The sequence below is a fragment of the Mucilaginibacter sp. genome (assembly GCF_965277465.1).
Lineage (GTDB): Bacteria > Bacteroidota > Bacteroidia > Sphingobacteriales > Sphingobacteriaceae > Mucilaginibacter.
In genome coordinates, this window is the sequence record NZ_CBDICW010000001.1 from 2,303,545 (window position 1) to 2,418,887 (window position 115,343).

Sequence of the window (115,343 nt, forward strand, 5' to 3'; positions counted from 1 at the left end):
AGTGCTTTTCGTTGTATGCTTTTGATTTAGGATGCACATCGTCTATGGCGGTCATGAAATCCTGGATCAATTTGATACTTCCCGACTATCAAATTGAGAGGGCCTTAATTTTTTTCAATTCGGGGTGTCCTGGTTTAAAACTGCGCTGATATGCTTTAAAGCTACTTTTTAAGTATTAAGTAATTTACTGGCATTTAGTTGGCGATATTTTTAACATGGGAAATAATTTTGAAACTGTTAAAAGAAATGCAGTACTGCTTCTTAAAGATGATATTATAAAAGATGAGGGTTTTAAGGAAAAGATCAGGGTGTTGGATGGCAGGGTGCATAAGATGCTTCTATGGAGTACATTGAGTTCAGTATGGAGTTACCTGATACTTATTGTTACTATCGGGCGGATCTATGCCAGTTTTAATGGTAAGCATACCCTGCTGTTATTTGGCTGTATGTTAATAATGTATTTAGGTATAGGTGTGCTCATCTATCTTGTATGGAAAGGGATGAGTTATAACCGCAGTTATTTTTATTTTGCCAGTAAAACTTACCTTAAATACCAAATCCAAAAAATATCCGGTCAGCGTAAACTCATTTCCTGTTACCTGCTCGAATATTTTTTACTGCTGGCAGTAGCAGGCGGCTTTTTTTATATGGATATTAAAAACGGACTAAGTTCGCTGCTTACCCTTACAGCACCGGTTAGCCTTATCACTTATGGAATAGGGATTTATTTTATCGCAGTTTTCACCATGCAAATCCGAAAACTTAATTTTTTGCACCAGAAAATTAATGAGCACTATGTAGGTCAGTTTCATCAAAATTAAAATGTCATTACCATCAAAAAATAAAGAGACCTGGCTTTTTGTAGCAGGTGTTATCTTCTCACTTATTATCGCAATCGTGGCGGCAATAAAATACTTTGGCCAACAACGCTAATTATGGAAAAGCAGCAATTAGAGAAGTTTACGAACAGGGCCGCAGGCATAGCCTTTGCTTCACTTATCCTGTTCTTCAGCCTCCCGCTTGAAAAGCTGGCAGATACAAAAAACTTAACCCAGGCAGCACCCCACCTGATCATATTTTTTTTTAGTATGCTCATGATAAGCGTTTTTTGGACCGCGCAGACTAAGATTATCGGTTTGATCACAAAAATGCATTTAAGCAGCAAAATAGTTTGGCTAAGCCGGTTCTATTTCTTCTTCCTGGTACTTATGCCTTTGGATTGCGGCTGGATTGCTGCAAATTTTCATTGGCCTGGCTCTGTCCTGTTATATTCCTGTAATTTGCTGGTGATTTCATTATTACACCTGCTGCTGTTGTGCGCTGCTTTAAGCTTCAATTATCGGCATCACCAGGTTTTAACCGTAAAAGTACGGAGTTCATTAAAAAAGATAGCCTGTGCCGGCCCTGTATTTTATATGGTTGCCATTTTACTCAGTTACATAAATGTATATCTTAGCTTAGTGCCAATAACTGCAGGCTTAGGTTTTTATGCGTTGTTATTAAATAAAAAACAGGTAGTTGGAAAGATCTAAAACGACCGTGATAAAACTAAAACGGGCTGAATTTACAACCCGCTCTCTAAATCTAATTTTTTAAAAAAAACTTTAACGCAATCTGGCGGCTTGCCATTTTCGCTTCTTCTTTTTTAGTAATATCCAATTTTAGGATGCCATCTTTATAACAGGCTTCGATGCGGTTATGATCAGCTTGTTCAGTCAGTGTAAACGAACGGATGAATAAAGAATAGCTAAACTCCCGTTTGGCGTAACGTTTGTTTTTTCACTGTTTTTCACAGTGATATACTCATAATTTATAAATTCATTCTACCTAACTTCAGAATTAAAACAGAATTGTTACAGTAATTTAACTCTTTTCATTTATGGTTAACCTGTTATTTACAATTTAGTTATATACAAGGGGGTTCTTTGCAGCTTTTAAAGAACCCTACATGAAGAAAAGTTTATCTCTGTTCATCTTAATTATTGTTAGCTCTTTTGGCCTTGCCTATTCGCAGGGATCAGTAAAAGGTATAATTAGTGATCAAACGGGGCAACCGCTTATTGGCGCAACCGTAACATTACACAACAAAACAACGCAAACAAAACAGTACACCAGTGTTGGGCTTGATGGCAGTTACCTGTTTAAAAACTTATCGAACGGCAAATACACTGTTTCTGCAAAATATATTTCCTATCAAACCGCTGAGCAGGAATTTGAGATCAACGAAAATGCCCTAATCATCAACCTTTCGCTTAAAAGCAAAGATAATTCGCTTAACGAAGTAACAGTTGCCGGTAAAACCAATCACACGTCTGACAAATCAGCGCTAAATGCAGAGCGTAATTCGCCGATAGAAATCAACTCAGTTTCTGCACGGACTATTGAGGCTTCGCCGGATATTACCATAGCAAACGTAACCCAGCGTGTTTCGGGCGTATCTGTTGAACGTAGTAACAACGGCGAGGCACAATTTGCGATTATCAGGGGAATGGACCAGCGTTATGAATATACGCTGGTAAACGGCATTAAGCTGCCGAGCCCTGATAATAAAACCCGCTATGTACCCCTTGATATTTTCCCGGCAGACATTGTTGATCGTTTAGATATATCAAAGTCGTTAACACCCGATATGGAAGGCGACGCTATTGCCGGTGCCATTAACATGGTACTTAAACAAGCGCCGGATGATTTTACCTTAAGTGCAAATCTGGGTACAGGTTTTGCCAATACGTTTTTTAGCGGTAACGGGTTTACAAAATTTGACCATAGCGCAAGTTTAAGTGAATCGCCAAGAAAAATGGGAAATAATAATGCTAACATAGCCGATTTTCCTAACAATCCTTTTCATACCAGCCAGTTAAAAGCCCCGCTGGGAACAATAGCAGGCCTTACTGTTGGCGGCCGTACTGCTGATAAAAAATTTGGCGCCATAGCTACACTAAGCTATCAAAACAGTTATCGCCAAACCAATGGTTTATTCTTCGGCTCATCAACCAGCAGCTTAACCGGTGCGCCGTTGCTGGGTAGTGAACAGGCCCGTGTTTATAATATACAGCAGGAGCGTACCGGGGTTGTTACCCAGTTTGATTATCGTTTTAATGCAAACAACAAGATCGTTTTAAATGCCGATTATATTAACCTTACCCGTAACGAATATCGTTTTACTTCAGATACCAGCTTATCGGCCAGCCATACCGCACCCGGACTTGGTACAATAAGCAATAATTACCTGAGCTACCGTACAGTGCAGCAAATCTACAACTTTGATTTGCATGGTACGCATAAACTGGCCGACCAGTGGAAACTGGATTGGCACGCAGTTTATTCAAAGGCTACTGCTAACTCGCCCGACCGTGCCGAATTAACTGTGGGTACGGCAGGTACTTTAAATTCAAGCGGACAGGTAGTAAGGGAACAGCCTTACCTGCCTTCAAATCCCGACCCGGAAGAGCGGATCTTTGAGAAAAACGCTGACGAAAACAAAAGCGGTTACCTGAACTTAACCTACTCACCTAAACTGTTTGGTACTACGGTTAACTTTACCGCAGGGGGGATGTATCGTGACAAAACACGTAACAGCGCTTATGATGAGTATGACCTGATCCAGAATGCTGCAGTATCAAGTGCACAAAAGTTTGATGGCAATATTGATAATAATAGCCTTGTGGTTCAAAATACAGATGGCGATGCTTCAAATGCACTTAACTATAATTTTACCGAGAAGATCAGCGCAGCTTATGGAATGTTCAACTTTACGGCAGGCAAGCTTTCGGCTGTTGGCGGGCTTAGGTATGAAAATACCAATCAAAGTTGGGTAAGTAATGTTAACCCATCAACTATTGTAGGTAAAACAGGTACGGTAACTTATTTTGATGTATTACCAAGCCTGAACCTGAAATATAACTTTAATGATAAACAGGATTTGCGTTTCTCTTATTACTCTGCTATCAGCAGGCCAAACTTTTATGAGCTGATTCCGCATGTGGTAGGCGATCCGGATGCCGACTACCCTGAATATGGTAACCCTTACCTGAAACGTACCACATCAAACAATCTTGATCTGCGTTACGAGTTTTTCCCCGGTTTGCTTGATCAGTTTTTGGGAGGTGTATTCTACAAAAACATAAAAAACCCTATTGAATATGCCATATTACAGGGCCAGGCGGGGCAAACGGCTATATTAGAACCCGAAAACTTTGGTACTGCCACCAACTACGGTTTGGAAATAGATGCGACTAAGTATATGCGCAATTTTGGTATCAGGTTAAATTATACCTATACTAACTCAAGTATCAGTACCACCAAACAGCAAATTAATCCGGGCAATGTAACGTTAAGCACAGTAAACCAAACCCGCCCATTACAGGATCAATCTAAAAACATAGGCAACCTGTCGTTCCTTTATCGCGAAGCAAAAATTGGTTTCGATGCACAAATTTCGGCAGTGTATACAGGTCCGCGCATTTACGCCGTATCACCTTACCTGGATAACGACATCTGGCAAAAAGGTTTCGTAACGCTTGATGTTTCGGCAGAGAAAAAGGTATTTAAAAAGTTCTATGTCTATGCCAAGGCAACAAATTTAACCAATACACCTTTCCAGCTGGAAATACGTAAGCCATATACCACACAGTCAAACGTATTGAGCTATCAAACTGTAGGACAAAATTACTTTATCCGCAAGGATACTTATGAGCAATATTACATTTTAGGTTTAAGGTATAAATTGTAATGATCAGGAAAACGAAAATGAAAAAGCAATTCAATATACTATTATTAACAGCTGTAGCCAGCCTGATGCTGTTTAGCGCATGCCATAAAGCGGAAGACGCGAAAATATCGCCAAGGCTTGTAGTAGCAAGCAACCCCATTACATCAGATACACTTAGCGGAAGCGTAAACGGTACTTTACTAAGCGGTAAAACCTATTATTTTGCCAGCAATATTACAGTAAATGGTGGCGATACCCTGAAAATGCAGGCAGGTGTAACACTTATTGCCCTGGGTAATGGCTTAACATGGCAAACAGCACCCGAGATAATTGTGCATGGTACTTTTATTAGTTTGGGTACACAAGCCCAGCCAAATTATATTACTGTTAGCAACGCGGCTACTTTACATGCGCAGGCAAATGCACAAAACTATACCAACGTTTTCCAGGGATGGTGGGGTGGTATTTTTGCCGAGCCGGGCCCGGTAACAGCCAAAGACCCAACCCCGGCAGGTGGTGACGTGGTTATTAAATGGACGCACCTTGAATTTGCCGGCGGCCCATCAGGCCCGAGCGATGACGCTGCGGTTTATTCCCCGCAAGGCAGCCCACGCTGGACGATCTATTTTGCTAACATCAAAAAGAACTTTGTTTTGGAAGATTCGTGGGTGTTTGGCAGCAGAGATGACGCCATGCGTTTAGCCGGCGGCCATGTTAATATTATGCGCAATACCTATGAGCTGGATGGTGTGGCGGCAGGGGAGGCTTGCAACATTAAGAGCGGTACGGTAGGGGACGTGGCTTACAATGTGATAATTGGCGCGGCAACTAATGCGTTCAAAATTTCTGACGCGGGTACTACGGGTATACAATGTAATATTAATTGCTACAACAATACGATTGTAAGCTGCGGCTGGCGACAAAGCTCAACCAGTGGGCATGGTGGTTCAATTGATGTTGAAAAAGCTGCCAAAAGCCATATTTACAATAACATGATCATTAACTGCGATGTTGGCTTAAGAATATTAACCACTGCCGACACTGCCAATACAAAATTCAACAACCAGCTTTTTTATGGTTATAATCAAGCCATTGTTAATACATTTTATGCTTTAGATGGTGAAAACAAAGGCAATGTAAAACTGCAACAGAAATCGGGGGATATATTGTCAACCACTCCACAGGCTAATAACCCTATGTTCTCCTTTTTTGATGTGAATGCTTATAATTACACAACCTACCCGGCGCCAACAACAGCTAATAAACAAACGCCTTTAATAACAATGGCTGGTGCCTCAAGTTTTCATATAACATCAACTTCACCTGCTTACGGTAAAGGTACAACAACAGCTTCCCCACCTTATAATAATGTAACAACTACAGGCGCTTACGCCCCAATTGTTACTCCGCCAGGTGTTGATTTGGGTGCTTACCAAAGTAACGGATCGGGCAACCAGCATTAATATATAATATTAGCATAATTTTATAACGGAGGTGCTTTATTTGCACCTCTGTTTTTGTTTAATGATAATACTTGCAGAATGAAAAAAATAATCACATTATTAAGTTTTGTATTGACGATAAGTGGGGTTGCATACGCGCAGGATTTCGGTACTACTTATTTAGGTACTAAAACCCTTTATCAATACCATGCTCAAAAATATACGCCACCGCCTGCAGGGTATTTGCCTGTTTTTATTAACCACGTTGGCAGGCATGGTGCAAGGCATCTTACTAAAGATGTTGCAAAAACTTATGCCTATGCCCTGTTAATGGAAGCAGATAGTAGCATTAGCCTGACTGATAAAGGTAAGAAGTTGAAACAAATGGTAGCGGCGCTGCAAAAAATTGAGCAGGGCAATACAAAATTTATTTCTGCTGAGGGCAGGGACGAATTGTATGGCTTGGGTAAGCGCATGTTTTTAAATTACAGCAAGGTATTTAATGGTAAGGTAAATCTCGATGTTGCCGTTACCAAAGAAGTACGCACCACCCAAAGCGCTAATAGTTTTTTATCGGGCTTTAATAGCAACCTAAAGGATAGCGCCAGCGTAAGGTTTTACAATGATGATACCAGCCTGCGGTTTTATGATTTGTCGCCCGCTTATAAAAAATTTGAGGATAGTGTAGCCAATTGTGGTTTAATGTTATCGTTAAAAAAGGCAGTTGGTTTTAATGAATTGGTTAATAATGTAATTAATCAATTCTTCAATATCAATTTTATAACTAAGCTGGATCAAACCCGGAAAGAAAAATTTGTAAGTGATCTGTTTGGGTTTACAACCATCAAATACTCATTAAAAGCAGAAATAAATGAAAAACAATTTGAAAAGACAAGCCTTAATTTTGAATCGTTTTTTACCTGTGAAGAGCTTAGGAAATTAGGCCAAATAGAATCGGTGGATGAAAACCTTAAAAAAGGGCCGGGAACCGATAACAATGGAATACAGGTAAGGGTTGCTGTACCTTTATTGGTTGATTTTATTAAAGCTACAGATGACTTTATTAAAAACGACAAATACAGTGCACACCTTAGATTTGCCCACGCCGAAACTATTGCCCCTTTTGCCGCCTTACTGCAAATAACAACGGCTGATAAAGCGGCTATTAACATCCAATCACTAAAATCCAACTGGCACTCATCAGCCATTATACCACTTAGCGCAAATATTCAATGGGTGTTTTATAAGCGAAAAGGAAGCCCCGATTACCTGGTAAAAGTACTATTAAACGAAAAGGAAGCCCATATAGATGGTTTAATAGCTTATAAAGGTTTGTTTTATAAGTGGGCAGAGCTACGCAAGTTTTATGTCGGTAAGTTAAAACGCCTTAATGTTAGTTTAACTGATGACATGGCTTTGTACCTGAGCCGGCTTAATTGATGAAATAAAAGCGTAGTTGACACCAATACACAGGCAATGATTCAGCACCCTTTATTTAATTATCATTGGCACAGATTGCCTTAATCAGTAGTAGGTTAGCAGCCTGCTGAGGGATCAATAGATGACATAGGAGGGGCCTGTAAATATCTGAATGATGCTATAAATGATTTGAAAAAACTGATAATTTAACTAATCATGTTGTGTTTTGGCGACGGTTTTACCCATTGTGCAGCTTCTTAAAATTCAACGGGTTTTTTTGGTATACCTTACGAAATTGCCGGTTAAAGTTGGATAAATTATTAAAGCCGCATTCCATACAAATTTCGGTAACGCTTTTGGATGTTTCTATTAGTAGCTTTGAGGCGTGGTTAAGCCTAACCTCGTTTACAAAACCTGTAAATGATTTACGGGTACGAAGACTAAAATATCTTGAAAATGAATTTTCAGCCATATTTGCCAAATCAGCTGCCTCTGATAATGATATTTCCCTGCCAAAATTATTGATAACGAAATTGATGATTTTATTCATCCTGTCCGTTTCGTTAGGATTTTGTCCCATTATCACATTATTACAGATCAACTCCAGGTCTTTACTGTCCGAGAGTATGTTAAGTATCTCCAGCAGTTTTAGCCATCTCGAAAATTCCTTTGCAGCTACCAATTCATGTAACTTTTTGCTGATCAATTTATTAGTTTCTCCGGTTACAGATAAACCTTTTATTGATCTTGCTAATAAGCTATTGATCTTTTGCGCTTCGGGCAGATCAGTAAAGTTAAAGCCAAAGGAGTCTTCCTTAAAATGAACAACAATTGATTTGGCCCTTAAATTTGAATTATCCTCGAAATATTGCGGGTCGTTTTTATACGTATGCGGCAAATAAGGGCCTATCAGCGCAAGGTCGCCGGGCTTAAAATTACTGATGTGATCGCCAATGAACCGTTTTCCAGTGCTTTCCGTTACCAAAACCAGTTCGTACTCAGGATGAAAATGCCAGGGAGTTGGGTAATATTGGTAGTCAAAAAATTTGGTCACAAATGATTCGCCTGAATTTTTTGGCAAATATTCTAATACTGGTTTCATCTATCAAAAATACTGAATAAAAGGGTCTGAATTTTAGCAATGTTAGATAAGTATCGGTTTTCAACAGAAAAAACGTAGTGTGACACTTTGCCTTACGGTACCTTGGCTCTTATTAAAACCAATTATATGTACAGCAAAAAATTAACTCCGGAACAGGTTGCCTTGTACCATCAGCAAGGGTATGTTGTTGTAAAAAGTTTTTGCAGCAAGGCTGAAATTGATAAACTATATAGTACCGCTGTAAACGATAATGCTATGCTGAATAACGCAGTGGATTTAAACGATCAGAGCGGAAAAAAAACTAAGCTATCCTTGTGGTTTACACCAGGTAATGACGTGTTTGGCTATTTAACACGCAGCGAAAAAATGGTAAGTTCCGTACAGCAGTTATTGGGTGATAAGGCGAAGGTTTGTCATTTCCACTCCAAGCTGATGCAAAAGGAACCTAAGGTTGGCGGCGCCTGGGAATGGCACCAGGATTATGGCTATTGGTACAAAAACCAATTTATGTTTCCCGATGAGCTCATCAGCGTAATGGTTGCCCTTACACCGGCTAATAAAGAAAACGGCTGCCTGCAGGTGATTAAGGATTCACATAAATTGGGCAGGGTAAACCATGGTTTTTCGGGCGAGCAGGTTGGGGCTGATATGACTATGGTAAATAATGCACTAAAAACCATGGAACTGGTATATTTAGAGCTTGAAGCAGGGGATGCCTTGTTTTTTCACAGTAACCTGCTGCACCGCTCAGAGGCTAACTTGTCCGACTATCCCCGCTGGTCAATCATTTCCTGCTATAGCCTGCAATCTAACCTGGCCTATAATGAAAGCTCTACCTCGTGGAAAACGCCCGTAAACGTTGTGCCGGATGAAGCGATTTTAGAGTGGGATGCTGAATCATTATCAAATGCTGATTTCCTGAAAAAAGAAAATGACCCGGCGCTAAAGGAAACCGGATGGGAAAAGGAGGTTGCTAACTAACGATGGAAAAATTTAAACAGAAGGCGCTTTTTAGCAGCTGCCGGTTACCTGGCCGGCGGAACCATATTAGCCGGCGGCTTAGATGCCGATGCCGCGGCTATCTTCACAAAAAAACAAAAAGTAAAAATAAGCGGCCATATATGGGTTTATGCCAGTAAGTTTCCGCCGCAATGGGACAGTACCCCGGTTATTGAACAGGCTTTTTCAGATTTTCAATATGCAGGGATCAATGGCATGGAACTAATGGAAATAAACCTGCGGCATGATGACGCGGTATCCCATCTGGGTAGTTTAGCACAGCAGTACAAAGTACCGGTTACAGGAGCATCGTACGGTGCACCGATGTGGGATAAAACAAAACACGCCCAAATTTTAGATGATGCGGAATTGGTGATCAGCAGGCTCACCAACTGGACGGAAAAACGCTTGGAGTATCGGTAGGTGATGCAAACAGGTTGAAAACTGAGGCAGAACTGGATGCCCAGGCCGATCTTTTAAATAAAATAATACCCATTTGTAATAATTACGGCATTGTTTTGAACCTGCATAACCATACCTATGAAGTGCAGAACGAAATGCACGACTTAAAAGGCACCTTAGCGCGTATACCTGATATTAAGCTCGGCCCCGACCTTAACTGGCTGGTAAGAGCAGGTGTTGACCCTGTCTGGTTTATCAATACCTATGGCAAACAAATGGTGTATATGCACATCCGCGACCAGGGCGCCGATCATAAATGGACAGAAACTGTAGGAAGCGGTGTTACTGATTTTAAAGCGATAGCGCAGGCATTACAAAAGCAGGAATTTAGCGGACGTGCGGCAATTGAGCTGGCTTTTGATAACCCGCCGGTGAACCCGATAAGGGACGACTGGAAAAACAGCCTTCAGTATGTAAAACAAACATTTAACTGGGTCTGAATTTACACCGATCTGCAAATAAACAAAATAGCCATCTCACCCCGGGCTTCTCCAACTGCGTACCGCTTTAACTTTAGCGGTAACGCAGCGAGAGGAAGACGTGGTAATAATATAGTTTACCTTAATTTATAACATCCAATCAGTATAACATCATGAGAATTGCAATATTGGGTTCGGGCTTTATTGCCCGTTTTTACGCGGAATCGTTAATGGCACAGCGGCGAAGGGATACTGTAGTTATGGTTTATTCGCGCAGCGAAGACAGGGCCAAAACTTTTGCTGATGATTACAAACTACCCTATTTTACTGACGATATGGCTCACGCAGTTAGTCATCCCGAAGTTGATGTAGTGATTATAGCCTTGTCGAACCACCTGCACCTGCAGGCCGTTGAAGCCTGTGCTAAAGCTGGTAAACATGTATTGTGCACAAAACCATTAGGCCGTACAGCTGCAGAGGCCAAACAGATGCTGCAAATGGTTGAGCAGGCGGGCATTATGGGCGGCTACCTGGAAGATCTGTGTTATACCCCAAAGTTCCTGAAATCTGTTGAAAGTGTTAAAAAAGGGAGTCTTGGCCGCATATTATGGGCAAAATCGCGCGAGGCGCATTCCGGCCCGCACAGTAACTGGTTTTGGGATAAGGAATTATCGGGTGGCGGTGCCATTGTTGATCTGGGTTGCCACTGTATTGAAATTGTAAGAAACTATATAGGCAAGCAATACCGTCCGGTTGAAGTTATGTGCTGGGCGGCTACACAGGTTCACCCTATAGACGCAGAGGATAACGCGGTTGGCCTGGTAAAATACGCCAATGGCGCCATTGGTCAGTTTGAAGTAAGCTGGTGTTTCAGGGGCGGAATGGATCTGCGCGATGAAGTGCAGGGAACGGAAGGCACCATCTGGATCAACAATTTTTTGCGTACTGGTTTTGAAATGTTTTCGACAGGTAAGGGCGGTTATGTGGCCGAAAAGGCTGAAAGCAATAGCGGCTGGCTTTTTCCTGTAGGTGATGAGGTACATGAGCTGGGGTACAGCAATATGTTTACAGATATGTTTGAAGCCATTGAACAGGGGCGGGAACCGAATGAAACTTTTTATGATGGCTATGTGGTAAACGCAGTAATTGATGCAGCTTATACTTCAGTAAAGACCGGTAAATGGGAACCTGTACAATTAGAAGATTGGCGCGGCGAAGAGTATGCCGATATCGCCATCAAATTCCATGAATATGATGAGCAGCATTACCTGATTAAGGACGAGATATTGCCGGATGGCGGGAAAGTTCTGATCCTCAAAAATAAACAAACAGGCGAGCTTAGCCGGAAGACCTTTGTTGAACAAATAAATGCTTAATTTTTAGATACCTGCAATGAACGATCATTCGTCAAAAAATATAAATACCAAAGGCACCGCGCAAAACACTTATGATGCCATTGTTGTCGGCTCGGGTATATCCGGTGGTTGGGCCGCAAAAGAATTGTGCCAGAAAGGTTTAAAAACCCTGGTTCTTGAACGCGGCCGTGATGTAGAGCATATAAAAGATTATCCTACGGCAATGACGCCGCCCTGGGGCTTTCCGCACCGCGATGAATTGCCTTTAAAAGTTCAGCAAGAAAACCCCATCGTTTCACGCTGTTACGCATTTAAAGAAGAAACAGAACATTTTTTTGTTAAAGATAAAGAGCACCCCTACATTCAAACCAAGCCCTTTGACTGGATAAGGGGCTACCAGGTTGGCGGTAAATCGCTGCTTTGGGCCAGGTGGACTCAACGCTGGAGCGACCTTGATTTTGAAGCCAATGCAAAGGAAAGCATCGGTGTAGACTGGCCCATCAGGTACAAAGATATTGCCCCATGGTACAGCTATGCCGAAAAGTTTGCGGGTATAAGCGGCAACCGCGATGGCCTGCCCCAAATACCTGATGGTGAGTTTTTACCACCTATGGAAATGAATGTAATTGAAAAGCACTTAAAAGGGAGTATAGAAGCTAATTTTCCCGGAAGGCACCTAATCATTTCGCGTACAGCAAACCTTTCAAAGGCGCTTAATGGCCGTGGCCCCTGCCAGTACCGCAATCTGTGCTTTCGAGGTTGTCCGTTTGGCGGTTATTTCAGTAGTAACTCAACAACCATACCCGCAGCGGTTGCAACCGGCAATTTAACTTTACGGCCCTTTTCGGTGGTTCATTCTATTATTTATGATGAAAAAAGCCAAAAGGCAAAAGGTGTGCGGGTAATAGATACCAATACCTTGCAGGCAACCGAGTATTTTGCAAAAATTGTATTTATAAACGCGGGCACTCTAAATTCAACACTTATCTTGCTCAACTCAACATCTTCCCGTTTTCCAAATGGTATGGGTAATGATAGCGGCGCTTTGGGCCACTACCTGATGGACCATAATTACCGGGGCAGGGTATCCGGGCAGCACGACGGCTTTGAAGATCATTATTACTATGGCCGCAGGCCAACCGGCGTTTACCTGCCCCGCTTCAGAAACTTAAGCGGTAAAAAAGAAGTAGATTTTTTAAGGGCTATGCCTTTGCCTGCGGTGGCTCGCGGGAAACAGGGGATGGTACGGCACAACATCAAATTGGCGCCGCCTTTAAAGATAGCCTTACCGAACCAGGCAAATGGAAAATGAGCATGACCGGCATGGGCGAATGTTTGCCCGATATAAATAATAAAGTTACCTTGAGCAAGGATAAAAAAGACAAATGGGGTATGCCATTATTGGATATTGATTGCAGTTTCCGGTCAAACGAAACTACGATGCTAAAAGACATTCTGGCAACCGGCGCCGAGATGCTGGATAAGGCGGGCTTTAAAAATATTACCCAGTTCGACTCGGAACAAGCGCCCGGCCTCGGCATCCACGAAATGGGTACTGCGCGGATGGGCCGCGATGCAAAAACATCTGTTTTAAATGCCTATAACCAGGTTTGGGGCGCGCCTAACGTTTTTGTAACCGATGGCTCCTGCATGACATCAGGAGCCTGCCAAAATCCTTCGCTAACTTATATGGCTATTACTGCACGTGCCGCCGATTATGCGGTTAACGAATTAAAAAAAGGTAATTTATAATGAAAATTCAATTCTTTTGCCCGCGATGGGGCGCTGAAAATATACCCTGGGACAGCTTTTGCATAAAGGTAAAAGAAGCCGGGTTTGACGGCGTTGAAACACCAATCCCTTTCGACAGGATTGAACAGCAAGTAATTACCGATGCCCTAAATAAACACGGGCTCCTGCTCATCGGGCAATATTATCAATCCTTTGAAAAGGACTTACCCCTGCACAAAGAGAATTTTAAAAAGCATCTGGAAAGTATAGCTGCCCTAAAACCTTTGCTTATAGATGCTCAAACCGGAAAGGATTATTTTACATCGGCCCAAAACCGGGAGCTTTTTCAATTGGCAAAGCAGGTAACAGCTGATACCGGGATAGTGATAGTGCACGAAACCCATCGCAACAAAGCCTTGTTTGCAGCCCACATTGCAAAGCAATTGCTTACCGACAATCCGGATATAGTTATCACTGCTGATTTTTCGCATTGGTGCAATGTATCAGAAAGTTTATTAGATCAGCAAACAGAGGCATTAAACCTGGCCATAAGTAAAACGGTACATATCCACGCAAGGGTGGGCCATGCTGAATCGGCCCAGGTCTCGGACCCGCGCGCACCCGAATGGCAGGCAGAGGTTAACGCTCACCTGGCCTGGTGGGACCAGATAATAGATAGCAGGCTTAAACAAGGTGCTGAACTTTTAACCATTACCCCTGAATTTGGCCCGGCCCCGTATATGCCTGCACTCCCTTTTACTAAAATGCCGGTGGCGAGCCAATGGGAAATTAATGTTTATATGATGGGTTTATTGAAGGACAGGTACAAAATTTATTGTTGCTAACCAGTTATAAATCAATTAACACACTGTGCCCATACAATAAAAAGCAAAAAAACGATAGTGTTAAGTGTATGCTGTTTGTTGTTTGCAGTCTGCTTTAATTTTGCATTTGCCCAATCAAAAAGCAGCAGTCCCTAAAATGCGGCAAATACCTGTATCTTAACACTCAGGTATCATGAAATGGAATTAATTTAAGCCATTTTTGAGTTTTTAGGGTGGGTGATCTGGCGTATCCCTGCGGGGCGGGCTATCCGTTTATACGCCTGCAGGCCTTACCCACAGGCAGGTATCCACTATTACCCCTTACGCGGGGGAACTGATTACTGTTTTGTCCGTCCGTTTCCAGGTACCGGACATAAACGGACGGACGGACACTTGCCCTGTAAAATTTACGCTGCGCTAAACTCGTGTGAGCGTGGGTTTAAATGTCACAATAAAATATGTATTACAATAAAGAGCTGAGGAATTAAAAGATGAAAAAGTGGATTTTCAACTTAAACAACAAGCGTTTTCTTTAAAATGCTACTCAATCTTTACTTTTAAATTTTCAAATTTGGTTGCCTTGATGCCCACTAATCCATAAACAGTAGCACCCTTTTTTACCACTGTTCCAATAATGTTGTAATCTACTAATTCCTTTTTAAAGGCACTATTTGCCGTCCCGGCAACAATCATATTTAATGCTGTCAATCCGGGTCCAACTGCATACCCAATTGGAAATGAGCTTGTTTGCCGCCCATTGGATGATGTGTTAAATTTAGCTGGTGTTAATAACAAATAAAATAGATAATACGCGCTTTTTTGTTTCAACGCTGTATAAACTCGTTCATTTTCTATTAAAATCACGTCACTGCCATTTCCATATACCAGTTTAATATCTTTCCCAAAAATGAGGTCCCTGTCGCTATTATTGGTTAGCTTAACCGCAATTAGTTTAATATTATTTTTGGTTTCCTTTTTTGCATATTTTTCAGGAAGCAGACTATATTTATAATCTAAGATGACCGATTTGTCATTACTGTTTGAGAGATAATTTAAAGATGGCGGGTTTATTAAATGATAGTTGGATGCGCAACTGCATAGAAAAAAAACGCATATTAATACGCCAAAAGTTTGTAATTTCATTTTGTGATAAAAGTTTTTAGTTAAGGCTTGTAATATAACATTTTTAACGCACACGCAAACCCGGTCAAAAAAACATGCTGCAGCGGTCCAAATCAACAATTCATCTACCTGCATTTCCTTAAATTCTCAACTATTAACAAAAGATATTTGTCCGTCCGTTTACGTCCGGTATTTGAAACGGACGGACAGGGCTCCCTCTTGACTCTATCCACTCAACCCTCTGGCTTCTCCCGTGTATCCGCCATCCTCACAATCCCTGGTTCAAACTTAGCCAACCAATTTAAAGGCTACCGTTTTTAATACCAATGTAAGTTTTATAAACATATATATTCTATAGAAATTATAGGATATATTTGCAGCAAATTAGTAATATGCAACCATTGGTTATAAACGCTGTGATTGAAAATAAATACCTGCTGGCCTAATAATGATTGAACTAAAAAATGTAACCAAAACTTTTAAGAAAAAGAACAGCCAGGTAACTGCCTTGTCAAACGTGTCGTTAATTGTGCCGCAGGGCAGTATTCTTGGTGTTATTGGGGCTTCCGGAGCGGGTAAGAGTACACTGATCCGCTGTGTGAATTTGCTGGAGAAACCCACCAAAGGCGAAGTGATTGTTAACGGGCAAAACCTCACCCTGCTTTCATCAGCCGAACTTGCCAAGGCCAGGCGGCAGATCGGCATGATCTTTCAGCACTTTAATTTATTATCATCACGAACAGTATTTGAAAATATAGCATTCCCGCTCGAACTGGACGGCACGCCAAAAACCGTAATAAACGAACGGGTAAATGAGCTGCTGAAATTAGTCGGCCTGGAAGAAAAGGCAAATGAATACCCTGCTAATTTATCAGGCGGGCAAAAGCAGAGGGTAGCCATTGCCCGTACGCTGGCCAGTAATCCCAATGTACTTTTGTGCGATGAGGCAACCAGTGCGCTCGATCCTGCAACAACCAGGTCGATTTTGGCCTTGCTGAAGGATATTAACCAGCGCTTCAATATCACCATTTTACTCATCACCCATGAAATGAATGTGGTAAAGGCAATCTGTAATGAAGTAGCGGTAATAAGCGATGGTAAACTGATTGAGCGCGGCACGGTTAGCGAGGTGTTTTCTCACCCCGAAACCAGCCTGGCAAAGCAGTTTATTGACTCATCGTTACATGTAGCGCTGCCTGTTGAGTATGAGCAGCGTTTAACGGCATCGCCTTCGGGCAAAAAACACCCGGTGGTAAAGCTCAAGTTTACCGGGCGCTCGGCGGAGGCTACCATTTTATCAGAAGGGAGCAGGCTTTTTGGGGTAGATAACAATATCATCAGCGCACAAATGGATTATACGGGCGGTGTTAAATATGGAATAATGTTGGTTGAAGTAAGCGGTGAACCGGAAAGTACGGACAAATCACTAACCTATTATAAAAGTAAAAAGATAGAAGTGGAGGTGTTGGGCTATGTCTGATTCGATGGTGTGGATGTTAGTAAACGGTTTGTTTGAAACCATCGTGATGACCTTTGTATCCGGGTTTTTTGGTTTTGTAATCGGCTTGCCAACAGGGGTACTGCTGTTTATGACCCGAAAGGGCCAGGTATCTGAAAATAGCTCGTTAAACGGTACAATTTCCATTTTGGTAAATATATTCAGGTCTATCCCATTTATCATCCTCATTGTTTGGATGATCCCATTTACAAGGGCCCTGGTGGGCACCTCAATTGGAGTACAGGCTGCTCTGGTGCCACTTAGCATAGGCGCAGCACCCTTTATAGCCAGGATGGTTGAAAACAGCCTGATAGAAATCCCCAACGGGTTAATTGAGGCGGCAAGGGCTATGGGTGCAAAGCCGTTTCAAATTGTGTTAAAAGTATTACTGCCCTAAGCATTGCCATCTATTATTGGGGCTGCTTCAATTACGCTCATTACCCTTGTTGGTTACTCGGCAATGGGTGGGGCCGTTGGTGCCGGTGGATTGGGCCAGATCGGGTATCAGTATGGTTATGTTGGGTATGATATTGTGGTGATGAATACGGTGCTGGTTTTATTGGTAGCACTGGTATTTGTTATCCAAATCGCTGGTGAGTTCCTGGCAAAAAAGGCAGATCACCGTAAATAGATTTAATTAAAAATATGAATATAAAAACGTTAAGCAGTATAGCATTAATAGCCATAGGCCTGGTTGCCTGCGGCCGTAAAACACAAGTAAATAACAGTAACCATATTAAAGTTGGTGTGGAATCGGGCCCGGAGTTTAAGGTAGCCGAGGCCGCCCAAAAAGTTGCCAAAGAAAAGTACGGGCTTGATGTTGAACTGGTGCAGTTTAATGATTACGTAATGCCGAATGCAGCTTTGAGCCAGGGCGATATTGACCTGAATGTTTTTCAAAATAAACCATACCTGGATGTGCAGGCCAAACAACGGGGTTACAAATTTGCTATTTTAGGTAATACGTTTGTTTATCCGCTGGCGGGTTATTCGCATAAAATTAAAACCATTGATCAGCTTAAAGACGGCAGTACCATTATTATTCCTAATGATCCTACCAACAGTGGCCGTTCGTTATTGCTTTTACAAAAAGCTGGTTTATTAAAGTTGAAAGATGGGGTAGGGCTTTTGCCTACTGTAAATGATATTGTGGGCAACCCAAAGAACCTGAAAATACTTGAATTGGAGGCCCCGCAGCTCCCGCGTGCGCTCGACGATCAGAATGTAACCATCGCTATCATCAATAATACTTTTGCCGGGCCTGCCGGGCTGGTTGCCAAGCGCGATGGTATATTTGTGGAGGATGAAAAATCACCCTATGTAAATATCATCGTATCGAGAGACGATAATAAAGGCCAGGATAACGTGGCCCGGTTTGTAAAAGCCTATCAATCGCCAGAAGTTGCACAGGCCGCTGAAGTTGCCTTTAAAGGCGGCGCCATAAAGGGTTGGTAAAAGGTTAGCTTCATGATGATAAAATCGTTAAAAAGCTATATCTTGAAATGATATAAATAATATGCTGTCTAAAAAAGCTAAATATGCTGTAAAAGCGCTCATTTTTCTTGCTAAAAATGTGGATAAACCTCCATTGCCGGTTTCAAAAATTTCTGAGTTGGAAAAAATCTCCAAGAAGTATCTGGAAGTGGTTTTATTAGAGCTGAGAAATGCCGGCTATTTGTTTAGCAAAAAGGGGATAAGCGGCGGCTATGTATTGAGCAAACCACCCGAAGAGATCTTTTTAGTGGGTATTATAAGATTAATGGACGGGCCTATAGCCAGGGTATCGTGTGCAAGTGCCTTTCATTACCGCAGCTGCGAAGAATGCTTGGACGAAGCTACCTGCAGCATCCGGAAGGTGTACCTAAAAGTGCGTGAGGAAGAGCTTAAGATATTATCAGATATTAGTATTGCTGATATGCTGAGCAATGAGCAAGTAAGCAATCACGATTTGATATTACGTGATGCCTGACCGCTGCATGCTTAAAACCTATAATTAGCCTTGCCATCGGTGATCACAAAATATCATCAGGATGTGCCATCACTACCAAAATGTGCGGGCCTTGCGTAACTTCCTGCGCAAATAGAGCCGGCAGGTTAAGCAGCGTTAACAGGAAGAGAAAAGGTAGTTTTAACATTTTGTTTTATTAATAAAGAGGCGTGAGGACGGGCTCGAACCGTCGTAAAGAGTTTTGCAGACTCCCGCCTAACCACTCGGCCACTCCGCCTTGCTGCAATCAGTTTGAACTGGCTGCCTGTTTGTCGGTTAATAATTTAATGGCTTGTAACATGCCGTTAAATTCAGTTTTATCGTATAAGCGCGTCAGGTAAACAATTTTTCCTGTGCCATCTATCACCACATTCCTGGTAACGCCGCTTTTTTTATCGGCAAAACGGCCAAAAATATCCGCACCAGGGTCAAGCGCCAGGGGATAGGTAAGTTGCATGTCATCATGAAATTTCTGAACTTTTGCCAATGGCTCGTCCCTGTCAACGCCTATCAGTACAAGGTTTTTGTTTTGGTAGGCTTTCCAAACATCACTTTCCAGGTGGGGCATTTCTTCACGGCAAACGCTGCACCAGCTTGCTGTAAACTGCAATACTACTATCTTACCACGCAACTGCTTTAATGATGTTTTTGTGCCGTTATTTAAAACAAGCTCAAAATCATCAGGTGCCTGGTCGCCTACTTTAACTATGTAGCCGCGTTCATCCGCAGTATTCACAACCTGTGCTTTTGATACAGGTATTAAAAGCAACTGAAATAAGACTAATACGCCATATTTAATCATCTTCATGTTTATGTGTTTTGTAATGTCACTGTTAAAATGTTGCCGTAGGGGCTAAGTATTTATTATGCGGCTACCGTTTGGTATATGGATGTAATAACCTCCGCAACATGATCTATCTCCTGTAGAGTATTGAACCTGCTTATTGAAAAGCGGATGCTTTCTGTATCAGCAGTAATGCCTAAGGCTTTCAGCACAGGCGATGATGAACTATAACCACCCGATACAGCTATCTGGTGCTCATCAAGGTATTGCAAAATACTTTTACTCATATTGGTTTCGGGCAGCCTTACATTTAATATAGAGGGAATGCTTTTTATGGCGATACCCGAGTTTCCGTTAAAAGTTATGGCAGGCAGCAACTCCGCCAGCTGCGTGATCAGCCTGCTTTTTAAACCCTGGATATAATTCAGCTTTGGTTCCATATCATCATGGGCAATAGCAAAGGCTTTGCTTAAACCAATAATGCCGGCAACATTGTCTGTACCCGAATTAATACCGGGCAGGTGCTTTGTGCCCTTGCGGCAATACAAAAAACCAATTCCTTTGGGGCCATGAAATTTATGGCCTGATACTGCCATAAAATTGACGTTTAACCCCGCCAGATCATAACGGTACTTACCTGTAGTTTGCGCAGCATCGGTATGAAAAATCGCCTTGTATTTTTTACAAAGCAACCCAATTGTTTCAATATCGTTAAGGTTACCTATATCATTATTGGCATGCATTACAGAAACAAAGTTACGGGTATTGGTTCTGAGCAAATATTCTAAATGATGCAGGTCGAGGTTGCCGTGTTCATCATGCTTAATGTAGCTTACCCTGATGTCGTGTTTTCGTTGTAAAGCATTTAAGCTCTGCAATACAGCCGGGTGTTCAAAAGGTGTGGTGATGATATGATCAATGAACGAACAATTAACGGCAGATAAAATAGCAATGTTATCAGCCTCCGCAGCACCTGCTGTAAAAATGATCTCTTCGGGTAATGCATTTAACAATTTAGCAATCCCGGCACGGCTAATGGCAACTGCTGCTTTTGCATCGCGGCCATAACCATGATGGGTTGAAGGGATGCCATACTGATCCAGCAAATAGGGGTCATCGCGTTATATACTTCTCTGTCAAGTGGTGTGCTCGCTGCGTTATCCAGGTATACCTTCATGTGTTTATCCTTCATATTTAAGCTAAGCCTGCCTTAAAATAAAGCGGGTAATTGATCATTACCGGCAGGATTAAAAACTAAAAATTAAATAATGAAACAAATGTATATAAAATCTATAGAATTAGTATACATTTGTTTATTATTTCTTTTTTGATGACGAACAAAGAAATTTATATAGGAGATAAACTTGAAATAGCTGAATTTAAAATAGAACCTTAAAACTCTCGATATGAAATTAGAAAATAGTAACAGCTTAACTTTCGACCTTACAGAAATCATGCTTGAGCTGGAGATTCCGGATAACAAATATGTCCCTTTAAAACCATTACAAAAAGGCAACAGGATCCCGGATTTAGTTTTTAAAAACGAACAGATCAATCAGCATAGCTTTTTAAACGGCGCAGGTATCAGTGGGGCTGCTTTGCTTAGGCAGATTGCCGGAAAGCCATTGGTGATCTGCTTTTATTCGCTTGAATGGAAAGAATACGGACTTGCTCACTTAACTTTTTTAAACAAGCTGCAAAGCGAGATAAGAGCTATTGGCGGCAACGTGCTGATAATTTGCCCTGATGAGCAAAATAATAAACTGGAAGAGCTTGTATGGGATAACAGCCTGAAACTTAATTTTTACTTTGACAAGAACAATGAGATTGCACGCCAGCTTGAATTATACAGTGAGCTTGACCCTGCCTGGAACAAGTACCCTGGGATAGAAGTAAATGTACCCTTATTGGCTACTTACATAGTTAGCAATGGCGAAATTTTGTATAGCGCTATCGACCAGCAGTTAACTGGCCCGGCCCCATCAAAAGAGTTGCTGCAAACCGTGATAGAAACCTATTTTTTCATGAAATCTGCATAAAAATGGCCAGGGTATACACGGTTGAAATAATGAATAAAACCTGGGAGGAGCTTGATAAAAACCTGCACAATCTTTATCAGGAACTGACCATTGTAATTGGTGAACGCGCCGCCCGGCTGTTTGGAACAGCCCTGGGCGGTGCGGATTTTTTATTATGCATTGCCGATGGCAGGGACGGTTATGCTGAGTATGAGTTAAATGATATTGAACAGGATCTGGTTAATTTTGGAACTGCACTGGTTGAAAATAAAGGAAAGGTATCTGATGAGCTATTTGATATTCTTGTACCTCATTATACCAGTAAAGAGTTGGTTATCTTAGTTTCATTTGCTGTGCAGCTTACGGCTGCCAACCTGTTTTATAACGTTTTTGAATTAACTGCCAGTGATTCAGGCTACTGAGCTTCTTTAACCTCGATGCGTAACTGGTGCGTATTAAATACACTTGAATACGGCGAAACACTTTTGGTTAAAAACACACTGCCCCCTATAATGCTATCATGGCCAATTACTGTTCTTCCTCCTAAAATGGTACTGCGTGCATAAATAATTACGTTGTCCTCTACCGTTGGATGGCGCTTTACGTCAGACATGATTTTACTTACCTGCGATGCGCCTAAGGTTACCCCCTGGTAAATAGATACATTTTTGCCAATGATACTGGTGGCCCCAATTACTATCCCTGTACCATGATCCAAAAATACCGGTACGCCTATCTGTGCATTCGGATGAATATCCACCCCTGTTTTTCCATGTGCATGCTCGCTCAATATCCGTGGAAGGATAGGTACTTTTAACTGCGATAACCTGTTTGCTATGCGATAAACCGCTACGGCATAAAACCCAGGATATGAAACTATCACTTCATGAATGCTGCCTGCGGCGGGGTCATCTTCAAAGGTTTTGGTTGCATCAAGCCGCAGGCTTTGATAAATTTCTTCCAGTGAGGCATAAAACTTATAAATAACCTCGTCTATATTGATATTGGCAGGATCAAGGTAACTGAGCAAAATATTCTCTAGGTCAATCTGGTTCTTTTTTAACTGCCCCTCATAAATTGATTGCCTGTTTAGCCGGTTATTAGGAAACAAAAATTCGTACAGGTCAGACAGCCAATCCACCGCCTGCCTGAAAGATGGGGTTGCTTCCCACTCGGCTTTATGCACCTGGTAAAGGTGTTCAATAAATGTATTGATCTGGTTTGTTTCCATTTATCTTTTAAGTCGATGTAGTGTTTCAACCAGTAAATCCACCTCGGCGCAGGTGTTATAAAATGCCAGCGATGGCCTCACGGTGCTTTCCAGCCCAAAGCGGCGTAATATAGGTTGTGCACAATGATGCCCTGAACGTACCGCAATGCCCTGTTTATTGAGTTCGGCGCCAACCTCTTCGGTTTTGTAACCTTCCAGCACAAATGATAATACACTTGCTTTATCAGGTGCAGTGCCAATCAGGCGCAAACCTTTTACTTCTTTTAAAAGCTCGGTAGCATATACCAAAAGGTAATGTTCATACTGGGAAATGGCCTGCATACCTATGCGCGTTACATAATCAATGGCAGCACCTAGGCCAACAGCATCGGCAATGTTTCCGGTGCCTGCTTCAAACCTGCCCGGAGCGTTATGGTATTTGGTTTCCTCAAAGGTTACATCTACTATCATATTGCCGCCGCCCTGCCACGGTTGGGTTTCATTCAAAAGATCTTCCTTGCCATATAATACACCTATACCTGTAGGCGCAAACACCTTATGGCCCGAAAACACAAACCAATCCGCATCAAGCAACCTTACGTCCACCGGCATGTGCGATACGGATTGTGCACCATCAACCAACACTTTTGCGCCTGCCAAATGGCCAAGCTTTACAATTTGGGCAGCAGGTGTAACCGTACCTAAGGCATTTGATACCTGTGTAAAGGCTACCAACTTTGTTTTGGGGCCAAGCAATTTAACATATTCATCAATTAGCAGCTGGCCATCGTTATCAACCGGAATTACTTTTATTTTGAGACCTTTTTTAGCGGCAAGCTGCTGCCACGGAACAATGTTGGCATGATGCTCCAGGTGGCTTACAATAATTTCATCCCCTGCCTGCAGGTTTTGTTCGCCCCAGCTTTTGGCTACTAAATTAATAGCTTCGGTAGCGCCACGTACAAATATAATCTCGTTGCTCGAGGCTGCATTCAGAAATTGCTGAACCTTTTTACGTGCACCCTCATAGGCATCGGTTGCCCTTGCTGCCAATTCATGCGCCGCACGGTGAATGTTTGAATTCTCGTGCTCATAAAAATAGCTGATCCGGTCAATAACCTGTTTGGGTTTTTGCGTGGTTGCTGCATTATCCAGCCAAACCAGTGGTTTTCCGTTTACCTGTTCGCTCAGGATAGGGAAATCGCGCCGGATAATATTTACATCAAAAGGAGCCTTGATAATTCCGCTTGCACCCTTTGGCCTTTCAGCCGAAAATAATGCGGGAACCTGTTTCAGGAAATAATAGGATGGGTCTGCTGCCTGCTGATCGGGTTTGAACGGGATTTGCGGCACATGCGGAAAAGTGATGATCTGATTTAGCGCAGCCTGCAGATCTCTTTCAAACGATTGCTCCTGCTGGTAAGGCAGCTGCGTAAAATTATCTGTAAGCAGTTCAGTGCCTGATAGGCTGAAACCCGTTACATTCTCTTTGGACGAAGGCCGGGCAGTACCCAATGCCGGATCGTCAAAGCTGGTTTGCGGGTCTTTCAAATCGATCACATTTCCCTGCGTAATTGCAGACGGGGAAGCCCCAACGCCTGAAGCCGGGCTCGATTGTGTATTCCCGGATAAATTTATTGGCCGTTCATTAGCCTCCTGAATAAAGTTAAATTGCTCTATTGTTGGCTGATGGTCGCCCGGCGTTGTGGGGAAGGCAGCCGGGTTTACCGGTGCCACGCTCTGCGGAGATTTAAAAAACTGGTTAGCCAGCTTTTCAAGCTCTCCAATATCTAAAAAGCCTTCGGGCTTAGTATTTGTACTCATGATAGTTACCTAAATCCACATCTTCTAAAACTGCAATTGCATCATCAACCAGTACTGCTAATGAGCAGTAAAGCGAAACCAGGTACGAGGCTATGGCCTTGTTATTGATCCCCATAAAGCGAACTGATAAACCCGGTGATTGCTCGCCCGGTAAACCCGGCTGAAACAGCCCGACCACACCCTGTCGGCTTTCTCCTGTCCTGAGCAGGATGATTTTAGATTTGTTATTTTCAATAGGTAATTTATCCGACGGAATCAACGGGATACCTCTCCAGGTAATAAACTGCGAGCCAAAAAGCAATACGGTTGGCGGCGGAACACCCCTGCGGGTACATTCGCGGCCGAAGGCGGCAATAGCTAAGGGATGAAGCAGGAAAAACCCGGGCTCTTTCCAAACCTTAGTTATCAGTTCATCTAAATCATCAGGAGTTGGAGGGCCAAGCCTTGTTTTTATTTTCTGGCTCGGTACCACGCTGTGCAACAAACCATATTCCTCGTTATTGATCAGTTCACTTTCCTGCCTTTCCTTAATAATTTCGATGGTAAGGCGAAGCTGTTCGCTGATCTGGTTATAGGGTTTGCTGTAAAGATCAGATACGCGGGTATGCACATCCAGCACCGTGTTAACGGCACTCAGGTTGTACTCCCGTGGATTTTCTACATAGTCAACAAAAGTAGAAGGAAGTTCGCGTTCATCGCGTGAGGAGCAATCTACTTCTACATTTTCTGCATCCTTAACCTTGTTTAACCGGTAAACGCCCGATTCAACAGGAACCCAGTTTAGCAATTGCGGAAGCCAGCGGGGGGTGATTCTTGATAATTGAGGGACCGTACGCGTAGCGATGGCCAGTTGCCGTGCGGCTGCGTCGCCTAAGGCTGTTTGATTTGATTTTGGATCTGCCATTTTAATAGTCGGGAGTATTGTACTTATTTAATTCGTGTTTACAATTATAGTATATTAATTCTATAGATTTAATATACTATTGAAAAAATTAAATAAAATACTGGCACTGGCTAATGATTACCAGGGCATGGAATACAACCTGAATAATAACAACTGCACCGATTTTGGGATTAAGGCAGCTACAATTGCTGGTATTACAGTTGTTGAAACCAGTGGAAAATGGCCCTTGGGAAAAGGAAATAATCCGGGAATCACCGGGCAGAGCATTTTGGAAGGCAAGTTTTTAAATACCGAAACTGCCGACCGGAAAAGCCTTTTTGAAGCGGATAAATAAGTCTTTTAAGATGATTTTAGCGTTTAATTATTAAAAAATTATCGATCCCGTATTTGTATTTTATTCCAAAGGTTTTTATCATTTCATTAAATAAAACATTAATAAAGGGAGGATTGTTGAACCCGGTAATATGGGTAAGCAGCAAATAAAGCGGGCGATCATCAGGCCACTTCAGGCGCTGAATTTTTTCATGGCTGATATGCAGGCAGGCATCGGCCCCTTTCTTGGGATATTTCTGCTTGCGCATGGTTGGAAAAGCGGGTTAATCGGTTCGGTTATGACTATTGGCGGCGTTGCCGGAATGCTCATGACCGCACCCGCCGGTGCATTAATTGATTCTACCAAACGAAAACGGTTGTATGTAGTAATTCCCGGAATTTTTACGGTGATAGCATCGGCCGTTATTCTTGTTTCTCAAAATTTTTGGATAGTCAGTATCTCACAAGTCGCCACAGCTATCGCCGGATCGGCCATTGGTCCTGCGGTAATTGGCATTACACTTGGTATTGTAAAACAAGCAGGTTTCAACCGTCAAAATGGCTATAACCAAGCTTATAATCACGCGGGTAACGTTGTAGGTGCAGCCTTATCGGGTTACCTGGGTATGAAATTCGGGATGACTGCCGTATTTTATTTAGCTGCGTTATTTGGCGTGCTTTCCATCACCTCAGTTTTGATGATCCCTGCCAAAGCAATTGATGACAGGGCCGCGCGCGGTTTAAAAGGTAATGGCGAAGATAATAAAGCAAGCGGTTTAAAAGTATTGCTTGAATGTAAGCCCCTGCTCATATTGGCTGCTGCATTGGCTTGTTTTCACTTAGGTAACGGTGCTATGTTGCCCTTATACGGTTTGGCTGCTGCCACTAAAAATCAGGGAAACCCCACCATGTTTGTTGCCATGACCATTATTATTGCACAGGTTGTTATGATCGGAGTATCACTGATTGCCATGCGAATGGCCGAAAAAAGCGGCTACTGGCTGGTGATACTTATTTCTTTTATTGCACTCCCGGTGCGCGGCTTTATCGCTGCCCATATGATCAATCAGACAGGCTTATACCCGGTGCAGATTTTAGATGGGATTGGCGCAGGGTTGCAAAGCGTTGCGGTTCCGGGACTGGTGGCCCATATATTAAACGGTACGGGCAGGGTAAATATAGGCCAGGGTGCAGTAATGACAGTGCAAGGGTTGGGCGCATCATTAAGCCCTGCCATAGGTGGCTGGATAGCACAGGGGTTTGGCTATAACTCAACCTTTTTGATTTTAGGCAGTTTTGCCACAGTTTCTATATTGTTATGGCTGCTGTTTTCCAAATCACTTAAAGCCGCCTGTGATACCACCTTGAAAAAAACAGGTCATTCTAAAGATAATTTTGCATTATGAGTTTAAATAAGATCAGGCAAGTGAGTAAACCGCTGTTGTTTGCCCATATCGGCGATTTACACATCACTAAAGCCAAAGAACAGAACTATATAGATTTATTGTCTATCATTGCTCAAATAGAGGTGGAGTGTAGTAATAATCTTGATTTTGTAGTTTTACCAGGTGATAATGCAGACAATGGTTTACCCGAACAATACCTTCTGGTTGCCACTGCATTAAAAATGTTATCTATCCCGGTTCATATTATCCCCGGAGATCACGATATGGAACAGGGTGGTTTACAAGGATTTTATGCCTTACCCGGGGCAGATCAATTACCCAAAGCCATAAATATAAACGGGATTAACTGCCTGTTTCTGGATGTAAGCGGGCCGGGTAACGGTGGCCCTGATTTTAAGTTAGGGAATGAACAGATGACTTGGTTACAAAATGAGTTGGCAACTGCAAAAGCTGAAAACCAGGAAACAGTGGTGTTTGTACATACTTACCCCGATGATATTAAAGATGAGGCAGAAAAAATTGTCTTTAACCGGCTTATAGCAGAAAATGAAGTGGCATTAATAGATATGGGGCATACACATTATAACGAACTGTCAAACGATGGGGATACCATATTTTCAGCAACCCGTTCAACCGGGCAAATTGAAGAAGGACCTGTTGGTTATTCGTTAATAAGCATTGATCAAGGTGTGGTTAGCTGGCGTTTTAAAGCGCTGCACGATTCATTTCCATTTGTGCTGATTACTTCACCAGCAGCTTATCAGCTGGTAAGAAAGATAGAGCAGGTTGTTTCCGGATCGGTCGAGATTCGCGCTATTGTTTTCGGTTCCCGTGAAATTCAAAGTGTACAGTATCGTTTGGAAAACGGATCATGGTCGCCTATGTCTAAATCTAATGATAATAACACATGGTCGGCAAGTGCGCTGATTTCAGGGGAGCATGAACTTATAAACCTTACCGTTCAAGCTATTGATCAAACCGGGCGGCCCGGGCAACATACCCTGCAATTGGCTACACCATTGTACAAGCCGGCTAAACATTTAAAGAATGGCAGCGATGCCGACTCCATTGGAGCTTGGCCCGGAAATGGTATTTTTGGGACCCAGCTTGGCCCAAACAGAAACGCTAAACCATTGTCAAAGCCATAATAAATGGATCATACGCTTATCTGGATCATCTCCCTGCTGGCTATTGCGGGTGTTATTATAAGACCGTTCAAAGTAACAGAAGCTGTTTACGCTGTAACCGGGGCGGTACTGTTGCTTATTTTGCAATTAATTAAACCCGGCGAAGCCTTATCGGGCGTATTAAAAGGATTAGATGTTTATTTTTTTTTAACAGGGATGATGCTGCTTGCAGAAACCGCGCGCGAAGAAAAGTTATTTGACTGGCTGGCTGCCCATGCCACTGCAATGGCTAAAGGCTCATCGGGCAGGCTGTTTTTGCTCATCTACGTAGTTGGGGTTATTGTTACTGTATTTTTATCTAATGATGCGACAGCTGTAGTTTTAACGCCTGCCGTGGCTGCTGCTGTAAAAGCAGCTGATGTAAAAAAGCCATTACCTTATTTATTGATCTGCGCTTTTATTGCTAACGCAGCCTCGTTTGTATTGCCTATCTCCAACCCGGCTAACCTTGTTATCTATGGCAGCAATATGCCGCCTTTATTACATTGGCTTGCGCAGTACACTATTCCATCGGTGTTTTCAATTGTTGTAACTTATCTGGTACTGCAGTTTACGCAGCGCAGCTGCTTTAAAATTGCCATAAAAACCCATATAGAGATCCCTGTATTATCACAGGGCGGCAAAACCGCATTAATTGGTATTGTATCAACAGCGGTAGTATTACTGGCGTCTTCGGCATTTGGTATTCAGCTGGGTTTGCCTACGGCTATCACTGGGATATTAACATCTGCTATTGTAATCATCCGTTCTAAAAAAAATCCGCTGATTGTTATCAAAGGCGTATCATGGGCAGTACTGCCATTGGTTGCAGGCTTATTTGTTATTGTTGAAGCGATTAATAAAACCGGGTTGATCGGTCAGTTAACTAACCTGCTTAACCAGGGTATAGCCCACTCTTCTACAGGTACAGCGTGGGCAGCCGGGGGTTTGGTTGCAGTAGTGTGTAACCTGATGAATAACCTGCCTGCCGGGCTTATTGCCGGTAACGTTTTACAGGCTGGCCATGTACCCGAAATGGTGAAAAGCGCAGTGCTGATCGGGGTTGACCTGGGGCCAAATTTATCCATAACCGGCTCATTGGCCACCATATTGTGGCTTGTTGCACTAAGGCGCGAAAATCAAACAGTAAGCGCCTGGACTTTTTTGAAACTGGGTAGTGTGGTGATGACCTCGGCGCTTATTGCTGCATTAGCTTCCCTTTGGATTTAGATGATAATTAGCAACATCTTTCGATTGTCAAAAAAAACAATAAAATGAAATGCAAATAGTAAAACAAAGGTTGATTATTTAGCTTTACCATGTTAAAGCAAATTTCGTTTAAAATAAAAAAACTATAAAAATGACATCAGTAAAAGCTTACGCAGCACAAGCTGCCGACAAACCACTTGGTCCACTTTCTATTGATCGCCGCGAGCCTGGTGCCGACGATGTAGAGATCAAGATCTTATTTTGCGGTGTATGCCATTCAGATATACATACTGCGCGTAATGAGTGGGGAGGAACCATCTATCCGGCCGTACCTGGCCATGAGATAGTAGGTACAGTAACCCGTGTGGGTAATAACGTTACTAAATTTAAAGAAGGCGATACTGTAGGGGTAGGCTGCTTTGTTGATTCATGCATGCATTGCTCTAATTGTAAGAGCGACCTGGAACAATATTGTAAAAATGGCCATACGCAAACCTATAATTCATTATCGCAGGATAAGCAAACAGTAACACTTGGTGGCTATTCAAGCCATATTGTGGTAACCCAGCACTTTGTATTATCAGTATCTGATAAATTACCACTCGAAAAGGTTGCTCCATTATTGTGTGCAGGAATTACCACTTATTCTCCATTAAAGCACTGGGGCGTAAAAGCCGGTGATAAAGTGGCTGTTGTTGGTTTAGGCGGATTAGGCCACATGGCTGTTAAGTTAGCTGCATCAATGGGTGCCGAAGTAACTATGCTGAGCCGCTCAAAAAGCAAAGAAAAAGATGCGGCTGAATTAGGCGCGCACCATTTTAAGCTAACCACCGAAAAAGAAACTATGGCCGAACTGGCCGATAGCTTTAACTTTATTATTGATACGGTATCGGCCCCGCACGATTATAACGAGTACATGAACTTACTTACAACCGACGGTGTTATGGTATTGTTAGGCGCTCCGCCTGAGCCTACTGCTGTTGCTGCTTTCCCTTTTATTATGGGCAGGCGCAGTTTGGTTGGCTCTTTAGTGGGTGGCATCAAAGAAACACAGGAAATGCTGGATTACTGTGCCGAGCATAATATTACATCGGATGTGGAAGTGATCAGTATTGATAAAATTAACGAAGCTTATGAGCGTACCCTTGCAGGTGACGTGCATTACCGTTTCGTAATTGATATGGCTACTTTATAATATCTTTTATTTCAAGCAATAAGGCGGGTAATTTGCCTGCCTTATTACTTGAATTTAAATCCAATATCTATCAGTCTTCAAAAAGATAACCGCTGTAGGCTAATCCCTTGGCCACACTTTTAAAGTTATCTCCCGAATTAAGGTTAACGTGAGGAAACCTTTTTTTGAAGAGTTCTTGAATACTCCCCACCATTGATGTCCCACCCGTTAAAAAAAGGCTGTCTATATTTTTTGAGTCGATACCATTTTGAAGCATAAACTCATCAAGGTAGTTTGCTATCCGGTTCACTTCCCTTTCAATTATTTGTTTATAAACCGACAGGGTAATTTCTTCTTCAATTTCTATAGCCATATTGTGATAGCTAAAAACAGCTGTATCCTTGTTTGAGAGGGTGATTTTTGTTTTCTCGATGGATTGAAATACCGAATAGCCCAAGTTATTTTCAATAAGGGTGATCAGGTTTTTAAACAGCGGATCTTTGCCCGAATAGTAGTAGTAATCTTCTATGTCTTTTTTAATGCGCAGGCCATTAAAAAAATTCATTTGTTCCCAGGAGCAAATATTAGCAAAAAGTGATTTTGGTACAGTTAAAACCTTGCCCGGGGTAGCTTCATATTGGGTATGCTTGCCAAAATATGGCGTTCCTTTCTCCCACATAAAGGCCGAATCAAAGCTGTCGCCGCCTATATAGATGCCGCCATTGGCCATCATGTCGTTCTTTCTGTCTTTGCTCCCCACTTTTTCAGGATCAAGTACCAGGTAAGTAAAGTCTGTAGTGCCCCCGCCAAGATCCGCCACTAATACGTTTTCTTTTTTCAGGAGGCTTTTTTCATAGGCAAATGCCGCCCCGATAGGCTCAAACTGAAACCGTACCTCTGTAAAGCCAGCAATTTCTGCTGCCTTGCTCAGCCGGGTTTGGGCTAAGGTGTCTTTTTGTACATCGTCGTCATCAAAAAAAACAGGCCTTCCAATTATTGCTTTGCGGCAATCCTGCCCGGTTAAAAGGTCTGCACGTTCTTTCAGCTCCTTTAAAATGATAGCTACCAGGTCTGATGCATTGTACCTTTTATTATGGATCCGGGTTTCTGTAAAACTGCTTTTTGATAATATTTGCTTAACAGATTTAATAAAACGGCCCTTCATGTTGTCATTAAGGTAAGCGGTAATGGCTTCCTCGCCCGCAACGTAATTTTTATCGCTGCCTGCATTAAACTGATGGTAGAAGTAAATAAGCGAAGGGATAATAATGGTGCTATGTATTTCTTTGGTTTCTTCGTCGTAAATAGCCAGGGCCGAGTTGGTTGTTCCAAAATCGATTCCGTATAAAAACTTCTTCATGCAAGATGAGATAAAACAGTAAAAATTTAAAGGGCGGCGAAAGTATTAAAAAATTGCTGCCCAGCAAAATACCTTTATACTTTAAACGTAATGTTTTTGAATGAATGCGGTTTGCTTACCCGGGATTAGGCCGTTGGTTTTTGTCATCAGTGCGTATAATACCCTGTTTAAGGCAGTGTATGTGTATATAATTTGGCCGATGCTTTAATTATTGCCAAATTTGTATGGATGACGGATTTGAACGAGTACGAATGTGAAATGCTGGATACAATGCTGGAAGCTTTTGGGATTCCGGATAGCCTGACACGCCGGCAATTGCTGGAACTTTTTGATCAGGACGAAGCCTCTGCTTTTGCAATGGTGCAGGCCCTTTCAAGAGAAGGTCTGGTAGCCGAGGCTGGTAAACATGGTGATTATGAGCTGCCGGAGAAACTTATTTTAAAACCAAAAGGAGAAAAATTCCTGAAGGAGGGAGGGTTTATGCGCCGTTATAAAATGGAGCAGCAAAAGCCTTTGGAGGTAGGCGGGACCCAAGCCAAACTGCAGCAACAAAATATGCGCCTGCAAAATGATAAACTCGCCGGCGAAGCCCTGAATATCAAACTTCAAAAAACGGTTACCTCATTAAAAACCCTGCAATATATATGGTGGGCTCTGATTGTTCTGGCATTTATTATTGGATATTTTGTAGGACATGCACATCACGCCAAGTAATTAACTGGTGCTTACACAATGTTGCCGTGTAATAATAAACAAGCCCTGTATTTTAAACTACCCTTTATAATATAATGATAACTCATGCACTCTATAAAAGAGGGAGTATTGCCATTGTATTGTCAAGTAAATTAAATTGTATACAATATAATTTTATACAATATATATTTGTTCATCAATCAGCAGCAAATGGATTATTTAAAGTTAGAAAATCAAGCCTGTTTCCCTGTATATGCCCTGTCCCGGGTATTAACGGCTCATTACAAACCTATTTTAGAAGGTATTGACCTTACTTATCCTCAATACCTGGTGATGCTGGTTTTATGGGAGCACCAGCAACTTTCGGTAAAAGAAATTGGCGAAAAGCTGCTGCTTGATTCAGGCACTTTAACCCCTTTGCTTAAAAAATTAGAAAGCAAAAAACTGGTTAGCCGGATAAGAAGCGCCGCGGATGAGCGGGTGGTAATGATCAGCCTTACCAAAAACGGCGCGGCTTTAAAAGAAAAAGCAGTAAGCGTACCAGAGTCTTTTAAATGCAGCCTCGGCCTTAGCATTGAAGAAATGGTTTCATTACGCAACACCATCAATATTATCCTTGAACGAACTAAACAAAATAATAAATAACATAAATAATCAATTATCATGTCAGTAAAACCAATTTACACAGCAATAGCAACTGCCACAGGCGGAAGAAACGGAAGCGTAGTGTCATCAGATCAGGTACTGGATCTGCAAGTAAGGATGCCGAAAGAATTAGGCGGCGCAGGCGGTGCTTACACTAACCCCGAGCAATTATTTGCCGCAGGCTACTCGGCTTGTTTTGATAGTGCACTTAACCACGTTATTAAAAATGAAAAGGCAACAACCGGTACCACTGCCGTAAGGGCACATGTAGGCATCGGCTCAAATAATGCCGGCGGATTTGCTTTGGTAGTTACACTGGAAGCTAACGTACCAGATGTTGACCAGGAAACAGCAAATGCCTTAGTTGAAAAAGCACACCAGGTTTGTCCATATTCAAACGCTACAAGGGGTAATGTTGAGGTTTCACTTACCACCACTATATTAAGTGCCGAAGAATTTGCAGCTGCTAATTAATCAAAGTAGCTACTTAATAAATTTCAATATATCACATCATGAAAACTATCAAAAACCTTTTGATGTTGCTTGTTATATTAGCAGCAACATCAAACATACAAGCACAAACAACAAGTGCTAAACCAACCATTATTTTTGTTCACGGGATCTGGGCCGATGGCTCTTCGTGGACTGCCCAGATAGAAGCATTGCAGGCTAAAGGCTACCCGGTAATGTCGGTTCAAAACCCCATCACCTCACTGGCAGACGATGTTGCCGCTACCAAAAGGGCAATTGCAAAGGCTAAAGGTAATGTTATATTAGTTGGCCATTCATGGGGCGGGTTTGTTATTACACAGGCGGGTAATGATCCTAAAGTTGTAGGCTTGGTATATGTTGCCGCATTAGCGCCTGATTTAAACGAAACTGTGCCTACCTTATCGGCAAATGGCCCTGCCGTAAAATTAAGTGATTATTTTGAACCACAGGATGGTTTTATTTATATATCAAAAGCAGGTGTTGAAACGGTTTTTGCACAAGATCTAACTCCTAAACAGCAGGCCGTAATTTATGCAACACAAACCCCGGCTTCGCAAACTGTATTTGCTGACAAAAGTGCCGAACCTGCCTGGAAAACAAAACCAAGCTGGTACATAGTAGCCAAAAGCGATAAAGCGATAAGCCCCGATTTAGAGCGTTTTATGGCGAAAAGGATAAAAGCTACCACAACCGAAATTGATGCCAGCCATGTAGTAATGGTATCGCACCCGAAAGAAGTTTTGGCGATAATTGAAGCAGCCGCAAACGCCCCTGTTAAATAATAAGCAAAACATAAGTTTAAGCATTAATGCTTAGTATAAAAGAAGCCGTCTTAAAATAAGACGGCTTCTTTTATGTTGAGATAAATCAAATAAGGGTTCTGTTTAATAAGGTATTCAGTGTACCGCTTATATCTGTTTATTAACCCAGCTTTAACAAAGCAAAAGGTACAACGGTAAAAATATCCTTGATCTTGATTTGCTGCTCTTGTTTTCCCTTGATATTTAATATCAGGTTTTCAAAAGCCTCTGGTGCAGCGGCAGGTATTATCAGCTGTGTATCGCCCCAATCTGTAATAGTGGTATCTGCCAGGTTTAAAGGTACTACAGTAATATACCAGGTTTGCTCATAGCTTCTTGCAAAGGCAAAAACCTTTGTTGCATACTTTCCCTTAATTTCCAGTGGAATATAGTCGCCTGCTGCAAAAAGTGCGGCGTTTGCTTTGCGCTCATGCAGCAATAACTGCACCAGCCAAAGTTTTATCTGCCCGTTAAATTTGTTATCCCAAAGGCCTTGCAACGATGAGTTTTTAGCCAGTAAAGTATCATTCCGGTGATGGTTAACCGGTCGCCTGTTATCAGGGTCAACCAGGCTCAAATCCCAATGTTCGCTACCCTGGTAAATATCCGGGATACCCGGGCAGGTAAATTTAAGCAACACTTGTGCTAAAGAGTTTATTATACCAAATTCAGCAACTTTATGGTGAAAGGCCGTAAAGCTCTTCCAAAATGGCTTGTGCTTATCTAATAGTTTAACAGCAAATTCTTTTACGGCATCCTCATACTTTTCATTTGGCTCTGCCCATGTTGAATGGAGTTTTGCTTCGCGCATGGTTTTTTGCAGGTACTCCAGTAGGCGTTCCTCAAAGTTATTAGCATCCTCTCCTGGCATAGGGTAGGCACCTACCAGGGTTTGGTAAATAAAATATTCATCATTAGCGTCGGGCGCTCCTGCATGCTTAATTTTGCTGTTCATCTGCTGCCATTCGGCCACGGTGCTTAACCAGGCATCTGCCATGTCTGGCAATACGTTTAACCTGGCCCGCATATCCTCGCCGCGTTTGGTATCGTGGGTGGCGGTAGCATTCATAGTTAAGGGCCAATGTTTTTGCCGGTTCAGCATTGCTTTATGAAATTCAGCCTGACTGATACTAAAAGAATCAGGCGCATCGCCTACTTCATTATGTGCAATAAAGCGGTTATAGGTATACATTAGGGTATCCTCAACCCCTTTTGCCATTAATGGCCCGGTAAACTGCATACAGCGCATATAAAAATGCAGGGCTTTATCATTTTTGTTCGAATGGAAAAAGGCTGTTTCCAATAACTTAACCGCAGCCGTAAGTTTATTATGCTTGCTTTTTATGGCAGATAGTACATTGTTAACCTGCGCCGCTTCTTCTTTATTTAATGGGAAGCTATTGCCATAAAAACGATATTGCGGGCAATGAATCAGGAATTGAGCGATGGATTGTTTCAAATCTTCCGCTGGCACGGTTCCCGGCTCTGCAATATCTGAAGCCCAAAATAAAGAACTCAGGTTATCCAGTTCACCATTCATCTGGCTATCCAAAAAATCTGCTTTTTTATCGTGTACCTGCTCTATTACCGGGTCGGTATTATGGGTAAGTGTTTTATAAAAGCTGGTAAATTTGTTGCTGTTAGCCGGGCTTGTAAGCAGGTTATTTACCATAGCTAAAAAATCATAGCCGGTATTACCCTCAATAGGCCATAAAGGCATTTGTTCGCCTTTTTCTAATATTTTTTCAACCACGATGTACGTTTCATCGCCAACAGCTTTACGTAATTTTGTGAGGTATGCAGTAGGATCATATAACCCGTCAATGTGGTCAATTCTTATCCCCTGAAAGATATCGTCATCAACTAATTGAACAATTAGCTGATGAAACTGATTGAACACTTCATCACTTTGCATATTTAAACAGATCAAACTGTTCACAGTAAAAAAGCGCCTAAAATTTATCCGGTGATCTGTTTCTGTATAACTGCACAGGCGATAATACTGGTCTGCGGCAATTTGTGATAACTGTTTTTTATTAATGGATTTTACATCCTGAGCTTTAGGGTACGACTCCGGCTTAAGCGGCCATATTTGTTCGGCATATTTAAACACATACTTATTGCCAATCCTTTCTATCTTTAAGTCGCCGTTATTAATTGCGTCTTCTAAATCAGCCCCTAAAAAGGGAACCATCAGCTTGCCATTAAACAACAGGTTATCGGTAAGTGTTTGATCAAAAAAAGATGCATAAGCAGATGCCGGGCCATTTTCAAGTGCATCCATTAACCACTTATTATCAGCAGCGTAGGCCATGTGATTAGGCACAATATCCTGTATCCAGCCAATATGATGTTCTTTCAGCTTTTTGCTGATTGCCGTTAATTGCTTGATGGTGCCTATCTCCGGGTTGATTGACAATGGATCAATACCATCATAACCATGCATACTGTCGGGTACCGAGCTAAATATCGGCGAAGCATAAACAGTACTTACTCCAAGTTTTATTAAGTATGGAATGATGTTTTCAAAATCATCAAAATTAAACCCTTTATGGAACTGGATACGATAGGTGCTTACCGGGTTATACATATTAATTGGTATAGATAATGATAGACTGTGGCTGCATATTTTGGGTTGAAGAATTTATTCCTACCCATTTGGCATCCGCTGAATTTAAAACCACTTTCCAATCTTCTTTTTCAGGCAAATGGATAGGTAGTTCTCTTTCTGAAAAATTCATCAGGCAGCATACCTTTTGGTCCTGATGCCAGCGTTGCAGTATTAATGTTTGCTGCTCCTGGTTACAGGATACAGATAAATTCGCTCTATTTAAATTGCTAAGGGCGGGTAATGATTTTCTTAACGCTATCAATGTTTTATAATAATTCAGCATAACGTTATTAATCTTATCCCATTGCAATTTTGACCTTTCAAAAGTTTCCTTAGCCTGCGGATCAGGCGCTTCTCCTTTATTATGAAAGGAGGCAAACTCTTCCTTTCGGCCTTTGCGTACTACTTCAGCCAGTTCGGGATCCGTATGGCTTACAAAAAACTGGAAAGGGCTTTGTGCGCTCCATTCTTCGCCCATAAAAAGCAGGGGAAGATAGGGGCTAACCATAACTGCTGCAGCCATTAGTTTTTGCATCTCGAAACTAAAAAGCTGGCTACTCCGCTCGCCAAGCATACGGTTGCCCACCTGGTCGTGATTTTGTGAGAAAACAATAAATTGATTACCGGGGTTTCCCGATGCTTTATTGCCAAAAACTTTATCACGGTGACTTGAATAAACCCCGTCATACACATAAGCATCCCGGTATGATTTTGCCAGATCGGCAATGCTTTTAAAGTCGGAATAATAGCCATCCTGCTCACCTCCGGCCGTTACCCGCAAGGCATGGTGAAATTCATCTATCCATTGGGCATCGGCGCCATAACCGCATTTTTTAATCGGGTCGATAAACCGGTGGTCGTTCAGATCAAATTCTATCAACAGGTAATGTGCCTTACCTGTCAAAGCCATCAGTTTATCCGTTTCCTCTTTAATTTCCTGCAGGATATGTTTGGGGCTAAAATCTTTTAAAGCATGTACCGCATCCATGCGCAAAGCATCAATATGAAAATCGCGGAACCACATCAGTACATTTTCAATAAAGTACCTGCGTACCGCATCGCACCCGGCATCGTCAAAATTTATAGCATTACCCCATGGGGTTTTATATTTTTGAGTAAAGTAAGGGCCATACTCTCCCAAATAGTTCCCATCGGGGCCTATATGGTTGTATACAACATCCAATATTACTGCTAAGTTTTTTTGGTGGCAGGCGTTCACTAAATGCATTAATGCTTTACTGCCACCATAGGAGTTTTGAACCGCGAAAGGGAATACCCCGTCATATCCCCAATTCCTATCTCCCGGAAACTGGGCAACCGGCATAATTTCAATAGCCGTAATACCTAATTCAATTAAATAATCAAGCTTAGCTTCAATTCCTGCAAAATTGCCCTCGGGCGTAAATGTGCCGGTATGCAGTTCGTAAATAATATAGTCATCCTGCGGCGGGTTTTTCCATTTACTGTCTTCCCAGGCAAAATTATGCAGGTTTATGGCTTGGGATGGTCCGTGTACACCTTCCGGTTGTGATAACGAAGCAGGGTCGGGCAATGCTTTACCATCTAAAACAAAATGGTAGGTATCACCAGGCTTCAGGCGCAGGGAAGTTAAATCCCAATACCCGAAGCTGGTTTTTTCTAATAGCAGGTCGGCCTTGCTATTAGCTAACCTTAATGATACTTCACGGGCAGTTGGTGCCCAAAGGCAGATTTGTGCTACCCCTTGTTCATCAAAATTTACCCCAACCGTCCTTTTATCAATCATTAGTTACTGCCTGTTGTAATAAAATTATTGAGCGGCCGCTTACTGTAATCACATCGTTTACAACGTTGGCTTTTTCTTCAGGCTGGCCTTCGCCTGTATCTAAAACCTTTTTCCATTCCCTACCACGTATTTTTTCAGGTATCACATAATCCAATGGCTCATGGTAGGCATTGAAAATCAGGTAAAAATTATCATCTATAACATTTTCGCCTTTTTGATCTACATAATGGAGTCCTTTACCGTTTAAGAAAATTGCAAGTGATTTTGCAAAATCGTTGCTCCAGTTTTCTTCACCCATTTCATTGCCTTCGGGTAAAAACCAGCCTATATCTTCAACTCCCTCGTCAGTTGGCCTGCCTCTGAACCAGCGCCGCCTGCGAAATGCCGGATGCTCCTGGCGCAGTGCGATCAGCTTTTGTGTAAAGCCCAGTAATTCTTTATCCATACTATCCCAGTTTAACCACGATATTTCGTTATCCTGGCAATAAGCATTGTTATTTCCCTGTTGTGTACGGCCAAACTCATCACCGGCAACCAACATGGGTACTCCCTGCGATAGAAAAAGAGTGGTTAGTAGATTCTTCTTTTGTTGTTCCCTTAATTTATTTATCGTTTCATCATCTGTAGGCCCTTCAACGCCGCAGTTCCACGACCGGTTATTGCTTTCGCCATCGTTATTATCCTCGCCATTAGCATCGTTATGCTTATCATTATAGGTCACCAGGTCGTTAAGGGTAAAACCATCATGTGCTGTAATGAAATTGATGCTTGCAGTTGGTTTGCGGTTATCGTCCTGGTACAAGTCTGCACTGCCGGTAAGCCTTTGTGCAAATTCTCCTAAAACGCTGTCTGCACCGCGCCAGTAGTCGCGCATACAATCGCGGAACTTTCCGTTCCATTCGCCCCATCCCGGCGGGAATTTGCCAACCTGGTAGCCATCTTCACCAATATCCCAGGGCTCGGCTATCAGCTTCACCTGCGAAATAACAGGATCCTGGTAAATAATCTCAAAAAACGAACTCAATTTATTCACCTCGCGCAGTTCGCGGGCAAGGGTGGCAGCCAGGTCAAATCTAAACCCATCAACGTGCATTTCTGTTATCCAATAGCGCAGGCTATCCATAATGTAACGCAGTACATTGGGCAGCATAGCATTTAGGGTATTGCCTGTGCCGGTATAATCCATATAATACCTTTTATCTTCTGTTAACCGGTAGTATGAAGCATTATCAATTCCTTTAAATGATAGGGTTGGCCCTAACTGGTTGCCTTCGCCGGTATGGTTATAAACCACATCCAAAATCACTTCAATCCCCGCTTTATGCAGTTCTTTAACCATTTCCTTAAATTCCTGCACCTGCTCACCTAAAACACCATTACCTGCATAGCGTACATCCGGAGCGAAAAAGCCTATGCTGTTATAACCCCAGTAATTTGACAGGCCTTTTTCGGCTAAATTATTATCACTTATAAACTGATGAACAGGCATCAGCTCAATTGCTGTTACACCAAGTTTTTTAAGGTACTCTATAGTTGCCGGATGCCCAATGCCGCAGTATTTACCCCGCATTTCTTCAGGAATATCTGCGCAGAGCTGAGTAAATCCTTTTACATGCGCCTCGTAAATAATGGATTGATGGTAGGGAATGTTCAATCTTTTATCATCTCCCCAGTCAAAATTCTGGTCTATTACTACCGACTTTGGAATATATGGCGCACTATCAGTTTCGCTAAAACTTAAATCTTCTGCCTCGCTGCCTATTTCATAAGCATACAGGGCATCGTTCCATTCAATTACACCGGCAATTGATTTGGCATAAGGGTCTATCAATAATTTATTGCGATTAAACCGATGTCCGTTTTCAGGCTCAAAAGGGCCGTCAACACGGTAACCATATAATTGCCCCGGCTTTAAGCCTGGTAAATAGGCATGCCAAACCTCGTGCGATCTTTCGCTTAATGTTATTTTTTGTTGTTCGGTCTTATCATCTTCGCTGCTAAATAAGCAAAGTTCAACGCCTGTGGCGTTATCAGCGTAAAGCGCAAAATTTACGCCCTCGCCATCCCATGTTGCTCCAAGAGGGTAAGGTTTACCCGGGTATACTTTTTGATCCATACCCACTAAAATGGAAATCGCCCTGAAATGTTTTTACAATCTAAAAAATATACGTAGAGCTGAATAAACAAAAACTTATGCAGCATTGTTAATAACCTATAAACCTATTGAATAACATGATGAAGGTATTAGCTATTACAAACGACAATCAATTATTAAAACTGCTCGGTGGGCAATTATCATCCCTGGGGTTTAAAATGGATAGCTTTCATGATGGTGATAATATTTTTGATGCGATTGCGTCAAGCAAACCTGATGTACTATTGGTCGACTTTATTTTGGGCGATACCAATGCCGCTGCTATATGCCACCAGGTTACTTCCGATGCTTGTTTACAAAAAATACCAATTGTCATTCTTTCAGATCTTCCTGACATTGATCAGTTAGCTGCTAAGCTTGGCAGTTTTTCAGTGATTAAAAAACCGGTGAGTGCGCTTGAAATAGCTGACGAATTAGCCGAAGCTGTAAATCAATAAATAATGTTGGCACTTACACCTTATGCCTAAAACACTACCCTGCAATTACTGTTAACGAGTGAAGCTTAAATTAAAAATGGAAAACGAAAAACGTATTGCTATTGTAGGAGGGGGGCCAAGCGGCTTATTTATGTTTAAGCGTTTGGTTGAGTCGGGCAGTAAGCAACTCAGCATAACTGTATTTGAGCGTAAAAACAAATTAGGTGCGGGTATGCCTTATAGCAACGAAGGTGCAAATGATGAACATATTACCAATGTTTCGAGCAATGAGATCCCTTTATTGGTTACTACCCTTGAAGATTGGGTTAAAACTGTACCAAAAGATACATTGGATAAGTTTCATTTAGATGCTGATAAGTTTAACTCCTACAAAGTACTCCCGCGGTTGCTTTTTGGCCAGTACCTTACCACGCAATTTAATTTGCTGGAAAAAAAGGCTAAAGAGGCTGGAGTAAATTATGAAATTCAGTATAACAGCAGCGTAACAGATATTATTGATAACCCATTACAGCAAATTGTTGAGGTAGAAATAGCTAACAAAAATAAATATCAGTTTGACCAGGTTATTATCTGTACCGGTCATAACTGGCCGGTTAAGCATGAAGGAATTATTCCCGGGTATTTTGAATCACCCTATCCGCCAAGTAAACTGGCTATGCGCATTGATCACCCGGTTGCTATTAAAGGCTCATCATTAACAGCTGTAGATGCGGTAAGAACACTCGCCCGCTACAACGGTACATTTAATAAGGATAGCCAAGGGCAGGTTACTTACCAGCTTTTGGATAAAAATTCTGCTTTTAAATTAGTGATGCATACCCGGAACGGGATGCTGCCTGCCGTTAGATTTCACCTAGAAGATTCGCATCTGTTAAACGACTCACTTTTGACTGAAGAAGAAATTGCAGCGCATATTAAAGCAAATGATGGCTTTTTATCTTTAGACTACATTTTTGAAAATGATTTTAAATTACCCATAAAAGATAAAGAACCGGCGTTTTATGATAAGATAAAAAACATGAGCCTGGAAGAATTTGTTGCCGCTATGATTGCTTTGAGGGAGGAAATGGACCCGTTCCAATTGTTGAAAGCGGAATATGCCGAGGCAGAGAAATCAATTAAATATAAAAAATCGGTTTATTGGAAAGAGATGCTTGGCGTATTGAGCTTTGCACTAAATTACCCGGCAAAATATCTGTCGGCCGAAGATATGCAACGGCTGCAAAAAACTTTACATCCCCTTATCTCTATCGTTATCGCCTACATTCCGCAAAGCTCAAGCGAAGAACTGATTGCGCTTCATCATGCAGGGGTTTTAGATCTGATCCCCGTTGGGGAAGATAGTAAAGCAGAACCTGAAACAGAAGGTGGTGCAACCTATCATTATACAGATGATGCGGGTAATCAACAAAGTATTTATTATAAAACGTACGTTGATTGTGTAGGGCAGCCACATTTAGAATTTGAGGAATTCCCCTTCAGGAGTTTGGTTTCCGGAAAAACGCTTAGCCCTGCAAAACTCAAATTCAGGTCAGCTAATGCGGCAAATAAAGCAAGGGAAGCAGGTAAAACCGTGATACAGGAAGCTAATGGAGATTATTATTTAAAAGTTTCGGGCATTACTATTAATGATCACTTTCAGGTTGTGGATGAATACGGCGCCTATAATGAGCGAATTTACATTATGGCTGTACCTTACATTGGTGGCTATAACCCAGATTATTCTGGTCTTGACTTTAGTGAGGCAGCTTCAACCGCAATAATTAAGGCCATTATCCCCAAAGATGAAACATTAGTTGCCTGATCATAAATAAATACAGCCATTGTTAAAAAAGGGAAGTTACCGATTTTTGATAAATCAACTTTAACCTTTGGAAGCTATTTACCGCTGTTTTTGTATGAATACTTTATATTAAGTTTATATTTTTATTACCTGATGGTTTATTAATGTGTTTATTATCAGTAGTTTAATATTGATAAAAAATATTTATCCTGAAATTTTTAATAAACAAATAGGTTTTGCTAAGCCTTACTTTTTACTTTGTATTTACAGCACATAATTAGCTGATGCCTTTCAGCTATAACCAATTATAAAATTTATTTACGTAAAGGTAGTTTTCAAATACCTTTCGGTTAAATAACAAATTAACAGGTGCTTATAAAGATTTAGTATCATGGTAAAAAAATTACTGCTTACGCTATCATTTGTAATATCATTAGGCCTTGTTACAGCGCAAACACTTTCTCCGCGCCAGTTATTTCCGGGCTTGTTTGAGGCCGTGCAGTTATCAACTATTTATCCAGATAATAAAACCTTTGTTGATGCAGTACCCCGGCGCAATCCTTCGCTTATTATGAGCGATTACCTGGCGCAAAAAGATAAACCGGGTTTTAATTTATCACAGTTTGTAGACGAGAATTTTATAAACCCTAATACTAAAAGCGACGGCTTTAAAAGCGACATCAGTTTAGGGATCCGTAAGCATATTGACACCTTATGGCAAGTGCTATACCGCAGGCACGATACGGTAGCAAAATATTCGTCGCTATTACCCTTGCCAAATGATTTTATAATACCCGGCGGCCGTTTCCGCGAAACTTATTACTGGGACTCTTACTTTACAATGCTTGGCTTGCAGGAGAGCCATAAAACAGAGATAATTCATAACATGATTGGCAATTTTGCTTACATGATTGATAAATATGGCTTTATTCCTAATGGTACCCGTACTTATTATTTAACACGTTCACAACCACCATTTTTTTCAATAATGCTTGATCTGCTGGCTAAAGATGAAGGAGGAAATGTACTGGTAAAATATCAGCCTGAACTTTTAAAAGAATATGCCTTTTGGATGAGCGGTGCCGCAAAATTAAAACCAGGGCAGGCATACCGCATGGCCGTACGCATGCCTGGCGGCGAAGTTATGAATCGTTACTGGGACGATTCGGACAAGCCACGCGAAGAATCATTTAAAAAAGATGTGGAGGCTGCAAAAAATACCAAACAAAAACAGACTGATTTTTATAGAAACATTCGTGCTGCAGCCGAATCCGGCTGGGATTTCAGCACCCGCTGGATGGATACAACCGGGAAGTTAGAAACCATAGAAACAACCTTTATTATCCCTGTTGATTTAAACTGCCTGTTATATCACCTGGAGTTATCCATCGCAAAATCTTATAAATTACAAGGCAACGCCAGTAAAAGCAACCTTTATATAGAGAAGGCCGATTTACGCAGAAGAGCGATATTAAAATATTGCTGGAGCGAAAAAAATAGCTGGTTTATGGATTACAACTGGAAACAGCAGCATATTACCCCTAACTTAACCCTGGCAGGCACTTATCCGCTTGAATTTAAGATAGCAAGCCCGGCTCAGGCTGCTAAAGTTGCGGCAGTACTTCAAAAAAACTTTTTAAAACCAGGTGGCTTGGTTACCACATTTAAACGATCAGGGCAGCAATGGGACAGCCCTAATGCCTGGGCACCATTGCAATACATGGCTATTGATGGCCTAAGTAATTACCACCAGAATGCTTTGGCCCGTACCATTGCCGAAAACTGGATCAAAACAAACATTAAGGTTTTTAATGATACCGGTAAGCTGATGGAAAAATACAACGTAGTTGATACCGATGTAAAAGCCGGCGGGGGCGAATATCCTTTACAGGATGGCTTCGGTTGGACAAACGGCGTATTATTAAATTTAATTAACCGATTCCATACCGATGTTTTGTAGCTGCTAAATCTTCTTTAGCCTTATACTTTCAATGTTATAACAGCGATTTTACAAACTCTTTTCCGGGATTATTAGCCCGGTTTCCCTTCAAACTTTCTAAATTTATAGTTACTCACAAAGTAATCAGGTTTACCTGCCCAAAATCGTTTTTTAATTTTATTTTTAAAGTATAGCTTAGCCTTTCCAGATAAACCATTTTGTTATGAGGATTTTCTTATCAACTTTATTATTGGTACTTTTTACTTTTTCAGCATTCTCATCGGGCAAAACTGATAGTTTGTTGGCGGTACTAAAAACAGAGCTGACAAAAAAGAGTATTTATGATGGTCAGAAAGAAATTGTTATCAATAAACTAAAGCATTCCTTGGCAAACACTGCCCAAAATAACTATAAGGCACAGTATAAAATTTGTGGTGAAATATATGAGCAGTACAAGGTTTACCAGTTTGATTCCGCTTATGTTTATACACAAAAGCTGCTTAACATAAGCCGGGTATCTCACGATCTGCCTAAAGAATATGAAAGCAAGATACGCCTTGGTTTTATCCTGCTTTCGTCGGGTATGTTTAAGGAAACCTTTGACTGTTTGAATCATATAGATACGCGGCTGCTTACCAATGATTTAAAGGTTGAATATTATGGCTTAAAGGCCAGGGCCTGTTCTGACCTGGGCGACTATAACAACGATAAATATTATTCGCCCGAAGATAATGCGCTATGCATAAAGTATTTAGATTCGGCTATAGCGATTTCAAAACCCGGGTCGTTTGACAGGTTATCAAAACAAGGCGACAGGCAAATCAGAACAGGGGATACCAAACTGCCATCACCCTATTATCTGCAATTACTAAATGATCCCACTATCACGGCTCATCAGCGGGCCATGACGGCTACCGGCTTAAGCTATTTCTACATGGGGCCCAATCAGTCGGAGGATAGGATTAACCTGCTCATTATTGGTGCAATAAATGATATTCGGTCATCTACAAAAGAAACGCTGGCCATTTTTAAATTGGGCGAGGAACTTTACCGCCAGGATAATGCAAAAGATGCCTATGTATTTATTCAGCAGGCTATGGACGATGCCCAGTATTACGGTGCAAGGCTGCGTAAAATAAAAATAGGAGCCGTTTTGCCAGTAGTTGCTGCACAAAAAATCATCGCGGTTGAGAAAGAGAAGAACAAATTCCTGATCTACTTTTTGCTGATTGGGGTAGTTGCGGTGCTCATTGCGCTTATATCATTTATTGAATTTAACCAGTTAAAACGCTTAAAGGCTAAGGAGCGGATAATAGAAGAAAAAAACATGCAGCTTGAGCTCATTAACGGCAGGCTTACTGAAGATACCCGCATTAAAGAAGAATATATAGGCTATTTCTTTAATGCAATATCAGGCTATATATTAAAGCTCGAAAAAATAAAGCGTAGCGTTGAGCGCAAGCTAACTACCAAAAAATACGATGAGATATTAATAACCGTAAACGAAATAAATATTAAGAAGGAGCGGGAGGCCTTGTTTTACACATTCGATCATATCTTTCTTAAAATTTTCCCCAATTTTATTACTGTTTTTAACTCCTATCTTAAAAAGGAAGACCAGATCTGGCCTAAGGATAACGAAGTATTAAACACCGATCTGCGCATATTTGCCCTGATGCGCCTGGGGATAAGTGATAATGAAGCCGTTGCCAATATATTAGAGTATTCGGTAAACACCATTTACGTTTATAAGATGCGCATAAGGGCTAAAGCACTTGTGCCCAATGATCAGTTTGAACATAAAATAATGGCAATAAAAGCGGTTGATGCTATAACCAAGAGTTAAATACTATTGAGGTGCATAAATCACGCCCTAAATGGCATTAAATAATATACCTAAAAACCATATCCAAACATAAATAACTTAAAAATTATTGAATTAAGTTTATATTTTTCGCAATAAGAATTTAATTAATTATCTGTTTATCAGTTAATTGAATTTTTATTTGCTGATATTTTTTTTAAATTACCCCTAAACCAGTTCAAAATATACTCCGCTACCTATTACTTTGTATAAACATCAAGGGGTTATGTACCAATAGCATTATTTTAATGTTTTAACCCTTTTGATTCCTGAAGAAAACCGGCTTATAAACCAAAAAGAATAAAAATATTGTTTAAGTAAAGCGGCAATAATTGTTTTGCTGTTACCCGGTAAGGAGTTAACTCCTGTTTTACCAAAATTAAAGCGCATGCAATTTTTTGTATGCCTGTTTGGCTGCATTTTATTTATTTGAAAAACCTATATACTACCTATGCTTAAAATTAATAAAAACCACCATCCACCTCCTTGATTTTTTTACTTGCCTTAAGTATTGCGCAATGGTATTAATCAATGAATTAATATTAATTGTTAAATACATTCGGTAATTAAATTAATAAATTTATAGTTACATTTACTTAGCCAATTTAAATTTCAAACCAAAAATTATGCAGTTAAAATTTTTACTTAACGCAGGTTATTTTGCCATTTTATGTTTCTTCTTTACGCTGCCAGCTATGGCACAAAATAAAGTAGTTTCGGGCAAGGTAACCGATGCTCATGATGGCTCATCGCTGCCGGGAGTATCAGTAGTAGCAAAGGGTTCAACTATTGGAACCAATACCGATATCGCCGGTAATTTCAAACTTTCAGTTCCCGAATCAACAACAACCCTGGTGGTTTCTTTTTTAGGCTTTACCAGCCAGGAAGTAAGCGCCACAAGCGGTCAGGCTATCCTCATTAAACTTCAGTCATCTTCAACTGCTTTAAACGAAGTGGTGGTTATCAGCGTGGGTTACGGTTCGCAACGCAAAAAGGATGTTACCGGCGCGGTTGAAAGCATTTCGGCCAAGGATTTTAACCAGGGCGTTATTATTAACCCGCTCGATCAGATCCAGGGTAAGGTAGCCGGTTTGGTTATAACCCAGGGTGGGGGCGATCCAAACAGCGGTATTGGTTCAATGGGCGGCGCAAAATCAACCGTACGTTTACGCGGACAAACATCCGTTAGTGGTGATCAATCTCCATTATTTGTGGTTGATGGTGTGCCTTTGGATAATGCTCTTGAATTTCAGAATATTGCCCCGGGAGATATTGAATCATACGATGTGTTAAAGGATGCCTCGGCAACTTCTATTTACGGTTCACGTGGTGCCAATGGGGTTATCATCGTAAATACCAAAAGGGGCAAGGCTGGCAAAACTGTGGTTGATTACAGCGGATACGTAAGTGTATCTAACCAAAGCAAATATTATAACCTGTTAACAACGCCCGAATATTTGGCGGCTGTTCCTGATGTGGCCAACAGGCCAACTGCCCAGGGCGAATCGGATAATACCAATACCAACTGGCAAAAGGCTATTACACGCACCGCTTATACTGAAAGTAATAACCTGGCCATATCTGGTGGCGGCGGCGGTTTCAACTATCGAGGATCATTAAATTACCAGAACCAGCAGGGTGTTATCATCAACAGTGGAAAACAACAATTGGGTATCCGTTTTAACGCAGAACAAAAGGCGCTTAACGATAAGCTGGATATTATATTAGGAATTTCGAATGTTAACAGCAACCGGAGTTTAGTGAACTACGCAGATATTGGCTATGTTTTTAATGCTTTGCCAACAATCCCGGTTAAGTTACCTAACGGCCAGTTTAATGATTTTGCTGCAGGCTTTAATGCATATAACCCTGCCCAGTATTTAACAAACACCTACGACAGGCATAACGAGTATTTAACAAATATAAATGCTACCATTAATTACACCATAGCTCCCGGCCTTGTATTAGGTACTACCGGAGCATCGAGCCGTAATAATGTGCAAACGCATTTGTTTATACCGAGTTTTTCGGCACAAAACAGCAATAGCGTAGCCTCTGATACTACGTTTAATACAAACTCTTACAAAGGCGACGTTCATATTAACTATGATAAGCGTTTTGGTAAAAACACCATTTCAGCAACCGGCGTTTATGAGTACAGTGTTTTTTATAACCAAAATTACTATGCTTCGGCACAACAGTTATTGGTTCCTTCGGGCCTGGATAATAACCTGGGTACCGGTTTAACCCCTGTTGGCAATCCTATAGGTTCATACAAAGACGAATACGAGCTGCAATCCTATCTTGCCCGTATAAATTATAATTACGATAGTCGTTTTTATGCTACAGGTTCCATCAGGAGTGATAAATCGAGCAAATTCGGTGCTAATAACCAAACGGGCTATTTCCCTGCATTTGATTTGGCTTACCGCTTAAAACGCGATTTGTTAAGTAAAGTAGATTGGATAAGCGACCTGAAAATAAGGGCCGGAATTGGTGAAACAGGTAATGCAAATGGTATTGGCCCGTACACCAACTTAGGCTTGGTAGGCCCAGGGCAACGCTTTTTGGATAACAGCAGCGGCAGCGCTATCTATCCATCAAGTTATGCACCTACCCAAAATCCTAACCCTAACTTAAAATGGGAAACAAGGATTGGCCGTAACGTAGGTATCGATTTTTCGTTGCTTAATGACCGTTTATCGGGAGATCTGAACTATTATAACGATAAAACAAAAGATCTGCTGTTTGCCAATTCAGTACCGCAACCACCAAATATTTTTCCAACAACGTTTTCAAACGTTGGATCATTAACCAATAAAGGCTTTGAAGCCCAGCTAACCGGCCAGATATTAAAAGGTGATGGCCTTAACTGGACAGCCTCAGGAAATATCAACTTTACAAAAACCAGGATCCAGAGTTTATCAGGTTCCCTTAATGGCGTACCTATTAACACAACCTTTATAAATGCGGGTAATGCGCAGGGACAAGGCTTAAGCTCAAACCCTATAACACGCTTAACGCCGGGTTACTCGCCTTATGTATTTTATCTGCCTCATTACACAGGTGTAGATTCAAAGGGAGTAGAAACATTTGACGGAAAAACTATTGCCAACTGGGCAGGTAATGTTCCGCCAAGTCATTATATCGACCCGGCTCCTAAATTCAATTATGGGTTAAGCAATACCTTTAATTACCAAAGCTGGACCTTAAGCTTCTTTTTACGCGGTGTTTACGGACAGAAGATATTTGACAACACCCTGCTTGATTACGAGTCTGTTACCCGTTTGCCATCAACCAATACCACCCGCGCTGCTTTAACCAATGGCGTAACCAGTGGCCCGGTTGCATCAGACAGGTGGCTTGAGAATGCATCGTTCCTGAAACTTGATAACGCCTCTATAGGCTACACCTTTAGCCATATTAAGGGTGTTAATTTTATAAGGGTTTACGTTGCTGGCAATAACTTATTTACAATTACCAAATACAGGGGTCTTGATCCGGAGGTTTCAACCGGTATAGGATCACAAAGTTATATTGATGCTGATTACGGTGGCTTTGCTTATTATCCGCCGGTAAGGTCGTTCACTTTTGGTACCAATGTTTCATTTAAATAGTAGATGTTAATAATTTATTAAAAATTATAAGATATGAAGAATAAGAAAATTTTACTTCTGCTGGTGTTATTCGCAGCAGGTAGTAGTTTTATAGAGTCGTGTAAAAAGCTGCCTCAAAATACATATAGTGTGGTACCTGTGGGTAACTTTTTTCAAACACCCGCGCAAATTTCTGCCGGGTTGGCACCTGCATACACTGCTGCAACACCACTGCAAACAGAAAGCGTGTTTCAGCTAAATGAGGCCACAACCGACGAAATGGTTATCCCAACCCGTGGTAATAATTGGTATGATGGCGGCGAGCACCAGCAGTTATGGCTGCACACGGTTGATGCCAACAACGCTAATGATAATGGCGGGTGGACAGATCTGAGTAATGGTATAACCAAGTGTAACTTTGTGATCAGCATTATAAATGGCCTGGCAACAAAGCCTGCAAATGCACCCGCTCTTATTGCCGAGATTAGTGTTTTAAGAGATTACTATATATTTTTAATGACAGATCTATATGGTAACATTCCATTAGTAACAGCCTACAGTACCAGCGCAAGCCTTGCACAGGTTAAAAGAGCTGATATTTATGCTTACCTGGTTAATGATCTAATAAAGAATATACCGTTATTATCTGCCGATAATGCAACAACAACCCCGGCTAACTACGGCCACATGAATCAGTGGGGTGGTTATATGCTGTTGGCCAAGTTGTATTTAAATGCACAGGTTTATACAGGTACAGCCGATTGGGCCAATGCTTTAAAGTATGCCAATATGGTTATCGCATCAGGCAAATACAGCCTTCAGCCTAACTTTTTTGATAACTTTAGTTATAATAACCGCACATCGGTCGAAAATATTTTTGTTATCCCTTTCAATAATCCAAATATCGGGGGTAACGTAATTCAAATGTACACCCTGAATTATAACAATATTTATACCTACAATTTAGTGAACCAGCCTTACAACGGCTTTTGCGCACCCACAGCCTTTTACGATTCGTTCGACAATGCCGATCTGCGTAAAAAAATGTGGATAGTAGGTCCGCAATACACATCAACAGGCGCGTTGATACAGCCACCACTTGCACCGCTTACCACACTTAGCAAATACGTGCTTGAATTAAGCAACCCTGCAGATAGCTTTGCTTATGCAGGTGCGCGTAGTGTTAAGTACCAGCCGCAACCAGGTACAGGTGGCTCAGGTACCAGTAACGACGGGGTGAGATTCCGCCTTGCAGATGCTTATATGATGTCGGCCGAAGCTTCTTTGAGAATGGGCGACGTAGCAAATGCACTAATCAATGTGAATTTGATCAGATCAAGAGCAGGTTTGCCAGCTTTAAGTACACTTACATTGGATGATTTGCTTAAAGAACGCGGCCATGAGTTTGCCTGGGAAGGCTGGAGAAGGAACGACCTGATCAGGTTTGAAGTAGCAAGCGGTACACATTACTATACCGGTGCACGGGTACCAACCAAAACGCAGGATGCAGATAATCATACCTTAGTTTTCCCCATACCTCAACCACAAAGAAATACTAACCCCTTACTGGCGCAAAACCCGGGATACGGTAACTAATAATAATTTATTTGAGTTTGATTTTGAGAATTTGGAACAGCTTCGGCTGTTCCATTATTGTTTAATTGATATTTGAAGCTGTAAATTCACATTGGGGTTTTAAAGTTTACCAGGGGTTATTTCTTTACATGAAAAAAATATTACTGCTTTTCCTGTTATTGTTTACCATACTTGTTGCCATTGCTTTAATTCCGTTTAATGAAGAAATTGCCGTAAAAATCAACGCTTCATATTTCAATTGTTTTCAGCAGGTAGTTAATGCTAAAGGCTGGCAAAAATGGCATCCGGTTATAAGCAAATCTTTTATCCGCGACTCTGCTTTATACAAAGCAACTCCCGTAGCGCAGGGTTTTAAATTTAGCCTCCCTGATGGCTATTTTTTAGTAAAACATCTATACAGTAATACCATACTGGTAAACAGTATGCTGGCCAATAATAATTTCAATTACAGCTATACAATTATTCCGGATAGTATCGGCCTAAGCACCACCATAATAGTTAACTTTAAAAGTAATATCATAAAGCACTTTTTTACCGCATTAAAAAAGTCCGGCTTAAATAAAACAGGCATACGTGATTTTAAGCATTATATGGAAGACCCCAAACTGTACTATGGGTTTAACATAAGAGAAGGTTTTTTAGACGAGAAGAAGATAATTGTTAAGCGTAAAACGTTTCTTTCAAAAGAGCTGTTTACGCAGGCTTTTGAAATGGAACAACAGCTGAATAGTTATATTTTACTAAAGCATTTAAAACAGACGGGGCCCTTAATGGTCCAGTACCTTAATAAGCAAAATGATTCTGTTCAAATGATGGTGGGGATGCCTGTAGATGCAGCTATTGTTAGCGATAATGATTTTCTGTACATGAAAATCCCTGCAACAAAAGTGTTGATGGCAGATTTTAAAGGAAAATATTTTGACCGGCAAAAAGTTTATACAGCAATAGGGAAATACATTCAGGATAAATATTTTCATGTTAAAATTGCCCCTTTTGAAATATTTGAGGGTAAATTCCCTGCCCAGGGTAGTGATATGGCAGATTTTAAGCTTACCTACCCTGTTTTTTGATGATGATTAAATCAAGTATGAAACAGATCAGGCCCTTTATTATCATTTGCTGCCTAATAGTGGTTGCCTGCAAAAAGCCGCCCGAAACTATGTTTAAGCTGCTGCCATCATCGCAAACCAATATCCACTTTATAAATCACATCAGCGATAATGCAAAGCCTGGCATTTTAGATTACCTGTATTATTACAATGGTGGCGGCGTTGCCATAGGCGATATTAATAACGATGGCTTGCCTGATATTTTTTTTACATCGAACCAAAAAGGCGGAAACAAGCTCTACCTAAATAAAGGCAATTATAAATTTGAAGACATTACCCAAAAGGCAGGCGTAGCCGGAACCAATGACTGGAGCACAGGTGTTACTATGGCCGATGTTAATAACGATGGCTACCTTGATATTTATGTTTGCGCAGTAGCGGGCAAATTTGGGCTTAAAGGGCATAATTTATTGTACATCAATAACCACGATGGTACTTTTACAGAACAATCTGCCAAATACGGGCTTGATTTTTCGGGATACTCCACACAGGCAGCCTTTTTTGATGCAAATCACGATGGTAAATTGGATTGCTTTCTGCTCAATCAGTCTGATCATTCGGTTGCATTATATGGCGATACTTCTTTACGGAAAAAACCAAGCAAACAGGCAGGCAGCAGGCTCTATATTAATACAAATAATCATTTTACCGATGTTACCCAAAAGGCAGGCATTTTAAGTAGTGCGCTGGGTTATGGCCTTGGTGTGGCTGTTGGTGATTTGAACAATGATGGCTGGGAAGATATATATGTTGGCAATGATTTTCATGAGAATGATTATTACTACATCAACAACCATGATGGTACGTTTACAGAATCGGGCGCTAAGCATTTTAACCATTACAGCAGGTTCAGTATGGGTAATGATATGGCTGATTTTAACAATGATGGTCAGCTTGACATGGTTACGGTTGATATGTTACCCGGTGAGGAAAATATATTAAAAACGTATGGCGGCGATGAGTCCTACGATCAATATAAGTTTAAGATCCTGCGCGGTGGGTTTCAGTACCAGTACTCACGCAACTGTCTTCAAAAAAACCTGGGCAATGGGGAAGCATTCAGCGATGTTGGGCTTCAAAATGGCATAGCCGCCACCGATTGGAGCTGGAGCCCGCTGCTGGCCGATTTTGATAACGATGGTATTAAGGATCTGTTTATAGCCAATGGGATAAAGCGCCGCGCTACCGATATGGATTATGTTAGCTACGTATCAAATGAAGCGGTACAGGGCATGCTATTAAATACCACCAACATGGACAGTGTGGTACTTGATAAAATGCCCACTGGCGAGGCCCGCAGTTATTTGTATAAAGGAACAAAAAGTGAAAAATTTATTGATAAAAGTACCGCATGGGGAATACAGGATGCCATGCTCTCGAACGGTGCCGCTTACGCCGATTTAAATAATGACGGCAAGCTGGATCTGGTGACTAATAACATGAACAGTGAGGCCTGTATCTACAGAAATTCAACCTCGGGCAGTAATTATTTAAGCCTGAAGTTTATAGGGCGGCAGGATAATCATTTCGGCGTTGGGGTAAAAGCTTATGCCTTTACTGGGAAACAAATGCAATATGAGCAGCTGATGCTTACGCGGGGATTTCAATCATCTGTTGAACCCAAACTGCATTTCGGTTTCGGGAAAGACAAGACGATTGATAGCTTGCTTATTGTTTGGCCCAACCAAAGCTATCAGGTCATCAAAAATGTAAAAACCAACAAACTTTTAACGCTTGATGAAAAGGACGTCCACGGACATTTTATTTACAACAAGTTTTTCCCTCGGGCGAAGCCAGTTTTAAAGAATATAACTGCTGAAATGCAGGTTAACTGGAAGCACCAGGAAAATGATTTTGTTGATTTTAACCAGCAGCCGCTAATCCCGCACATGCTATCAACCGAAGGACCACGCATAGCTGTTGGCGATGTAAACCATGATGGGCTGGAAGATTTTTATGTTTGTGGCGCGAAGGGGCAAGCAGGTGCTTTGTTTTTGCAAACCGCTGGCGGCAGTTTTAAAGCTTCGGTACAGCCTGCTTTTATAGCCGATGCCGGATATGAAGGTGTTGACGCTGTTTTTTTGGATACTAAACATAATGGTAACCTTGATCTGTACGTTGTTAGCGGCGGCAATGAGTTACCCGATGGTACGGCTGAACTGGCTGATAGATTATATATTAATGATGGCAAGGGTAATTTTAAACGGTCGGATGCTATCCCCGCTATTAAGCTTAACAAATCGGCAGTAGCAATAGCCGATGTAAACCACGATGGCTACCCGGATATTTTTGTAAGCGGTGCCCCCGCCTTTAGAGGCTATGGAAAAATACCAGAATCGTATTTGCTGATGAACGACGGGCATGGTAATTACCATAAAGCACAGATCCCTGCTGAACTGAAATATGCAGGTATGATCCGCTCGGCAGCCTTTGCCGACCTTGATAATGATGGCTGGCCCGATCTGGTTGTTGCCGGGGAGTGGATGCCCGTTAAGGTTTTTATGAACAGGAAAGGCAAATTTATTCAGCAGCATACCGGGAGTATGGAGCAGCAAAGTGGCTGGTGGCAAAGAATAACCCTTGCGGATGTTGACGGCGATGGTAAAACAGATATTATAGCAGGCAACTATGGGCTAAACTCTAAATTGAAACCTACTATTGCTGACCCTGTAAAACTATATTTATCAGACCTTGATAAAAACGGCACTGTTGATCCGTTATTAACCTATAGTATTGATCAAAAAGACTATACTTTTTTAGGTAAAGGTGAAATTGAAAAACAAGTGCCGATCATTAAAAAGAAGTTTTTATACTATCATGATTTTGCCGGGAAATCAGTTGATGAGCTGTTTGGCGATTCGTTAACCGATCATCATCCCTTACATGTAAATGATTTTGCATCCGGCGTGTTTTACAATATGGGGAAGGGTAATTTTAAATTTAAGACTTTTCCTGCATCGGCACAAGTATCGCCCTTGTTTGGCTTTGCAGTATTAGCGGGTTCAAATAAAGGAATATTAGCGGGTGGTAACTTTTATGGCGTATTGCCTTACGAGGGGCGTTATGACGCCGATTACGGCGACGTACTGATGCCTGATAAAAACAACGGGTTTAAAAATATATCGCCCGTATCCTCGGGGTTTTTACTGCGGGGCGAGGTTAGGGACATCAGGCCAATAAAAACAAAGCAGGGCATTATATACGTGGTCGCTTTTAACAATAAACAAATGGAGTTTTTTAAGCTAACTAATTAAATATGTATAAGGTTATCGCATTGTTATTTGGGTTAGGAGTTTTAGGCAGCAGCAACCTGCAGGCACAAGACGAATGGCTAATTAAAGCGGATAAAATTGATCCGGCTAATTATTACGGGGTTACGGTGGCAAACGGGATGATCGGTATAGTTTCATCGCCCGAGCCTTTTAAAGTAAAAAACGTAGTGCTTGCTGGTGCCTATGATCTGTATGGCCGTGGGCGTGTAAGCAACTTTTTAAATAGCTTTAACCTGCTCAACATGTATTTGGAGATTGATGGCAAACGCATCGACGCAAAAAATATCAGTAATTTTAAGCAGGAGTTGGATATGCAGCACGCATCATTTACTACCACTTTTGATTATGGCGATGCGGCCTCTATAAAATACACCTATTACTCTTTGCGCCAACTCCCTTTTACGGTATTGATGGATATTTCCATAACTGCTAAAAAAGCAATCAATATTACAGCCGCCAGCATTATGGAAGCCCCGGATGCTTTGAAAGAGGTTCAGAATTATTATAACGAAATTGACAGGCCGCACGTAACTATCAGTTTGTTAACCTCCACCGCAAAAAGCCCTACAGGCAAATTACTTTTATGCGCATCAAATACCTTTTTGTTTAATGAGCCACATGGACAGGAGCCCAGAATTATACATGAAATGTGGGATAGCAATATGCACCTCATGAAATTCAGCAAGGCAATTGCGGCAGGGCAAACTTACCGCTATGCGGTTGCCGGCTCGTCCATTACCTCGGCGCATGATGCCGACCCGCTTAACCAGGCCGAGCGTTTAACCATGTTTGCAAAGTTAGAGGGCAGGGACAGGTTAATTGAATACCATAACAAAGCATGGAGCAGCTTATGGGCCAGCGATATTAAAATTGATGGCGACGCGCAGGCACAACAGGATGTGCACAGCATGCTGTATCATTTATATTCATTTTCGCGGGCAGGTACAGCCTATTCACCCTCGCCAATGGGTTTGTCGGGTTTAGGTTATAACGGCCATGTTTTTTGGGATGCTGATATATGGATGTACCCGGCATTGTTGGTTTTACATCCTGAAATTGCAAAATCGTTGGTGGAGTACCGTTACCAGCGTTTGGCAAATGCCAAGCAAAATGCATTTGCGCACGGCTATAAGGGTGCCATGTTCCCTTGGGAAAGTGCAGATAGTGGGGTAGAGGAAACACCCGTATGGGCATTAAGCGGCCCTTTTGAACACCATATTACCGCGGATGTAGCCCTGGCCGCATGGAGTTATTATTGCGTAACGCAGGATAAAAATTGGTTAAGGGAAAAAGGCTGGCCAATCCTATCGGCAACGGCTGATTTTTGGGCCAGCCGGGTAGAGCGTAATGGCTCCGGTCACTATGATATAAAAGATGTGGTAGCTGCCGATGAATGGGCAGAAAACGTTGATAACAATGCCTTTACCAATGCCGCGGCAATAGCCAATTTGCAAAATGCAACGGCTGCTGCAAAAATATTAGGTGTTGCAGCTGATGCCGATTGGCAAAACGTAGCGCAAAATATCCCTATCCTGAAAATGGAAAATGGTGTAACCCGCGAGTTTGCAACCTATAATGGAGAGGGGATTAAACAGGCTGATGTTAATTTACTGGCCTATCCGCTAAAAACTATCAGCAACCCGGCACAGATAAAAAAGGATTTAGAATATTATGAAACCCGTGTACCCAACGAAGGTACACCAGCTATGACACAGGCCGTATTTGCTTTGCTATATGCCAGGCTGGGTAATGGCGATAAAGCTTATCATTTTTTTAAAGATGCTTATGAGCCAAATCTAAACCCGCCGTTCAGGGTTATTGCCGAAACCAAGGGTGGTACCAACCCATACTTTGCCACAGGTGCCGGCGGTATTGTACAAAGCTTGCTGATGGGTTTTGGCGGGCTGGATATTACACCGGCAGGCATATCGCAGGTAAAAAGTAAGTTACCTGCTAATTGGAAATCATTAACCATTACTGGAGTGGGCCCCGATAAAAAGACCTATGTTATTAAATAGCAGATTTTACTTTATGAGATATTTTTATTGTTTTGCTGCCGGTGTTATTACCATAATTACATCCTGTAAAAAAGCAGACTATAAAAACATTTTACATGATCCGCAGCTTTACAGCCGTACCGTACATGAATTAAACCGCGTTGTAATGGGCAATAATTTTACGCCTGTGGTGGCATCTCGCAGCTATGCATATGCTACTATTGCAGGCTATGAAGTAATTGCAGCTGGTTATCCTGACAAATACAGATCATTAGTTGAGCAGCTTAATGGTTTAAAAACTATAGCAAAACCCACTTCTGGCAAACCCATTGATTTTGAATACGCCGCCATACTGGCTTTTTGCAAAGTGGGCGAGGCTGTTACTTTCCCCGAAGGAAGTATGAAAAATTATACAGACAGTTTGCACCAGCTCGCTTTACAACATGGCATGCCCGGTGATGTTGTTGAAAATTCAGAGTTTTATGCAAAGGATGTAGCACAATCTGTTATGAAATGGAGCAAGGGTGATAATTACGCACGAACCCGTACCGAAGCAAAATTTGCCATTAATGATTCTGTTGGGAGATGGGTACCTACCGCGCCGGGCTATACCGAAGCAGTTGAACCGCATTGGGGCGAAATAAGAACAATGGCGATGCACGATGCGCGCGAATACAGCGTACCGCCACCGCCTGAATTTAATGTAACTGATAAAAACAGTGCGTATTACAAGGGGGTTATCAAAATAAAAAACGCGGTAGATAGTCTTACAGCAGATCAAAAACACATGGCCGATTTTTGGGATGATAACCCTCAAAAACTGAATGTATCAGGCCACCTTATGTTTATCACCAAAAAGTTTTCGCCTGCGGGGCATTGGTTAAGTATTGCGGGTATTGGTGCTAAACAAACACATGCTGATTTTAATACCACGGTGTATGCCTTTGCAAAAACGGCTATTGCTTTGTTTGATGCATTTATTGAATCGTGGTCGGCAAAGTATACTTACAAAACAGTGCGCCCCGAAACTATTATTGATAAGTATTTTGACCCCGAATGGCGCCCGCATTTGCAAACGCCGCCTTTCCCTGAATATACCTGCGGTCATTGCACCATATCAGCATCGGCTGCAGAAGCATTAACCAGTGTTTTTGGTGAAAATATTGCTTATACGGACACCTCAGAGCTTGAATTTGGAATTAAGAGCAGGTCGTTTAAATCTTTCAGGGATGCGGCAAAAGAAACTGCGATGGCCCGCTTTTACGGAGGGATTCATTATTATAATTCCTGCATGGTATCAAGCAGCTATGGTAAAATAGTAGGGGATACCGCTGCCATAAAGTTAGTGATGAAGAAATAATATTGTTTCAGAAACATTAGTGCTAAAAAACAAAAACCCCACAGTTATGTGGGGTTTTGTGTAGTATTTTAAAAAGGTTACCAGCCTGTATTTTGGGTGAGTTTTTTATTGGTATTTATTTCTCTTTGAGGGATAGGCCATAATAAATACTGCGATTTCATAGTTACGCCCTGCTCGTTAGGGGTCGACATGGCATCGCCGAATTTATTATTGATCACATCGTATATCATGTGCGTACGCTGTATATCAAAGTAAGCTTTATTCTCGTAAGCCAATTCATGATAGCGTTCTTTCCATATAGCCTGCCTAAACTGGTCTTGTGATAAGCCGCTCAACGCAGGTAACTGTGCGCGTGCCCTTATTTTATTGATCTGGGTATAAGCATCAGTTGTTGGGCCACTTACCTCGTTGCTCGCTTCGGCAAAAATTAGCATAGCTTCCGGAAGACGTAAAAAAGTCCAGTTTTCATCACTCTGGCCATTACCCAAAGCACTTTCAACGTGGAAGTACTTGTAAAGGCAATGTTCGCCAAAAACAACAGTCTTGGTGGTATCACCATATTGCGGATAGCTGGAAAAGTAAAACTCACGTTCTTTGGTACGCAAATCTCCGGTTTCGTAGCTGTTAAAAAACTGGTTTGTTGGTATCATGGCTCCAAGGTGATCACCATAAGCGCCTACCGGTAAGTTAAACGGAACGGTAAGCTGTGGTATGGCATTGGTTGAAACGCCTACCAAATACTGCCCCTGAAAAATAAGCTCTCCCTGGTTTTTATGTGCATTATCGTGCAAAAATGCATAGTCAGTAAACAAATTATAATCAGTTAATACTTTTTGCGCCTCGGCAGCAGCTAAAGCATAATTAGCGGTAACCTGCATTGGGTAGCCTGCTGTAGTAAGGTAAACACTTGCCAGTAAAGTACGTACGGCACCTAATGATATTCTTCCGGTTTGGTCTATTTCAGGCATGCCTGATGCTTCAGCAGTTTGTAAATCAGTAATTATCTGCGGGTAAACCTGGGCAACAGTGTTACGTGCAGGATAAAGATCAGGACTATCAACCGTAACTGGTGTGGTAATCAATGGCACATCGCCATAAAGCCTAACCAAGTGGTAGTAAAAAAATGCCCTTAAAAAATAAACCTCGCCTAATAACTTTTTCTTTAAGGCAGCATCCATATTGATAGATGGGATATTGGCAATAGCTAAATTGGCATTAGCTATTGCATTATAACTGTTTTGCCAAACATCCTCAAAGCCCGGGTTAACAGCATCTGTACGCTGGTTTATTACGTTGCTGTTATTGACACTCTGGCCCAACGAGGTAGCATGGCCGGCAAATAACTCAATGGTAATAAAAGGGCTTTCGCCATAAGCATCACCATTTTGAAACAAGTGAAGCTGGCTGTAAATACCATTTACAAAGGTTTGTGCCTGTGAGCCAGTGGTAAAATAGTTGCTTTTTACGAAGTTGCTATTGTCTTTTTCGACCAGGTATTTCTTGCAACTGCTTACCATTAGAGCAAGGATAATTAAGCTAACCCCTATTTTATATTTTTTTAAATTAAATTTCATGATTCTGTATTTTAAGATTTAATTAAAAACTTGCATTTAAACCAAGCAGATAAGTACGCGGTTTAGGATAGTCATAAAACTGAATACCCTGGGTAAAGTTACTGCTGCCGTTATAGGTTGAAGTTTCGGGGTCGTAACCGGAGTATTTAGTAATCAGGAACAAGTTTTGAGCCTGTGCATATAAGCGCAGCCTGCTCAATTTTAATTTAGTAATAGATGCTGTAGGGAAGGTATAACCCAATGTTACTGTTTTACCCCTCACGAAAGATCCGTTCTCAACCTTGGTTGAGTATATTTCGGTTTGATATCTTACATAAGCCGGGCGGTCTTCGGCAATACTGGTGTTTTGATTTTCCGGTGTCCATGCATTAAGTACAGTAGCGTAGCTGTTTGCTTGCCCTGTTCTGTCCTGGCCTGAGTGTTTGGTCAAGTTCATGATCTGGTTACCGTAATCAAACTGTAGCTCAACACCTAAATCGAAGTTTTTGTAACGGAAATTATTGGTGAACGTCCCATAACCATCAGGTGTTGATTTACCTAATACCGTTTTATCATCGGCGGTAATTTTACCATCACCGTTTTTATCCCAAATTTTTAAATCACCGGGTAACAGGCCATACTTGGCAGCCTGGGTGGCTTCTGTTGTGCTCCAGGTACCTAATACTTTGTATCCCCAAAACTCGCCGGCCGGCTGGCCTACGCGCATCAGGTTAAATTGCGATAAAAAGGTTGGTCCTAAAAATATATCATCATTTGAACTTCCTAAATCCAGGATCTTATTTTTCAGGAACGAGATATTAAAATTAGTGGTCCACGTAAAGTTGTCGGTTTTTATATTGGTAGAGTTAATTGTTATCTCAATTCCCTTATTTTCAATACTGCCAATGTTTTTATAAACGCTGCTAAAGCCACTGGTTTCGGGTAGGGGAGCATTCAGTAATAAAGCTTTGGTTTTTTTGTAGTAGGCATCTGCTTCAACAGTTACCCTGTTATTCAATACGCCAAATGATACGCCTAAATCGTATTCAGCAGTTTTTTCCCATTGTAAATCCTCATTACCAATGCTGGTAAGATTTGTACCTATGGCCTGACTGCCATTAAACAAGTAATTGTTGGTGTTGATGTTGGCTAATGATTGGTATTGACCAATTTCGGAGTTACCGGTAAGGCCGTAGCTTAATCTTAGCTTTAAATCAGATATGGTCCGGTTATCCTTTAAGAAATCTTCCTGAGATACGCGCCAGGCAACTGCTGCCGAAGGGAAAAAGCCATATTTGTTTTTATCGCCAAAGCGTGATGACCCGTCTTCGCGGCCGGTAAGGGTTAAAAGGTATTTGTCTTTATAACCGTAGTTGATCCTTCCGAAGAACGATTGCATTTGCCATGCTGTAAAACCTGATGTAGGTATTCCAGGTATAGAACCTGAACCAAGATTAAAATATTGGTAATAGTTATCGGAAAGATCCTGTGATGATCCGTATGAGCTTAACTGCTGAAAGTTTTGACGCTCAGTACCTAAAACCACGTTTAATGAATGTACTTTATTAAATACCTTGCTGTAGGTTAAATGATTTTCCCACTCCCAATACGTATTGTTATACTGGTTAATAGATGCCGAACTGTTAGTTTGGTTAGCTGTTGAACCACCAACAAGTCCGCTTTGAAAATGGGGCGTAGTATTGCTTGATGTGGTTACACCAATTGTGCTGCGGAAATCAAGCCCCGGGAAAAAGTTAATATTTGCATATCCATTACCACTAAAAACGCGGTTATACGCTAACGAGATAATTTCATTAGCCTGCGCTACCGGGTTATCGCCACCCTCTAAATTAGGGTAATCAGTTCTTTTACCATAAGTGCCGTCGGGGTACCTGATCGGTATAAATGATGGCATTTCAATCATCATCCGGGGGATGTTGTTACCACCTGTACCATCATCAGCAGTGCGGGTTTCTCTGTTATCGTAATTTAAGGTAGCACCTACTTTTAACCAAGGTTTTATCTGGTCGTCAAAGGTTAAACGGGCATTATACCGTTTTTGGTAGCTGTTTAAAATTATACCTTCATCGTCGCCATAGTTTAAAAACAAGCCATAGTTAATTTTATCGGTACCGTCGGTAAACGAAACATTATGATTTTGGCTGTATGCAGTACGTGTTACTGCTTTTTGCCAATCCACATTGTATAATGGGTTTAAGTTTGAATCAAATAGTTTACCGATAAGCGCAGTCCTGATAATTTTGGGATCATCAGCCGCGTATTTACCTGCGGCCCAGCCGGTCGGGTCATATTTTTTTATGTTGGCGTATGATTGATCCTCAACCTGTAAAAACTGTTTGGCATCAAGCACTTTTAGCTCCTTAGCCATAACACCTACACTGCCGTAGGCATCATAACTTACGGTTCCGCCTTTTTTACCACTGCCCCTTTTAGTGGTTACCAATATTACACCGTTGGCACCGCGTGTACCATATATAGCGGTTGATGAAGCATCTTTTAATACATCAATACTTGCTACATCATTTGGGTTAATAGAAGCGCCACCTTCTGTCCAAACCACGCCATCAACAACATATAAAGGGTCGGTGCTTGAATTTATTGAGCTGTAGCCACGGATTCTTATTTTTGTTTCACCACCGGGTGCACCCGAGTTAGTTGAAACGTTTACACCTGCAATTTTACCGGCTAATTCCTGTTCAAGGTTTAATGCCGGGCGTTCCTGCAGTTGTTTATCATTTACACTACCTACTGCGCCTGTAAGGTCGACTCTTTTTTGTGTACCATAACCAACCACTACCACTTCATTCAGTGATTTTGACGATGCAACCATTTTTACGTCAACGGTTGGCTGGTTATTAATAGCAATTTCCTGGGTGTTATAACCTATAAACGAGAACACAAGTGTTGCATTACCTTCAACCTGTGCAATTACATACTTTCCATTAACGTCTGTAACGGCACCAAGCTGTGTGTTTTTTACTTTTACACTAACGCCAGGTAATGGGCCTTTATCGTCGCTTACCGTACCTTCAATTTTTTGAAGGGCAGTAACCTCGGTTGATGGCTGGTTACGGGCCTTTACAACAATAGTTTGCTGGAAAATTTTATACGTTAGGGGCTGATTTTTAAAGCATTGGTTTAATGCCTCCTCAATAGATACATTGTTTAAATCAATATCAACTTTTGATGTTTTGGCCACAGCCTCTTCATCATAAATATAATTAAATCCGCTTTGCTTTTTAATCAGTTTCAGTATTTTTTGTACCGATATATTGCTTTGATGTATGCTGATACTTTGGCTAAATGTTTTGGCACTTACATTTAGCAGAGCAGCAAAAATAAAGATAGCGGTTAGCTTCATAGCTAATAAAATTTTGGCCAGATGATACCGCTTAAGTGGCACCACCATAAAATTAAATTTCATAGTTTTGTTATGTTTGGGTTAAAAACTTATTTATCAATTTCGCGATTGTGGATACGGGTAACCCAGATATGTAATCCGGGAATGCGCTCCAACGCATCCCGGATTTTTTTATCTGTTATTTTTTATGGCTGCCATAAAAAATATATTTCAGGTTCAGGGTACTTTAAGTATTGATCTTCTCATGCTTAATTTGTTTTTGTAAGTAATTGGTATATTATCTATAATTTATTATTGCCCTTGCAGCAATAATTATTTAAAGCAGCCGGCTGGTTAAACCTGGCAGTATTGGTTTATTACTAATAGGGGATTGGCATCAGGCAGCAACAATTATAGTTTGCCCCTGTATCTTAAAATCAATTCCCGAATATTTCAGCATTCTTAAAAACTCCGAAAGGTTTACACTGCGCGATATGCTGCCTGAAAAAATGCGCTGCGGCATTTTACCTTCGTATTTAATATCAACATTGTACCAGCGCGAAATTTCGCGCATGATAAATGGTATCTCGGCTTTTTCAAATTGAAAGTTGCCGTTTTTCCAGGCCAGTACGTTTTCAATATCAACAGTTTTAACACTGATATTTTCTGAATGGTTATTTATAACTGCCGACTGTTGTTCAGGCTTAAGCATTACCGTTTGGCCATCCGCCATTACTTTTACACTGCCTTCGGCAAGCGTGGTTTTAATAGCAGGTTCATCCGGGTAAGCATTTATATTAAAATGCGTACCCAATACCTCAATTACTTGTTTGCCGGTTACTACCCTAAAGGGCAATGCTTTATTTTTAGCAACCTCCAGGTAAACTTCGCCGCTTATAGTGATTCTTCTTTCAGTTTTTGAAAAAGCAGTAGGGAAGGTAATTGATGATGCGGAATTTAACCAAACCTTACTACCATCGCTCAGCACAACCTGGAACTGGCCGCCTTTGGGGATATTGATGGTATTAAAAACAGGTGCTTCATTTTCATTGCTGGTAATTGCCTGGTAGGTTATCAATCCGTCCTTATCCTTTTTTACCTGGGTTTTGCCCTGGTTTGTAAGTACCCCGTTTTTAATATCATTGAGGTTTATTTTATTGCCGTTGGCCAGCGTTAAAACAGCCTTGTTGCCACCTGGTTTAATGTCATTATTTGCCGGTACCCTTTGATGCACCAATGCATTTTTTTTATAAGGAGATTTATGGTTGTAGTAGTATATGCCTATTGAGCTAAATAGCAGCAGGGTAGCTGCTATTGATACCCATCTTTTTAAAATAATAGGTTTAATATTGGTGTTTTCGGGCTTAATAGCCTCGTTTATTTTAATTAATATACGCTCTTTTAATACTTCTTCGCTATCAGCAAATGCTTTAGGGATCTCTACAGACAAGTCGTTTTCAGAATTATACCAATCGGCAAACTCTTGTTGCTCTGCGGTGGTAATGGTTTTATCAAGCCATTTTTTAGCTAATTCCTGTAACCTCTTGTCGGTAATATTGCTTTTCATTCAGCAGGGCGTTTAATAGTAAGTCCGCTGTGAAACCAATATCCCTTAGTGTAATGTGAAATATATTTTCTTTGTTTTTTTGGATGGTGTTTTACAGCAGAAACTGGCTTAACCTGCCGCGTAAAGTTTTTATGGCTTTACCTAAATGCGCTTCAACAGTTTTTTCAGAGATACCCATTTCGGCAGCAATACGTTTTTGTGAGAAGCCGGAATCCCGGCTCAATTGATATACTAACCTGCATTTTTGAGGTAAATCAGCCACAAATAAGGCCAAACGGCTTTTTAATTCTTCAAATTCAAGCCATTCCTGTGTCGAATCATCTGCAAGAGTTAGGGCTTGCAAACTATAGTCGGCATATTTTTGCTGATTATTGCGTTTATCTAAAATTTTGATTACCCGGTATTTTACGGATATGGCCAGATATGAGCTTAGTGTATCAATTACACCTAATTCTCTCCGTCTTTTCCAAAGCGAAACAAATATATCCTGTACAATTTCTTCGGCCTCATTCAAATCCCTGATCTTATTAGCAGCAATGGCAAAAAGTTTATCCCAGTACCGGTTATAAACCTCGGTAAAAGCCTTTTCGTTATCTGCCTGCATCAAGGCTATAAGGTCCTTATCATTAAGAATATCATAGTTATACATATTCAAAATAGAAGCAAAATATAATATTAGCAGTAAATTATGACGGCGAAAAGCATTTTTAACTGCATATTTATTAAACTTTGCAGAAATTATTTAACCGACAGTTTGGTTTATATATGCCAAATGTAATATTTATATTATAAAATGATAAATATTTATGTTTTGAATATGGGTTAATAATTAAAACAAATATGGGAGATGTTTGTATAATTTTAAATAAAAAAGCTGTTTCCTGATCAGGAAACAGCTTTTTTTGTATTGCGGATATTAATTAGCAAAATACTAAACAGATTGCATACGGGTTTAATTAAAACTTAATTAAACCATTAAATGCAGGTTTACGTTTATTCTGCCAGTGCAGCTTCATTTACATAGTTTTCAGCTACTTCTGTTAATAATGAATCGGCTGTTTTTTCTTCTTCAAGAGTTTCAGCTAACAGACTTGCAGCTTCGCTGTAGCCCAAGGTGGTAGCCAATGTTTTTAAAGTACCGTACGATGCAATTTCATAATGCTCAACCTTTTGGGCGGCAGAAATGATCGCTACGTCGCGTACTTCGGTTCCTTTATCAGTTTCAGACAAAAGCTCGTCAGCTTCTTTCAATAAGCCTTCCATAGCCAGGCATTTAACGGCTTTAGCTTTTTCGCCAATGGATTCAAAAGCGCTTTCTAAGCGGGTTACGTGATTTTTAGTTTGCTCAAGGTGATCGGTAATGGTTTGTTTTAAATCATCTGACGTAGCACCTTTTATCATTTTTGGCAATGCTTTGGCCAAATGCTGTTCTGCCCAATAAATGTCTTTTAATTCGTCAATAAATAATTCCTTTAAGGCACTTTCTGCTTCGGGTGTGCGGTTTACCGCTTTGTTTGATTTTTTTGGTTTCGTTGTCATTTTGGTAGATTTTAAATGGTTGTTTAATATTTTGGTAAATACAATTGTTGTTCCATTTTTCTTCTTTTTTGTGATTTATAAGAAAAATAATTTCACTTAGTGTAATTTTAGCTATAAATTAATTAAAACTTGTTTTTGATGACTTCCAGAAAAATATACAATTTTTATAATACCTGTTTAATCATTGCTCCATGTTAAGCATTAACAAAGTAGCGGACACATGCCAATAAAAAGCGCTTGTCCATTGGTACAAACGCTTTTTTTATTCAATAAAACCAAATAATTACGAGGCCTTTTTTTGTGATTTTATATAGCAGTAATTCGATTATTAAGGGCTTTCAAATTTTCTGTTTTGAAGATTAGCACAATATAAAACCGTGTTTTACAAAGCTAAAGCAGGTTACGGTATACAGCCTGCCTATGGTGGATTAATTAAAAACTATGGTAAAAATATGCATTGAATTGGTGTGCTGGTAATCAATCTTCCAATTATAAAGCTGACATATATTTTCGGCAATGGTTAAACCTAAGCCCGTGCCTTCTGATTTATTGCCCTTTTTAAATCTTTCAAACATGGTATCTTTATCCATTGCCAGATCGATCCCCGTATTTTGAAAAATTAGCTTTTCGCTGGTTAACTGAATGTTAATTTTACCACCATCAATATTATGCCTTATGGCATTGCTGAAAAGGTTATTCAGCAGTATATCAATCAGTGTTTTGCTTACAAAAAGTTCTTTTTCTGTCAATATATCAGAAATTGTAATACACCGGGTTGATATTAACTCCTGGAACTGACGCAGCTTTTGCTGAATCAATATTTGCATGTTTAAGGTTTCGGCATCATCAATCAGGTTATTCTCTATTTTTACCAGCAGCAATAACGACTGGTTTAACCTTGATAGTTTTCCCGTTGCCGAATAAATATCGTTTATCTGTTCAAACTGGTCGGCTTTTAAAGTTTCATCCTGGATCAATGTATCCAGCTTTGAGGTTATTACCGCCAGAGGGGTCATCATCTCGTGGGATGCATTTTCGGTAAAATGTTTCAGGTGCTGATAATCCTTTTTTACCCTTGATGCCATTTTTTGAACCGCCTTGTTCAATTCATTAAACTCATCAACCTTGCTATCTTTTAAATAAAAAGCCTTAACGTCAGACAAAGTGAATTCATTCAGTTGGTGCAGTGTGGTGTAAAATGGCTTCCACAATCCATTAAGCACATATTTATTGGTTATAAAAAGTATCAGTAACAAAAACACCATTAAAGCCAGCGTTATTAAAGTAATAAGCTGTGTAAGGCCATTAATACTATCGTATGATTCGGTTACTATGGCTATATAAGTATCATTATTAACTTTTACCAGCCCGGTAACTGCCCTGCCATTTTCGTATGTTTTTTCTCTCTGATCATAGTAAACCGTATCAAAAAACCTGGTTGGGTAGTTTATATTACCCACCTTTTTAAACTCGGTTATATTTTCATCAAAATCCTTTTTTGGTATTTTGTTGTAGCGGTTCAGGTAATCTAATCTTTCAGCAAACTCTTCCGAAAGCTCGGTATCCAGTTGATTGCGTGCAATTTTATGAATGGCAAAATAATAGATCAGGGCGCCGGCACATAAAACAACCACCGAAATCGAAATACTTACTTTATTATAATGTGCAGATAGTTTCATTACCCCATAAATTTATAACCGATGCCATATATTGACTTTAAATAGTCGTCACATTTAGCATCCAAAAGTTTTTTACGCAGGTTTTTGATGTGGGTGTAAATAAAGTCAAAATTATCGTGCATATCCATTTCATCTCCCCATAAATGCTCTGCTATGGCATTTTTTGAAATCACTTTTCCTTTGTTAGCAATAAAATACAAAAGCATATCGTACTCTTTTCGGGTTAAAACAATGGGTATGTTATTAATCTCCACCGTTCTGCCCGAAAGGTCAATCCTTATCTCGTTAAATATAAGCTTATTGTTACTGTTAAATGTTTTGCGGCGGTAAGTGGCAACTACGCGGGCTTTAAGTTCGGCAAGGTGAAACGGCTTGGTTAAATAATCGTCGGCACCAATATTCAGCCCATTAATTTTATCATCTAACGAGTTTCTGGCCGATATAATTAATACAGCTTCATTTCTTTGTTTATCCTTAAGGTAATCTAATATTTCAAAGCCTTCGCCATCGGGCAAACCAATATCAAGTAAAATACAATCGTATTCATAGTTCGACAGCTTTTCAATAGCACTATTTAACGACTGGCAGCTTTCACAAATATTGCCATCTTCGTTAAAATAGTTACTTATATTTTCAAGAAGCGCCTTTTCATCTTCAATGATCAGTATTTTCAATTGGTCTTTTTATCAAACATAATACAGGATGTTGGAGCAATTCTGAAGTTAAAACCTCATTTTGCTAATAACTACAGAATTGCTTCAAATTAGCGCTTTAGTTTAGTAAAATCAACTATCTATTTTAAAATGACAAAAAAAGAAACAGCTACATTTGTAATTCAAAAGGTACAACCGGGGTTGCTGGGCTTAATGGATGGCTCAGTTTCAACACTGGCGCCGATATTTGCCACGGCGGGTTTAACCGGGGAGCCCATAAAGGCATTTTATGTAGGTCTTGCCGCCTCACTGGGTGCAGGCATAAGCATGGGCCTTGCCGAAGCATTATCAGACGACGGAACTGTTACCGGACGTGGAAGTCCCATTGTTAGGGGAGCTATTACAGCTTTTGCAACAGCATTGGGTGGCATGTTGCATACATTACCTTTTTTAATAAGTGATTTACATACCGCATTACATTTTGCTTATATTGTAGTTGTGTGCGAATTATTGCTTATTGCCTTTATTCGTTACCGATTTATGGAAACACCTTTGCTTAAAACAATATTGCAGGTAATAGTAGGCGGAGGGATAGTTTTTCTTTTAGGCATTTACCTTGGTGGAATAGCAAGTTAAAACAAAATATATGGCAATTATTGAACCGGTTAAAAAGGATTTACGGCATCCTGCAAAAAATAAAAAATACTCAGCTCCATTACGTTTATGGCACTGGCTTAATCTGATCATTATCAGCGGATCGTTAATAACGGTGCTCATCAACGCTACTATTACTGATGACCATTCAACCGCTATATTGATACAGAGCGATCTGAAAGATTCTGGCGCTACTATAAATGCAGACCAGGCCCGCTCTGCGGCACATTCATTAAGTGATAGTGTTTGGGATATACATATTTACTTCGGTTATGCATTGGCCGCACTTTTTCTGTTCAGGCTCATACTTGAATTTTTTCAATTGGCCGATCAGAAGTTTATCAGCATCATAAAAAGCAAATACCACAACTTTAAAACCATAAAAAACAACAGGATTGCCAGGCATGAGTTTACGGTAAAAACCATATATGCCTTATTCTATTTACTTTTATTAGTGATGGTTATTACCGGCTTGTTTTTAGCTTTTGAAGATGCGATGGCTCCTTTTAAAGCAATCAGGCACAGTGTTAAGCAAGTACATGGTTTTTGTATGTATTTGGTGCTGGCATTTATTGCGGTGCATTTAGCAGGCGTATTCTTGGCCGAAAGAAAAGATGGCGCCGGAATTGTTTCTGACATGATAAATGGCGGAAAAGAATAATTAAAAACCCCCTATTAAGCAGTGAAAATTTTATACGCATTTATTTTCCTCGTTTTTTTGCTGAACACAGCAAAGGCACAGGATAATTACGAAATACAGGTTTACGGATCAGAAACGGTTGATCCGGGCCGCACCATGGTTGAGCTGCACAGCAACTATACCGTTAATGGCTTTAAAACAAAGGTGGATGGTGAACTGCCCGATAACCATGAGGTGCATGAAACCATTGAAATTACACACGGCTGGACACCTTGGTTTGAAACAGGGTTTTATTTCTTTAATTCGATTGGGAGCGAGGGGCGTACGGCATACGTTGGCTCACATATACGCCCAAGGTTTGCGGCACCCTTAGCCTGGAAATGGCCGGTTGGTGTTAGTATATCAACCGAGTTTGGCTATCAGAAAAAGGCCTTTTCGGCCAATACCAGCACGCTGGAAATCAGGCCTATTGTTGATAAAAGATGGAACAGGGTCTATGTATCAGTAAACCCAACGCTTGATAAAAGCTTTGCCGGCCCTGATCAAAACAAGGGGTTTATATTTTCGCCCAATGTAAAAGGGAGCTATGATATTAGCAAGGTAGTGGCTTTAGGGCTTGAATATTACGGCAGCACCGGGCCATTTTTTCATTACGATGCATTCCAAAAGGAGATGCAGCAGCTTTTTATAGCCACCGATTTAAATACCGACCCTGATTGGGAGTTTAACGGCGGTATTGGCTATGGTTTTACCAGCGGTACCGAAAAAGCAATTGTAAAAATAATTATAGGCAGACGATTTTAATATAAAACAGCCGTACATATCATAAAATGTACGGCTGTTTTTAAATTCAGAATCAAAAGCCATTTTCATTAAAAGCCGCCAAATAATGGTTTTTTATGTGCGCTCTGTATCTTAACCTTTGTAAACTTAGTACTGAATATAACCGCAAAGAACAGAAAGAAACACAGAGATTTTAAACACCCGCTAAACAAATAACTTTTAATCCGCTAATTTAAAAGTTTAAACCTGATACCTGCATTTACAACTACGCCATCTAAGGGTGCATATATGTCTTTAAAATCAGGCCTTGCAATACTGCCGGTATAAATATTACCCCAACGGGTTTGCCGCTGATCGGTCAGGTTTTCTACATTAATAAAAATATCTATGCGTTTCCACATTTTTTGCACCAGCAGGCCAAAAGTTACAAAGCCTCTTCCTGTAGTGCCATTATTTAATAATTGCGATCCGGTATAAAAACTCTCTGCCCCAAATCGGAAACTACCTTCAATTTCGTAAGTGGCATCAAAGCTAATTTGGTTTTTAGGTGTTAATGGTTGTGCATTGGTTATCCCGTTAAAATGCTGTTTGCTATCGGTATAAGTATATCCAAAGTAAAACACAAGTTCATCCATTACCAGTTTAATATTGGTTTCTGTACCCTGGGTAGTTAAATGGCCGGGTGCATTTATAAAAGCATTATTTTGTAAAATCAATGGCCGGTTAACGTAGGTATAAAAAAACAGTTGATTTATATTTATAAAGGCCTCATCACCAAGTTTACTTCTGTAATTAACATCAGCATTTGCCCCATAGGATTGCTCGGCTTGTGTACTGCCCACGTTTAAGGGTTTGATATTTTGGTACCCGTCCTGTTCACTTTGGTCATTAAACAGGGTTGGCATTTTGTAACCTAAACCGCCGCCTATACGGCTTGTAAAATGATCGTTTATTTTAAACAAAGCGTTTAACCGTGGTAAAAAGAATAGCCCGTTAGCCGGTTTATCAGGAGCGGGTGTGTTTTTATCCAGGCGAAGGCCACTTTCTAACGAGAACCATTTGGTTGCTTTGTAAGTGTTTTGTACAAAAGCACCAACGGTAGTAAGCGTGTAGTTTAAATTGTTTTGCGGTGGCCGGGCTGTGAAATTGTCAGTAATCAGGTTGGCTCCGGCAACCCACGAAGCCTTATCACCTCTTTTTACATAATTAACTTCGCTAAAAGAAGAGAGCTGCCTGCCTTTAAAATCAAACCCCGGCTCAGCCAATTGCCGGTCAAAATAGCCTATAGTATTTTTGAAATTAAAACTGCTTTCGGCATCAATTTTATGGGTGATTGATAATTGAGTAGAAAAGCGAAAGGTTTTATTGCGTTCAAAATATTGATGCAGGCTGTCAGCTTTGTCGCTTATAACCCTGGTGTCGCCACCATACCGATTCTCATAGGTAGTATTTACCCCAAACCATGCAGAATTATGATCGTCAATATAAAAAAACACCCTGGGGTTTATGGTAAAGCGGTTAGTTTGAGGAATAGCCGTAAACCCGGTGTTTGCTGGATCAAAGGCCCCATTATAATTATATGATCCAAAAATGGTGGTACCAATGTGTTCCCATTTTTGGCTGTAAAACAGGCTTGCATCTGCTCCTTTGGCGCTTGTTCCATTTAATAGCAGTGTAAGTTCGGGCGTTTTTTCAGGCACTTTGCTAATCAGGTTCACTAAGCCGGCAATTGCCCCACCGCCATACAGTGTTGAGGCTGATCCTTTGATAAACTCCACCTGTTTTAAATCAAGCGGACTGATCTGTAACAGACTTAAATTACCTGAAAAGCCAGCGTAAAGCGGCATCCCATCCTGCAACAACTGTGTGTAACGGCTATCCAAACCCTGGATCCGGAAGCTGGCGTTTGCACTTACCGCAGAGGTTTGCTGAACATGGATGCCCGTGGTTTCGCCCAACAGCATTTTAATATCACCGGGCCGCATGGTGCTTTTTTCATCCAGTTCTTCGTATGGTAATGCTTCAATCCGGGTAGGAATATCCCGCAGGTTTTGGTTGGTACGGGTGGTTTGTATGGTAACTTCGGCAAGTTCGCCAGCTGATGGTTCAAGGCTTTCATCAAAAAACTGCCCGGGATTTTTTAAGGGGAAGGTATATACCTTATCGCTTGCGGCAAAACCTACATAAGTGATCTCAATTTTAAACTTTCCATTGGGAATATTATGAATAATTATAAATCCGCCGGTATCAGCACTTACTGTTAATTTCAAATCAGCTATGGTGGCGGTTGCACCCTTGAGTGCTGTTTTTGTTTGATCGTTAGTTACCCTTGCTTTAAACGTGTTTTGTGCTATTAAGCAATGGGATAATAGTATATAGGAGATAAGTATGAAACTTTTTTTCACAGAAACGGTAATGCACCTTACCAAGCATTAAATAGTTATGGCAGGCTGGTTAAAAAATAAATGAATAAAATTTGGAGAAAAGTATCAGGCGAGCGGGGGCCTGAATAATTCATTCAGATAACCAGAGGTTTTGGATTGTTTATTAAACAGGGGATAGGTAATATTTATCTCATTGGGTACATTGATGGTAATGGGTAATTTCAAAAAAACTACATTTAACTGGTTTGCCTGGTGCTGAAACTGCACCTCGTTCCCTTTAGCCGGTACCTTATCGTGTTCGTTGTTACCGAAGATCTCTTTACCATGAAGCAGGTAATCGCCAATAAAATCAATTACCCCGGCTTCTTCGTCAGAGGTGATTTTGATATAGTTACGGTACATCCCCGGCAAATCCCTCATTAGCGAGAAATCACCTAAGGGTAATAGCACTCCGCTTGTTAAAAACAAACAGGCTGCTAATAAGCAAATGCACCTTTTTACCATCAGCCAAATATATAAACTTACTGTGGCTTGCCAATATCCAAAATCATCGGCGGTAGTAATTTAAAAAAAATGCGAATGCAATGCGCTGGGGCATATATTCTTTATGATTAGGGGCTTAGTGTATTATTTCAATAAAATTATTTCTTTAAACAAAATAATACTTGTTAAATTTAACGCACCAATTATAATTACTTTACAAAGGTGAACGACAAATTTATTGACAGTAACAGCATTCATGAATTGATTGCAGGCAATGAGTCTGTTTTCACCATGATATATGAACTGTATAGTGAAAAGGTTTATCGCCTCGCATTCAGGTTTTTAAAAGATAAGGAACAGAGCGAGGAGATAGTTCAGGAAACTTTTATAAAATTTTGGCTGAGCCGTGAAAAACTTGATCCTGAAGGAAATATATGGTTATACCTGTTTGTTATAGCCAAACGTTTATCATTGAATGCATTGAGGCAAATTTGCAAATCAACCAATCTGACCGAAAAACTGCTGCATTACATGGCCGAAGAGCACAACATAACCGAAGAGGAAGTGTTTGTACGCGACCTTGAGCAGTATGCTGATAAAATTATTGATAAGCTGCCAAGGCAGCAAAAGCTTGTCTTCAGGCTAAGCCGTATGGAGGGCCTTACCTATAAAGAGATTGCCGAGCAGCAAAACATATCACCAAACACGGTGAAAAACCACATGATAGAGGCATTAAAAACATTAAGGGCCCACCTTAAATATGCCGATTTTATCTACATCACGCTGTTATTTTTACTGCATTAATATTTTTTTTATTTCCAGGTAGTCCTACCATCCCTGTTTGGTGTTCTGTAATTATAAGCAAGCCATCCCCGGCTAATTATAAACCAATTTACGAACATGAAAAAAGCAACGCTGCGTCGTTTATTACGACAGTATCTGAATAATACCATCAGCAGTACTGATTGTAACGAATTATTAAGTTACTTAAGTAATACCGATCCTGATGAAATTGCAGATATAGTTGATGAAGATTTTTTTAGTTTGGACGAAGGCCCTGCATTTAGTGCAAAACAATCTAACGAAGTATTAAACCGCATTCAGGCTGATCCACGATTTGCAAAAGTTGCTGCTGATCATGTAGTAAGCGAGCCTAAGGTTATTAAGTTTTATCAAAAGCGCTGGTTACAGGTAGCGGCTGCGGTTTTGGTTTTTGTTACGGGGGGATTGCTTACAGTTTACAACACAAATTCATTAAAAAGCACCAATAAGTTAATTGCTAAACAAAAAGCTACCGTTATAGTTCCCGGCGGCCAAAAGGCAATTTTAACAATGGGCAATGGCAAAACAATTGTACTTGATAGTGCGGCCAATGGCTTATTGGCCAAAACAGGTACAAGTAATGTGCTTAAGACCCATAACGGCCAAATTATATACAATACAGGGGCCACTGCAAACGATGCTGCCGACGAAGTAAGCTATAACACACTAAGCACCCCTAAAGGAGGAGAGTACCAGGTAGTTTTACCTGATGGAACCAAAGTTTGGTTAAATGCCGCATCATCAATAACCTACCCGGTTGCTTTTGTTGGTAACGAGCGCCGTGTTAAACTAACCGGCGAAGCCTATTTTGAAGTGGCAAAAAATAAAAGCAAGCCATTTTATGTAAAAATGAACAATGATGTTGAAGTAAAGGTATTAGGTACCCACTTTAACATTGCCGCATACAGCGATGACGCTGAAATTACCACTACACTCTTAGAAGGATCGGTACAGATCACCAAAAATAAAGCACAGTCATTACTATCGCCGGGGCAACAGGCGGTAATAAATTATAAGTCTGATAATATTGCCGTATCCGAAGCCAATATTGATGATGCTATGGCCTGGAAAAACGGCTATTTTATATTTAATGATGATAACATTACCGGCATCATGAAAAAGATTTCGCGCTGGTATGATGTTGATGTTGAATACAAAGGTACCATACCCGATCAAAATTTCGGCGGAACCTTCCACAGGTCAAAAAGTATCACCGAGTTATTACATCACCTGGAGAAGATCGGAAAAATTCACTTTAAAGTTTCAGGAAGGAGGATCACTGTTATGGCGTAATTCAATACACTCAATAACGGTTATCTGAAAAAAAAATTAACCAGGAGCGTTCGTACCGCCCCTGGCTATAAGCCCAAAGGCCTGTCAGATAATCAAAACCAATTGCAGCTAATACAATTATTTCACTAACCTAACATTCAAATGTATAAAATTTTTACTGATTTTATTTGCAGTAAGCAACCTTGCCGCATTTATAAACCCTTGCTCATCATGAAACTAACTCTTATTTTGCTCACAGCAACCTTCCTACAGGTATCTGCGGCAACATATGCACAAAAGGTTACTTTAAAAGGTAAGAAAATTACCCTTAAAGAGATTTTTGGAAAGATACAGGCTCAAACAAGCTATGATTTTTTATATAATGCAGAGGATTTAAGGCTGGCCAAACCAGTTACCTTAGATTTAGATGGCACCACGCTAAAACAAGCGCTCGACGTTTGCTTTGCTAATCAGCCATTGGTATACTCTATTGAGAACACAACCATCCTGATCACCAAAAAACCGATAGATGGTGTGATCATAAAAAGATCAATTACCGGAACTGTAACCGATAGTGCCGGGGTGGTTTTACCGGGTGTGGTTGTAAAGGAAAAAAACACCAATAATGCGGTGGTTACTGATGCTAACGGAAACTACAGCATTTCGGTAACTGATAATAATGCCGTGCTTGAGTATAGTTTTATAGGTTTTATAACCCAGCAAATTCCGGTTGCCGATAAAACATCCATCAGCATAAAACTAAAAGAAAATAATACTACCCTTAACGAAGTAGTTGTTGTGGGTTACGGCACACAAACAAAAATTTCATTAACGGGAGCAGTAAACCAGATAAACTCAAAAGATATTGGCGAAAAGCCGGTATTGAATGCTTTGCAGGCTTTACAAGGCGAATCGCCCAATTTAATTATTCAGCAAACCAGCCTTGATCCGGGTAGTGGTGTTAATATCAACATCCGCGGTGTAGGTACAACTGGTGATAATACACCATTGGTGGTAATTGATGGCATTGTTGGGGGTAACATAAACACCATAAACCCTAATGATATTGCCAGTGTATCTATTTTGAAAGATGCAGGTTCGGCAGCTATTTACGGTTCACGTGCGGCAAACGGCGTTATTTTGGTAACCACCAAAAGCGGAAAGATAAACCAGAAGCCAACGGTAACTTTTAATGGCAGCTACGGCGTTCAGCATGCTGATGTGCTTTTGCAAAAAGTTAACTCATGGGATAATGCTTATTATAAAAACGAATCATTGGTAAACTCAGGTTTACCACCGGCTTACACACCAGAGCAGATCCAGCAATTACAGGCACAGGGCAACGGTACCTGGGATGTACAGCATGTTTTAAGAAATGCGCCCTTACAATCTGAAAACGTAGCTATCAGCGGTGGTGGCGAAACCAACTCTTATTTTATCTCTGGCGGATACCAAAATCAAGGTAGTAATATAGTAGGTAACGGCGGTTCGGGTTCAAACTATGGCTATCAGAAATATAACCTGCGCATGAATCAAACTTCAATAATTGGTAAGCTAAGGGTTAACCTGATATTGAGCTATGATAAAACACAAAACAAAACCAACAGCATTGGCGATAATAATATTTTTGCTGATGCCGACCGTGTTCCTTACAATTACAACTTCCAGGATGCAAACGGTAATTTCCTTACCAATCCGGTATCATCACAATATAACGTATTAGGTGCACTAAAACAGGGTGGTTACAGCTTAAGCAATAACGATGAGTTTTTTGGTACATTAAATGGCCAGTTAAAAATCACTAAAGATTTAAAGTTAACCGGTATAGTAGGTGGTACAGTTACTGATAACAGCGACTTTTTTAGGCGCATACAGGTTAACGATGTACCTACAGGTGTTTATGGCGATGACCGCTCCGTTTTTGATAACAGCTCCAAACAACTTTTGTTAAACTCGCAGTTATTTGTTGAGTACAACAAACAGATCAAAGAGCATAAGTTTAAAGTATTGTTAGGGGTATCTAACGAGTCGTACAGCTCACACGGTTTTCAGCTACAGGAGTTGTATACCGATGCCCAATTAGGCATACCTACAACAGGTACCACGCTTGATGCCAATAACTCATACAACAGCAATAACGCTACCTCAGAAACAAGCCTTGATTCATTTTTTGGCCGTTTAAACTACTCTTATAAAGATCGTTACTTTTTAGAAGGCGATTTCAGGGAAGACGGATCATCAAAATTTGCTGCCGGCCACAGATGGGGTTTCTTCCCGTCAATTGCAGGTTCATGGTTAGCATCCGAAGAGTCTTTCATGAAGCCTTTAAAAAATGTGCTTAATACGTTAAAATTCAGAGCATCGTACGGTGTATTGGGTAACCAAAACGTAAATGCTTATCAGTACCAAACCACTTATTTCCCTTACCAAAATGCTTATGGCTTTAATAATGCAGTAGTTGGCGGTGCCGGTTATGCATTGGGTAATCCTGATTTAACCTGGGAAAGAGCAGCTACTTTAAACATTGGTATGGATGCAGCCTTTTTAAATAATAACCTAAACGTATCGTTAGATTATTTTAATAAAACTACCAGCGATATTTTAGCAGCACGTTCTGATGTTCCTGCGCTTTTTGGTGCCGGTTTCCCTGATTATAATATCTCAAAGGTTCAAAATAAAGGATGGGAAGCTTCGGTAGCCTATACATTAAGAACCAGTGGTGTAACACAAAACTTTAGCTTTAACATAGCCAATAACAGCAACAAACTTTTGGCTTTTAGCTATGGTGCTACCCAGCAGATCAATAACCTGGGCGAGTATTCATTACTAAGACAAGTAGGCGGCCCGGTAACCCAGTATTATGGCTATAAGGTAGCTGGCATATTCCAGTCTGCAGCCGAAGTTCAAAGTTCAGCAAAACCGGCCGGGCTTACTTTAGCGCCGGGCGATTTGAAATATGTTGATCAAAACCACGATGGGGTTATAGATCAGAAAGATATGGTTGCACTTGGTAACCCTTTCCCAAAATTCACATTTGGTTTTACTTACCGAATTGCTGTTAAAGGATTCGACATGTCGTTATTTATCCAGGGCGTTGGTAAACGTACTGAGTTTATAAGGGGTGAAGAGGTTGAACCTTTCCACTACAATTATGGTAACACCCTGTTCCAAAATCAAACAGATTTCTGGACCCCTTCAAACCCGGGTGCAAAATATCCAAGACTGGCAGCTATCGGGTCTGATTCAAATACCAACAACTGGCGCGATGGTTCAGATATATACAGTTTCAACGCTGCTTATGCACGTTTAAAAAATGTTAATATCGGTTACACATTCCCTAAAAGCATGACCAAGAAAGCCGGTATTGAAAGACTAAGAGTTTCAGTGATCGGTCAAAATTTATACACGCTAACGAAGCTGAAATTTATAGATCCTGAAACATCAGAATTTGATAATAACACAGGCATTGGTACATCATCAAACAGCGGCCGTTCTTATCCATTACCTATTTTTTATGGTATGGGCTTAGACGTAACATTTTAATAATTAAAAAAATATATACCATGAAGTATTTTAAAAAATTATTCATTGCAATGCTGGCTATAATGGCTGCCAGCAGTTGTAAAAAGCTTGACCTTACACCTACCAATAAGTTTACCAATTTAGATTTCTGGACTACCAGTGTAAACGTTAATAATGCATTAAATAATAATTACAGCTTAATGTATAACAGCAATCTTTATTTTTTTAATGATGATATGTCTGACAATGCATACAGCAATAATGATCCTATAGCAAGCGGTAGTTTTAATGCATCAACAGCCAAATTTTTGGGCGATTGGACCTATTATTACTCGGGCATAAATTCATGTAATTTGTTTTTAGCCAACGTTGATCAAAATAAAACACTTGGAACAGCCACTATTGCTGGTATGAAAGGCGAAATGCGCTTTATCAGAGCATGGCACTACTTTAATTTAATGAAATGGTGGGGCGATGTACCGCTTATAACCACCGTTATTTCACCAGACCAGGCTAAGGTAATTGCCCGTAGTCCGCGCACTACCGTACTAAACTTCATTACATCGGAGTTAGAGGCCTGTGCCGCTATATTGCCATCAAAAGATCAGTACCCTGCCTCATCAAATGGCCGTATTACCAACGGTGCTGCCCTTGCATTAGAGGCCCGCGTATTGTTATACGAAGGCAACCGCATGGCCGATGTGGTAACCATTTGCCAAAAACTGATGAACAACCCGGCTACTTATGGCAATTATGCCTTAGCAAGTGATTACGGAGGTTTGTTCAGCAATGCAACGCTTAATAAAACCAATACCGAAACCATGCTTGCTTTGCAGTATGTATCTGGCACAACTGGCAGAACATGGTCTGATGATTTTGATTTTGCACCTATATCAACAGGAGCCCGTGTAAACAGCCTGGCCCCAACACAGGAGTTAGTGAACGATTATATTATGACCAACGGTAAGCCTATTACCGATCCTACTTCGGGTTATAATGAAAATAATCCTTACGTAAACCGCGATCCAAGGCTTACTGCAACCATAGTTTATGATCAATACAAATTTCCTAATCCGGATGGTTCAACACAGATCATTTATATAAAACCAGGTTCAGACCCTAACAGGCCGCCTTTAAATGAGTATGCAGCAGGTAATGAAGCCGTTTCAGCTTCAGGTTACTACTGGAAAAAATACTTCGATCCTAATCACCTGCCGGGCTTTGTATCGGGCCTTAATTTACAGCTGATAAGATGGGCAGAAGTTTTATTGGATTATGCCGAAGCTCAGAACAGCCTGGGGCAAATGAATGCCGATGTATGGAGCAAAACCATTATGCTATTAAGGCAGCGTGCAGGTTTTACTGATCCTAATGCTTTGAGCTACCCTGGTAATGCTGATATGACCAATATCATCAGGAGAGAGCGCAGGGTTGAGTTAGCAATGGAAGGTATCAGAACTGAAGATATCCGCAGGTATAAACTATCTGAGGTAGTACTTAACGGTTATGCACATGGCGCTAAATTTAGCGATCCAACGGTTGATAATGGTTATATAAGGGTTCAGTTACGCAAGTTTGATCCAGCCAAAAATTATTTGTGGCCTATCCCGGCTTCCGAATTAAATCTGGATAAAAATCTTACTCAAAACCCTGGCTATTAATTCATAACCTAAAAATATAAATCAAATGAAGACAATTATAAAATTGAGCTTTATGGTTATGATAGCCATAATTGCATTTACTTCGTGTAAAAAAGATCAACGGGCACTTGATACATCAGTTGCCCCGGTTACTGCCCTTAGTTTACCTGCCGACCAGGCAAGTTTAACACTACAGCCTGCAACAGGCAACAGTATTGTATTTCAATGGACGCCAAGCACAACCCAGGACTTGGTATTGTACGAGGTAGCCTTTGATAAACCAGGCGGCGATTTCAGCAAGCCGGTTTATAAAGTACTTTCTGATGGTGCGGGTATCCAGCCGCAGGCAACAATTACCCAAAAGGTGTTAAACACCATTGCATCATTGGCGGGCATAGCATCATCAAGCACTGGTTCACTTAAATGGGCGGTTATAGTTTCAAAAGTAACCAACAACAAAGTGAGCACTGCAAGTCATATTATTCAGCTTACAAGGCCTGCGGGATTTGCTGTGCTTCCGGCTTCGCTTTACCTTACCGGTACTGCTACCGAGCAGGGAACAGATGTTACCAAGGCTATAGCTTTCAAAAAAATATCTGATGGTGTTTTTGAGCTTTACACATCTTTACAAGCAGGTAGTTATACTTTGGTTGATAAAAATAGTGGTACGCCAACGATGTATTCTATACAAAATAATGCCAATGTGGTATTAAACGGCAGTACAACAGTAAGCGGTAATAAAAATGTTTACCGCATTTCAATCGATCTTAATTCGGCAGCTGCAACTATTACCCAGATTGTATCGGTAGGCTTTTGGTCTGCACCTGATGGTAAAATTTGGTTTACACTGCCTTACATAGGCAACAGCCAGTGGGAAATGGACAACTATCCACTGATTATTCCGCACGAATCCTATGGTAACGACAGCCGCTACAAATACCAGTTTACGGTAATCAACTCTGCCGGCACACAATCGGTTGAATGGTATGGCAGTGTGAATTCTGATAACCAGGATCCAAGCAGCAGTACCCCTCTATCTTATTATTACATGTACCCGGTTGATAATTCGCAGTTTAATTATTGCTTTAAAATTGACCCGAGCGATAATAATAAAAATGTAAATGTTAATGTGAACTATAGCCCTGCTTTAAGCAACTATACCAATTCAATTACAGCAAAATAAACTTTAAATGGGCTACGGCTATTTGCTGTAGCCCATTTATTTAAATACCTACACTATGAAAAATAAATGGTTTAATTATTCGGCGCAATTGTTATTTGCCGGATTGATTTTTTGCTCATGCTCAAAAAAGAGCGAAACTACAGTTACACCTGTAACTCCGGTTACACCGGTAACGCCCGTAACTTATAATTACGCGCTCCTTGCCGATTCATTACAGAGCAGTACTTACGTTGCCTTTATTTCGGCAGATCGTAATTACTTTATCCAGAACAACAGCGGTAACAATACTTTTAATTACTGGCCAAATGCCCACATGCTTGATGTGCTGACAGATGGTTTTGTGAGAAGCAGCAACACCGTTTATTCGCAACGGATGAAAGCATTGCTTAATGGTATTAAAACAACCAATGGCGGGGCATATCCAAACGAGTTTTATGATGATATGGGCTGGCTGGCTAATGCAAGTTTAAGAGACTATAACATAACCAAAGATGCGGACTACCTTAATGTAGCCCAAATACTTTATACCGAAATAAAAGGTGGATCAAACACCATAGCTGGCGGCGGCATTGCATGGCAACGTACGCAGCTGTATTATAAAAATATACCCTCAACCGGCAACGCTACTATTTTAGCCAGCAGATTTTATGAGCTGCAAGGCAATGCTGCAGACCTTACTTTGGCTAAAAACTTGTACAGCTGGATGAAAACCAATTTGGTTAATGCAACATCGGGCGAGGTACTTGATGGAATTAACCGCAACCAGGACGGGCAGGTTGATAACTGGGTATTTACTTATAACCAGGGCTTATTTATCGGTTCGGCGGTTGAGCTTTACAATATCACTAAAGATCCGGTATATCTTCAGGATGCTATCCGCACAGCAAATAATTTAATTGTAGATCCTAACCTTACCTCAAATGGCATACTTAAAAGTGAAGGCCAGGGCGATGGTGGTTTATTTAAAGGAGTTGCCGTGCGTTACATGACGCTGTTGATTGAATTGCCTGATCTGGATGCTGCCGACAGAACCAAGTATGCCAACTTTTTACAGAAAAATGCACAGTCGCTTTATGCAAAGGGAATAGCCAGGCCATCGATGATGATCAGCCCTGACTGGAGCATGCAGCCAACAGGCAGTACAGATCTTACCACGCAGTTGAGCGGTATGATGATGATTGAAGCAGCAGCAAAGTTAAAAGCCGAAGCAAAAATCCAATAATAAGCGCATAATGCTTGTATTTTTTGATTGATATAAACACCTGATATTATAAATGAACAGACGCAGATTTGTAGAAAATACAGCAGTAATTGGAGCAGGCTTTATGCTTGCTAAATTCCCGGCATTTGGCAATTCAGCATTTCCCGAAGTAAGAGTTTCTGCAGATAAACGGAAATTCAGCAGTAAATCTATTGAGGAAGCAATAACCCAGTTTCAATCGGCAGTTAAGGATAATGAACTGGGTTGGTTATTTGGTAACTGTTTCCCCAATACATTGGATACCACTGTTACCTACATGCTGAAAGATGCAAAGCCGGACACTTATGTTATTACAGGCGATATTGACGCCATGTGGCTGCGCGACAGCAGCGCGCAGGTTTGGCCGTATTTAAGCTTTATTAAAAAGGACGAACAGCTCAGGCAACTAATTGCCGGTGTAATAAATCACCAGGCAGGTTGCATTTTGAAAGATCCTTATGCCAACGCTTTTTATAACGACCCTAATAAAGTAGGCGAATGGGCGCATGATGTTACCGATATGCAGCCCGGCATACATGAGCGTAAGTGGGAAATTGATTCCCTTTGCTATCCTATCAGGCTTGCCCATCAATACTGGAAATTAACCGGCGATACTAAACCTTTTGATGCAAAATGGGCCCAGGCCATAAAGCTTACTTTAAAAACTTTTAAAGACCAGCAGCGCAAGGAAAACGACGGGCCTTACCATTTTCAGCGGAATACCTCGTGGGCTACGGATGGAGTTGCTATGAATGGTTATGGCTACCCGGTAAAACCGGTAGGACTAATTTGCTCAGCCTTCAGGCCAAGCGACGATGCAACTATTTATTCGTTTTTGATCCCTTCAAACTTTTTCGCTGTGGTTAGCCTTAAACAGGCTGCCGAAATGATGGATAAAATTGTTGGTGATACCGCAACTGCAGCTTCGCTCAGCGCACTCGCCGCCGAGGTTGAGGCTGCGCTTAAAATACATGCCGTTATTGATCATAGCCAGTATGGTAAAATATATGCTTATGAGGTAAACGGCTATGGTAGCTATAATTTAATGGATGATGCCAATGTACCCAGTCTGCTTGGCTTGCCATACCTGAATGCGATTTCAAACACCGACCCGGTTTATCAAAACACGCGTAAAATGCTGTTATCGTTAAATAACCCTTTCTTTTTTAAAGGCAAAGCAGGCGAGGGGATAGGAGGGCCGCATGCAGGTAAGGATATGATATGGCCTTTAGGTATCATTATTCGTGGCCTTACCAGTAATAATGACGATGAAATAAAGCAATGTATCACCATGCTCAAAAACAGCAATGCAGGTACAGGTTTCATGCACGAATCCTTTAACAAAAACGATGCGGCAAACTTTACCCGCAAGTGGTTTGCCTGGGCCAATACCCTGTTTGGCGAGTTTTTATGGGAGATCTATAAAACCAAACCTCATCTGCTGGCATAAAAAAAATTTATAAAGCTAAAACCTATGAAAAACAACCGCTATATATTACTGAGCCTTGCGTTTATTGCACTGGCTGTTAATTATGTTAAAGCGCAATTGCCCAGCTATAATACCCGTATCAAGCTACTTTATCAGCAAATAAACAATAAGCTGCGCGATAGTACTGAAGGCTTGTATTATGAAACATCGGATAAAGCAAAAAACGAAAATAAACATTCGTACCTGTGGCCCTTGTGTGCCTACATACAGGCTGCCAATGAAATGGAAGTAATAGATCCATCAAAAGATTATATGCAGCCTGTTGAAAAGGCGATTGATCAGTATTATACTGATAAACTACCCTTTGCCGGTTACCAGGCAAGCGTAACAAAAGAAAAACCCGACAGTCGCTTTTATGACGATAACCAATGGGTGGCTATAGCCTATTTAGATGCCTATAACCGTAATCATAAAAAAAGGTATCTTGAAAAATCAGAAATGATATGCCGCTATATGCTTGGCGGGCTAGATACCGTTGCAGGCGGCGGTTTTTATTGGAACGAAGGTGATAAATCAAGTAAAAATACCTGCTCTAACGGTCCCGGTATTTTGGTGCTGCTGCAGTTATACAATATCACCCATAACAAAGCTTATTTAAATACCGCATTAGATGTATATAAGTGGGTAAACAAAACGCTGCAAGCACCGGATAGTATTTATTATGATAATATCAGGTTAAGAGATTTAAAGATAGGGAAGGCTAAGATCACTTATAATTTAGGTACCATGCTGCAATCAAATGTTTTGCTGTATCACATCACAAAAGATCATAAGTACCTTGGTGTAGCAGAGGGAATTGCCAAAGCGGGCCGTAAATATTTTTTCAAGAAAGGACGCTTACCGGGCGGATATTGGTTTAATGCCGTAATGCTGCGCGGCTACCAGGAATTATATAAGGTTGATGGTAATAAAGATTGGGTTAACTTTTACCAGGAGGATGCCGATGCCATTTGGAATACCGAACGCGATGCTAACAATATGCTGGGCACAAAACCTGAAAGAAGCCTGATAGACCAGGCTGCCATGATTGAAATTTATGCCCGCTTACAGGAATTAAAATAAGCAGAACAGAATAAATCACATCTTAAAGGTTTTTAACCGGTTTTGTTATCCTAAAGGATAATCAGCCGGGTTTAAAAACCTTTATTTTTTTTTTGGAAATACAGTGCTTAGTTTTTAACCAGGTTTTTGGTTTTATGATGCTGGGCAATAGCATGCAGCTTTTCGTTACCGTTTATGGTTCTCAGTCCTTCTTCATAACCAATCATATAAATCTCTTCGGCGGCATCGGTATTAAATATGCCATAAGCACCTAAGCCATGTGGCTCAATTACAATATCGCACAGATTTTTATGGGTGTTAAGGCTGGAGTTAATGGCAATCATAGCGGCTCTGTCAACCATATTGGCAAATGATTTGATCTCGGTAACTGCCGGTAAATGATTGCATGACGAACCAATGATCAGGTCGCAGTTTCCCACCAATGGCTCAACCGGGAAGTTATTGAGGATCCCACCATCTACATACATGTGGTTATTGATTACAATAGGCTTAAAAAGCCCCGGCAAACAGCAGGAAGCTAAAATAGCCATGTCTAAATCACCATCGGTAAAATAAACCAGTTTTGCCTCACCTAAATCAACCGATGCAACGGTGATACGTGTTTTAAGCTTTTGAAAGGAATTATGCGGAATATATTTTTCGATCAAAAAGCGCACGTTTAAAATGGAGATTAAACCGGTGCTGCCAATTGCGGGGCGCAATAGTTTAAGCAGGCGCGCGTCTTTTATCATTTGTAAAATCTCTTTTGGGGAATAACCTTCTGCAAAAAAGGCTGCTGCAATTGCCCCGGCACTGGTGCCCGATATGTGCGAAAACTCAATGCCATGATCTACAAGGGCCTGCATTACCCCCAAATGAGATACACCCCTTACGCCACCGCCCGATAATGCTAACCCTGTACTTTTGGGTTTATCCTGATCTGTATTTGTGTTCATATATATGTTTATCGCGATGGTTTTAATCTTCTGGCTAAATCAATAAAAAATCTGATAAATTAAAGATGATCATATTTTATAACATCCGCACCTTAGTTAAACATATATTTTGCCTGTGGGTTTAAGTGTTTTGAAAATCATTAGCCGATGCTGTGATGCTGCTGCGCTAAATTTATAGCGTGTAAAGCAGGATTTTTTCTATTTAACTATAGGGAAGAGCCATATGTAGCTTTTATACAGCATAATGGTTTCTCCCTATTGTTACGAATGGCAAAATATATGATCAATAAATAGTTACTAACTGCGCTTTGTCCGTTTTTAAATAATCCGTTTTTATGTGGAGCTTGCCATTTTTATCACTGGCATCAAAATAACCACCTGTTTGGGCTTTGTTAAATGCAGCAGCCGAAGTATAGATCCTCATGTTTTTGTTATTGACCGTAATCTTTTTAGGCGCATTACGTGCATGGATATTTAGCAGGTAAACCCTTTGCAGGTATTTGCCATTATAGTTACCCACAGCCGCATTGATATTAACCTGCACCGTTTTATCAGCCTTTACCTCAATCAATGTTTTGGCAAAAGCCCCATTCCGGTGATCGCGGGTTATACCATCATCTTCATATAAATTGAACGAGGAGTTTTTGTAAGGATAGATGTCTATTGTCAGGCTATCAACTCTTTTTTCACCATCGTAATTCATTTTTGGGTACATGGGGATAATTGCACCTGCTTTAACAAATAGGGGCAGTTTGTCCAATGGCGCAGGGTAATTGTTTAGCCAGGTGCTGCCGGTATAAGCTTTGCCGTTCCAGTAATCGTACCAGGTGCCTTTTGGCAGGTATATGCTATCTCTTTTGGCTTCGCTTTTATAAACCGGGGCAACCAAAAGCCATTCGCCGTTCATAAACTGGTATTGGGTTTGTTTGCCCATAGTAACCTGGTCTGTTGGATACTCCAGCACCATTGCGCGCGATGCCGGCACACCCAATTCATGGGCCTGTTCGCAATAGGTGTACATGTATGGGGTGAGCTGCATTTTAAGTTGCAGGTATTTCCTGTTGATGGAAGTATAAGGCTCGCCGTAAACATAGGGCTGTTTATCTTTTTTGGCCCAGCCGCTCATCACCATAAAAACAGGGGTAAAGCATTTCCATTGCAGATCACGGGTATAGGTAGAATCGCTTCCGCCAAAAATACCGTCAACATCACCAGTGGCTGCATTTTGCGCCGATAAGCCCGAGCCTATTACCGTTGGGATGTGGAAACGGATATATTCCCAGTTACCTTTCTGATCGCCACTCCAAACAGTAGAGTACTTTTGAGTACCGGCCCAGCCCATTACGCTCCACACAAAACCACGCGCATTGCTGTTGTGCTCAATACCGTTATAAGCAGCCTTGCAGGCATCAAGGGCAAATTTATAGCCGGGGCCAACCCATGCCACATCCAGTTTACATAAGCGTGTGCAGTACTGGCCAACTTCGGTAGCAATTTTATCAACGCCGTTCTCTGTCCACAGGCCGGTTTTAAAGCCACGTTTGGCCAGCTCCTTAACTACCGAATCCAGCTTTACATAGCCGCATCCATAACCATCGTTTGGTAGGATCCAGCCGCGGGGTATATCATTCTCTACATATTTATCGGCAACGGTTGATATTACTGCCGGGGTAGTTTGCGGTTGCTTTTTACGGTTAGGCTTGTTATAACAATTGGCATCGCCCATGCTTAATGCCCAGCGTGGCATCAGGAAAGGGCGGCCTGTGATTTGCGTATAGCCATCTAATATTTTCTTTAGGGATGGTCCGTAGAAATAAAAGGCATCAAAACGATCTTCGTTGTGGCTGAATTTTAATGAATCTTTGAATGAATACACGCCCACATCAAAAGTGTTCCTGAATACCCCATAACCAGCGGTAGACATGTAGAATGGCGCCGGATTAGCCCTGCCGCCATCGTCCCACCCGTTGCCTTTTTCAATCAATATATCATTACCCCTGTGCGAAAAATAGCCATTTTGCATGCCGCAGCCATAAAAATATTCGTTTGACTGCCGGGTCATGGCCTGCGTTGTTTTAGCGCCAAAGCTTAAGGGTTTACTTTCTTCCCATATTTTTTGGGTGTTGGCTGCGTTATACATAGCAAAACGCATAGGCTGCTTGTATACCCTTAGTGCGCAAACAGCACTTTTAATCAGGTAATAAGCACCCTTATCGATGCTGCTAACGATCGGATTTTTAACGGTATAATTTTCTACAATATCATTAGCGGCGGGGTTGGTAAACTCGCCGTCGGGTGCAAGCCAGATCCTGAAAATATCATCGGTATAAAATATTACCTTAACTTTTGACAGGCCCGCGGCTATTTCAAATTCATTCCTGGAGGCTGTAAAACCGGTCACATTGCCCAAGTATGATTCATTAGCAGTTACCTTGATCTTTAAATGATCATTACCGGGGTTCTCATCCCCATCAAGTTTGGTGCTGATATCAAATGTGTGCGATGGCCTTTGAGAAAGGTCTGCCGGTGGAAATTTAACATTGATCTCTTCGCCGGGTAATATATTCTTTTTGCTTGCGTAAATGGTGGTACTAAGCAATTGCTTATTGTCAACCAGGCAAGTGGCTTTGAAATCCTGCTTAATGGTGCTGATCCCGCTGTTTTTTATGTTAAAGGCAATGGTATCATGTTGGGTAAAAGTATTGCCCTGTTCGTTGTTTGAGGTAATGCGGGTAGCGGCAATATCTTTTTGAAAACCTTCGGCCAGTTCAATATCATCAATCATCCAGTACCAGCTATAATAGCCTTTCCAGTAAAAGCGGAGGTATACTTTTGGCTGATTAGCTGCAATTTTACTAATATTTAGCTCCTGCGCTATAGGGTTAAACATATCTGTAGCCTGCGGGATGTTGTTCTTTACATCAAAATCTGTCCATGTTTTGCCATCTGTACTGATGCCAGCATATAAACCTGCGCCCGCAGCGGCATGATCTGCATTATAACGGAACGTTTGCTGAAATCTTAAAATAACCGATGCCCTGCTTGAGCAATCAATCTCTGCGGTTTGTACCCATGCATCGGGATATTGTTTCTTTTTTATCCAGCTGTTCTGATCCTCATCAACCATATAACCGGGTTGAAATTGGAGATAGTAACCACGGCTTTTTGAAGCTATAGGCGGCGCCTGCTGCTGGTATTGATACGAACCGGGATAGGGCTGATCTGTTACCAGCCACTCCACGCTGTTGGTATTGCTCATGTCCACATTTTTCCACCCGGTAGGTAATTTATTATTGCTGAAGCTTTCTTTCCAAAAAACCTTATTGTCGCCTTTTATCTGTGCTTTTAAACTAATAACAGCAGCCAGGCCTATAATAAGCAAACTTAATTTCTTCATTGCAGTATGATGATTGATAGCAGAATTTTTTTGATCGTATTAATTGCCCGATACGGAAAGCACATTACTCAAGGCCTGGTTAAAAAGCTGGCCGAGTTTTGTTTCAGCATCAAGGTAACCATTAAGCAGCCTAAACTGGTTTTTAGCCCTTGTTAAATTATGTTCGGGGTATTTGACTTCGTAGTAAATATCTCCATTTAAAAAATCGGTTAAAAAGCGGATGGCCTGCATATAGATCATAAACTTCCCCGAAAAAATAAAATGCTGCTTTTCAGTTTCATTTAAGATACTGCCCATTTCAGACAAGTAACCGTTGCATATGGCGCTAAAAATATTTTCGCGGATCTGCACTTTTGATAAATCGCTTTCTTCCTCATTGGCGGGGGACAGGTAAGTGCGCATCATATCGCCAACATCACTTAAAAAGTACCCTGGCATAATGGTGTCAAGGTCAATAACGCACAAACCATTTTGCGCGGCATCAAACAACACATTACTTATTTTGGTATCATGATGGATCACCCTTACCGGTAACTGATTATTATCCATCAGTTCGTTATAGGTTTGCAGTATATCGTAATGGTTATAAACTTCTTTTATTTCGGCAGCTGCATCATTTAAACGTGTTTGCGATGCATTTTGGCAGGCCGCCTTAAATTGTTCAAACCGTAGTTTAAGGTTATGGAAATCGGCTAAAGTATAGTGAAGTTTGGCCGCCTCAAAATCTTTAAGCATATAAGTAAACTTACCAAACTGGCGCGCTGCCTCAAATGCTTCTTTAGGCTCGCTTATAAAATCAATTGTTTTTGAGCCTTTTACAAATGGGAATAGCCTGTAAAACTCATCAGTTTTTGATTTGATTAAAAAATCGCCAGTGGTTGATGGCAATGCCCCTACAAAAAAGTACCCGGGATTGGTTTGTTTAAGATAGGCTTGTATCAGTGCCAGGTTTTTGGCAATATCATCCGGCGATTTAAAAACATTGCTATTTATTTTTTGAAGAATATAGTCTTCGCCATTGCCAAATACACGTAAGGTGTAATTAATTAAACCTGATCCAAAAGGTTGTATGTTGTATTTAGCAGGGGTTAATCCAAACCTGGATAATATTCTATCAAGCATTAATTGGTTGTTTAATATTCAAACATACTAAATGGCAATATGGATTTTTAACGCAAACGTTTGAGCCATTTTTGTGCACCTTTTTACCACCCTGTAAATATCTGCTTAAATTTATAATTAACTTATTAATAAGGTTTTCGCAAGCCTGTTATTAAAACCGGTTTATGGCTAATTTTAAATGGTTAAAGTGCAAGTTAAAGCTTTAGCAAACGTTTGTGTTAATATTATTAGGCCACATAAATCAGTTTGTGGTTAAATTCAGCAAATGTTATTGTTTTATTAAGATAGTGTAACCTTAATAGCCATACATTAAATACGATAGTGATGCAATTAACAGAAAGTGTTGTAAGCAGGTACGAAAAGGAAAAGATAACCATAGGCTACCTGTTTTTTACTTTTTTTAAAATAGGATGCGTAAGCTTTGGCGGTTACATGGCACTGGTATCAATGGTGCAGCGTGTAATGGTTGATAAGGACGAAACTCTGGATAACGAAGTAATACTTGACGGCATTACCTTAGCCAGCCTGCTGCCCGGCCCGCTGGCGGTTAACATAGTGGCTTATATTGGGTATCACCTCAAAGGAAAAGCTGGGGCCATCATTAGCGCGGTCGCCGTTTTATTGCCAGCCTGTATTTTAATGCTGATTTTATCCTGGACCTATTTTACTTACGCTTATAAAATTGAATGGGCTCAAATTATGTACTTTGTTGGTGCAGCAGTAAGTGGCATCATCTTATCAACCGGGTTTCAGTTGTATAAAAAGGAGATCGCAAAAAACTATAAAAAGGCGGTGTTATGCTTGTTTACTGTTGTAGTAATATCCATAACCAATAGTTATTTAATAACCATAGCTTTTATTTTTATAGGGGCAATAGCAGGCCTTTTTATGGAAAGGGGCAAATATGCCAAAAACTTTATATTCAAAAATAAACTGAAGGTTGATGCAGGTTCTGGTATTATAATAGGATTGCTGGCCATAAACGAGCTTTTGTTTATCACCAATACTTTCAGAAGTTTTAGCGCCCCTTTATTAAAAATCTGTATCATATTTTCGGGCATCAGCCTTTCCTTGTTTGGCGGGGGCTATGTGATGATCCCTTTAATGCAAGCCTTATTTGTGAACGATCTGCACTGGCTTACCCAGCGCGAATTTATTGATGCCATTGCTTTTAGCCAGGCTACGCCGGGTCCTATATTGGTTAGCGCCACATTTATTGGCTATAAAATAGCAGGTGTTGCAGGGGCAATATTGGCAACGGTAGCCATGTTTACCCCATCGGCAATTTTAATGGTAATGGTAAGCAAGGTATTTAAAAAGACTAAAGATCATCAGTTAGCAAAAGATATGATCAGTTGGGTAAAGGCAGTGGTAATTGGCCTTATTATCGCATCGGCTATAAAAATATTATATCAGCAGCATTTCACTATTGCCATTGGCGTATTTGCGGCTGCCTCCTTAATTTTAAGTTTCAAATTCAAAATAAGCCCGGTTTATTTAATCATTGCATCAATAACCATAGGCGCATTAACACAATATTTAGTATGAGCGATTTCAACAAACCAGCCGGAATCCAGATCATCGGCACACAAAGGTCTGGATCTAATTTATTAAGGGTAATACTTGATCAGTCTGTCGAAATTTCCTCTCCGCATCCGCCGCATATACTGGTAACGTTTATTCCCTTACTGCATTTATATGGCGAGTTGGATGAAAGCACTTATAAAATCCTTATAAATGATGTGGTAAATTATGTAGAGGCAAACCCTGTACCCTGGGATGGTATAACCATAAACCGCGAATGGATTTTTGAAAATTCGACAGTTTATACGCTTTATGAGATCAATAAGTTGATTTATGAGCAGGCTGCCATAGCAAAAGGATCAAAATACTGGTGTTGTAAAAGCATGGCCAATGTTCATTATGCCCACGAGTTGGATGCCCATAGCCCAAACTTAAAGTACATTTACCTGTACCGCGATGGCCGGGATGTAGCTGTATCGTTTAAAAAAGCAATTGTAGGCGAAAAGCATATTTATAACCTGGCCCAGCAGTGGACCTACGACCAGGCTGCCTGTATCAAATTAGCAAAAGCCACTGATGGGAGCCGTTTTTTCTCTTTGAATTACGAAACACTGATCGTTAACCCAGAGGCGGTGATCAGAAAGCTATGCGCATTTTTAAATATTACTTATTCAGCGGACATGCTTAGCTTTTATAATTCAAATGAATCAAAAGCAACAGCGGCAGCGGGCGAAATGTGGGAGAATTTAGAGAAACCCATTATCAGCAACAATACCGGGAAATTTCATAAGGAACTGAGTAAAGAAGAAATTGAGATCTTTGAACTGGTTTCGCAGGATGTTTTGCGCGAACTGGAATATCCTTTGTTTAGTTCATTAACAAATACAGGGTTAATTTCAGATAATGCAGTTGAAAAATACTTCAACGAAAATGAGTTGTTGAAAAAAGAGATCCTGAAAACGGCAAGAAGATCTGATTTAGATAAAAGAGCGGGTCACCTGCAGATTTTAAGGGACATCAAAGCAAGATCGCTGGCAAACGCGGTGAATTAGTTAACTGATATGATCAATAATATAGAAACCCAACAGATTTTAGATATAGCCGTTGAAGCCGGGAAAGCCATACTTGCCGTTTATAACGATCCTAAACAGGATTTTAATATCACCAAAAAGGAAGATTCATCGCCGCTAACCATTGCGGATAAGATCTCGCACGAGATCATTTCTGATGGCCTGGTAAAGCTTTACCCTAATATCCCTGTTCTGTCCGAAGAAGGAAAAGATATTCCTTATGCCGATAGAAAAGATTGGGAATACTATTGGTGTGTTGACCCCTTGGATGGTACCAAAGAGTTTATTAAAAGAAATGGAGAATTTACGGTAAATATTGCCCTGATGCACAACAATGTACCTGTATTTGGGGTGATCTATATCCCCGTACAGGATCTATTGTATTATGGTGATAAGGATTCAGGTAGTTATAAACAGGTACCCGGACAAGCACCCATTCAGATCAGGGCAGATAAAAGGGCTGCTGATTGGGTGGCAGTAGGCAGCCGTTCGCATGCAGATGCCGAAGAGGAAGCCGTGCTTGACAAATACCCGATAACTGAATTTATAGCGGTAGGTAGCTCGGTTAAGTTTTGTATGATAGCCGAAGGGAAGGCCCATTTCTATTTTAGAAAAGGCCCAACTATGGAGTGGGATACTGCGGCAGGGCAGGCAATAGCCAATTTTAGCGGCTGCACAGTTGAAACGCTTGCCGGCAAAGCATTACCTTACAATAAGCCATCGTTATTAAATGGCAGCTTTTTGTGTAGAGTAAAGCATAACTGATCCATAAATCATCATATTTATTATAATTGGAAACCGGTAAAAAAAGCGCACTGAATCAAAAGGGGATAGTTGTATGGCTGTTCGGTTTATCGGGTGCAGGTAAAACAACCATATCTGATCTGCTGAAGGAAAAGTTAGAAAGCAATGGCTTCTTTACGGTTTCGTTAGATGGTGATGTGTTAAGAGAAGGCTTGAACAAAGACCTTTTATTTAGCGAAGCCGACAGGCAGGAAAACATAAGGCGTGCTGCCGAGGTAGCAAAAATGATGTTAAAAAATAACATCGTAACCATTTGCTCATTTATTACCCCTTTAAATAAAAACCGGGCCATGGCTGCGGATATAATAGGCGAAGGCTATTTTGAAGTATTTGTTGAATGCCCTTTAAGCTTATGTATTAAAAGGGATGTTAAGGGTTTGTACCAAAAAGCAAAAGCAAACCAGATCCTCAACTTTACCGGCATCAGCGCCAGTTTTGAAACACCTGAAAATTCAAGCTTTATTATCTCCACTGCGGATGATACCGCCATTGAAAGTATGGAAAAGATCTACAGTAAAATACATCCCCTGATAAGCCTGTAGTATTGTAAACGCACTAAACAAACTAAAAATAAACTGATCTGTAAAGCCTGCTGTATAAACTACAGCAGGCTTTTTTATTCCACATAAACGGCTCATTTTAAGTAATAAACCTGCATGGTAAATGCTGGTTTATTACTTAAAAAATCAAAACCATCCGGGCTTTATTAATAATATGACATTTTAAGGAAAATGTGCTTCCGCATTTTATTAAAAGGTGCTCAAAAACACGCCTATCAACATAAAAAAGCAGGTCGATTATGAACTGATTATTAACTAATCAAACGTTTGCGTGAGCTAAGTTTTTGATAAACAAACGTTTGCGTAGTCTTTGCGCTGCCGTAACCTTGTTTTTGCTCTGCTTAAAATCTAATTTCCATTATTCAAAAAGCTCAAAAACATAACATTAAAGCAACAACTAATTAACTCACACTAATTCACAAAATGTATGATTAAAACTTATACTCCATTTGTATCGGATCTGAAGAAAGTACTCTTTCCGATAAAAGGCCTAAGCAACAGGCCGTTCCTGAAAAAGATCTGCTGCTATCTTATTTTGCTTTTGCCTTTAGCAGCACATGCGCAAAAAGCAGTTACAGGAACTGTAAAAGATAGCAAAGGCCTTGAAGTGATTGGTGCAACAATATCAGAAAAAGGTGCAGCCAACACAACCACTACTGATGTTACCGGTAGATTTAAAATAACGCTTAAAAAACAGGATGGCATATTGGTAGTATCTTTTATTGGTTACAAAACAAAAGAGGTTACCGTTGGCGAAAGTGGCAATGTAGCAGTTGTTTTACAGGATGACCTTAACACCCTGAACGAGGTTGTAGTAGTAGGCTACGGTGCCGTTAAAAAATCAGACTTGACAGGTTCCGTAAGCACTATTAAAAGTGACGACCTTAACCTTGGCGGTACAACGGCCAACCTTGGGCAGGCTATACAGGGTAAGGCAGCAGGTGTGCAGGTGCAGCAATCAAACTTTGCACCGGGCGGCGCTATCAACATTACTATAAGGGGTGGTAACTCTATAAATACCAGCAACGCACCTTTATATGTAGTTGATGGTTTTATCAGCGATAACGGAAACCTGATTAACCCTAACGATATTGAAAACATTGAGATCTTAAAGGATGCATCGGCAACTGCTATCTATGGATCGCGTGGTGGTAACGGTGTGGTTTTGATCACTACCAAAAAGGGTAAAGCCGGTAAAGTATCAATTGATGCCGATGTATCAAACGGTTACCAGTTTTTAACTTATAAACCCGCTTTGCTTACCGGGCAGCAATACACCGATATTCAAAACGCTACAGCTATTGAAGATGGTAACCCTGCACCATTCCCGGCAAGTTTTAATGTGGCCAATACCAACTGGTTAAAATTAGCTACTCAAAATGCAACTGTCGAAAACAGGAGCGTTAGCGTGAGCAGTAATGACAAAACTTCAAAAATTTATGTTTCAGGTAACTACATGAAACAGATTGGGGTTTTAAGGCATACCGATATGGAAAGATATACCGCAAGGATAGGTGCCGAGAAAACATTGAATGAAAATATAAAAATTGGCGCTAACTTTTATGGTGCAGCTACCAATACCGATCAGCAATCATACTCTGGTGATATTACAGCACCTTTATTTAGCATCTTAACGGCACAGCCTAATATCCCGGCTTACAATGCCGATGGCAGCTATTATATCTACAACGGAAAAAACAACGCTTTAGCCGGGCTTTTAGAGCCAACCAACACCAGCGAAAACAAGCTGTTTAACGGTAATGTTTATTTAGACTATAGCATATTGAAAAACCTTACTTACCACTTTAGCGCAGGTAGCGAGTACAGCCAGACAACTTCTGGTCAGTACACCCCACGTACATTGGTGGCGGGCGCTGCAAACGGTGGTATCGGCGCCGAGCAAATGTCGACCGCTTTCAGGTGGTTGGTTGAAAACTATTTAACCTATAAATTTAAGGTAGGTGTTAAAAACGATTTCACCGTTTTGTTAGGTAACTCTAATCAAAAGGATGTTTCTGAAAACTTAGGCGCTTCAAGCCAGGGTTTCCCAACCGATGAATTTTTGTTTTATAACTTAAGCGCAGGTTCGGTTCCTATCTCATATACCAGCGGTAAATCACAATCAAACCTTACCGATTATTTTGGCAGGGTAAACTACTCCTTCCAGGATAAATTGTTAGCAACCTTTACCTTAAGAGATGATGCATCCTCAAAGTTTGGTAGCAATTTCAGGCATGGTATTTTCCCATCAGGTGCTTTGGCTTACAAATTAACCGACGAGGATTTTATTAAAAACCTGAATACTTTTTCGAGTTTAAAAGTTAGGTTAAGCTACGGTGTTACCGGTAACGACCGTATCCCTAACTATCAATACCTGAGTACATTTACCAACTACAGCACTGTGCTGTCGCCAGGTGGAGCTTTACAGGTAGGTATTGAGCCTTCCTCATTGCCAAATCCTAACTTAAAATGGGAAAGTACTGCACAGTTTGATGCAGGTTTGGATATGGGCCTTGTTAACGACAGGTTAAACATTACCCTTGATTTTTACCGCAAAAAAACCAGCGATCTTTTATTGAATATCCCAATTGGCCAGCAAAACGGTTTCAGTACCGAGTTGGTTAACGGTGGTTCAGTACAAAACCAGGGTGTTGAGCTTGGTATCAATTCAACCAACATTAAATCAAAAGATTTCTCATGGAGCACAAGCTTCAATGTGGCTTATAACAAGCAAAAGGATTTAACATTGGCTCCGGGTGTATCAAACATAATTACCAATACGGCTAACCCAAGTGGTACGGTTTCGGGCCAGGGCTTTACCAAGCTGGTACCGGGGCAGGAGTTAGGCGAGCTTTATGGTTACGTTTACGAGGGTGTAATTAAAACCGGTGAAACCTATGCGCCGCAGCCTAATTCAAAACCAGGCGACCCTAAATACAAGGATGTAAACGGCGATGGTAAAATAACCCCTGATGACAGAACCTATTTAGGTAATACAAGCCCACACTTTACAGGCGGCTTTGGTAACGATTTTCATTACAAAGGTTTTGATATGAATGTGTTTTTCCAGGGTGCGTTTGGTTACTACCTGTATAATATGAACCAGCTGGTATTAGAGTCGACCACAGGTGCTGCTGCTTTAAACAGGTTTGTTGCAGGTGTTAATGAAAACACATCTGTTCCGCGCGAAGGTTACTTCCTGAGCTCTTACGGTAGCTATGTTAACTCACGCTTTGTTGAGAACGCATCATACGTAAGGTTAAAATCATTATCGTTAAGCTATACCTTCCCTGGGCAAATGTTTCAGAATTTAAGAATCCTGCAAGGGTTAAAGATCTACGCAGAAGGCCAGAACTTATTAACAATTACCGGGTATAAAGGAACCGATCCCGAGGTTAACGTGCATACCAGCAACCTTGGCGGTGGATTGGATTTTGGAGCATTCCCGGCTTTTAGAACATTTATTGTGGGTATAAAAGCTTCTATTCATTAATAGTTTCTCTGTAACAGATCAACATAAATTAAAAGAAATGAAAAAATATATATTACTAATCATACCGGTGCTTTTGCTGCAGTTTTCGTGCAACAAAAATTTAGACCCCAAGGTTTACAGCAGCCTAACCAGCGCTAACGCTTTTCAAACAGAATCTGATGCTATAGCAGCAGTTAATGCGGTATATGCCCGTTTAAAAGGCCCATCTGTTGGCGATAATTATGATTACTGGACAGTAAGGCACTTTGCCCTTACCGATCTTACAACCGACGATGGTCATTGCAGCTATGGTGGCGACCCTGGTCAACTTTCATTGGTTCAGTGGAACTCCTCAAACGGCTTATTGGCCGAAGACTGGCGCCAGATCTATAAGCTGATAGCGAACGCTAACAATGCTATTTTCAATATTTCGGCCATGAAAACTATAACCGACGATCAAAAAAGTCAGTTCCTGTCTGAAGTGAAATTTTTACGTGCCGTAGCTTATATGGATCTGACCGATGCATGGGGCCCGGTAATTTTAGCAACAGAAAAAGACCTGGTGAACCCTAATTACACAAGTCAGCCAAAAACAACTTCAGTTGCAGATATTGAAACACTGTTGCTGTCTGACCTTGAAACCGCATCAAAGGTATTGCCTGTAAATTATGAGAACAATGCGATCTATAAAACGGTAGACGTAGGCCGCGCAACAAAAGGGGCCGCACTTACCCTTATGGCAAAAATATACCTGCGCCAGCATCAATGGCAAAAAGTAGTTGATGTTACTCAGCAGGTAATGGCACTTAATATTTACCAGCTGTATCCAACTTATCAGGGTTTGTTTTTGGAAGCTAACAAATGGTGTTCAGAAAATATCTTCTCGGTGTTGAGCGATGCTAACGTAAACGGTACCGAGTTATTGAATCACTTTGGCCCTTTATTGCACCCGGTAATACAAAACAGGTGGCAGTATTATGCCGTATCATGGTATTTTTATAATAGCTTTGATAGTGCTGATGACCGGAAGAAAGAGTTTTTCCCATCATACGTAGGAGTTGATAATTTGCTGCATGAGCAGGCGCCGGTACAGGGAGCAGCTTCACCGGCAGGTATATTTTACATGCCCGATGTGGCCACCATGAAATATGCCGATCCTAATGGCACCACTACTTATTACGATGGTCATAGTGTTGATATTTTAAGATATGCCGACGTACTGTTAAGCAGGGCCGAAGCACTGAATGAACTAAGCGGCCCTAATGCCGAAAGTATAGGTTTAGTTAACCAGGTAAAAGCAAGGTCGCATGCAAAGCAGTTGGTTATGGGTGCTTTAACCCAGGATAGCTTTAGAGATGCGATACTGCAAGAACGTGGTTGGGAGTTCTTTTACGAAGGAAAACGCCGTGCCGATTTAATACGCATGGGCAAATACGATGTAATAGTAAATGCTTATTTAAAAAGCATTGGGCAAACCAATACAGTTGTATTGCCAAGGGATCAGTATTTCCCTTACCCGCAAAACCAGGTTGATTTAAATCCAAACCTGAATAATTCAGGAAGACAATAAAATAAATATGATCCTACTGATCACCCGGTGCAGGCTGTTTCAACAAACAGTTTGTCCGGGTGATCTATAGTTATAAGTTATCCGGCATGATAAAACGTTTTTTGGTATATGTGGTCCTTGTATTTTTTACCGCGATCTTTTCGGGTTGCTTTAACAGTGGCGGCAGTATAATTAAAGAGATCAGGATAGGTTTACACAATAACAATGAATTAAAGATCAGGATTGTTGTGCTAACCACCGCTCCGGCTGATGCCTATGTAGAGTACTGGCCCCAAAAGGGAGGCAGCAATGATAAAATGCTGTCTAACGTTTCAAAAAATGCAGTTTCAGATACGCTTGTTCTTTGTAACATCATCCCCAATACAAACTACCTGTATCATATTATAACTACCGAAAACGGCGTTAAGCGTGTAAGTAAGACCTACAATTTCAAGTCGCACGATTTACCCATGTGGCTGCAGGAACAGTTTAAGGCAATTAATCCTTTCCCTAAACTGATCCCTGCCGATTTTAAGAACGGCCTGATGCTGATCAATAAAAGATACGCACCCGGCGTTGCCTGCCTGGTTGATTATAAAGGGCAGATCAGGTGGTACCACATGGTTGATGGTATGGGCTTTAAAGTAGTTCACTACACAAAAAACAATACTATACTTTCTATTTTAGGCACTAATGATGAGCCAACCAGCTATGGCAGCCAGATATTGGAAGTTAATTTATTGGGCGATACCCTTTTGAATTTAAAAAAGGGGCAGGGCGATTTTAAAAGTACCATACACCACGAGATTTTAAGGAATAATAAAAATCAGCTGGTTACGCTTTTTGTAGATAAAAAGATCATGGATCTGAGTGCTGTAGGCGGCGGCAAAAAAGACACGGTTAGCGGCGATGGTATTTTGGTGATGGATAACCATGCTAAAAAGATATGGCAATGGAGTGTTTTTGATGCAATGGATCCCTTAAAGGATGCCGGCCTGCTGAAAAGCAAAAAAGACTGGATGCACGCTAATAGCCTTAATTTTGATAAGGATGGAAACTACATCATATCATTTTACAACAACGGTCAAATTTGGAAAGTTGATGCAGCAACGGGTAAAGTGATCTGGAAGTTTGGCAAGGGCGGCAATATAAAAATGCCTGCCGAATGTGATTTTACGCAGGCACATGCCGCACATATAAATAAGGATGGCAACCTGATGTTTTTTGATAACGGGGTCGAAAAAAAGCAATCAGAAGTATTTGCTTTAAAGCTTGATGAGCTTGGCAAAACCTCAAAAATAGATCTGCACTTCAAACTGCCTAAAGAAATTTTTAATGGCCGCATGGGCAGTGCTTATATGATAAATGATACTGCTATATTAGTTTGCTGCTCAAAAAGACATATAATAGTTTTGGCTGATAGAAAGGGTACCTTGCTATGGACACTGGAAACCTCCATGCCAAGCTACCGTGCCGAATTTATAAAAAGCGAACAGCTTAGCCCGTATTTAAAGCCTTAAGGCCATTGAACAAATAATATTATAACATGAAAAGGTAATCAGCATTAATGTTGATGCCTTTTTAAACAGAACTACTTTGAAAATTATATTATGAAAAAAGCATTGTTTGCGTTAACCTTTCTCTTTTTAGGTTTTACTGCTTATTCTCAAAAAATCCCCTACACAAATTGCGATAACTGCTGGATAGCAGATTCATTAGGTAACCACCGGGTGGTTGTGACCTTTAACGGAACCGGGAAAATGGCTAAGGTCACCATCCCGTGGAGAAGGCGCGACAATGATCCGCAGAACAAAAGGATCATTATTGAGGATGCCAAAACAAAGCAAAAAATCACCAATGTAAAAACAGGTACTATAAACCGCGAGTATGGCGAGCTGTTTTTTGAACCCGTATCGGGCAAGGGTGCCTATTATGTTTATTACATGCCCTACAAAAATGAGGGACGTTCAAACTACCCCAAAGGCGTTTATTTAAAACCTGAAAGCACAGCATCAGCTGATTGGCTGAGCCAGTTAAGCGCTGCAAGTAGCATCCCGGCAGCAGGAGTAAAGGAATTTCAGTCTATTGATGAGTTCAACACCTTTTATCCAATGGAAGTAATTGCCACAAAGGATGAAACCAGCAAATTAATAGAAAAACATGCGGCCGAAAAATTTCTTGTTTTCCCGGAAGACAGGCTAAACTCGATTAGAATGACGGACGATCTGCCGCAAAGCTGGATAGAACGCGGCCCGCAGGCTTTTTATAAAGCAGAAGCCGCACGCGGCGAAAATTTCTCGTTCCAGTTAGGTATCTATGCCCTTCAGGATCTGGGCGATGTAAAGATCCGTTTCAGCAGCCTTAAATCATCAACAGGCAAAGTAATAGCTGCCGATGATATTTTCTGTATCAATACCAATGGTATGGGTTATGATGCTGTTCCGTTCAATAAAACCTTAAATGTAACCAAAGGCAAAGTACAGGCCTTATGGTGCGGTATCAATGTACCGCAGAATGCCGCCCCGGCAGTATATGCAGGCAAAGCAACCATCACTGTAAATGGCAAGCCCGAAAAAACAATTCAGCTATCCATCGCCATAAATAATAAAACAGCTATTGCCGGCGGGGTTAATGAGCCTAAAAAAATGACCCGTCTGCGCTGGCTTAATTCAACAATGGCGCAGCAAAATACAGTGATTGCACCTTATACACCGCTTGAGGTTAAAAACAATACCGTGAGTTTGCTTGGCCGTAAAGTGGAGATCAATAAAGATGGTTTCCCTAAACAGATCCAAACGTTTTTCACACCTGAGATGACAGGCTTTTCAAACACACCTAAGGATCTGTTAACCGAAGCCATGCACTTTCACTTTATAAAAGCGGATGGTAAAAGTATGGCGCTTAAAGATCAGGGTATACAGTTTACTAAAAAAGAACCTGGTACCGTACAATGGAAGGTTACAAGCGGCAATGATACCCTGCAAATGGAAGTATCAGCCTCCATAGAGTTTGATGGCTTTATAGCCTACACCGTTAAGGTTACTGCCTTGCAGGATGTGGACCTGAAAGACATCACCATGCACATCCCCTTTAAAAAGGATGTGGCAAAATATATGATGGGACTTGGCCAAAAGGGTGGCTACCGCCCCGAAAACTTTGAATGGAAATGGGATGTGCCCCATAAAAACCAGGATGGTGCCTGGATTGGTAATGTTAATGCCGGGCTACAATATTCCCTGCGCGATGAAAAATATGTGCGCCCATTAAATACAAATTTCTACCTGCAAAAACCATTGATCCTGCCATCATCATGGGGCAATGATAACAAGGGAGGTATAAAAGTAACTGACGATGGTAAGGCCATATTGGCCAATAACTACAGCGGCGAAAGAAAACTGAACAAAGGCGATGTGCTTTATTATAATTTCAACTTACTGATCACGCCTTTCCACCCTATAAATACTGATTTTCAATGGGCTACCAGGTTTTATCATTCGTACAAACCTATTGATACCATAAAAGTAACAGGTGCAACAGTAATAAATATACACCATGCCACAGCTATAAATCCTTATATCAACTATCCTTTTATCGCCTGGAAAAAGATGAAAGCTTATGATGATTCGGCCCATGCAGAAGGTTTAAAGGTTAAAATTTATAATACCATCCGCGAACTTTCAAACCATGCTTATGAAACTTTTGCTTTAAGAAGCCTGGGACATGAAATTTATTCGCCGGGCAAAGGCGGAGGCTTCAGCTGGTTGCAGGAGCACGTGGGCGACGATTATATTGCTGCCTGGTTTGTACCCGAACTAAAAGATGCTGCCATTATTAACAGCGGGATGAACCGCTGGCATAATTATTACGTGGAAGGTATGAACTGGTTAACCCAAAATGTAGGCATTGATGGTATTTATCTTGATGATGTGGCGTTTGACAGGGTAACCATGAAACGTGTTAAGCGCGTGCTTACTAAAGACGGACATCCGGGTATAATCGACCTGCATTCGGCCAATCAGTATAACAAAAGTGATGGTTTTAATAACAGCGCCAATCTGTATATGGAGCATTTCCCTTACCTGAACCGCTTATGGTTTGGTGAGTATTTTGATTACGAAAAAAACAGTCCGGATTTTTTCCTGACAGAGGTTAGCGGTATTCCATTTGGCCTTATGGGCGAAATGCTGCAGGGTGGTGGTAACCCATGGAGAGGTATGGTTTATGGGATGACTAACCGCATGCCCTGGAGCGATAACGCTGACCCAAGACCAATTTGGAAAGTATGGGACACCTTTGGCATGAAAGGTACCCAGATGATTGGCTATTGGGTTGATGATAACCCGGTAAAGACCGATAATGAAAAGGTTTTGGCCACCATTTATAAAAAACAGGGAACTGCCTTAATATCAATAGCCAGCTGGGCCGATAGTGATACAGAGATTATGCTAACAATTGATTGGAAAAAATTAGGGATCGACCCTGCAAAAGCAATTATTACCGCTCCGGATATGAAGAATTTTCAAGCCGGCAGAACGTTCCGGTTAAATGAAAAAATTCCGGTTACCAAAGGTAAAGGCTGGTTGCTGATAGTTAAATAATATAATATAATTTAATGGAGAAGTCTTGATTGCATCTGATAGCATTTGATCAGGATTTCTCCCTTATTCCCGATACTTCTTTTAAATTCCATCTCATCCTCAATTAATCTAAAGCACTTAGTATGCGAAAGTTAGGATTGCTCATATTGCTTACAGTTATGTTAAGTATAAATGTTTATGCGCAGCAAAATGCGGTTATCCGTGAGTATAAAAAGGCATTTACCACGTACCCTTTTTCTGATCCTAACCCCATTCCGTCGTTCTCTAATATTTATCCTTATTTCCGTTATGATGGTTTTACTGATAAACCGGTAAAAAAGGAATGGAAGGTAATTGAGCTGGAAAATGATTATCTGAAATTAACCATAACGCCCGAAATAGGCGGGAAGATCTGGTCGGCCATTGAAAAATCAACAGGTAAATCTTTTGTTTATGATAACCATGTAGTAAAATTCAGGGATATTGCCATGCGGGGGCCCTGGACAAGCGGCGGGATTGAACCTAATTATGGTATAATTGGCCATACGCCCAACTCTGTAACCCCGGTTGATTATTTAACCCGTACAAATAACGATGGCAGCGTGAGTTGTGTGATCAGTGTGCTTGATCTTTTAACCCGCACTACCTGGACAATGGAGATCAATTTACCAAAAGATAAGGCTTACTTCACCACCAAATCATTTTGGTACAACTCCAATACCGTTGATGAGCCGTATTACCACTGGATGAACACCGGGATAAAGACCAAAGGCGATCTGCAATATATTTTTCCAGGTACTAATTACTTGGGCCACGAAGGTGAGCATGGCGACTGGCCGATTAACAAGCAGAACGGAAAAGACGTATCCATTTATGATAATAACAACTTTGGCGGCTATAAATCATACCATGTGTTTGGTAAATACAATGATTTTTTTGGGGCTTACTGGTATAAGGACGATATGGGAATGGCCCGTTATTCCGGTCATGAAGATAAGGCGGGTAAAAAGATCTGGATCTGGGGCCTTTCCCAGCAGGGGATGATCTGGGAGAAATTACTGACCGATACCGACGGGCAATATTCGGAAGTGCAATCGGGCAGATTGTTTAACCAGACCGCGGTGAAAAGTACGTTTACCCCATTCAAACATAAAGATTTTGAACCCGGCGCTGCCGATACCTGGACCGAATACTGGTACCCGGTTTTAAAAACCAAGGGCTTCGTTGAAGCCAATGCTTATGGTGCGCTTAACATTAAGCAGGAAAATGGCTGGCTCAAAATCTATTTTAACCCGGTACAAAACCTGGCCGATACGCTTAATGTTAAACAGGGCGATCAGATCATCTACCATAAAAATATAACATTCAGTCCGCTTAAAACCTTTGTTGATTCTGTGAAGATGAATGGTAATCCGGGCGACCTGACAGTTATGCTGGGCGATCATAAAATGGTTTATCAGTCAAAGCCTGATGCTTATAATTTAAGCCGCCCGCTTGATTCGCCAAAGGATTTTGATTGGGAATCGGCTTATGGCCTGTACATACAGGGTGCGGAGTTTATAGACCAAAAGATGTACCCATCGGCAGCCGAAAAACTGAACGCAGCCTTACAAAAAGACCCTAACTATTTGCCTGCATTAAGCAAACTGGCTGCGTTAATGTACCGTAATATGCAGTATACCGAAGCTTTAAAGCTTGCAAAAAAAGCATTGAGCATTGATACTTACGATGGCGAAGCAAACTATTATTATGGATTAATTAACGCCCAATTGGGTAATAACATTGATGCCAAGGACGGATTTGATATAGCCAGCCTTTCAGGCGCGTACAAAAATGCCTCATACAATGCATTGGCCAATTTATATTTGAATGAAAAGGATTTTAACAAGGCCTTAGCGTTTGCTTCAAAGGCGCTGGATTATAACCGGTTTGATATTTCGGCATTGCAGGTGCAGGCCATTGTTTATCGCAACAGGGGAGATAAGGATAAAGAAATACAGGTGCTGGATACCATTTCGTCCTTTAATCCGCTTGATCATTTTGCGCGTTTTGAACGGTATTTATTGGATCCATCGGCAGCCAATAAAAACAAGTTCACTTCTATGATCAGGGATGAGCAGCCTATAGAAACTTACCTTGAACTATCTGCCGCTTATTACAAAAACGGTTATTTTAACGATTGTATTAAAGTTCTACAACTATCGCCCTCAAGTGCATTGGTTAATTACTGGCTGGCATTTTTAAACTATAAAACAGGCCAGCCCTTTGCTGCATTATTGGCTAAGGCTAATAGCGAATCACCTGCGTTTGTGTTTCCGTTTAGGTCTGAAGATGAAAGTGTATTGCTATGGGCCAAACAACAAGATAACAACTGGAAACCCAATTATTACCTGGCTTTGTTGTATAAAGACAGGAACCGGATTGCAGAAAGTAAAGAGCTTTTTGCCGAATGCGGGAATGCGCCCGATTTTGCACCTTTTTATATAGCCCGTGCAGCCATGTTAATGGGAGCATCGGATATCGACGATTTGAAAATGGCCATACAATTAGATAAAAACCAATGGCGGTATAATAAAGCTTTAGGCGAATATTATATTACCCATGGGCAATATTTAAACGCATTAAACACGGTTGAACCATTTTACCATGCCCACACCGAAAATTACATAATGGGTATGTTATATGCCAGGGCCTTATTGCTGAATAAACGTTATGCCGATTGTTCGGCATTGTTATCCCGTATCAATATTTTACCTTTTGAGGGTGCAACCATAGGCCGGGAGTTATATCGCGAAGCTAAACTGATGCAAGCTATTGATAAAATTCAAAATAATAGTTATGCCGATGCATTGGCACTGGTTAATGATGCCAAACAATTCCCGCTGAACTTGGGTGTAGGTAAGCCTTACGCCGATAATATAGACGAACGTTTGGAGGATTGGATGAGCTACCTGTGCTATCAGAAAACAGGTAAAAAAGATGACGCTCAAACCGCTTTGCAAAAGGTGATCAGCTTTCAACCAAAAATTGAAAACACCGTAAGTAACTTTTTGCCCGCCAATGATTTGGTAACCGCATGGGCAATTGAAAAACTTAATGGCAGGAAAGAGGCCACCCAATGGCTGAATGAGCAGGCCAGGCAATATCCGGATAATAAAATCATAACCTGGTGCAAGCAGGTATTTGATGGCAAAGAGGCAAACGACGCTGAAATAAGTGATGCCGGTGTGCGTATATTAGTGCGTTTAATGCAGGTTAAATAACGCCGAATATGAATACACTGAAAGTGCCTTTTTTGCCGGATAGCAGTTTTAATAATTCACTGCCACAGCTTAGTGATGCACTTTCACAATTTGAACCTGTTAAGCTAAACCATGAGCCCTGGCCCACTCCGGGTGTTAAACCCCAGGTTGAGTTTTTTTTGGCTTATGGTGATGATGCACTATTTTTAAAGTTTAATGTAAAGGAAAAGCACTTTAGGGCCACCTTTAAAAATGTTAATGATCTGGTTTATAAAGACAGCTGCGTTGAGTTTTTTATTGGCTTTGGTAATGCCTATTATAACTTTGAGTTTAATGCTTTGGGCACGCCCTACGTTGCCTATGGTTTATCAAAGCAACGGGAAACCCTGCCTGTATCGCTTATCAATAATATAAAAAGCCTGGCAATAATTAAAGATGCTCCGGCAAATGCTTTGCCTTTTGAGTGGGAAATAACGGCAGCTATTCCTTTCAACCTGTTTTATAAACACAATATTCAGCAATTAAAAGGAACGGAATGCAGGGCCAATTTTTATAAATGCGGGGATGAATTGCCCGAGCCGCATTACCTAAGCTGGAATAATATTATAGCTGATCAACCTGCATTTCATTTGCCTGAATATTTTGGTAAACTGATTTTTGTATAGCCTTATTCTTTATTGCTCACCACCAATTGCGATTCAACAATTATATTGTAGTAAGCCTGTTCGGCATCGTCTTTACGGTTGGGCTTATTTAACAGGTCGATCAATATATCGGTTGCCTTTTGCCCCTGTAAGTAGGGAAACTGCTCAACCGTTGCAATGGGCACATAGTCCATATAGTTAATAAGCGGGGTATTTGCATAGCTTACAAAAGTAAGCTCCTCGTTAATCTTTATGTTTTGTGAGCGCGCGTACCTGATAGCAAAAAGGGCCACATAATCGTTAAATGTAACAATAGCGGTAGGCTTCCTTTTCTGTATCAATAGTTCATTCATGGCCTGTATGGTGCCCTTTTCGGTCAGATCGCAGTTAACCACTAATGATGGATCAAACTTTAGCCTGTTTTTAAACAAGGCTTGTATATAACCGTCTTTTCTTTCTTTAGCAGCAAAAAGTGTTGATGGTCCGTTAATCATTCCAATAGTACGGTGCCCTTTTTTTAGCAGAAAGTTTACGGCCTCAAAAGTACCTGTTTCCATATTGCAGGCCACACTGTGCTTATTTTTTAATGCAGGTATTCGGTCAAAAAACACCACTGGGATATTAGAGTTTTTGAGCATGTCAAAATGATCGTATGACGAGGTATTTTTGGTAATCGAGATCAGCAAACCATCAACCCGCTGGTTTTTCATTTTGGCAACTAATTTGCGCTCATTTTCCTCACTATCGTGCGATTGCGCCAGCAGCACAGTATAATTTCGTTTGTTAGCCGTATCTTCAATACCACTTATCGCAGCCGAAAAAAAGGCCTCTGATAACTCCGGTAAAATTACGCCTATTGTGTATGACCGGCCTTTCTGAAAGTAAATAGCAGTTTGGTTGGGCTCGTAATTAAGCTCCTTTGCTAACTGCTTAACCCTCATTTTGGTGGTTAAACCAATACTCGCATGGTCGTGCAGTGCCCGCGATACCGTAGAAGCGGATATACCCAATATTTTGGCGATCTCTTTTATAGTTGCTGGTTTCTCTGACATCGTATTTAAGCCCGTAATTTAATATTAAATTAATAAAACCAGCAGGCACATTTTAATAAATCAGTTTAATGCGTGATTTATAAATTACAATTCAGGAGAGAAGGGCTGAAGATCAGGCTATTTACAACGGTTAAGTCCGTCGGTACTTGATTCATCTCCTGGTTTAATGATCAGGGCCTTTTCAAAAAAGGTTTTGGCTTCAGCTTTTTTGCCCGATAGCAGATAAGACCAAGCCAGCATGTGGTTTCCGTCATAATCAAAAGGGTACAAACCTACCACAACTTTAAAGTACTTTATAGCAGTTTCGTGTTGCTTGTGGTTATAATAAATAATACCGGCCCAGTAATTAGCCTGGGTATTTTGCGGGGCAATTTTTATAATATCTAAATATTGCTCTAACACTTTATCCCAGCTTTGTAAAAACGATAAGGGTTGTACATAACCAAATTTAGCCTCGATGGCATTTGGCCGCAGGTTGATAGCCTTAAGGTAATAAGCCTGCGATGCGTTGTAGTTTTTATTTAAATAATTAAGCCAGCCAAGCCTTATGTTTATTTCATAGCTCCCTTCGGTATAATAAGCCGAAATATCGTTTATTGCACCAGCATAGTTTTTGCTGGCTTCGTCAGTATAGCTGTTATGAAATGCTTTTTGTAGCACAGCAACGGTTTGTGCATTAACTTTAACGGCACCTAAAACAAATAAAGTAATAAAAGTAATTCGTTTTAAAATCTCCATAGTATTCCCGTAGTAACAGCATGCTGGCCATAGCTCAGGCTATGGGTTTCATCCAGTTTTTTTTCGTAAGCGTAATTTAACTGCAATTGTACTTGTTTACTTAGCTGAAAAAAAGCCGTTTCGCCAAGTTTTAGTTTAGTTCTGTCGATGGAGTTGTAAATGTATAAACCATCTTTATCAATATAATTATCCTGGTTGCCAAAAGTGGCCGAAGTTTCGAGCCATATATTTTTTATAAACTTAAACCCGGCGCTTTGGTTAAAAATTGCCTGCCCTGCGCCATTTTGATGCAGGTATGATGCACGGCTTATGGTATATAAGTTAAAGTTGCCAAAAGGGTAAATGCTTACTGCGGCGTTATATTGTATCAGGTAATTTTTAATCATTGAGCCCCAGTTTATATCTCCCTGTAAATTAATATAGGTGCCATTATATTGTAAGCCGGCCAGGCCGATATTACTGTTATACGTAATATTTAAAAAATTAGTATTTAAATAGTGATAAGCACCCAATATGCGCATATTTTCTGTGATGGCATAACTTAGCTTGGCGTAATATTCAAACTGATTGTCTTTTTTACCGGTATTGTTATTCAAAAAGATATACCGCCTGTTATCAATAGACTGCGTAAAATAAGCGATAGATTGATCCAGTTGTAAGCGCCATGATAAGCGGTTGCTTAACGAAAACCGGTTATAATAGGCATTGCCACGGTAATAATTGTCAGAAAATTTGATACCCGATTCAAGCCCAGCGCTTATAAAATCAAACTTGCGCATGTTAGCGGCCTTTAGCTGGTCGGCATCCATATAGGCGGCGTCGTAAGCTGCGCCTTGGTCCTGGTTAAGATACAGATGGCTCCAGTAAGAAAAATAACGGGCTGTTTGGTCGTAAGCGTTTTGTTTAAGTATTTTATGATATTGTTTTAAGGCTGCATGATAATTTTCGGTTACAAAATCAGCATAACCCAGCCTGAGCCTTAGCGCCGGAAAATCAATTGAATCATGGATCGACCTCGCCCCAAAATGTAATAGCTTGTGCCATTCTCCTGCCTGAAACAAAGCTTCGGAGGTACTGTCCGCCTGTTGAAAGCTTAGCTCCTGTGCAGTGGCGGCCTTAAAGCTTAAAATGAAAGTCAAGATCAGTAAATATTTTCTACAATCCATTTTGCTTCAACTTTCTTTCCGTTTAAACTCACTGTAAAAGCTTGTATGCTGTTGCCATTAAGTAATACCGTTGCCTCCATTGTTTTTTTGCGGCTACCCCAAATAGTACTGTGCTGCTCAGCACAAAAGGCTGTTTCAGCTCCCTTAGTTATACATGCATTATTATAGCTTAATTTTATAAACTGTTTAAAGGGTGCCAATACATCATGCAACCACAAAATAGGTTTATTGGCAAATAATTGTACCGGGTAGGCATCCGTAACCTTAACTTTTTCATCGCCTACAAACATTACTTTGTAGGCAGCTAAATAAAAATAGAATAGAAGTGATTTTTGATCTCCATAAAAGCTGGTGAAATAAAAAGAGCTGCCGTTATTAATAAAATAGGCTACAGCCCCTGTTGTTTTACTCTGGATGTAGGATTGGTTATAGGCATCGGTAAAAACTTCCAAATGTTCGGTTTCAAAATCAGCTGCTGATACGGTAGCCAAATAGCCCGGCTGTAATTTAAATGCCTGTTTAATTGAATGGGTAGTCCCGAGCGGACTAATTTCTTCCCCTTCGGAAGGAATTTTAAAGCTGCAAAGGCTATTGTCTTTTTCGTCGATAAAATATGAAAACGGATATGCGAGCGTTTGCGAGCCAATATAGGGTGTGGTTTGTACCTGGAAATGCAAATGCGGCTCAGGTGAGCGGCCCGAATTACCACAGAGGGCTATCAAATCGCCTTGTTTAACAAAATCACCTGTTTTTACTTTAATGGAATTTTTTTTGAGGTGAGATACCTTGCTGTACAAGCCTGTTAAATGCTTTATAACAATGGTATTGCCCCAGTTTTCAATCGTATTTACCTGTCCAATTTCGTTATCGTCAATATGGGTAACCACTTCTTCAACTATGCCATCGCCGCAGGCCAATACAGGTTTGTTGTAGCAATAATATTGTTCGGCCTGTATGCCCGGATATTTATAGGTATTGCCATCCTCGTCTTTTATAACAAAATCAAGTGCTTTGCCCCAGGCTTCTTTGTGGGTGATAGTACCGTCGTATCCTTGCGAAATCGTCCATCGTCCCATAAATGGCAGGTTAAATTTGAAATATTTAAGTTCATCCAAACGCTCTTTGGCATTTAAATACTGGTATAGATTTCTCTCTGGCGAATAATGCTGTAAAATGGTCAGCTGTAATTTGCCGGGGCTTATCCTCAGCCTGAAAAAAACAAGCAATAAAAAGGTAGACAGGCAAAAAGGCAGGGAGAGCACAGGCAGATCATAAATACCTAATATTTTGGTGAACCCATTGATGAAAAGCATAGTGATGGGTACAGTAATGAGTGCCCATAAATACGACCGTGCCGAAGGAATCAGGAAAAAGCTGCCAATGGCCGCCGATGCCATCATAACGTTACTGCCC

Annotated in this window: 85 protein-coding genes, 1 tRNA gene and 2 pseudogenes (1 of these 88 running past the window's edge); 58 read left to right on the top strand and 30 right to left on the bottom strand. The window is 40.9% G+C overall.

Annotated features, from left to right (window positions below; genetic code table 11):
• Positions 1-215 precede the first annotated feature (215 nt).
• Positions 216-821: a hypothetical protein gene (locus tag ACQY4U_RS10410; protein WP_428329336.1), complete on the top strand. Its 606-nt coding sequence runs from the start codon at positions 216-218 to the stop codon at positions 819-821.
• 114 nt (positions 822-935) lie between these two features.
• Positions 936-1,532 carry a TMEM175 family protein gene (locus tag ACQY4U_RS10415; RefSeq protein ID WP_428329337.1) on the top strand — a complete coding sequence of 199 codons (597 nt, stop codon included), beginning with the start codon at positions 936-938 and terminating at the stop codon, positions 1,530-1,532.
• 52 nt (positions 1,533-1,584) lie between these two features.
• On the opposite strand, the pseudogene ACQY4U_RS10420 reads toward ACQY4U_RS10415, so the two are convergent.
• Positions 1,585-1,764 (bottom strand): annotated as a pseudogene (locus tag ACQY4U_RS10420) (Hsp20/alpha crystallin family protein); the annotation flags it as partial.
• Between the two features lie 184 nt (positions 1,765-1,948).
• Here ACQY4U_RS10420 and ACQY4U_RS10425 point away from each other — a divergent pair.
• From ACQY4U_RS10425 to ACQY4U_RS10435, 3 genes are all read left to right on the top strand, one after another.
• Positions 1,949-4,732 (top strand): TonB-dependent receptor domain-containing protein, encoded by a 2,784-nt coding sequence (locus ACQY4U_RS10425; protein ID WP_428329338.1) that lies wholly within the window; start codon positions 1,949-1,951, stop codon positions 4,730-4,732.
• Positions 4,733-4,749: 17 nt separating this feature from the next.
• Positions 4,750-6,174, top strand: a complete 1,425-nt coding sequence (locus ACQY4U_RS10430) for a hypothetical protein (protein WP_428329339.1) — start codon at positions 4,750-4,752, stop codon at positions 6,172-6,174.
• Positions 6,175-6,252: 78 nt separating this feature from the next.
• Entirely contained in the window at positions 6,253-7,593 is a 1,341-nt protein-coding gene (locus ACQY4U_RS10435) for a histidine-type phosphatase (RefSeq protein ID WP_428329340.1), read from the top strand.
• Between the two features lie 217 nt (positions 7,594-7,810).
• Here the strand turns inward: ACQY4U_RS10435 and ACQY4U_RS10440 are convergent, their stop codons facing one another.
• Positions 7,811-8,674 carry an AraC family transcriptional regulator gene (locus tag ACQY4U_RS10440; RefSeq protein ID WP_428329341.1) on the bottom strand — a complete coding sequence of 288 codons (864 nt, stop codon included), beginning with the start codon at positions 8,672-8,674 and terminating at the stop codon, positions 7,811-7,813.
• Positions 8,675-8,800: 126 nt separating this feature from the next.
• Here ACQY4U_RS10440 and ACQY4U_RS10445 point away from each other — a divergent pair, with 126 nt between their 5' ends.
• The 6 genes and pseudogenes from ACQY4U_RS10445 (at position 8,801) to ACQY4U_RS10470 (ending at position 14,485) form a co-directional block, all read left to right on the top strand.
• The gene (locus tag ACQY4U_RS10445; protein WP_428329342.1) at positions 8,801-9,655 is read left to right on the top strand and encodes a phytanoyl-CoA dioxygenase family protein; all 855 of its coding nucleotides are present in this window, start codon (positions 8,801-8,803) and stop codon (positions 9,653-9,655) included.
• Between the two features lie 234 nt (positions 9,656-9,889).
• Positions 9,890-10,096, top strand: coding sequence for a hypothetical protein (locus ACQY4U_RS10450; protein WP_428329343.1), 207 nt, complete (start codon positions 9,890-9,892; stop codon positions 10,094-10,096).
• A gap of 14 nt (positions 10,097-10,110) precedes the next feature.
• Positions 10,111-10,575, top strand: coding sequence for a sugar phosphate isomerase/epimerase family protein (locus tag ACQY4U_RS10455; protein WP_428329344.1), 465 nt, complete (start codon positions 10,111-10,113; stop codon positions 10,573-10,575).
• 152 nt (positions 10,576-10,727) lie between these two features.
• Positions 10,728-11,930 carry a Gfo/Idh/MocA family protein gene (locus ACQY4U_RS10460; protein WP_428329345.1) on the top strand — a complete coding sequence of 401 codons (1,203 nt, stop codon included), beginning with the start codon at positions 10,728-10,730 and terminating at the stop codon, positions 11,928-11,930.
• A 16-nt stretch (positions 11,931-11,946) separates the two neighbouring features.
• Positions 11,947-13,661: pseudogene (locus ACQY4U_RS10465) on the top strand (GMC oxidoreductase).
• Positions 13,661-14,485: a sugar phosphate isomerase/epimerase family protein gene (locus ACQY4U_RS10470; protein WP_428329346.1), complete on the top strand. Its 825-nt coding sequence runs from the start codon at positions 13,661-13,663 to the stop codon at positions 14,483-14,485. Before ACQY4U_RS10465 ends, ACQY4U_RS10470 begins: the two are co-directional and overlap by 1 nt.
• 519 nt (positions 14,486-15,004) lie before the next feature.
• Here the strand turns inward: ACQY4U_RS10470 and ACQY4U_RS10475 are convergent.
• Entirely contained in the window at positions 15,005-15,721 is a 717-nt protein-coding gene (locus tag ACQY4U_RS10475) for a hypothetical protein (protein ID WP_428329347.1), read from the bottom strand.
• 313 nt (positions 15,722-16,034) lie between these two features.
• On the opposite strand from ACQY4U_RS10475, the gene metN reads away from it, so the two are divergent.
• The 5 genes from metN to ACQY4U_RS10500 all read left to right on the top strand — a co-directional run bounded on the left by metN (position 16,035) and on the right by ACQY4U_RS10500 (position 19,053).
• On the top strand, positions 16,035-17,066 hold the full coding sequence (metN, locus tag ACQY4U_RS10480; RefSeq protein ID WP_428329348.1) for a methionine ABC transporter ATP-binding protein MetN: 1,032 nt from the start codon (positions 16,035-16,037) through the stop codon (positions 17,064-17,066).
• The gene (gene metI / locus ACQY4U_RS10485; RefSeq protein ID WP_428329349.1) at positions 17,059-17,481 is read left to right on the top strand and encodes a methionine ABC transporter permease MetI; all 423 of its coding nucleotides are present in this window, start codon (positions 17,059-17,061) and stop codon (positions 17,479-17,481) included. The genes metN and metI overlap by 8 nt, the downstream gene beginning before the upstream one ends.
• A gap of 3 nt (positions 17,482-17,484) precedes the next feature.
• Positions 17,485-17,715, top strand: a complete 231-nt coding sequence (locus tag ACQY4U_RS10490; RefSeq protein ID WP_428329350.1) for a hypothetical protein — start codon at positions 17,485-17,487, stop codon at positions 17,713-17,715.
• Positions 17,716-17,729: 14 nt separating this feature from the next.
• Complete coding sequence (gene metQ / locus ACQY4U_RS10495) at positions 17,730-18,539, top strand: methionine ABC transporter substrate-binding lipoprotein MetQ (RefSeq protein ID WP_428329351.1); 810 nt, start codon at positions 17,730-17,732, stop codon at positions 18,537-18,539.
• Between the two features lie 61 nt (positions 18,540-18,600).
• A complete protein-coding gene (locus ACQY4U_RS10500; protein WP_428329352.1) occupies positions 18,601-19,053 on the top strand; it encodes an RrF2 family transcriptional regulator in 453 nt (150 codons plus the stop codon).
• A gap of 43 nt (positions 19,054-19,096) precedes the next feature.
• Here ACQY4U_RS10500 and ACQY4U_RS10505 read toward each other — a convergent pair whose 3' ends face one another.
• The 4 genes from ACQY4U_RS10505 to ACQY4U_RS10520 form a co-directional block, all read right to left on the bottom strand.
• Positions 19,097-19,219: a hypothetical protein gene (locus ACQY4U_RS10505; protein ID WP_428329353.1), complete on the bottom strand. Its 123-nt coding sequence runs from the start codon at positions 19,217-19,219 to the stop codon at positions 19,097-19,099.
• Positions 19,220-19,237: 18 nt separating this feature from the next.
• A tRNA-Cys gene (locus ACQY4U_RS10510) sits at positions 19,238-19,309 on the bottom strand.
• Between the two features lie 9 nt (positions 19,310-19,318).
• Entirely contained in the window at positions 19,319-19,879 is a 561-nt protein-coding gene (locus tag ACQY4U_RS10515; RefSeq protein ID WP_428329354.1) for a peroxiredoxin family protein, read from the bottom strand.
• Positions 19,880-19,935: 56 nt separating this feature from the next.
• A complete protein-coding gene (locus ACQY4U_RS10520; RefSeq protein WP_428329355.1) occupies positions 19,936-20,961 on the bottom strand; it encodes a cysteine desulfurase family protein in 1,026 nt (341 codons plus the stop codon).
• A gap of 300 nt (positions 20,962-21,261) precedes the next feature.
• Here ACQY4U_RS10520 and ACQY4U_RS10525 point away from each other — a divergent pair, with 300 nt between their 5' ends.
• Entirely contained in the window at positions 21,262-21,894 is a 633-nt protein-coding gene (locus ACQY4U_RS10525; RefSeq protein ID WP_428329357.1) for a redoxin domain-containing protein, read from the top strand.
• 2 nt (positions 21,895-21,896) lie between these two features.
• Entirely contained in the window at positions 21,897-22,295 is a 399-nt protein-coding gene (locus ACQY4U_RS10530; protein ID WP_428329358.1) for a hypothetical protein, read from the top strand.
• Here ACQY4U_RS10530 and ACQY4U_RS10535 read toward each other — a convergent pair.
• The 3 genes from ACQY4U_RS10535 to ACQY4U_RS10545 are packed head-to-tail and all read right to left on the bottom strand — an operon-like array spanning position 22,289 to position 25,811.
• Positions 22,289-23,104, bottom strand: a complete 816-nt coding sequence (locus ACQY4U_RS10535; RefSeq protein WP_428329359.1) for a serine O-acetyltransferase — start codon at positions 23,102-23,104, stop codon at positions 22,289-22,291. The genes ACQY4U_RS10530 and ACQY4U_RS10535 overlap by 7 nt on opposite strands.
• A complete protein-coding gene (locus ACQY4U_RS10540) occupies positions 23,105-24,907 on the bottom strand; it encodes a family 2A encapsulin nanocompartment cargo protein cysteine desulfurase (protein ID WP_428329360.1) in 1,803 nt (600 codons plus the stop codon).
• Positions 24,891-25,811: a family 2A encapsulin nanocompartment shell protein gene (locus ACQY4U_RS10545; RefSeq protein ID WP_428329361.1), complete on the bottom strand. Its 921-nt coding sequence runs from the start codon at positions 25,809-25,811 to the stop codon at positions 24,891-24,893. The genes ACQY4U_RS10540 and ACQY4U_RS10545 overlap by 17 nt, the downstream gene beginning before the upstream one ends.
• A 79-nt stretch (positions 25,812-25,890) precedes the next feature.
• Here ACQY4U_RS10545 and ACQY4U_RS10550 point away from each other — a divergent pair, with 79 nt between their 5' ends.
• The 5 genes from ACQY4U_RS10550 to ACQY4U_RS10570 all read left to right on the top strand — a co-directional run bounded on the left by ACQY4U_RS10550 (position 25,891) and on the right by ACQY4U_RS10570 (position 31,099).
• Entirely contained in the window at positions 25,891-26,145 is a 255-nt protein-coding gene (locus ACQY4U_RS10550) for a hypothetical protein (protein ID WP_428329363.1), read from the top strand.
• Positions 26,146-26,275: 130 nt separating this feature from the next.
• Positions 26,276-27,529 carry an MFS transporter gene (locus ACQY4U_RS10555; RefSeq protein WP_428329364.1) on the top strand — a complete coding sequence of 418 codons (1,254 nt, stop codon included), beginning with the start codon at positions 26,276-26,278 and terminating at the stop codon, positions 27,527-27,529.
• Positions 27,526-28,677 (top strand): metallophosphoesterase, encoded by a 1,152-nt coding sequence (locus ACQY4U_RS10560; RefSeq protein WP_428329365.1) that lies wholly within the window; start codon positions 27,526-27,528, stop codon positions 28,675-28,677. The genes ACQY4U_RS10555 and ACQY4U_RS10560 overlap by 4 nt, the downstream gene beginning before the upstream one ends.
• Before the next feature lie 3 nt (positions 28,678-28,680).
• Positions 28,681-29,925: an arsenic transporter gene (locus ACQY4U_RS10565; protein WP_428329366.1), complete on the top strand. Its 1,245-nt coding sequence runs from the start codon at positions 28,681-28,683 to the stop codon at positions 29,923-29,925.
• Between the two features lie 130 nt (positions 29,926-30,055).
• Positions 30,056-31,099: an NAD(P)-dependent alcohol dehydrogenase gene (locus ACQY4U_RS10570; protein WP_428329367.1), complete on the top strand. Its 1,044-nt coding sequence runs from the start codon at positions 30,056-30,058 to the stop codon at positions 31,097-31,099.
• 70 nt (positions 31,100-31,169) lie between these two features.
• Here the strand turns inward: ACQY4U_RS10570 and ACQY4U_RS10575 are convergent, their stop codons facing one another.
• Positions 31,170-32,438: an Hsp70 family protein gene (locus tag ACQY4U_RS10575; protein WP_428329368.1), complete on the bottom strand. Its 1,269-nt coding sequence runs from the start codon at positions 32,436-32,438 to the stop codon at positions 31,170-31,172.
• A gap of 192 nt (positions 32,439-32,630) precedes the next feature.
• Here ACQY4U_RS10575 and ACQY4U_RS10580 point away from each other — a divergent pair, with 192 nt between their 5' ends.
• From ACQY4U_RS10580 to ACQY4U_RS10595, 4 genes are all read left to right on the top strand, one after another.
• Positions 32,631-33,152 (top strand): hypothetical protein, encoded by a 522-nt coding sequence (locus ACQY4U_RS10580; protein ID WP_428329369.1) that lies wholly within the window; start codon positions 32,631-32,633, stop codon positions 33,150-33,152.
• 189 nt (positions 33,153-33,341) lie between these two features.
• A complete protein-coding gene (locus ACQY4U_RS10585; RefSeq protein WP_428329370.1) occupies positions 33,342-33,776 on the top strand; it encodes a MarR family winged helix-turn-helix transcriptional regulator in 435 nt (144 codons plus the stop codon).
• 18 nt (positions 33,777-33,794) lie between these two features.
• Positions 33,795-34,250 carry an organic hydroperoxide resistance protein gene (locus ACQY4U_RS10590; protein ID WP_428329371.1) on the top strand — a complete coding sequence of 152 codons (456 nt, stop codon included), beginning with the start codon at positions 33,795-33,797 and terminating at the stop codon, positions 34,248-34,250.
• Positions 34,251-34,288: 38 nt separating this feature from the next.
• A complete protein-coding gene (locus ACQY4U_RS10595; protein WP_428329372.1) occupies positions 34,289-35,050 on the top strand; it encodes an alpha/beta hydrolase in 762 nt (253 codons plus the stop codon).
• 139 nt (positions 35,051-35,189) lie between these two features.
• Here ACQY4U_RS10595 and treY read toward each other — a convergent pair whose 3' ends face one another.
• The 3 genes from treY to glgX are packed head-to-tail and all read right to left on the bottom strand — an operon-like array spanning position 35,190 to position 41,560.
• Entirely contained in the window at positions 35,190-37,658 is a 2,469-nt protein-coding gene (treY, locus tag ACQY4U_RS10600; RefSeq protein WP_428329374.1) for a malto-oligosyltrehalose synthase, read from the bottom strand.
• Position 37,659: 1 nt separating this feature from the next.
• Positions 37,660-39,444, bottom strand: coding sequence for a malto-oligosyltrehalose trehalohydrolase (gene treZ, locus ACQY4U_RS10605; protein WP_428329375.1), 1,785 nt, complete (start codon positions 39,442-39,444; stop codon positions 37,660-37,662).
• Positions 39,437-41,560 carry a glycogen debranching protein GlgX gene (gene glgX, locus ACQY4U_RS10610; protein ID WP_428329376.1) on the bottom strand — a complete coding sequence of 708 codons (2,124 nt, stop codon included), beginning with the start codon at positions 41,558-41,560 and terminating at the stop codon, positions 39,437-39,439. The genes treZ and glgX overlap by 8 nt, the downstream gene beginning before the upstream one ends.
• Positions 41,561-41,676: 116 nt before the next feature.
• Here glgX and ACQY4U_RS10615 point away from each other — a divergent pair, with 116 nt between their 5' ends.
• From ACQY4U_RS10615 to ACQY4U_RS10660, 10 genes are all read left to right on the top strand, one after another.
• The gene (locus ACQY4U_RS10615; protein ID WP_428329378.1) at positions 41,677-42,036 is read left to right on the top strand and encodes a response regulator; all 360 of its coding nucleotides are present in this window, start codon (positions 41,677-41,679) and stop codon (positions 42,034-42,036) included.
• Positions 42,037-42,112: 76 nt separating this feature from the next.
• Complete coding sequence (locus ACQY4U_RS10620) at positions 42,113-43,840, top strand: FAD/NAD(P)-binding protein (RefSeq protein ID WP_428329379.1); 1,728 nt, start codon at positions 42,113-42,115, stop codon at positions 43,838-43,840.
• 370 nt (positions 43,841-44,210) lie between these two features.
• Complete coding sequence (treA, locus tag ACQY4U_RS10625) at positions 44,211-45,779, top strand: alpha,alpha-trehalase TreA (protein ID WP_428329380.1); 1,569 nt, start codon at positions 44,211-44,213, stop codon at positions 45,777-45,779.
• A gap of 202 nt (positions 45,780-45,981) precedes the next feature.
• A complete protein-coding gene (locus ACQY4U_RS10630) occupies positions 45,982-47,604 on the top strand; it encodes a DUF6377 domain-containing protein (RefSeq protein ID WP_428329382.1) in 1,623 nt (540 codons plus the stop codon).
• Positions 47,605-48,248: 644 nt separating this feature from the next.
• A complete protein-coding gene (locus tag ACQY4U_RS10635) occupies positions 48,249-51,239 on the top strand; it encodes a SusC/RagA family TonB-linked outer membrane protein (RefSeq protein ID WP_428329383.1) in 2,991 nt (996 codons plus the stop codon).
• Between the two features lie 33 nt (positions 51,240-51,272).
• Positions 51,273-52,814 (top strand): RagB/SusD family nutrient uptake outer membrane protein, encoded by a 1,542-nt coding sequence (locus tag ACQY4U_RS10640; RefSeq protein ID WP_428329384.1) that lies wholly within the window; start codon positions 51,273-51,275, stop codon positions 52,812-52,814.
• A gap of 128 nt (positions 52,815-52,942) precedes the next feature.
• Positions 52,943-53,884 (top strand): hypothetical protein, encoded by a 942-nt coding sequence (locus ACQY4U_RS10645; RefSeq protein ID WP_428329385.1) that lies wholly within the window; start codon positions 52,943-52,945, stop codon positions 53,882-53,884.
• The gene (locus tag ACQY4U_RS10650) at positions 53,884-57,177 is read left to right on the top strand and encodes a VCBS repeat-containing protein (protein ID WP_428329386.1); all 3,294 of its coding nucleotides are present in this window, start codon (positions 53,884-53,886) and stop codon (positions 57,175-57,177) included. The genes ACQY4U_RS10645 and ACQY4U_RS10650 overlap by 1 nt, the downstream gene beginning before the upstream one ends.
• 2 nt (positions 57,178-57,179) lie before the next feature.
• On the top strand, positions 57,180-59,213 hold the full coding sequence (locus ACQY4U_RS10655) for a glycosyl hydrolase family 95 catalytic domain-containing protein (RefSeq protein ID WP_428329387.1): 2,034 nt from the start codon (positions 57,180-57,182) through the stop codon (positions 59,211-59,213).
• 13 nt (positions 59,214-59,226) lie between these two features.
• Positions 59,227-60,552 (top strand): vanadium-dependent haloperoxidase, encoded by a 1,326-nt coding sequence (locus ACQY4U_RS10660; RefSeq protein ID WP_428329388.1) that lies wholly within the window; start codon positions 59,227-59,229, stop codon positions 60,550-60,552.
• Between the two features lie 77 nt (positions 60,553-60,629).
• Here ACQY4U_RS10660 and ACQY4U_RS10665 read toward each other — a convergent pair whose 3' ends face one another.
• The 7 genes from ACQY4U_RS10665 to ACQY4U_RS10695 form a co-directional block, all read right to left on the bottom strand.
• Positions 60,630-62,126: a RagB/SusD family nutrient uptake outer membrane protein gene (locus ACQY4U_RS10665; protein WP_428329390.1), complete on the bottom strand. Its 1,497-nt coding sequence runs from the start codon at positions 62,124-62,126 to the stop codon at positions 60,630-60,632.
• 22 nt (positions 62,127-62,148) lie between these two features.
• On the bottom strand, positions 62,149-65,550 hold the full coding sequence (locus tag ACQY4U_RS10670; RefSeq protein ID WP_428329391.1) for a TonB-dependent receptor: 3,402 nt from the start codon (positions 65,548-65,550) through the stop codon (positions 62,149-62,151).
• 313 nt (positions 65,551-65,863) lie between these two features.
• Complete coding sequence (locus tag ACQY4U_RS10675; RefSeq protein WP_428329392.1) at positions 65,864-67,033, bottom strand: FecR family protein; 1,170 nt, start codon at positions 67,031-67,033, stop codon at positions 65,864-65,866.
• Between the two features lie 91 nt (positions 67,034-67,124).
• Positions 67,125-67,682, bottom strand: a complete 558-nt coding sequence (locus ACQY4U_RS10680; RefSeq protein WP_428329393.1) for an RNA polymerase sigma-70 factor — start codon at positions 67,680-67,682, stop codon at positions 67,125-67,127.
• A gap of 344 nt (positions 67,683-68,026) precedes the next feature.
• Complete coding sequence (locus tag ACQY4U_RS10685; RefSeq protein ID WP_428329394.1) at positions 68,027-68,572, bottom strand: ferritin-like domain-containing protein; 546 nt, start codon at positions 68,570-68,572, stop codon at positions 68,027-68,029.
• A gap of 428 nt (positions 68,573-69,000) precedes the next feature.
• Positions 69,001-70,251, bottom strand: coding sequence for a sensor histidine kinase (locus ACQY4U_RS10690; RefSeq protein WP_428329395.1), 1,251 nt, complete (start codon positions 70,249-70,251; stop codon positions 69,001-69,003).
• On the bottom strand, positions 70,251-70,925 hold the full coding sequence (locus ACQY4U_RS10695) for a response regulator transcription factor (protein WP_428329396.1): 675 nt from the start codon (positions 70,923-70,925) through the stop codon (positions 70,251-70,253). The genes ACQY4U_RS10690 and ACQY4U_RS10695 overlap by 1 nt, the downstream gene beginning before the upstream one ends.
• 129 nt (positions 70,926-71,054) lie before the next feature.
• On the opposite strand from ACQY4U_RS10695, the gene ACQY4U_RS10700 reads away from it, so the two are divergent.
• From ACQY4U_RS10700 to ACQY4U_RS10710, 3 genes are read left to right on the top strand one after another with little or no spacing between them, the layout of a single operon-like run.
• Positions 71,055-71,540: a hypothetical protein gene (locus tag ACQY4U_RS10700; RefSeq protein WP_428329397.1), complete on the top strand. Its 486-nt coding sequence runs from the start codon at positions 71,055-71,057 to the stop codon at positions 71,538-71,540.
• Between the two features lie 10 nt (positions 71,541-71,550).
• Entirely contained in the window at positions 71,551-72,219 is a 669-nt protein-coding gene (locus ACQY4U_RS10705) for a cytochrome b/b6 domain-containing protein (RefSeq protein ID WP_428329398.1), read from the top strand.
• A gap of 21 nt (positions 72,220-72,240) precedes the next feature.
• Positions 72,241-73,002, top strand: a complete 762-nt coding sequence (locus tag ACQY4U_RS10710) for a hypothetical protein (RefSeq protein WP_428329399.1) — start codon at positions 72,241-72,243, stop codon at positions 73,000-73,002.
• Between the two features lie 206 nt (positions 73,003-73,208).
• On the opposite strand, the gene ACQY4U_RS10715 is transcribed toward ACQY4U_RS10710, so the two are convergent.
• A complete protein-coding gene (locus tag ACQY4U_RS10715; protein WP_428329400.1) occupies positions 73,209-75,386 on the bottom strand; it encodes a TonB-dependent receptor in 2,178 nt (725 codons plus the stop codon).
• A gap of 84 nt (positions 75,387-75,470) precedes the next feature.
• The gene (locus ACQY4U_RS10720; RefSeq protein ID WP_428329401.1) at positions 75,471-75,869 is read right to left on the bottom strand and encodes a hypothetical protein; all 399 of its coding nucleotides are present in this window, start codon (positions 75,867-75,869) and stop codon (positions 75,471-75,473) included.
• Positions 75,870-76,070: 201 nt separating this feature from the next.
• Here ACQY4U_RS10720 and ACQY4U_RS10725 point away from each other — a divergent pair, with 201 nt between their 5' ends.
• The 8 genes from ACQY4U_RS10725 (at position 76,071) to ACQY4U_RS10760 (ending at position 88,078) form a co-directional block, all read left to right on the top strand.
• On the top strand, positions 76,071-76,652 hold the full coding sequence (locus ACQY4U_RS10725) for an RNA polymerase sigma factor (RefSeq protein ID WP_428329402.1): 582 nt from the start codon (positions 76,071-76,073) through the stop codon (positions 76,650-76,652).
• A gap of 96 nt (positions 76,653-76,748) precedes the next feature.
• A complete protein-coding gene (locus ACQY4U_RS10730; RefSeq protein WP_428329403.1) occupies positions 76,749-77,963 on the top strand; it encodes a FecR family protein in 1,215 nt (404 codons plus the stop codon).
• Between the two features lie 210 nt (positions 77,964-78,173).
• Positions 78,174-81,485 carry a TonB-dependent receptor gene (locus ACQY4U_RS10735; RefSeq protein ID WP_428329404.1) on the top strand — a complete coding sequence of 1,104 codons (3,312 nt, stop codon included), beginning with the start codon at positions 78,174-78,176 and terminating at the stop codon, positions 81,483-81,485.
• Positions 81,486-81,505: 20 nt separating this feature from the next.
• Entirely contained in the window at positions 81,506-83,125 is a 1,620-nt protein-coding gene (locus tag ACQY4U_RS10740) for a RagB/SusD family nutrient uptake outer membrane protein (protein ID WP_428329405.1), read from the top strand.
• Positions 83,126-83,150: 25 nt separating this feature from the next.
• A complete protein-coding gene (locus ACQY4U_RS10745) occupies positions 83,151-84,287 on the top strand; it encodes a SusE domain-containing protein (protein ID WP_428329406.1) in 1,137 nt (378 codons plus the stop codon).
• Between the two features lie 55 nt (positions 84,288-84,342).
• Positions 84,343-85,509 (top strand): glycoside hydrolase family 76 protein, encoded by a 1,167-nt coding sequence (locus ACQY4U_RS10750; protein WP_428329407.1) that lies wholly within the window; start codon positions 84,343-84,345, stop codon positions 85,507-85,509.
• A gap of 52 nt (positions 85,510-85,561) precedes the next feature.
• Positions 85,562-86,977, top strand: coding sequence for a glycoside hydrolase family 125 protein (locus ACQY4U_RS10755; RefSeq protein ID WP_428329408.1), 1,416 nt, complete (start codon positions 85,562-85,564; stop codon positions 86,975-86,977).
• A gap of 24 nt (positions 86,978-87,001) precedes the next feature.
• Positions 87,002-88,078, top strand: coding sequence for a glycoside hydrolase family 76 protein (locus tag ACQY4U_RS10760; RefSeq protein WP_428329409.1), 1,077 nt, complete (start codon positions 87,002-87,004; stop codon positions 88,076-88,078).
• Positions 88,079-88,185: 107 nt separating this feature from the next.
• Here ACQY4U_RS10760 and ACQY4U_RS10765 read toward each other — a convergent pair whose 3' ends face one another.
• The 3 genes from ACQY4U_RS10765 to ACQY4U_RS10775 form a co-directional block, all read right to left on the bottom strand.
• A complete protein-coding gene (locus ACQY4U_RS10765) occupies positions 88,186-89,013 on the bottom strand; it encodes a patatin-like phospholipase family protein (protein WP_428329410.1) in 828 nt (275 codons plus the stop codon).
• Positions 89,014-89,296: 283 nt separating this feature from the next.
• A complete protein-coding gene (locus ACQY4U_RS10770) occupies positions 89,297-92,410 on the bottom strand; it encodes a TIM-barrel domain-containing protein (RefSeq protein WP_428329411.1) in 3,114 nt (1,037 codons plus the stop codon).
• A 39-nt stretch (positions 92,411-92,449) separates the two neighbouring features.
• Complete coding sequence (locus tag ACQY4U_RS10775; protein WP_428329412.1) at positions 92,450-93,532, bottom strand: phosphotransferase enzyme family protein; 1,083 nt, start codon at positions 93,530-93,532, stop codon at positions 92,450-92,452.
• Positions 93,533-93,856: 324 nt separating this feature from the next.
• On the opposite strand from ACQY4U_RS10775, the gene chrA reads away from it, so the two are divergent.
• The 10 genes from chrA to ACQY4U_RS10825 all read left to right on the top strand — a co-directional run bounded on the left by chrA (position 93,857) and on the right by ACQY4U_RS10825 (position 110,995).
• Entirely contained in the window at positions 93,857-95,080 is a 1,224-nt protein-coding gene (gene chrA / locus ACQY4U_RS10780; RefSeq protein WP_428329413.1) for a chromate efflux transporter, read from the top strand.
• Entirely contained in the window at positions 95,077-96,108 is a 1,032-nt protein-coding gene (locus ACQY4U_RS10785; protein WP_428329414.1) for a sulfotransferase family protein, read from the top strand. Before chrA ends, ACQY4U_RS10785 begins: the two co-directional genes overlap by 4 nt.
• Before the next feature lie 9 nt (positions 96,109-96,117).
• Positions 96,118-96,891, top strand: a complete 774-nt coding sequence (cysQ, locus tag ACQY4U_RS10790) for a 3'(2'),5'-bisphosphate nucleotidase CysQ (RefSeq protein ID WP_428329415.1) — start codon at positions 96,118-96,120, stop codon at positions 96,889-96,891.
• A 26-nt stretch (positions 96,892-96,917) separates the two neighbouring features.
• Positions 96,918-97,472 (top strand): adenylyl-sulfate kinase, encoded by a 555-nt coding sequence (gene cysC, locus ACQY4U_RS10795; protein ID WP_428329416.1) that lies wholly within the window; start codon positions 96,918-96,920, stop codon positions 97,470-97,472.
• Between the two features lie 445 nt (positions 97,473-97,917).
• Positions 97,918-100,983, top strand: coding sequence for a SusC/RagA family TonB-linked outer membrane protein (locus ACQY4U_RS10800; RefSeq protein ID WP_428329417.1), 3,066 nt, complete (start codon positions 97,918-97,920; stop codon positions 100,981-100,983).
• A 37-nt stretch (positions 100,984-101,020) separates the two neighbouring features.
• Positions 101,021-102,532 (top strand): RagB/SusD family nutrient uptake outer membrane protein, encoded by a 1,512-nt coding sequence (locus ACQY4U_RS10805; RefSeq protein WP_428329418.1) that lies wholly within the window; start codon positions 101,021-101,023, stop codon positions 102,530-102,532.
• 86 nt (positions 102,533-102,618) lie between these two features.
• Positions 102,619-104,031, top strand: coding sequence for an aryl-sulfate sulfotransferase (locus tag ACQY4U_RS10810; protein ID WP_428329419.1), 1,413 nt, complete (start codon positions 102,619-102,621; stop codon positions 104,029-104,031).
• A 90-nt stretch (positions 104,032-104,121) separates the two neighbouring features.
• Positions 104,122-107,109 (top strand): glycoside hydrolase domain-containing protein, encoded by a 2,988-nt coding sequence (locus ACQY4U_RS10815; protein ID WP_428329420.1) that lies wholly within the window; start codon positions 104,122-104,124, stop codon positions 107,107-107,109.
• A gap of 158 nt (positions 107,110-107,267) precedes the next feature.
• Positions 107,268-110,351 carry a DUF5107 domain-containing protein gene (locus ACQY4U_RS10820; RefSeq protein ID WP_428329421.1) on the top strand — a complete coding sequence of 1,028 codons (3,084 nt, stop codon included), beginning with the start codon at positions 107,268-107,270 and terminating at the stop codon, positions 110,349-110,351.
• Between the two features lie 8 nt (positions 110,352-110,359).
• Entirely contained in the window at positions 110,360-110,995 is a 636-nt protein-coding gene (locus ACQY4U_RS10825) for a carbohydrate-binding family 9-like protein (protein ID WP_428329422.1), read from the top strand.
• A 2-nt stretch (positions 110,996-110,997) separates the two neighbouring features.
• Here the strand turns inward: ACQY4U_RS10825 and ACQY4U_RS10830 are convergent, their stop codons facing one another.
• The 4 genes from ACQY4U_RS10830 to ACQY4U_RS10845 form a co-directional block, all read right to left on the bottom strand.
• On the bottom strand, positions 110,998-112,026 hold the full coding sequence (locus ACQY4U_RS10830; protein WP_428329423.1) for a LacI family DNA-binding transcriptional regulator: 1,029 nt from the start codon (positions 112,024-112,026) through the stop codon (positions 110,998-111,000).
• A gap of 117 nt (positions 112,027-112,143) precedes the next feature.
• The gene (locus ACQY4U_RS10835) at positions 112,144-112,764 is read right to left on the bottom strand and encodes a tetratricopeptide repeat protein (protein ID WP_428329424.1); all 621 of its coding nucleotides are present in this window, start codon (positions 112,762-112,764) and stop codon (positions 112,144-112,146) included.
• Positions 112,752-113,903, bottom strand: a complete 1,152-nt coding sequence (locus ACQY4U_RS10840) for a hypothetical protein (protein ID WP_428329425.1) — start codon at positions 113,901-113,903, stop codon at positions 112,752-112,754. The genes ACQY4U_RS10835 and ACQY4U_RS10840 overlap by 13 nt, the downstream gene beginning before the upstream one ends.
• 2 nt (positions 113,904-113,905) lie before the next feature.
• On the bottom strand, positions 113,906-115,343 hold the 3' portion of the coding sequence (locus ACQY4U_RS10845) for an urea transporter (RefSeq protein ID WP_428329426.1). The gene runs 728 nt beyond the window's last position; 1,438 of the gene's 2,166 nt are visible here — the last part of the coding sequence; the start codon falls outside the window, past its right edge — the gene reads right to left on this strand; the stop codon is at positions 113,906-113,908.

Excerpts from the sequence above, each read along its gene's own strand:
- ACQY4U_RS10410 (WP_428329336.1), top strand. The coding sequence starts at position 216 with ATGGGAAATAATTTTGAAACTGTTAAAAGAAATGCAGTACTGCTTCTT.
- ACQY4U_RS10415 (WP_428329337.1), top strand. The coding sequence starts at position 936 with ATGGAAAAGCAGCAATTAGAGAAGTTTACGAACAGGGCCGCAGGCATA.
- ACQY4U_RS10425 (WP_428329338.1), top strand. The coding sequence starts at position 1,949 with ATGAAGAAAAGTTTATCTCTGTTCATCTTAATTATTGTTAGCTCTTTT.
- ACQY4U_RS10430 (WP_428329339.1), top strand. The coding sequence starts at position 4,750 with ATGAAAAAGCAATTCAATATACTATTATTAACAGCTGTAGCCAGCCTG.
- ACQY4U_RS10435 (WP_428329340.1), top strand. The coding sequence starts at position 6,253 with ATGAAAAAAATAATCACATTATTAAGTTTTGTATTGACGATAAGTGGG.
- ACQY4U_RS10440 (WP_428329341.1), bottom strand. The coding sequence starts at position 8,674 with ATGAAACCAGTATTAGAATATTTGCCAAAAAATTCAGGCGAATCATTT.
- ACQY4U_RS10445 (WP_428329342.1), top strand. The coding sequence starts at position 8,801 with ATGTACAGCAAAAAATTAACTCCGGAACAGGTTGCCTTGTACCATCAG.
- ACQY4U_RS10450 (WP_428329343.1), top strand. The coding sequence starts at position 9,890 with ATGGAACTAATGGAAATAAACCTGCGGCATGATGACGCGGTATCCCAT.
- ACQY4U_RS10460 (WP_428329345.1), top strand. The coding sequence starts at position 10,728 with ATGAGAATTGCAATATTGGGTTCGGGCTTTATTGCCCGTTTTTACGCG.
- ACQY4U_RS10470 (WP_428329346.1), top strand. The coding sequence starts at position 13,661 with ATGAAAATTCAATTCTTTTGCCCGCGATGGGGCGCTGAAAATATACCC.
- ACQY4U_RS10475 (WP_428329347.1), bottom strand. The coding sequence starts at position 15,721 with ATGCAGGTAGATGAATTGTTGATTTGGACCGCTGCAGCATGTTTTTTT.
- metN (WP_428329348.1), top strand. The coding sequence starts at position 16,035 with ATGATTGAACTAAAAAATGTAACCAAAACTTTTAAGAAAAAGAACAGC.
- metI (WP_428329349.1), top strand. The coding sequence starts at position 17,059 with ATGTCTGATTCGATGGTGTGGATGTTAGTAAACGGTTTGTTTGAAACC.
- metQ (WP_428329351.1), top strand. The coding sequence starts at position 17,730 with ATGAATATAAAAACGTTAAGCAGTATAGCATTAATAGCCATAGGCCTG.
- ACQY4U_RS10500 (WP_428329352.1), top strand. The coding sequence starts at position 18,601 with ATGCTGTCTAAAAAAGCTAAATATGCTGTAAAAGCGCTCATTTTTCTT.
- ACQY4U_RS10505 (WP_428329353.1), bottom strand. The coding sequence starts at position 19,219 with ATGTTAAAACTACCTTTTCTCTTCCTGTTAACGCTGCTTAACCTGCCG.
- ACQY4U_RS10515 (WP_428329354.1), bottom strand. The coding sequence starts at position 19,879 with ATGAAGATGATTAAATATGGCGTATTAGTCTTATTTCAGTTGCTTTTA.
- ACQY4U_RS10525 (WP_428329357.1), top strand. The coding sequence starts at position 21,262 with ATGAAATTAGAAAATAGTAACAGCTTAACTTTCGACCTTACAGAAATC.
- ACQY4U_RS10530 (WP_428329358.1), top strand. The coding sequence starts at position 21,897 with ATGGCCAGGGTATACACGGTTGAAATAATGAATAAAACCTGGGAGGAG.
- ACQY4U_RS10535 (WP_428329359.1), bottom strand. The coding sequence starts at position 23,104 with ATGGAAACAAACCAGATCAATACATTTATTGAACACCTTTACCAGGTG.
- ACQY4U_RS10540 (WP_428329360.1), bottom strand. The coding sequence starts at position 24,907 with ATGAGTACAAATACTAAGCCCGAAGGCTTTTTAGATATTGGAGAGCTT.
- ACQY4U_RS10545 (WP_428329361.1), bottom strand. The coding sequence starts at position 25,811 with ATGGCAGATCCAAAATCAAATCAAACAGCCTTAGGCGACGCAGCCGCA.
- ACQY4U_RS10555 (WP_428329364.1), top strand. The coding sequence starts at position 26,276 with ATGGGTAAGCAGCAAATAAAGCGGGCGATCATCAGGCCACTTCAGGCG.
- ACQY4U_RS10560 (WP_428329365.1), top strand. The coding sequence starts at position 27,526 with ATGAGTTTAAATAAGATCAGGCAAGTGAGTAAACCGCTGTTGTTTGCC.
- ACQY4U_RS10565 (WP_428329366.1), top strand. The coding sequence starts at position 28,681 with ATGGATCATACGCTTATCTGGATCATCTCCCTGCTGGCTATTGCGGGT.
- ACQY4U_RS10570 (WP_428329367.1), top strand. The coding sequence starts at position 30,056 with ATGACATCAGTAAAAGCTTACGCAGCACAAGCTGCCGACAAACCACTT.
- ACQY4U_RS10575 (WP_428329368.1), bottom strand. The coding sequence starts at position 32,438 with ATGAAGAAGTTTTTATACGGAATCGATTTTGGAACAACCAACTCGGCC.
- ACQY4U_RS10585 (WP_428329370.1), top strand. The coding sequence starts at position 33,342 with ATGGATTATTTAAAGTTAGAAAATCAAGCCTGTTTCCCTGTATATGCC.
- ACQY4U_RS10590 (WP_428329371.1), top strand. The coding sequence starts at position 33,795 with ATGTCAGTAAAACCAATTTACACAGCAATAGCAACTGCCACAGGCGGA.
- ACQY4U_RS10595 (WP_428329372.1), top strand. The coding sequence starts at position 34,289 with ATGAAAACTATCAAAAACCTTTTGATGTTGCTTGTTATATTAGCAGCA.
- treY (WP_428329374.1), bottom strand. The coding sequence starts at position 37,658 with ATGTATAACCCGGTAAGCACCTATCGTATCCAGTTCCATAAAGGGTTT.
- treZ (WP_428329375.1), bottom strand. The coding sequence starts at position 39,444 with ATGATTGATAAAAGGACGGTTGGGGTAAATTTTGATGAACAAGGGGTA.
- glgX (WP_428329376.1), bottom strand. The coding sequence starts at position 41,560 with ATGGATCAAAAAGTATACCCGGGTAAACCTTACCCTCTTGGAGCAACA.
- ACQY4U_RS10615 (WP_428329378.1), top strand. The coding sequence starts at position 41,677 with ATGATGAAGGTATTAGCTATTACAAACGACAATCAATTATTAAAACTG.
- ACQY4U_RS10620 (WP_428329379.1), top strand. The coding sequence starts at position 42,113 with ATGGAAAACGAAAAACGTATTGCTATTGTAGGAGGGGGGCCAAGCGGC.
- treA (WP_428329380.1), top strand. The coding sequence starts at position 44,211 with ATGGTAAAAAAATTACTGCTTACGCTATCATTTGTAATATCATTAGGC.
- ACQY4U_RS10630 (WP_428329382.1), top strand. The coding sequence starts at position 45,982 with ATGAGGATTTTCTTATCAACTTTATTATTGGTACTTTTTACTTTTTCA.
- ACQY4U_RS10635 (WP_428329383.1), top strand. The coding sequence starts at position 48,249 with ATGCAGTTAAAATTTTTACTTAACGCAGGTTATTTTGCCATTTTATGT.
- ACQY4U_RS10640 (WP_428329384.1), top strand. The coding sequence starts at position 51,273 with ATGAAGAATAAGAAAATTTTACTTCTGCTGGTGTTATTCGCAGCAGGT.
- ACQY4U_RS10645 (WP_428329385.1), top strand. The coding sequence starts at position 52,943 with ATGAAAAAAATATTACTGCTTTTCCTGTTATTGTTTACCATACTTGTT.
- ACQY4U_RS10650 (WP_428329386.1), top strand. The coding sequence starts at position 53,884 with ATGATGATTAAATCAAGTATGAAACAGATCAGGCCCTTTATTATCATT.
- ACQY4U_RS10655 (WP_428329387.1), top strand. The coding sequence starts at position 57,180 with ATGTATAAGGTTATCGCATTGTTATTTGGGTTAGGAGTTTTAGGCAGC.
- ACQY4U_RS10660 (WP_428329388.1), top strand. The coding sequence starts at position 59,227 with ATGAGATATTTTTATTGTTTTGCTGCCGGTGTTATTACCATAATTACA.
- ACQY4U_RS10665 (WP_428329390.1), bottom strand. The coding sequence starts at position 62,126 with ATGAAATTTAATTTAAAAAAATATAAAATAGGGGTTAGCTTAATTATC.
- ACQY4U_RS10670 (WP_428329391.1), bottom strand. The coding sequence starts at position 65,550 with ATGAAATTTAATTTTATGGTGGTGCCACTTAAGCGGTATCATCTGGCC.
- ACQY4U_RS10675 (WP_428329392.1), bottom strand. The coding sequence starts at position 67,033 with ATGAAAAGCAATATTACCGACAAGAGGTTACAGGAATTAGCTAAAAAA.
- ACQY4U_RS10680 (WP_428329393.1), bottom strand. The coding sequence starts at position 67,682 with ATGTATAACTATGATATTCTTAATGATAAGGACCTTATAGCCTTGATG.
- ACQY4U_RS10685 (WP_428329394.1), bottom strand. The coding sequence starts at position 68,572 with ATGACAACGAAACCAAAAAAATCAAACAAAGCGGTAAACCGCACACCC.
- ACQY4U_RS10690 (WP_428329395.1), bottom strand. The coding sequence starts at position 70,251 with ATGAAACTATCTGCACATTATAATAAAGTAAGTATTTCGATTTCGGTG.
- ACQY4U_RS10700 (WP_428329397.1), top strand. The coding sequence starts at position 71,055 with ATGACAAAAAAAGAAACAGCTACATTTGTAATTCAAAAGGTACAACCG.
- ACQY4U_RS10705 (WP_428329398.1), top strand. The coding sequence starts at position 71,551 with ATGGCAATTATTGAACCGGTTAAAAAGGATTTACGGCATCCTGCAAAA.
- ACQY4U_RS10720 (WP_428329401.1), bottom strand. The coding sequence starts at position 75,869 with ATGGTAAAAAGGTGCATTTGCTTATTAGCAGCCTGTTTGTTTTTAACA.
- ACQY4U_RS10730 (WP_428329403.1), top strand. The coding sequence starts at position 76,749 with ATGAAAAAAGCAACGCTGCGTCGTTTATTACGACAGTATCTGAATAAT.
- ACQY4U_RS10735 (WP_428329404.1), top strand. The coding sequence starts at position 78,174 with ATGAAACTAACTCTTATTTTGCTCACAGCAACCTTCCTACAGGTATCT.
- ACQY4U_RS10740 (WP_428329405.1), top strand. The coding sequence starts at position 81,506 with ATGAAGTATTTTAAAAAATTATTCATTGCAATGCTGGCTATAATGGCT.
- ACQY4U_RS10745 (WP_428329406.1), top strand. The coding sequence starts at position 83,151 with ATGAAGACAATTATAAAATTGAGCTTTATGGTTATGATAGCCATAATT.
- ACQY4U_RS10750 (WP_428329407.1), top strand. The coding sequence starts at position 84,343 with ATGAAAAATAAATGGTTTAATTATTCGGCGCAATTGTTATTTGCCGGA.
- ACQY4U_RS10755 (WP_428329408.1), top strand. The coding sequence starts at position 85,562 with ATGAACAGACGCAGATTTGTAGAAAATACAGCAGTAATTGGAGCAGGC.
- ACQY4U_RS10760 (WP_428329409.1), top strand. The coding sequence starts at position 87,002 with ATGAAAAACAACCGCTATATATTACTGAGCCTTGCGTTTATTGCACTG.
- ACQY4U_RS10765 (WP_428329410.1), bottom strand. The coding sequence starts at position 89,013 with ATGAACACAAATACAGATCAGGATAAACCCAAAAGTACAGGGTTAGCA.
- ACQY4U_RS10770 (WP_428329411.1), bottom strand. The coding sequence starts at position 92,410 with ATGAAGAAATTAAGTTTGCTTATTATAGGCCTGGCTGCTGTTATTAGT.
- ACQY4U_RS10775 (WP_428329412.1), bottom strand. The coding sequence starts at position 93,532 with ATGCTTGATAGAATATTATCCAGGTTTGGATTAACCCCTGCTAAATAC.
- chrA (WP_428329413.1), top strand. The coding sequence starts at position 93,857 with ATGCAATTAACAGAAAGTGTTGTAAGCAGGTACGAAAAGGAAAAGATA.
- ACQY4U_RS10785 (WP_428329414.1), top strand. The coding sequence starts at position 95,077 with ATGAGCGATTTCAACAAACCAGCCGGAATCCAGATCATCGGCACACAA.
- cysQ (WP_428329415.1), top strand. The coding sequence starts at position 96,118 with ATGATCAATAATATAGAAACCCAACAGATTTTAGATATAGCCGTTGAA.
- ACQY4U_RS10800 (WP_428329417.1), top strand. The coding sequence starts at position 97,918 with ATGATTAAAACTTATACTCCATTTGTATCGGATCTGAAGAAAGTACTC.
- ACQY4U_RS10805 (WP_428329418.1), top strand. The coding sequence starts at position 101,021 with ATGAAAAAATATATATTACTAATCATACCGGTGCTTTTGCTGCAGTTT.
- ACQY4U_RS10810 (WP_428329419.1), top strand. The coding sequence starts at position 102,619 with ATGATAAAACGTTTTTTGGTATATGTGGTCCTTGTATTTTTTACCGCG.
- ACQY4U_RS10815 (WP_428329420.1), top strand. The coding sequence starts at position 104,122 with ATGAAAAAAGCATTGTTTGCGTTAACCTTTCTCTTTTTAGGTTTTACT.
- ACQY4U_RS10820 (WP_428329421.1), top strand. The coding sequence starts at position 107,268 with ATGTTAAGTATAAATGTTTATGCGCAGCAAAATGCGGTTATCCGTGAG.
- ACQY4U_RS10825 (WP_428329422.1), top strand. The coding sequence starts at position 110,360 with ATGAATACACTGAAAGTGCCTTTTTTGCCGGATAGCAGTTTTAATAAT.
- ACQY4U_RS10830 (WP_428329423.1), bottom strand. The coding sequence starts at position 112,026 with ATGTCAGAGAAACCAGCAACTATAAAAGAGATCGCCAAAATATTGGGT.
- ACQY4U_RS10835 (WP_428329424.1), bottom strand. The coding sequence starts at position 112,764 with ATGGAGATTTTAAAACGAATTACTTTTATTACTTTATTTGTTTTAGGT.